Origin of the sequence: Psychroserpens algicola (assembly GCF_014526325.1) — a bacterium.
In the GTDB taxonomy this organism is placed as follows: Bacteria; Bacteroidota; Bacteroidia; order Flavobacteriales; family Flavobacteriaceae; genus Psychroserpens; species Psychroserpens algicola.
The window spans coordinates 1-115,343 of the sequence record NZ_JACNMJ010000004.1 but is presented as its reverse complement, the minus strand read 5'-3'; the positions used below and the strand labels follow the sequence as shown (position 1 = coordinate 115,343).

Annotated in this window: 95 protein-coding genes and 2 tRNA genes (1 of these 97 running past the window's edge); 52 read left to right on the top strand and 45 right to left on the bottom strand. The window is 34.3% G+C overall.

All coding sequences use genetic code 11. The features are described from left to right. The 16 genes from H7350_RS10260 to mnmE all read right to left on the bottom strand — a co-directional run. Positions 1-2,676, bottom strand: the 5' portion of a protein-coding gene (locus H7350_RS10260) for a triple tyrosine motif-containing protein (protein WP_204345821.1). Its footprint begins 129 nt before the window's first position; only the first 2,676 of its 2,805 coding nucleotides appear in the window; the start codon lies at positions 2,674-2,676; its stop codon lies beyond the left edge, outside the window. Between the two features lie 156 nt (positions 2,677-2,832). Next, positions 2,833-3,690 carry an alpha/beta fold hydrolase gene (locus H7350_RS10255; RefSeq protein WP_204345820.1) on the bottom strand — a complete coding sequence of 286 codons (858 nt, stop codon included), beginning with the start codon at positions 3,688-3,690 and terminating at the stop codon, positions 2,833-2,835. A 26-nt stretch (positions 3,691-3,716) separates the two neighbouring features. Continuing rightward, positions 3,717-3,932 carry a zinc-binding dehydrogenase gene (locus tag H7350_RS10250; RefSeq protein WP_204345945.1) on the bottom strand — a complete coding sequence of 72 codons (216 nt, stop codon included), beginning with the start codon at positions 3,930-3,932 and terminating at the stop codon, positions 3,717-3,719. 202 nt (positions 3,933-4,134) lie between these two features. Continuing rightward, positions 4,135-4,845: a DUF4386 domain-containing protein gene (locus H7350_RS10245; protein WP_204345819.1), complete on the bottom strand. Its 711-nt coding sequence runs from the start codon at positions 4,843-4,845 to the stop codon at positions 4,135-4,137. Between the two features lie 182 nt (positions 4,846-5,027). Then, positions 5,028-5,645 carry a hypothetical protein gene (locus tag H7350_RS10240; protein WP_204345818.1) on the bottom strand — a complete coding sequence of 206 codons (618 nt, stop codon included), beginning with the start codon at positions 5,643-5,645 and terminating at the stop codon, positions 5,028-5,030. A gap of 227 nt (positions 5,646-5,872) precedes the next feature. Further along, positions 5,873-6,046, bottom strand: a complete 174-nt coding sequence (locus H7350_RS10235; RefSeq protein ID WP_204345817.1) for a glycine zipper domain-containing protein — start codon at positions 6,044-6,046, stop codon at positions 5,873-5,875. A 97-nt stretch (positions 6,047-6,143) separates the two neighbouring features. Next, positions 6,144-6,668, bottom strand: a complete 525-nt coding sequence (locus tag H7350_RS10230; protein WP_204345816.1) for a GNAT family N-acetyltransferase — start codon at positions 6,666-6,668, stop codon at positions 6,144-6,146. Positions 6,669-6,821: 153 nt separating this feature from the next. After that, positions 6,822-7,424: a hypothetical protein gene (locus H7350_RS10225; RefSeq protein WP_235989324.1), complete on the bottom strand. Its 603-nt coding sequence runs from the start codon at positions 7,422-7,424 to the stop codon at positions 6,822-6,824. Between the two features lie 600 nt (positions 7,425-8,024). After that, entirely contained in the window at positions 8,025-9,116 is a 1,092-nt protein-coding gene (locus tag H7350_RS10220) for a serine hydrolase domain-containing protein (protein ID WP_235989323.1), read from the bottom strand. Between the two features lie 36 nt (positions 9,117-9,152). Then, positions 9,153-10,250 carry a type 1 glutamine amidotransferase domain-containing protein gene (locus H7350_RS10215; RefSeq protein WP_204345814.1) on the bottom strand — a complete coding sequence of 366 codons (1,098 nt, stop codon included), beginning with the start codon at positions 10,248-10,250 and terminating at the stop codon, positions 9,153-9,155. A 94-nt stretch (positions 10,251-10,344) separates the two neighbouring features. Beyond that, positions 10,345-10,989, bottom strand: a complete 645-nt coding sequence (locus H7350_RS10210; protein ID WP_204345813.1) for a hypothetical protein — start codon at positions 10,987-10,989, stop codon at positions 10,345-10,347. Positions 10,990-11,200: 211 nt separating this feature from the next. Beyond that, the gene (locus H7350_RS10205) at positions 11,201-11,818 is read right to left on the bottom strand and encodes a CatB-related O-acetyltransferase (RefSeq protein ID WP_204345812.1); all 618 of its coding nucleotides are present in this window, start codon (positions 11,816-11,818) and stop codon (positions 11,201-11,203) included. A gap of 18 nt (positions 11,819-11,836) precedes the next feature. Beyond that, a complete protein-coding gene (locus H7350_RS10200; RefSeq protein WP_204345811.1) occupies positions 11,837-12,697 on the bottom strand; it encodes an SDR family oxidoreductase in 861 nt (286 codons plus the stop codon). 23 nt (positions 12,698-12,720) lie between these two features. Continuing rightward, positions 12,721-13,800 carry a serine hydrolase domain-containing protein gene (locus tag H7350_RS10195; RefSeq protein WP_204345810.1) on the bottom strand — a complete coding sequence of 360 codons (1,080 nt, stop codon included), beginning with the start codon at positions 13,798-13,800 and terminating at the stop codon, positions 12,721-12,723. Positions 13,801-13,912: 112 nt separating this feature from the next. After that, a complete protein-coding gene (locus tag H7350_RS10190) occupies positions 13,913-15,709 on the bottom strand; it encodes a helix-turn-helix domain-containing protein (RefSeq protein ID WP_235989322.1) in 1,797 nt (598 codons plus the stop codon). A gap of 95 nt (positions 15,710-15,804) precedes the next feature. Beyond that, positions 15,805-17,196, bottom strand: coding sequence for a tRNA uridine-5-carboxymethylaminomethyl(34) synthesis GTPase MnmE (gene mnmE, locus H7350_RS10185; RefSeq protein WP_204345809.1), 1,392 nt, complete (start codon positions 17,194-17,196; stop codon positions 15,805-15,807). 133 nt (positions 17,197-17,329) lie between these two features. Between mnmE and H7350_RS10180 the strand changes: the two genes are divergently transcribed. After that, positions 17,330-18,487 carry a TlpA disulfide reductase family protein gene (locus H7350_RS10180; RefSeq protein WP_204345808.1) on the top strand — a complete coding sequence of 386 codons (1,158 nt, stop codon included), beginning with the start codon at positions 17,330-17,332 and terminating at the stop codon, positions 18,485-18,487. 59 nt (positions 18,488-18,546) lie between these two features. On the opposite strand, the gene H7350_RS10175 is transcribed toward H7350_RS10180, so the two are convergent. Beyond that, entirely contained in the window at positions 18,547-19,197 is a 651-nt protein-coding gene (locus H7350_RS10175) for a rhomboid family intramembrane serine protease (RefSeq protein ID WP_204345807.1), read from the bottom strand. 46 nt (positions 19,198-19,243) lie between these two features. Here H7350_RS10175 and H7350_RS10170 point away from each other — a divergent pair, with 46 nt between their 5' ends. Further along, positions 19,244-20,146 carry a lysophospholipid acyltransferase family protein gene (locus H7350_RS10170; protein WP_204345806.1) on the top strand — a complete coding sequence of 301 codons (903 nt, stop codon included), beginning with the start codon at positions 19,244-19,246 and terminating at the stop codon, positions 20,144-20,146. On the opposite strand, the gene H7350_RS10165 is transcribed toward H7350_RS10170, so the two are convergent. Genes H7350_RS10165 through H7350_RS10155 form a run of 3 tightly spaced genes read right to left on the bottom strand, consistent with a single transcriptional unit; the run spans position 20,136 to position 24,121 of the window. After that, on the bottom strand, positions 20,136-21,641 hold the full coding sequence (locus H7350_RS10165; RefSeq protein WP_204345805.1) for an aminotransferase class V-fold PLP-dependent enzyme: 1,506 nt from the start codon (positions 21,639-21,641) through the stop codon (positions 20,136-20,138). The genes H7350_RS10170 and H7350_RS10165 overlap by 11 nt on opposite strands. Positions 21,642-21,665: 24 nt before the next feature. Beyond that, on the bottom strand, positions 21,666-23,054 hold the full coding sequence (gene glmM, locus H7350_RS10160; RefSeq protein ID WP_204345804.1) for a phosphoglucosamine mutase: 1,389 nt from the start codon (positions 23,052-23,054) through the stop codon (positions 21,666-21,668). Next, positions 23,054-24,121, bottom strand: coding sequence for an acyltransferase family protein (locus tag H7350_RS10155; protein ID WP_204345803.1), 1,068 nt, complete (start codon positions 24,119-24,121; stop codon positions 23,054-23,056). Before H7350_RS10155 ends, glmM begins: the two co-directional genes overlap by 1 nt. Positions 24,122-24,161: 40 nt before the next feature. Between H7350_RS10155 and H7350_RS10150 the strand changes: the two genes are divergently transcribed. From H7350_RS10150 to H7350_RS10130, 5 genes are all read left to right on the top strand, one after another. Further along, on the top strand, positions 24,162-24,770 hold the full coding sequence (locus H7350_RS10150; RefSeq protein ID WP_204345802.1) for an acyl carrier protein phosphodiesterase: 609 nt from the start codon (positions 24,162-24,164) through the stop codon (positions 24,768-24,770). After that, entirely contained in the window at positions 24,760-26,478 is a 1,719-nt protein-coding gene (ggt, locus tag H7350_RS10145; RefSeq protein ID WP_204345801.1) for a gamma-glutamyltransferase, read from the top strand. Before H7350_RS10150 ends, ggt begins: the two co-directional genes overlap by 11 nt. A gap of 193 nt (positions 26,479-26,671) precedes the next feature. Then, complete coding sequence (locus H7350_RS10140; protein ID WP_204345800.1) at positions 26,672-29,959, top strand: S41 family peptidase; 3,288 nt, start codon at positions 26,672-26,674, stop codon at positions 29,957-29,959. Positions 29,960-29,974: 15 nt separating this feature from the next. Beyond that, positions 29,975-30,877 (top strand): ATP-grasp domain-containing protein, encoded by a 903-nt coding sequence (locus H7350_RS10135; protein WP_204345799.1) that lies wholly within the window; start codon positions 29,975-29,977, stop codon positions 30,875-30,877. 62 nt (positions 30,878-30,939) lie between these two features. Next, positions 30,940-31,668: a hypothetical protein gene (locus H7350_RS10130; protein ID WP_204345798.1), complete on the top strand. Its 729-nt coding sequence runs from the start codon at positions 30,940-30,942 to the stop codon at positions 31,666-31,668. Positions 31,669-31,713: 45 nt separating this feature from the next. On the opposite strand, the gene H7350_RS10125 is transcribed toward H7350_RS10130, so the two are convergent. Further along, positions 31,714-32,241 carry a hypothetical protein gene (locus tag H7350_RS10125; protein ID WP_204345797.1) on the bottom strand — a complete coding sequence of 176 codons (528 nt, stop codon included), beginning with the start codon at positions 32,239-32,241 and terminating at the stop codon, positions 31,714-31,716. Positions 32,242-32,401: 160 nt separating this feature from the next. Between H7350_RS10125 and H7350_RS10120 the strand changes: the two genes are divergently transcribed. From H7350_RS10120 to H7350_RS10055, 14 genes are all read left to right on the top strand, one after another. Next, the gene (locus H7350_RS10120; RefSeq protein WP_204345796.1) at positions 32,402-32,752 is read left to right on the top strand and encodes a hypothetical protein; all 351 of its coding nucleotides are present in this window, start codon (positions 32,402-32,404) and stop codon (positions 32,750-32,752) included. A gap of 180 nt (positions 32,753-32,932) precedes the next feature. Beyond that, the gene (gene uvrA / locus H7350_RS10115; RefSeq protein ID WP_204345795.1) at positions 32,933-35,764 is read left to right on the top strand and encodes an excinuclease ABC subunit UvrA; all 2,832 of its coding nucleotides are present in this window, start codon (positions 32,933-32,935) and stop codon (positions 35,762-35,764) included. A gap of 124 nt (positions 35,765-35,888) precedes the next feature. Beyond that, positions 35,889-36,056: a lmo0937 family membrane protein gene (locus tag H7350_RS10110; protein WP_204345794.1), complete on the top strand. Its 168-nt coding sequence runs from the start codon at positions 35,889-35,891 to the stop codon at positions 36,054-36,056. A gap of 152 nt (positions 36,057-36,208) precedes the next feature. Next, the gene (locus H7350_RS10105) at positions 36,209-36,898 is read left to right on the top strand and encodes an LOG family protein (protein ID WP_204345793.1); all 690 of its coding nucleotides are present in this window, start codon (positions 36,209-36,211) and stop codon (positions 36,896-36,898) included. Between the two features lie 36 nt (positions 36,899-36,934). Continuing rightward, positions 36,935-38,206, top strand: a complete 1,272-nt coding sequence (locus H7350_RS10100; RefSeq protein WP_204345792.1) for a hypothetical protein — start codon at positions 36,935-36,937, stop codon at positions 38,204-38,206. Further along, entirely contained in the window at positions 38,206-41,040 is a 2,835-nt protein-coding gene (locus H7350_RS10095) for a gluzincin family metallopeptidase (RefSeq protein WP_204345791.1), read from the top strand. Before H7350_RS10100 ends, H7350_RS10095 begins: the two co-directional genes overlap by 1 nt. 152 nt (positions 41,041-41,192) lie before the next feature. Then, positions 41,193-43,604, top strand: coding sequence for an alpha-ketoacid dehydrogenase subunit alpha/beta (locus H7350_RS10090; RefSeq protein WP_204345790.1), 2,412 nt, complete (start codon positions 41,193-41,195; stop codon positions 43,602-43,604). Between the two features lie 79 nt (positions 43,605-43,683). Next, positions 43,684-45,294: a class I SAM-dependent methyltransferase gene (locus H7350_RS10085; RefSeq protein ID WP_204345789.1), complete on the top strand. Its 1,611-nt coding sequence runs from the start codon at positions 43,684-43,686 to the stop codon at positions 45,292-45,294. A 12-nt stretch (positions 45,295-45,306) separates the two neighbouring features. Further along, positions 45,307-45,687 carry a DoxX family protein gene (locus H7350_RS10080; RefSeq protein ID WP_235989321.1) on the top strand — a complete coding sequence of 127 codons (381 nt, stop codon included), beginning with the start codon at positions 45,307-45,309 and terminating at the stop codon, positions 45,685-45,687. After that, positions 45,687-45,950: a DUF202 domain-containing protein gene (locus H7350_RS10075; RefSeq protein WP_204345788.1), complete on the top strand. Its 264-nt coding sequence runs from the start codon at positions 45,687-45,689 to the stop codon at positions 45,948-45,950. Before H7350_RS10080 ends, H7350_RS10075 begins: the two co-directional genes overlap by 1 nt. Before the next feature lie 105 nt (positions 45,951-46,055). Next, a complete protein-coding gene (locus H7350_RS10070) occupies positions 46,056-47,489 on the top strand; it encodes a hypothetical protein (RefSeq protein WP_204345787.1) in 1,434 nt (477 codons plus the stop codon). A gap of 83 nt (positions 47,490-47,572) precedes the next feature. Further along, positions 47,573-48,052 (top strand): hypothetical protein, encoded by a 480-nt coding sequence (locus H7350_RS10065; RefSeq protein ID WP_204345786.1) that lies wholly within the window; start codon positions 47,573-47,575, stop codon positions 48,050-48,052. A 128-nt stretch (positions 48,053-48,180) separates the two neighbouring features. Further along, positions 48,181-48,537 carry a hypothetical protein gene (locus H7350_RS10060; RefSeq protein WP_204345785.1) on the top strand — a complete coding sequence of 119 codons (357 nt, stop codon included), beginning with the start codon at positions 48,181-48,183 and terminating at the stop codon, positions 48,535-48,537. Positions 48,538-48,605: 68 nt separating this feature from the next. Further along, positions 48,606-49,028, top strand: coding sequence for a hypothetical protein (locus H7350_RS10055; protein ID WP_204345784.1), 423 nt, complete (start codon positions 48,606-48,608; stop codon positions 49,026-49,028). A gap of 50 nt (positions 49,029-49,078) precedes the next feature. On the opposite strand, the gene H7350_RS10050 is transcribed toward H7350_RS10055, so the two are convergent. Together H7350_RS10050 and holA are read right to left on the bottom strand one after the other, a co-directional pair. Next, complete coding sequence (locus tag H7350_RS10050) at positions 49,079-49,639, bottom strand: type 1 glutamine amidotransferase domain-containing protein (RefSeq protein WP_204345783.1); 561 nt, start codon at positions 49,637-49,639, stop codon at positions 49,079-49,081. Positions 49,640-49,763: 124 nt separating this feature from the next. After that, complete coding sequence (gene holA, locus H7350_RS10045) at positions 49,764-50,768, bottom strand: DNA polymerase III subunit delta (RefSeq protein ID WP_204345941.1); 1,005 nt, start codon at positions 50,766-50,768, stop codon at positions 49,764-49,766. A gap of 105 nt (positions 50,769-50,873) precedes the next feature. Between holA and H7350_RS10040 the strand changes: the two genes are divergently transcribed. From H7350_RS10040 to H7350_RS10030, 3 genes are all read left to right on the top strand, one after another. After that, the gene (locus H7350_RS10040) at positions 50,874-51,317 is read left to right on the top strand and encodes a type I restriction enzyme HsdR N-terminal domain-containing protein (protein WP_204345940.1); all 444 of its coding nucleotides are present in this window, start codon (positions 50,874-50,876) and stop codon (positions 51,315-51,317) included. After that, positions 51,314-52,294, top strand: coding sequence for a glycosyltransferase family 2 protein (locus H7350_RS10035; protein ID WP_204345782.1), 981 nt, complete (start codon positions 51,314-51,316; stop codon positions 52,292-52,294). Before H7350_RS10040 ends, H7350_RS10035 begins: the two co-directional genes overlap by 4 nt. Positions 52,295-52,414: 120 nt before the next feature. Continuing rightward, positions 52,415-53,272: an OmpA family protein gene (locus H7350_RS10030; RefSeq protein ID WP_204345781.1), complete on the top strand. Its 858-nt coding sequence runs from the start codon at positions 52,415-52,417 to the stop codon at positions 53,270-53,272. 60 nt (positions 53,273-53,332) lie between these two features. Here the strand turns inward: H7350_RS10030 and H7350_RS17030 are convergent, their stop codons facing one another. After that, positions 53,333-53,953: an L-threonylcarbamoyladenylate synthase gene (locus H7350_RS17030; protein ID WP_235989320.1), complete on the bottom strand. Its 621-nt coding sequence runs from the start codon at positions 53,951-53,953 to the stop codon at positions 53,333-53,335. Here H7350_RS17030 and H7350_RS10025 point away from each other — a divergent pair. The 3 genes from H7350_RS10025 to H7350_RS17135 all read left to right on the top strand — a co-directional run bounded on the left by H7350_RS10025 (position 53,840) and on the right by H7350_RS17135 (position 56,836). Beyond that, positions 53,840-54,871: an alpha/beta hydrolase gene (locus tag H7350_RS10025; protein WP_338105773.1), complete on the top strand. Its 1,032-nt coding sequence runs from the start codon at positions 53,840-53,842 to the stop codon at positions 54,869-54,871. The genes H7350_RS17030 and H7350_RS10025 overlap by 114 nt on opposite strands. Before the next feature lie 103 nt (positions 54,872-54,974). Further along, positions 54,975-55,868 (top strand): pepsin/retropepsin-like aspartic protease family protein, encoded by an 894-nt coding sequence (locus tag H7350_RS10020; protein ID WP_204345779.1) that lies wholly within the window; start codon positions 54,975-54,977, stop codon positions 55,866-55,868. Then, positions 55,865-56,836 (top strand): early set domain-containing protein, encoded by a 972-nt coding sequence (locus H7350_RS17135; protein ID WP_204345778.1) that lies wholly within the window; start codon positions 55,865-55,867, stop codon positions 56,834-56,836. Before H7350_RS10020 ends, H7350_RS17135 begins: the two co-directional genes overlap by 4 nt. On the opposite strand, the gene H7350_RS10010 is transcribed toward H7350_RS17135, so the two are convergent. Further along, entirely contained in the window at positions 56,837-59,155 is a 2,319-nt protein-coding gene (locus H7350_RS10010; RefSeq protein ID WP_204345777.1) for an ATP-dependent helicase, read from the bottom strand. Between the two features lie 145 nt (positions 59,156-59,300). Here H7350_RS10010 and H7350_RS10005 point away from each other — a divergent pair, with 145 nt between their 5' ends. From H7350_RS10005 to H7350_RS09995, 3 genes are read left to right on the top strand one after another with little or no spacing between them, the layout of a single operon-like run. Beyond that, on the top strand, positions 59,301-60,572 hold the full coding sequence (locus H7350_RS10005; protein WP_420825367.1) for an amidohydrolase: 1,272 nt from the start codon (positions 59,301-59,303) through the stop codon (positions 60,570-60,572). 48 nt (positions 60,573-60,620) lie between these two features. Further along, positions 60,621-62,177: an FMN-binding glutamate synthase family protein gene (locus H7350_RS10000; protein ID WP_204345775.1), complete on the top strand. Its 1,557-nt coding sequence runs from the start codon at positions 60,621-60,623 to the stop codon at positions 62,175-62,177. A 49-nt stretch (positions 62,178-62,226) separates the two neighbouring features. After that, complete coding sequence (locus tag H7350_RS09995) at positions 62,227-62,745, top strand: DUF7935 family protein (protein WP_204345774.1); 519 nt, start codon at positions 62,227-62,229, stop codon at positions 62,743-62,745. Between the two features lie 5 nt (positions 62,746-62,750). On the opposite strand, the gene H7350_RS09990 is transcribed toward H7350_RS09995, so the two are convergent. Both H7350_RS09990 and H7350_RS09985 read right to left on the bottom strand, forming a co-directional pair. After that, positions 62,751-63,647, bottom strand: a complete 897-nt coding sequence (locus H7350_RS09990) for a patatin-like phospholipase family protein (RefSeq protein WP_204345773.1) — start codon at positions 63,645-63,647, stop codon at positions 62,751-62,753. 5 nt (positions 63,648-63,652) lie between these two features. After that, on the bottom strand, positions 63,653-65,662 hold the full coding sequence (locus H7350_RS09985; protein ID WP_204345772.1) for a M1 family metallopeptidase: 2,010 nt from the start codon (positions 65,660-65,662) through the stop codon (positions 63,653-63,655). 108 nt (positions 65,663-65,770) lie between these two features. On the opposite strand from H7350_RS09985, the gene recG reads away from it, so the two are divergent. Together recG and H7350_RS09975 are read left to right on the top strand one after the other, a co-directional pair. After that, positions 65,771-67,873 carry an ATP-dependent DNA helicase RecG gene (recG, locus tag H7350_RS09980; protein WP_204345771.1) on the top strand — a complete coding sequence of 701 codons (2,103 nt, stop codon included), beginning with the start codon at positions 65,771-65,773 and terminating at the stop codon, positions 67,871-67,873. A gap of 132 nt (positions 67,874-68,005) precedes the next feature. After that, a complete protein-coding gene (locus H7350_RS09975; RefSeq protein ID WP_204345770.1) occupies positions 68,006-68,740 on the top strand; it encodes a Tim44 domain-containing protein in 735 nt (244 codons plus the stop codon). Between the two features lie 114 nt (positions 68,741-68,854). Here the strand turns inward: H7350_RS09975 and H7350_RS09970 are convergent, their stop codons facing one another. Continuing rightward, the gene (locus tag H7350_RS09970; RefSeq protein WP_204345769.1) at positions 68,855-69,946 is read right to left on the bottom strand and encodes a DUF2911 domain-containing protein; all 1,092 of its coding nucleotides are present in this window, start codon (positions 69,944-69,946) and stop codon (positions 68,855-68,857) included. A 155-nt stretch (positions 69,947-70,101) separates the two neighbouring features. Here H7350_RS09970 and H7350_RS09965 point away from each other — a divergent pair, with 155 nt between their 5' ends. Beyond that, positions 70,102-70,683 (top strand): MiaE family protein, encoded by a 582-nt coding sequence (locus H7350_RS09965; protein WP_204345939.1) that lies wholly within the window; start codon positions 70,102-70,104, stop codon positions 70,681-70,683. 33 nt (positions 70,684-70,716) lie between these two features. On the opposite strand, the gene H7350_RS09960 is transcribed toward H7350_RS09965, so the two are convergent. Then, complete coding sequence (locus tag H7350_RS09960) at positions 70,717-71,931, bottom strand: peroxiredoxin family protein (RefSeq protein ID WP_204345768.1); 1,215 nt, start codon at positions 71,929-71,931, stop codon at positions 70,717-70,719. A gap of 198 nt (positions 71,932-72,129) precedes the next feature. On the opposite strand from H7350_RS09960, the gene pheT reads away from it, so the two are divergent. Together pheT and H7350_RS09950 are read left to right on the top strand one after the other, a co-directional pair. Further along, positions 72,130-74,556: a phenylalanine--tRNA ligase subunit beta gene (gene pheT / locus H7350_RS09955; protein ID WP_204345767.1), complete on the top strand. Its 2,427-nt coding sequence runs from the start codon at positions 72,130-72,132 to the stop codon at positions 74,554-74,556. A 5-nt stretch (positions 74,557-74,561) separates the two neighbouring features. Beyond that, the gene (locus tag H7350_RS09950) at positions 74,562-75,416 is read left to right on the top strand and encodes a phosphatase PAP2 family protein (RefSeq protein ID WP_204345766.1); all 855 of its coding nucleotides are present in this window, start codon (positions 74,562-74,564) and stop codon (positions 75,414-75,416) included. Here H7350_RS09950 and H7350_RS09945 read toward each other — a convergent pair whose 3' ends face one another. Further along, a complete protein-coding gene (locus H7350_RS09945) occupies positions 75,417-76,127 on the bottom strand; it encodes a flavodoxin family protein (protein ID WP_204345765.1) in 711 nt (236 codons plus the stop codon). A gap of 147 nt (positions 76,128-76,274) precedes the next feature. On the opposite strand from H7350_RS09945, the gene tpx reads away from it, so the two are divergent. Then, positions 76,275-76,775, top strand: a complete 501-nt coding sequence (gene tpx, locus H7350_RS09940) for a thiol peroxidase (RefSeq protein WP_204345764.1) — start codon at positions 76,275-76,277, stop codon at positions 76,773-76,775. Further along, positions 76,775-77,152 carry a diacylglycerol kinase family protein gene (locus tag H7350_RS09935; protein ID WP_204345763.1) on the top strand — a complete coding sequence of 126 codons (378 nt, stop codon included), beginning with the start codon at positions 76,775-76,777 and terminating at the stop codon, positions 77,150-77,152. Before tpx ends, H7350_RS09935 begins: the two co-directional genes overlap by 1 nt. Here the strand turns inward: H7350_RS09935 and H7350_RS09930 are convergent. Further along, positions 77,145-77,603, bottom strand: coding sequence for a hypothetical protein (locus H7350_RS09930; RefSeq protein ID WP_204345762.1), 459 nt, complete (start codon positions 77,601-77,603; stop codon positions 77,145-77,147). The two genes, H7350_RS09935 and H7350_RS09930, sit on opposite strands and share 8 nt — an antisense overlap. A gap of 118 nt (positions 77,604-77,721) precedes the next feature. Between H7350_RS09930 and H7350_RS09925 the strand changes: the two genes are divergently transcribed. Genes H7350_RS09925 through ribB form a run of 4 tightly spaced genes read left to right on the top strand, consistent with a single transcriptional unit; the run spans position 77,722 to position 84,399 of the window. Next, complete coding sequence (locus tag H7350_RS09925; RefSeq protein WP_204345761.1) at positions 77,722-80,127, top strand: DNA translocase FtsK; 2,406 nt, start codon at positions 77,722-77,724, stop codon at positions 80,125-80,127. A gap of 39 nt (positions 80,128-80,166) precedes the next feature. Next, positions 80,167-80,808: an outer membrane lipoprotein periplasmic chaperone LolA1 gene (gene lolA1, locus H7350_RS09920; protein ID WP_204345760.1), complete on the top strand. Its 642-nt coding sequence runs from the start codon at positions 80,167-80,169 to the stop codon at positions 80,806-80,808. A 17-nt stretch (positions 80,809-80,825) separates the two neighbouring features. Continuing rightward, the gene (locus H7350_RS09915; protein ID WP_204345759.1) at positions 80,826-83,213 is read left to right on the top strand and encodes an LptF/LptG family permease; all 2,388 of its coding nucleotides are present in this window, start codon (positions 80,826-80,828) and stop codon (positions 83,211-83,213) included. Between the two features lie 31 nt (positions 83,214-83,244). Continuing rightward, positions 83,245-84,399 carry a 3,4-dihydroxy-2-butanone-4-phosphate synthase gene (gene ribB / locus H7350_RS09910; protein WP_204345758.1) on the top strand — a complete coding sequence of 385 codons (1,155 nt, stop codon included), beginning with the start codon at positions 83,245-83,247 and terminating at the stop codon, positions 84,397-84,399. 109 nt (positions 84,400-84,508) lie between these two features. Here ribB and H7350_RS09905 read toward each other — a convergent pair whose 3' ends face one another. Next, positions 84,509-85,474: a hypothetical protein gene (locus H7350_RS09905; RefSeq protein ID WP_235989318.1), complete on the bottom strand. Its 966-nt coding sequence runs from the start codon at positions 85,472-85,474 to the stop codon at positions 84,509-84,511. A gap of 173 nt (positions 85,475-85,647) precedes the next feature. Beyond that, the gene (locus tag H7350_RS09900; RefSeq protein ID WP_204345757.1) at positions 85,648-86,883 is read right to left on the bottom strand and encodes a hypothetical protein; all 1,236 of its coding nucleotides are present in this window, start codon (positions 86,881-86,883) and stop codon (positions 85,648-85,650) included. A 254-nt stretch (positions 86,884-87,137) separates the two neighbouring features. Between H7350_RS09900 and H7350_RS09895 the strand changes: the two genes are divergently transcribed. Next, the gene (locus H7350_RS09895) at positions 87,138-87,878 is read left to right on the top strand and encodes a LytR/AlgR family response regulator transcription factor (RefSeq protein WP_204345756.1); all 741 of its coding nucleotides are present in this window, start codon (positions 87,138-87,140) and stop codon (positions 87,876-87,878) included. Positions 87,879-87,884: 6 nt separating this feature from the next. Next, on the top strand, positions 87,885-89,381 hold the full coding sequence (locus H7350_RS09890) for a sensor histidine kinase (RefSeq protein WP_204345755.1): 1,497 nt from the start codon (positions 87,885-87,887) through the stop codon (positions 89,379-89,381). Here H7350_RS09890 and H7350_RS09885 read toward each other — a convergent pair. The 3 genes from H7350_RS09885 to H7350_RS09875 form a co-directional block, all read right to left on the bottom strand. After that, a complete protein-coding gene (locus tag H7350_RS09885) occupies positions 89,378-90,571 on the bottom strand; it encodes a DegT/DnrJ/EryC1/StrS family aminotransferase (RefSeq protein ID WP_204345754.1) in 1,194 nt (397 codons plus the stop codon). The genes H7350_RS09890 and H7350_RS09885 overlap by 4 nt on opposite strands. Before the next feature lie 6 nt (positions 90,572-90,577). Continuing rightward, on the bottom strand, positions 90,578-90,994 hold the full coding sequence (locus tag H7350_RS09880; RefSeq protein WP_204345753.1) for a thioredoxin family protein: 417 nt from the start codon (positions 90,992-90,994) through the stop codon (positions 90,578-90,580). An 86-nt stretch (positions 90,995-91,080) separates the two neighbouring features. Further along, on the bottom strand, positions 91,081-91,710 hold the full coding sequence (locus tag H7350_RS09875) for an NAD(P)H-dependent oxidoreductase (protein ID WP_204345752.1): 630 nt from the start codon (positions 91,708-91,710) through the stop codon (positions 91,081-91,083). Positions 91,711-91,887: 177 nt separating this feature from the next. On the opposite strand from H7350_RS09875, the gene H7350_RS09870 reads away from it, so the two are divergent. Continuing rightward, positions 91,888-91,972 (top strand) — tRNA-Ser (locus H7350_RS09870). 165 nt (positions 91,973-92,137) lie between these two features. Here the strand turns inward: H7350_RS09870 and H7350_RS09865 are convergent. After that, positions 92,138-92,623 carry a hypothetical protein gene (locus H7350_RS09865; RefSeq protein ID WP_235989317.1) on the bottom strand — a complete coding sequence of 162 codons (486 nt, stop codon included), beginning with the start codon at positions 92,621-92,623 and terminating at the stop codon, positions 92,138-92,140. A gap of 26 nt (positions 92,624-92,649) precedes the next feature. Further along, complete coding sequence (locus H7350_RS09860) at positions 92,650-94,434, bottom strand: hypothetical protein (protein ID WP_204345751.1); 1,785 nt, start codon at positions 94,432-94,434, stop codon at positions 92,650-92,652. 144 nt (positions 94,435-94,578) lie between these two features. Between H7350_RS09860 and H7350_RS09855 the strand changes: the two genes are divergently transcribed. The 4 genes from H7350_RS09855 to H7350_RS09840 are packed head-to-tail and all read left to right on the top strand — an operon-like array spanning position 94,579 to position 101,178. Continuing rightward, positions 94,579-95,097 (top strand): RNA polymerase sigma factor, encoded by a 519-nt coding sequence (locus H7350_RS09855; protein WP_204345750.1) that lies wholly within the window; start codon positions 94,579-94,581, stop codon positions 95,095-95,097. A 55-nt stretch (positions 95,098-95,152) separates the two neighbouring features. Further along, positions 95,153-96,055, top strand: coding sequence for a FecR family protein (locus H7350_RS09850; protein ID WP_204345749.1), 903 nt, complete (start codon positions 95,153-95,155; stop codon positions 96,053-96,055). Then, positions 96,042-98,546, top strand: coding sequence for a TonB-dependent receptor (locus H7350_RS09845; protein ID WP_204345748.1), 2,505 nt, complete (start codon positions 96,042-96,044; stop codon positions 98,544-98,546). Before H7350_RS09850 ends, H7350_RS09845 begins: the two co-directional genes overlap by 14 nt. A gap of 37 nt (positions 98,547-98,583) precedes the next feature. Continuing rightward, the gene (locus H7350_RS09840; RefSeq protein ID WP_204345747.1) at positions 98,584-101,178 is read left to right on the top strand and encodes a T9SS type A sorting domain-containing protein; all 2,595 of its coding nucleotides are present in this window, start codon (positions 98,584-98,586) and stop codon (positions 101,176-101,178) included. A 45-nt stretch (positions 101,179-101,223) separates the two neighbouring features. On the opposite strand, the gene H7350_RS09835 is transcribed toward H7350_RS09840, so the two are convergent. Continuing rightward, positions 101,224-102,096: a sterol desaturase family protein gene (locus tag H7350_RS09835; RefSeq protein ID WP_204345746.1), complete on the bottom strand. Its 873-nt coding sequence runs from the start codon at positions 102,094-102,096 to the stop codon at positions 101,224-101,226. Positions 102,097-102,460: 364 nt separating this feature from the next. On the opposite strand from H7350_RS09835, the gene H7350_RS09830 reads away from it, so the two are divergent. From H7350_RS09830 to H7350_RS09815, 4 genes are all read left to right on the top strand, one after another. Then, a complete protein-coding gene (locus tag H7350_RS09830) occupies positions 102,461-103,243 on the top strand; it encodes a DUF3108 domain-containing protein (RefSeq protein ID WP_204345745.1) in 783 nt (260 codons plus the stop codon). Positions 103,244-103,247: 4 nt separating this feature from the next. Further along, positions 103,248-103,574 carry an FUSC family protein gene (locus H7350_RS09825; RefSeq protein ID WP_204345744.1) on the top strand — a complete coding sequence of 109 codons (327 nt, stop codon included), beginning with the start codon at positions 103,248-103,250 and terminating at the stop codon, positions 103,572-103,574. Positions 103,575-103,671: 97 nt separating this feature from the next. Continuing rightward, positions 103,672-104,709, top strand: coding sequence for a M28 family metallopeptidase (locus tag H7350_RS09820; RefSeq protein WP_204345743.1), 1,038 nt, complete (start codon positions 103,672-103,674; stop codon positions 104,707-104,709). A gap of 82 nt (positions 104,710-104,791) precedes the next feature. Then, positions 104,792-106,342 carry a M28 family peptidase gene (locus H7350_RS09815; RefSeq protein WP_204345742.1) on the top strand — a complete coding sequence of 517 codons (1,551 nt, stop codon included), beginning with the start codon at positions 104,792-104,794 and terminating at the stop codon, positions 106,340-106,342. Between the two features lie 191 nt (positions 106,343-106,533). Here H7350_RS09815 and H7350_RS09810 read toward each other — a convergent pair. From H7350_RS09810 to H7350_RS09785, 6 genes are all read right to left on the bottom strand, one after another. Next, positions 106,534-106,609: transfer RNA gene (locus H7350_RS09810), tRNA-His, on the bottom strand. A 64-nt stretch (positions 106,610-106,673) separates the two neighbouring features. Beyond that, positions 106,674-107,390: a bacillithiol biosynthesis deacetylase BshB1 gene (gene bshB1 / locus H7350_RS09805; protein WP_204345741.1), complete on the bottom strand. Its 717-nt coding sequence runs from the start codon at positions 107,388-107,390 to the stop codon at positions 106,674-106,676. A 148-nt stretch (positions 107,391-107,538) separates the two neighbouring features. Continuing rightward, the gene (gene rlmF / locus H7350_RS09800; protein ID WP_204345740.1) at positions 107,539-108,432 is read right to left on the bottom strand and encodes a 23S rRNA (adenine(1618)-N(6))-methyltransferase RlmF; all 894 of its coding nucleotides are present in this window, start codon (positions 108,430-108,432) and stop codon (positions 107,539-107,541) included. Continuing rightward, positions 108,425-109,591 carry a trans-sulfuration enzyme family protein gene (locus tag H7350_RS09795; RefSeq protein WP_204345739.1) on the bottom strand — a complete coding sequence of 389 codons (1,167 nt, stop codon included), beginning with the start codon at positions 109,589-109,591 and terminating at the stop codon, positions 108,425-108,427. Before H7350_RS09795 ends, rlmF begins: the two co-directional genes overlap by 8 nt. Positions 109,592-109,661: 70 nt before the next feature. Beyond that, complete coding sequence (locus tag H7350_RS09790) at positions 109,662-110,477, bottom strand: T9SS type A sorting domain-containing protein (RefSeq protein WP_204345738.1); 816 nt, start codon at positions 110,475-110,477, stop codon at positions 109,662-109,664. 132 nt (positions 110,478-110,609) lie between these two features. After that, positions 110,610-115,343: LamG domain-containing protein (locus H7350_RS09785; protein ID WP_204345737.1), on the bottom strand; the 4,734-nt coding region annotated here is incomplete at its 5' end.

Genomic DNA, 115,343 nt, shown 5'->3' with positions numbered 1-115,343 from the left:
TAAATTGAGTCTGAGATACGCACAAAGTTTTAAATCGTTAGGTGTTAAAGTAGAGTGCTTCGCTTTAACTTTTTTGAGAAAATCTTTATCTGCATTATTAAAAGCTTCTTCAAAAAACTTCCAATCATCAGTATTATTTAGATTTTTATCAATAATTTTTATTACTGGGTTTAAGCCTTTTGTAGGCTCAGTATTCTTTAATTCATCTTTGATACTATTTAAAAACTCATTCTTTTTTATTAGGCTCATGGTAGATATTGCCAACTCTCTATTTTTATTATCTATGTCTTGTTGCAATTGTTCATTTCTTAAGGCCATGAGTTTTTGAGCATTTTCTAATTCTCTAACTTCCAATTCTCGTTTTGACTTCTCAATAACTTTTTGTTGCTGATTTCTATAGTATTTTCGATAATAATAGTGAATGATCAATAGTATGATTACTACAGATAAGATATATAATGCAATTGCCAAATTAGATAGCAACAACGGCCGTTTAATAGTAAATGTATAGGATGCGATATTTTTTGTTACTGTGTTACCTGCTTTGCCTCTCACGTTAAATGTATAGGTTCCGAAAGGCAAATTTTCAAATTTATGAGATGGGTTTGCCGACCAATCAGACCAATTATCAGACAGACCTAAAAGCTGGTACTGATATTGATTTTCTATAATTTCTCCATAATTAGCAAAACTGTAATCAAAACTTATATTATTTTTTTTGTTACTAAAAGTCTCTTCAATTGCAGGATCTAAACGGTCTTTTGGCTGGTCTATTTCATGAGCTTCAATACTATTGATAACCATATCAAACTCTTTTTTTGGTGCAGGGATTTTATCATTAATGAGCAAGTAACCATTATATCCACCCACTAAATATTCATCGCTATCAATTTTTGTTACATTTTCAAAACCTGAAACAACATTCGTTATAGAACTAGATACTGGAAACAACTCAATATTAGGCTTTTCGCTCATGTCTCCGTAGGAAATAAAAGCAATATTATTATCGGCATACCTCCAGACCAAATTGTCTTCACCATTAACATTCATCATTGTAGTTAACCTTTTAAAGGGTTTAAACAACGCCGAAAACATAGTATCAATCTTGAACTTTTTGTTTTCGTATTGTTTAAACACACCTTCAGAGGACACATAAATTAATTCTCCGTTGTATTTTAGAGCATTAGAACCTACACCATTATAAATACCATCTATTCGTGCAATATCTTCTACGTATTGGTAATTACTATCAATTTTTAATTCGTAGAGGCCTTTCAATTCATGATTTACATAAAGTTTATTATTTGCAAATTCAAAAAACCGGCTGGAAATGTCAATTCCTTCAATTTTATTTCTGTAGGTCCAAGTACCATTGTTTTTTTCTAGGACATTAAGTCCGTTAAAATTTCCTTGCAAAATTAAATGAGATGTATTAGGAATACGTTTAAAACCCCAAGTCCCTATGGCATCGCTAATCGTAGTCGTAACATTATAATTTTCGATAACCATTGTGCCTTTATTATGACCACAAAATAATTTCCCGTCTATATAACTCAAAGCCCAAACTTGTCCGTTAGTTCCATTAATCATTTTAAATTCATCAAGTGAATTTCTTTTTCTGTAAAACAATCCTTGATTAGTTCCTAAATAGAGCGTACCATTAATGGCTAGAGATGCATATACAGTTCCTAATTTACCACTTACATCTTTATATATATGATATGGAGAAGTCAGGTCTATAAAACTGATACCATTATCAAGACCCAACCAAATATTTTGATTTTTATCTTGATAAATTGACAAAACGGTGTTGTTAATTAAACCATTAACTTGATTTATTGTATAACTAATTTCTCCTTCAGGAGTCATTAAAATAATACCTTCAGAAATTGTTCCGATGGCAAACGAATCATTTTTAAGTTTAAGGCTACTAAACACACTGGTTTTAAGTAACACTTCATTTGCTGGAATATCCCATGGTTGTAATCCTTCAGCATTTAAAATAAAAAAACCACGTTCTTGTGTTTGAATTAAAAAAATATCATCAAGACGAAAAGCATTAACAATCGTATTCGATTTTAGAATTGAATCATCAGAAACTATTTCAGCTTTACCATTAACGATTCTAAATAATCCAATCCCTTTTTTCTGAAAATAGACGTCATCAGCAATGATCATTTTAGATAATTCTGTTTCTGAATCGATTGTTTTAACTGATAAGTCTGAAGAATTAACAATATAAATTCGATTTAAAGACTGAAATAAAATCCAGCCATCTAATGCGATGATGTTCCAAAATTGCTCATCTTCTACAAGGCTAACATCAATTTTTTGGGATAAAGATGTGTACTCAAGAGATCCGAGATTGTTTCGTTCCCAGTATCCAAACTCCATATAACCTCCTGTATAAATGCGATTACCAACCGTTTCAATAGACCTGAGAACTGTTTTATTGGGAGATTCATACAATTGCCATTTAGCACCATTATATTCTAAAAGTCCTAAGTTATTAGCTACATAGATATACTGATCGTCACCTTGACTAATGGACCAGTTTTGATTTTCAGCAACATAATCTTCTGTGGTAAAGTTTTGTATAGGTGGTAATTCCTGAGATATTACAAGATTAAATACTGTAAAGAAAAGAAAAACCAATACGTTTCGGTATGCTAACATTTATAAGTTGTATCATGAATTGAGTACAATATACAACTTTTGTATGGTAACATTATTTGTGGATTATTACCTCTACATACTATTAATTTACCTCTACAATGAAATTTATTACTATTTCACAATACAGAAAGTAAAACTTATTGAGTAATTAGTATACTATTCGCTTTTATCAATAATTAGTTCTTCAATTGCTTTAAAGTCTTTTACACTTGGAACATGTTTAGATCCTTTTAGTAAAACCACTTCTTCTAAAGCAGTAAATAGTTGCTTGGCTCTTTTTATCATCTTTTTACCTGGAAACATGATGTCTTTTTCAGCAGCGAAAATGGTGATTGGTGTTTTTATTTGTTTTGCTGATTTTTTTGATATTACAGGCAACGGTGAAAAATCCATATTACAGTTTAGAAACGTATTTGACATGTAGTTTAATGCAAACTCATCATATTCAGAAAAAAGGACATCCATTACTTTTTTTATATACGCTTGATTATTAGTTTTCATGAACTTTTTTAAAGGAATAAACATGTGCCACACATTTAGAATCGGGTTGCCATTTACGATATAAACAGGTGCAATTAAGAATACTTGCTTTATTGGTGTTTCGTTAAATTCTAAGGCTTTTAAACTGATAAAGCCACCAAATGAAAACCCAACCAAGGTTACTTCTTTGAGTCTTAGTTTTATGATGACTTCTATAAGCCATTTTCCATAATCTAAAGATTTCATATCTAATCTGTTTTCGGCACTTTTATTGGGTTGAGCCAGTACATCAATTGCATACACACAATAGGTTGACGACAAATTAGGGAAGGAATCTAAAATTTGAGGCGCACAGCCACCAGTTCCATGTATTAATAGTAAAGGTGGTAAATTAGTATCACCAACACGTATGACATTAGTGAGTCCAAACTTTGTGTCAATGGTGTTCTCTGAATATTCAATATTCAGCTCCCTTAACTTTTGATTGTAAAGGGTTAGGATTTTTTCTTTTCCTTCTTGTGATTTAAAAAGCATATACTGTTCATTTTTTGATTGATTATTTATGGATTGATAATAACTACATTACCAACTTTACGACCCGTTTCGAGATATTGATGGGCCTTTGCGATTTCTAACAAACCATAGGTACAATCTATATTGGTATGCAATTTATGTTCACTAAAAAAGCGCACCAGATCGTTCAATAATCGTTTTAAATCTTTAGTTTTTTTCATACCTGTGGCTGCAAACTTTACCTGTGTTGAGTTCCATAGCATTTGCCAAAGTATTTGAATACTTAACACTGGTCATTGGTATTACATTACATTCTCAAACGACATTATTTTGGTTTGCGCTATACTAATAGAACATAGCAATAGAAGAAATAGTAATAGATAATTTTTTAATGTTTTCATTTTAGTCATATAAATATTCTGCTGCAACTTGTGACATTTTTTTTATTATGTTCGACATTCAGCATTATTTTAAGTTTCCATTTAATTTCACTCCATTATTAGGTCTTATTCCAAAAATTAGCAAATAACCAATCATCCAAAACTCACCAATGGTTGCAGGTAGAGTAAGAAATCTATTGAAGCTAAAATCTATTCCGGCGTAGTGTATAACTGTAGAAATTAGATAGCCTATACCTCCTAAAATGATAACTCTTCCTAACCAAATAGGCAATCTTTTAGATTTGATAACTATGTATCCCATGGGAAATAACCATAAACCAAAAAATAGGCTGCCAATACCCCAAGCATTTGAAATTATATTTTGAAAAACCCTAATTAGTAAAACTTTGTCTTCCACAGCACTTATATCAGAATTTGCAATACCTATTGCTGAGGCGATTGAAATTGCACTTATCATTATGGCTAAAGCATTTACAATTCCCCATATACCTAGAGTCCAAGCTTCCCATTCGTAATTATCTTTAAATAATTTGAAAAACCAAACTGCGGTAAGTGCTTGTGATATTACTATAACAAACTCTAATAGCAACCTAATTCTTGCTGTAGATTCTAATTCTACTAAATTTGTTAGCGTTTGTTCAGGATTACCAGAGACAAATATTTGAGAATGAAAGACCATAAACCCAAGAATTCCTGTAATAGCCATCATTAAATACCATAAGCCAGTTATTCTAGCGGTCTTAATTAAATTTTTCTGTTCTGTATTTACAATCATAAATTATTTAATTTTATTAGTTCTGACTATGTAACAGATTAATTGTTACAGTTTTGCACTAATGGCACATAACAATAGAATATATTGCAATAGATTAATTTTTAGTGTTTTCATTTTGTTCATTATTGAAATAAAACCCGATTGATGTAATACATAACCTATTGCTTAATTCGGGTTGAAGCTTACAACCAACTAAACCCTAATCCTACATTAAAGATTACTGCATCTCTGTGCGCATCTCCATCTAAAGACGCACGACCAAACACTAATTTAGACTGAACATTAAGTGCAAAGTTTTTCTTCTTGTAAAATTCGTAGCCTGTACTTGCCATAACAGCACAACCAAAGTTCCAATCGTCATTTACATCGTCTTTAATATCGTATAGTGCTGGCGCATCTATGGCTAGACCAATGCCTCCATGAATCCACCAGCGATCTTTTACCCAATATTGCAGCGATGGAATAAACCCTCCAAAGTGCCTGTCGTTATCTTGAAATTCGTAGATGTTTCCTGGCATAGAAATAGTAATGGCGAGTTTTTCATTTAACATATGGCCAAACTTTAAATCTGGAAAAACGAATGTTCCTTGAGATTTATCGAACGTTTGAATGCCCGCACTATCTTCTATACTGATGATACCTCCTCCTACTGCGAACTCAAAGATGAAACCCTCTCTTTGTGTTGTTGTTTCTTGATTTGTGTTTTGTGCGTATGTGATACTTGATACTAATGCAAAGGCAACACAAGCCATTCTTAATAAAAGTTGTTTTTTGATTGTTTTGATTTTAATTGATGTCATAATTGTTTTTTTTGATTGTTATTTTGATTAATGATGTTTTTAATTGCAGTGCAAATTTCCTATAAAAAAAAGGTAATTATAAAGTTGAATAACCGAACTGTTGATTTAAAGTGATGACTTGTAGATTATTTATAACGTCTGATATTATTTCTGTAATAAAACCACTTAACGCGTTTACTCTACAAGTAAAATCTAGTATTGAAACAGAATGATAATTTCAGCAAATATTAATGTTCACTATTGTTATTTTGGCTTTCTTGAGATGTATATTCTAATCCTGCTCCAACAGCAATCCCTATTGGTAGCCATAATGCTAAATTAGAAGTAAACACACCTACGAGCACCCCAAAAATTACACCGATTGCGACTCTAATACCATTTTTACTGTTTTTAGTTTTCATTTTATTCATTGTTTACGTCATTATATATTACTTTTATAAGTAGAGTGATTGGAAGAATTTAAAGTTCTACTTTAAGAACCAGAACTCATTACAATTATCAAAACGTCTTAAAAATAATCGGGTGATTATTAAACACGAATTTGCACAGATTTTCTTTAGATATCAATTTAGGATACGTCATAACCAATAAATCTATTTTACTATCATCAATGCTTGATGGTACTTTATACTCATGCAGATTTAATTTAAAACCCAATCGTTCATAAAACTTAATACGTCTATTATCAATTAAGTTATCTGGTAATTCAACTTCTAATAAAGTAGGTTTAGAATTTCCTTTTATAAATGCTTTTAAAATTTTGGCTCCAAAACCATTATTCCTTTTTGATTTAGTTACAGCAAAATGATCGATGTATCGGAAATCTTTAAAATTCCACCACAGCATAAACCCAATAAGCATATCATCCTCTATAAACACGTAAAATCTATAATCTGGATTTTCGAAAAGCTTAGATTGACTTTGTAATGATCGTCTTTCATGTTTAGGAAAAGCCTCATTATAAAGCTGCCATGCTATTAAAAAATAATCATGATTAATTGACTTTACATGTAATTGTAACATATGGTAAGTGTTTTATATCCTTAACAAAAGTGAAAATCAACTAACAACAGCGTAATTACTTAAGTTAACACCTCTTATCAAACTAGCTAAAACTAGAATATTCGCATTTTAATATTAATCTCATCTTAAGCTAACTTGTTTTAGCATAGATTACTAGTTTACATACTCAACGAGCTCTTCATTATACACAAAATCATCTTGCTTTTGCGTTAGCTTAATAAAGTTTTTAACCTTAGGCGCATACAACCAAACCTCATCTACAACTGCATTATAACCTCTGGAATTTGTGATATTACCATTATAATGAATCGTATATGCCATAAAAGTTCCAGCTTCTACTGTTTCTTCTTTATAGGACAATACTTCAGCGTTCAGTTTTTGTTTTCCTGTAGTGCCATCTTGACTGGTCCAGTGTTCTTCATATACCCACTTTTTCCCTTCTTTAAGCGGCCAATCGTACTTTGGCGTCTTGCTGTCTTCAGGCTTTACAATGTCTGCAACAGGGATAGTGTCTTTGCCGATAGTTATATGTAACTCACCGTTAACTTCTATGATTTCTCGAGTGTCTGTTCCTTCAGATCTCACCTCTCCTTCGGTGGTCACGCCTTTATACTTCCACACCCATGTTTCTCCAATAGCATAATCGGCTAGTATTGGTTGTTGAGTCATACCTGATTTAGCTTTCTCATTACAAGCACTAAGGATTACCAATGCAAATAGCATAATAAATCTATTTTTCATTTTAATTGATGTCATAATTGTTCGTTTTTTGATTGTTATTTTGATTAATGATGTTTTTAATTGCAGTGCAAATTTCCTATAAAAAAAAGGTAATTATGAAGTTGAATAACCGAACTGTTGATTTAAAATGATGAATTGTAGATTTCCTATAAGTTCTTGATCCTTTTTAGTTTATATTTCTACATTTTCATTTATTTTTTTTGATAAAAGTTGAGTGGACTACAGAATTAAAAAGTTCTACTTTAAGAATAAAAACTGTTATCAACTTTGAAAAGAATCATAAAAGGCCTTTTATTCTTGCTAAAGCATTGATAATTTCTTCTGTTAATCTATCATAGAAACACTAATTGTCAAGACCATTACTCATATTAACAAATGGTAAGGCTATTGTGAATTTTGAACGAATTAACAACTTTAAAAATTTATGACGACTATTACTTAGATGGGTGATTCTCTGTTTTGTTTCACGATTTATAAATAAAGTGTGATATAGTGCTGATTAGAATAAGTATTAATGCATCACATTTGTAATCATTTGTTATTCACACCAGACAAATATTTTATGACCTGCTATACAACAATCTGTTGATTGTGTATTTTTGACATGTGTTCATACTAGTTATTTTCTATAATCTTAAGCACTTCAAAAACCAAATTCAGCGCATCTTTTGATGCTTCTAATTGGTTTAAAGTTCCTGCGATATAAGTATCTAATTTCGGACAGTACCATAAGAACGCTGCTGTACTACCTGTATGCCCAATGAGTTGCAAATCTGTATCACTAGACAATATATCTTTAATAGCTACCTGTCGTATTCCGAAGCCGTATTTCATTCCTACTGTTTCATCAACCCAATTTTGCATGGCTATACGCGTCTTCTTATGTATAATTTTATCATTATTATAGGCTTCAAAAAAATTAATCAAATCTTGAGTTGTTGCTACTAGGCCTCCGCCGCCCCAATCGGCACTTAAACTTTGAATAGAAGATAATTCTATGTCGCCAACATAAAATTTAGCCATTGGCAATTCATGGTCCTTTGCTGATGATTTTAAATTAACATAAGCTCCATTCATTTTTAATGGTTGAAAAATATTTTTCTGAAAGAATTGACTTAAAGGCAGACCACTTATGTTTTCAGTAATTAAGGCTAAAAGCACATATTCTGTATCTGTATAATGATAACCTTCTCCAGGAACAAAATGAGGCTTCATCTTTGCTTTAGTAAACTGAATCATTTCTTGAGCCGACCAAGACTTATGAGTATCCATGAGTAATTGATTGATGATGTTTGGGCTTTCATCAATTGTACTATCTGTGAAATAGTCTGGCAAGCCCGAAGTATGCTGCAATAAATGTGCAATTGTTAGTACGTCTGAATACTCTTTTCCTTGAAAGACATGAAGCTTATTAATAATTGACTCTGGCAGGTAATTACGGATTTTATCTTCAAAACTCAACTTCTTTTGATCTTTTAAAATACCAATAGACGTTGCTGTTAGCATTTTGGTTATACTTGCCGTATAAAAAGGACTGTTCGTCTTTATAGTGTCTTTCGAACTTTCAGCCAGCTGAATATTGATGCCTTTAGATTTAGAATATACATGCAACAAACTACTTTTAATGTTATCTTTTTCTAATTCGGTATTTAACAAGTTCCTAATGTCCTTTTCTATAGTTTGCTGGCTAAAAAGGAGGTTTGTCAAAAAACATAGGCTTATCACTAGTGTTCTCATAATTTTCTATGTATTAGATTCAATGTCTTTAGCATAAGACGCTAAACGTATAAGATTGTAAAATTTTCCTAAATCACCTTGTAATACTGAAATAGCACTATGACTAATTAGTAATTCTCTTGAAATAGATTGTTTATTATCTGCAATGATCTGCTTAATTTCTTCTTTAGATTTATCTTTACCTTTGATAGCGTAAGTGTATAAAACTTTAACAGCATTTTCTTCAGCTGTTATTGTTCTTGACTTTGGTGTATATCCCAATTGTCTTACCATAGTTTCGGCCAACACCCATACTGACCACGGATTTTGTCCTGTAATTAAATTATGATCATGACTGATTTTTTCTAGATACATAATACCTTCATTAAATTCAGCTCCCTGATCTATTAATTTGTCTTGTAATAAGAATGGAAATATGGATGCTGCTTTGGGAATTAGTAACAGTTCTTCTTTATTGGTAAAACCGCTTACTTGTTTATTTTTTAAAAATGATTCCCCATTTTCTAAGGTTACATTGATCAATGCCGCAGGTCCGTGGCAAACGGCGCCTATTACTTTATCATTCTTATGAAAGTCTTGTATTAGTGCTTTAATGAATCTATTATTTGGAAAATCAAACATCGCTCCTTTTCCTCCAACAAAGTAAACAGCTTCATAGGCTTCAGGTTTTACGTCTTTTAATAACAAACTGTTATTGGTTTTGGATTGCGCAATGGAGTCATTCAAAAATGCATAATCAAAAAGCCCCATATCGTCATCATCTATAACTACAGGTGGCTTCCCTCCTAAAGGACTTGCGATATCAATGTCAAAACCATTAGCTTTAAACACATAATAAGCTCTTGCTAACTCTGTAAGTTCGTAGCCTGTTCCCTTTCCGCTTGTTCCTAAAGAATCTATACTCGTTACAACAGCGAGAATTTTACCTCGATAAGAAGGCACATCGTTAGTAATATACGATATATCGCTTGCCTTACTGTGAATTAATGTGGTGTCTTCAGCTGGTAATAAACTTGCTATATATAAGCCTATCATAACGATAATCGTTATAATAACAGCTAGACTCTTTAGTATCCATTTAATTATTCGATATTTTTTAAACATAATTTATTTTTTTGATTGATATATAATATAGAGACGTTTGAACATTAAATTTGCTACAATCATTAGCAGAATACAATCATTATTTCAACCTATATTAAAATTTTACACCTATATAAAGGTTAGGTTCAAAAAGGAAATAAGATTTCCATTTGTTATCTAATTGTTTAAATTCTTCTGGTGTATTCGTGTCAATCATCCAGTTTTGACAATGAAATTGAGGTTCTATAAAAAACTGTTTCTTTTTCCCAAAAGCAAAATGATACCCAATGTGATAAGACGTATAAAGTTTAAAACCGTTTGCTATTTTCTTATTATTTAAGTCTAAATACGTTTTGTACTGTGGTAACACTTCTACTGAAGCGAATAGTCCTTTCCATAGCATTCGCTGATAAGAAATTCCTAAACCTGTTTCGCGCAGATACCCAGGATAAAATTCTGTTTCAGAATCTATTTTGTCAGTAAGTCCATCCCACCACTGAATCCCCATGGGTTGAAATAATCTCCAAGTAGCGAATTTCACACCAATGATGTCTTTTGAATTTAATTCACGTTTTACATGTAATTCAATGTGTTGCGTGTTGGTTCTTTTGCCGCCTTCACCAATATTACCTAAGATAATGGCAGGGAAGCTAATTCTGTATTTGAAATCTGTATCATTAGATTGTAATGATTCTGTATTACGTTGTGCGAGAACATTTAACGTACAAAGTGTTAAGCTGATGATTAATAGTTTTTTCATTTTGATGTGTATTTAAGTATTCGTTTTTGATTGATAATTTGATGATGCAAAGAAATGCCAGAAGTTAAAGCTCGTCGTCCTGAATTATGATTTCAAACCTTTTTGATATTCAGAACTAATACCTGATTTTAGGAAATTTAAAACAACAGAATATAAAAAAAGGCTTAACATGTATAATGCTAAGCCAAGTTTTGAGCTATAGAATTCTGGTTTAAAATAACGCTTCAGGTCTAGAAGTGAGTTTATCAACATGTGTTGTGATGCGCTCAATATCCCAATCCCACCATTGTAGTTGTAGAAGTTTTATGATAATGGCTTCTGAAAACCGCTTTTTAATGAGTTTTGCAGGATTACCTCCAACAACAGTATAAGGCTCAACGTTTTTGGTAACGACTGCTTTTGCTGCAATGACAGCACCATCACCTATATGAACACCAGGCATAATAGTTACGTTGTGACCTATCCACACATCATTACCGATAACTGTATCACCTTTGCTTGGATAACTTTTGCCTTCCATCGCATTTTCCCAAGCACCACCAAAGATGGCAAACGGATAAGCTGATGCAGCTTCTGTTAAATGATTGCCGCCATTCATAATAAAAGTAGTATTGGAAGCTATCGTACAAAATTTACCAATAATAAGTTTATCACCTATAAAATCGAAATGATATTTTACGTTTTTTTCAAAGTTTGAAACATCTTCAAAATCATCATAATACGTATATTCCCCTACAATAATATTAGGATTATTGATATAGTTTTTCAGAAAGCAAAGGTTCTTATAATGCGATAACGGAAACACAGTATCTGGATCTGGAATTTTCATATGATTACTATTTATGCTTTATATAGTTTTGGCTTCTTCTCTAAAATAATCATTTAAATGATGATTGCCATAGGTTGGTGCTATATTGTCTTTTGCCATTAAGGTTAGAAAAAATTCAATCGGCCCATAGGTTTTAACAGAGGTAAATGTTCTTAAACTCCAAAGCGTTAATTTCCTTAACCAATTCGGCAAATGCACTATTTTAACAGGCTTATTAAGTGCTGTCAATACAAGCTGACTAATAGTGTTAAGACTTAATACATCTGGCCCACCAATAGTTACTTCTTTAGGCTTATCGTTTAATGCATCTATAATGGCTGTCGCTAAATCCTCACCGTGAATAGGATTAAATTTTTGATGACCTGATCCGAATACATAGACACGACCAGATTTAGCCATATGTAAAACATCTTTCATATCGGAAAAAAAACCATTAGGTCTTACGATGGTATAGGTTAACCCTGAAAATTTTAAAGCATCGACAAATTTTTCCTTGGCCTCAAAGATTTTTAGGTTTCGGTATTTATCTCCATTAATTGCAGATACATACACAAAGTGCTTTACACCAGCCTTTTTAGCTTCTTCGAGCAAATTTATATTTGCTTGATAATCGACATCCATATAGGTTAATCCATCCTTTTGCCTTGTAATTCCAACGGTAGAAATAACGGTATCTATGCCTTTACAAATATCTCTTAACGTATCAGGTCTTGTGACTTCGGCTTGTTTTATTTCTAAATAACTTTCGTTAGTATTTATTAATTTATCCGGGTTTCGAACAACTGCAATTACCTGATGTCGCTTTTCGATTAAAACCTTTAATAAATGCCTGCCCAGATAGCCTGTTGCGCCTGCTAATAAAACGTTGGTGTGTTGCATTACTTCTGAATGTATTAAGCCGTTTAATTAAACGCATTTGTTAATAATTGTTCAATGATCGTGTTACGTTGTGTGCCTGTATCGTCTTGATGATTACTTAACAGGACTATGGTCGCATTATATTCTGGTATAAAACCAATCATACTCCAATAGCCATTAATATCGCCTCCATGCCAGAATAGTGTAGTGTTGCTCTCCTGTGTGGTGAACCAACCTAAACCAAAATCAACAAAACCGCTTGGTACATCATCAGCAAATATGTCGGCTTTTTCAGTCTCTGTAAACCAGTTTGTCTTCACGGCGTTGGTCCAAGTTTCCATATCTTTCGGCGTGCTACTAAAATCACCTACACCAAAAGCTATAGTCATTGGGTACGTACTATTAATACTACCGTTTTTATAACCTTCAGCATGCGTTTCAGTGTTGATCACATTGGTCCCTTTATAGGTATCAGCCATTCCTAGCGGATTAAAGATATTTTGCTGAATATACTCGTGGTAAGACATCTGAGTTAATTCTTGAATTAATAACGCAGCGATTAGAAAATTGGAGTTGCTATATTGTTTATTAGAACCTGGTACGAAATTGAAACCGTTTTCTGAAATCATTTCTAAAATAACTTCGTAGATATCGTCTTCATCCAAGGTTACTCCTTGTTCGTAGGCATCTTCAACTACAAATTGATAATCTGGAATACCCGATTGATGCGATAATAACTGAGCAATAGTAATTTGACTACCGTTAGGAAATTCTGGATCAAATTCATTTAAGGTTTGATTAAAACTACTAATTAACCCATCACGCTTTAGCTGTATTATAGCTGCTGCTGTTAAAGTTTTAGTAACAGAACCTATGCGGTAAGCCAGATTAACATCTTGAGGCAAAGCTGTACCTTGATTTGCTAATCCGTAACCTTGGCGCACTAAGTCGTTTCCATTTTTAGTGACAATGGCATAGCCTTGAAAATCGATTTCGGTTAATAAATTGTCAATCGTTGTATACTGAGTTAGTGGTTGATGCGCATCATCATCACTTGAACAGGACACAAAAAGCATTATTGTTGCTATTATAAATACTATTAAAGGTTTGTGTAAGGTGGTCATAACTATATGTTTTTTAATTGATTATTTAATACTGCAAAATTGCTGTACAAACAGTTATGAGTCGTTCTAAATTATAATTTAGAACGTTCGGAATTGAAAGTGAGAAGTTAGCCTAATTAGCGTGTTGTTGTACCCATTTACTTGGCGTAATACCTTCATTTTTCTTAAAAAAGGTATTAAAGACACTTTTTGAATTAAAACCACTATCGTAGGCCAAACCTAGTATTGTTATATGTTTGAACTCTGGTTTTAATGCTATAGATTTAAAATAAGCTAAGCGATAAGAATTTATAAAATCGTTGAAGTTTTTTTTGAAACTCGCATTTAGCAACCATGACAAATGATTAGGATGGATATTGATTTTACTGGCTAAAGTTCGTAACGATAATGCAGTGTCCAAAAAGCATTTATCTTCTTCCATTAAAGACATTATTGCTTGTCTATAATCTGCTATTTGATCTTGAGAAAGCAATTGCTTTTCAACAACTTCTATTTTCGACTGACTTTGATTTGATAAAGTAAAAATGGTTTGTATTTGCTTATTAAAACGTTCAATAGCATGCAAAGGTTTTAATAAAGGGTCTACTTTAAGGAGCGTCATTAATGGCTCTTTATGTATAATACCTTCATCGATTAAGTCTAAAGCATCATCATATTGCTTAAGTAAAGTGTAAATGTATATTAAGAAAAATCTAACGCGTTCTCGACTATCGGAGTTGAGTAATGGTGTTAATGAATTTAAGTTAGTTTCTACTTTTGAGTTTTCTTGTAATAAACAATTCGCGATGGTTGTCATAATTAACTGCTCCATTGTAGAGCCTTCCATCTCAGGGATACTATTGGCAACTCTAATTATTTCGTAAGGCCTGTTCTGGAAAGCCAGAGCTAAGGCGTATATGCCATAACCTACAATGAATTTATTGTTTATTTCAAAACATTTTTCAAAATACGTAATAATAGCCTCTCTATCTTTATTGATGTAGGCGTTGTAACCCATGAAATAATTATTTAAATCATTTAGAGGGTCTAATGCATACGCTTTAAGTATATGAAAATTAGCATCTTCGAGGTTGCCTTCTAAAATTAATGTGATAAATAATTTTTGATGCGCGTCAGAATAGCCCGGTTTTAATTGTAATGCTTTTTTAAGATGAGAAGCAGCGGTTTTAAAATCCCATTTTTTATTCAAAGCATCCCAACCTAATGAATGATATACTTCTGGGATGTTTACATTTAACTGGTGAGATTTTTTGAGATGAATTTCACCAATTTCAAAAGCTTCCTTTACGGGCATCAATCCACCAGCTGCCATACTATTATATGCATAATGAATATTGACATGAGCCAGAGCAAAATTAGGAAACTCCTCGATTATATGATTTAAGATCGTAATTCCCTTTAAAATGGAATCTTTATTAAACTGAGCAATTAAATTTTTAGCTTTTAAAAAATCTTGATAAGCTTGAGTAGAAATATTTGGGTGTTCGGCCAGCTGCTCTCCAAATTCTAAATGACCAAAGTTTTCCCTGATTTTATCAGCAATCAAAAGACTAATTTCATCTTCCAACTCAAAAATATCCACTAATTCCCGATCAAACCTTTTTGACCAATAGTGCGTGCCATCTTCGACATCTATTAATTGTGCTGTAATTCTGACTCTTTCCTGATATTTTTTAATGCTACCTTCAAGAATTGTATTTACCTCTAATTGCTTACCAATTTCCCTAATATCAATACTTTTACCTTTAAAAGCAAAAGATGAGGTTCTCGCAATAACTTTAAGGTGTTCAATTTTTGTTAATGCATTAATAATTTCTTCAGTTATACCATCACAAAAATAGTCGTTGTCGGCATCACTACTCATATTAACAAATGGTAAGACTGCTATGGATTTAGAAGGAATTGGCAATTTTCAAGAATTTAGTTAATTTACCGATAAGACGAGGCAACTCCTATTTTGTTTCTTATTCACTAACAAACAAATATATAAAACTTTGGTAACTCCTATTTCCCAATACAGAAATTAGCAAAAATATTACCCAACAAATCATCATTAGTGATTTCTCCCGTAATTTCACCAAAATGATATAAAGCTTGTCTGATATCGATAGCCAATAAATCACCCGATAAGCCTGTTTCTAAACCATACTTCACTTTTTGAACTTCCTCAAAAGCCTTTAACAAGGCATCGTAATGTCTCGAGTTAGTGACGATGGTTTCATTATTATGCAAAGCTCCTGTATTGATTAAATTGAGCAGTGAATTGGTTAATTCGTCTACACCAAAACCCGTTTTTGCTGATAATAACTTTATTTCCGGAATCTCTGATTGTAATTTAGAAATTGAAATATCATCAACCTTATCAATTTTATTAGCAATGACAATAAGCGGTTTTTGTGGATATTTATTTTTGATTTTTTCTAATTCAACTTTTAATGTCGAACTCTGCGCTTTAAACTTATCGGCATCAAATAAGTAGATTACGACCTGAGCCTGATCAATCTTTTCAAATGTTTTTTTAATCCCTATACTTTCAACAACATCTTTAGTTTCTCTGATTCCAGCTGTGTCAATAAATCGAAAACCTATACCGCCTATTGAAATTTCATCTTCAATCGTATCACGTGTGGTTCCTGCAATTTCTGAAACAATTGCGCGTTCCTCATTAAGCAAAGCATTGAGTAATGTAGATTTACCAACATTTGGTTCTCCAACGATAGCAACAGGAATTCCGTTTTTTATCACATTCCCAACGGCAAACGAATCGATTAAACGTTTTAAAACAAAGGTGATTCTTTCTACCAAGTCTTTAAACTGAGAGCGATCTGCAAACTCAACATCTTCTTCAGCAAAATCTAATTCTAATTCTATGAGCGAAGCAAAATTAAGAAGCTCTTCTCTGAGTTTAGCTATTTCCGAAGAAAACCCACCACGCATTTGTTGCATCGCTACTTGATGAGAAGCTTCATTATCACTAGCAATCAAATCGGCGACAGCTTCAGCTTGTGATAAATCTAATTTTCCGTTTAAAAAAGCACGTAAAGTAAACTCTCCTGCATTAGCCATTCGACAACCTTTCCGAAGAAATAATTGAATAATCTCTTGCTGAATATATAAACTACCATGACAAGAAATTTCGACCACATCTTCGCCAGTATACGAATTTGGATTTTTAAATACCGAAATTAAAACTTCATCAAAAACACGTTCTTCCTCCACGATATGACCTAAATGAATAGTATGAGTTTGCTGTTTACCGAGTAACTTATTTGGTGTTACCGATTTAAAACAGCTCTCAGCAATAGTAATCGCATCATTTCCAGAAAGTCTAATTACCGCAATGGCACCACTACCTGAAGCGGTTGCTAATGCAACAATTGTATCTTGATGTGTCATTGGTTTTTATTTTTCACAAAAGTATTGCAATTTTCTATTTATAATTAAATTTCCTTCGCTTCTTTAAGTTTTTCTTAATAGGCGCTTTCATCTAACTTATTATATTTGTAGTATTAAATTTAAACATAAACACATGAAAAAGATAATTACAATTTTATTAGTAGGTATGTTACTGGCTTCCTGTAAAACTGATAGTAAATCTGTAGAACAGCCATCAGATGGTTATATTATCTCAGGAACAGCTCCTGGAGTATACAATGGTATAAGAGTTTATCTTAAATCTAATGACCAACGTGGCAAAATGATTACCAGAGATACAGCAGTTGTGATGAATGAACGTTTTACATTTGATGGCAAAATAGTCAACCCTGAAGTTTGGTTGTTAAGCGGAAACAGTATTAAAGGGACATTACCTATTATTGTTGAGAACAAAGCCATATCTGTTGAACTAAATAAAGACAATATTAGAGCGTCTAAAATTTCGGGAACTAAAGCCAATGAAGATTTAATAGCTTATGAAGCTAAAGTTCAAGACATTTCTACTAAACGCAATCAACTTGGTGGTCAAATACGTACTGCTGCTAGTGCTGAAGAGAAAAACAAACTGACTGCTGAGTACGCTGAATTAAATAAGCAAGTTTCTGAAATGCCAATCAATTATATCAAAGAGCATCCAAAAAGCTTATACGCGATGGTGTTAATCGACAAATTAATGAGTCAGAGAGACACCGATTTTAATCAGGTAACCGAACTTTTTGATGGATTAGATAGTAGTCTTACCAACTCAAAATTTGGTAGTGATGTTAAAGCAAAATTAGACGCTGTAAAAAGACAACGTGAAGCTTTAAGTGCTATTGAAATTGGCAAAGTTGCTCCTAAATTTACAGCACCAACTCCAGATGGAAAACAACTAGCTTTAGACGATGCCCTCGGAAAAGTAACCATTATTGATTTTTGGGCTGCTTGGTGTGGACCATGCCGAAGAGAAAATCCTAATGTCGTGAAAGTATACAACAAATATCACAGTAAAGGCTTAGAAATTATTGGTGTCTCTTTAGATGGTACATCAAGACAAAAAGATCCTAAGGACGCTTGGACAAAAGCGATTGAGCAAGACAAATTAACATGGAACCATGTTTCTAACTTGAGCTATTTTAATGATCCTGTTGCTAGAGCTTATAACATCAGATCTATTCCTGCAACGTTTATTTTAGATGAAAACGGAACTATCATCGCCAAAAATTTAAGAGGAGCCGATTTGGAAGCAAAAATATCGGAGTTGTTAGACTAAATGACTTTCTGAAAATAAAAAAGCCTTCACACATCTGTATAAAGGCTTTTTTTTATGATTTAAATTTTTCCTGTTTTATGCATGATAAACAAAATAACAATCGGTAAGGCTAGCAAACCTATCATCAGTAAATCGGTTTTAAATAATGAAGGTTGTAATATTAAAGTAATCAGGTAACCTCCTACTGCGCCTCCAAAATGCGCATCGTGTCCAATATTACCGACACGATTTTTCATACCGTAAATAGAATACAAAAGATATACTATTCCAAAAACATATGCTGGTATAGGAATCGGTATAAAAAACATATAGATACTCATTCTAGGATCTAAAAGTATGGCAGCATATAAAATTCCTGTAACAGCTCCACTGGCTCCAACTGCACTATAATGGTATTCATTTTTATGAAAATAAAGAGAGAGTAAACTTCCTAAAGCCAAACTACCAACATACACAATTAGAAAATTTACTTGCCCTACAAAATAAATGACGCGATCAGCAAAGAAGTAAAGTGTGAGCATATTAAACAACAAATGTGTTGTATCTGCATGCAAAAACCCAGAACTGAACATTCTAAATTGCTCACCTCTCCTGATACTACCAACATTAAACTTATAGCGTTCAAAAAAACTATAGTCATTAAAACCCTTGTAGGATATTAATACATTAGCTGCAATAATAATGACAGTAAATAAACTAAAACTACCCATAGACTTTTATTATAATTATATTTGCCATTACAAATCTAACACATTAATGCAATTTCTCGTTTACATTTTAATTTATCCGCTTCTATGGTTGGTTTCAATATTACCGTTTAGACTACTCTATGCGTTTTCAGACTTTTTGTACCTCTTTATTTATCGCATCTTCGGATATAGAAAAAAAACAGTTCAATACAATTTAAGATTAGTTTTTCCAGAGAAAAATGACAAAGAAATTAACCTGATTACTAAGCAATTCTACCACCACCTCTGTGACATGATGGTAGAAGCTATAAAATCCTTGACCATTTCTGAACAACAAATGCTCAAGCGATTTACATTTTCTAATGTCGAACTCTTACAAAACCTCGAAAAAAATAATCGAAGTGTAGCTTTAATGTGTGCGCATTACGGCAGCTGGGAATGGATATTTATTCTTCAAAACTATATAGATAACAAAGGCTATGCTGTCTATAAACGTTTAGCCAATAAGTATTTTGACAAATTAATTAAGCGCATTCGTGCCAAGTATAACAGCCATTTAATTACGACTAAAGAAACCATTCCTACCTTAATGAAATCGAAAGTAGAAGGCAATGTTTTTATTTGCGGTTTTGTTTCAGATCAATCTGCAAAACCTTTTAAAGCCTTACATTGGGGAGAATTTATGGGATATAAGGTTCCAATGCACACAGGTGCCGAAATGCTTGCAAAACGTTTAGATTTAGCTGTAGTTTTCTTCAGAGTGAAACGTTTAAAAAGAGGCTATTACGAAACCACTTTTGAAACCATAACCGAAAACGCCAAAGAGTTTAAAGATTACGATATAACTGATTTATTTTTTCGCTTGGTTGAAAAACAAATTTATGAAGCGCCACAATACTATTTATGGACTCATAAACGCTGGAAACATAAAGATAAATCTCCTGAAGACTACAATAAAGTTAAAGCGTAAACCAGTCTTTAATTTGACTCGTATCGGTCTTTTGATGCTTTAAAGATTTATGAAGAAACTCATTGGTCTTACCTTGGTATTCATAATCTTTTGACCATTCTTCATGATGTTGAGCTAATGCAATAATATTATCGCAAACAAAATCAATTTCTTCATTAGTTGTTGTTGGATGAATAGACATTCTAATCCAACCTGGTTTACGAACCAAATCACCAATTGAAATTTCATTTGTTAATTCATGGCTTGTTTGCTGATCTACGTGTAATAAGTAATGTCCGTAAGTTCCTGCACAACTGCAACCTCCACGTGTTTGAATTCCAAAACGATCATTCAACAATTTAACGCCTAAGTTGTAATGTAAATCATCAATATAAAATGAAATAACTCCCAAACGGTCTTGATGCTGACCTGCCAAAATATGTAAGTTTTCAACAGATCCTAGTCTATTGAAAATTGTACTCACAATCTCATGCTCTCTTTTGAGAATATTATCTACTCCCATTTGTTCTTTCAACTTGATAGCTAAAGCTGTCTTTATCGTTTGTAAAAAACCTGGTGTTCCGCCATCTTCACGGTCTTCAATATTGTCAATATATTTATGCTCGCCCCAAGGATTGGTCCAACTAACTGTTCCGCCTCCTGGACAATCAGGAATCATGTTTTTGTATAATTTCTTATTGAAAATTAAAACCCCTGAAGTTCCTGGTCCTCCTAAAAATTTATGAGGTGAAAAGAAAATCGCGTCCAGACTTTGAAGTTCATTTTCAGGATGCATATTGATATCTACATAAGGTGCTGAACAGGCAAAATCAACAAAGCAAACACCACCATGTTTGTGCATCAACTCTGCTATGTCATGGCAAGGTGTTTCGATTCCTGTCACATTCGAACCTCCAACAACTGAAGCTATTTTTAAAGGACGATCTTTATATTCTTCAAGTAAAACTTCTAAATTTTTCAAACAAAATAAACCCTGTTCATCTGGTGGAATCACTTCAACTTTAGCAATGGTTTCTAACCAAGATGTTTGATTAGAATGATGTTCCATATGGGTAATAAAAACTACAGGTCTAATATCATCGGGAACAGACGTATATTTTTTAAGGTTTTCAGGGACTTTTAAGCCTAAAATTCTTTGAAATTTATTAACCACTCCAGTCATACCATTGCCACAAACAATAAGCACATCTTCATCATTACAATTTACATGATCTTTTATAATGTGCTTTGCTTCGTGATATGCCTTAGTCATCGCTGTACCAGAAACAGTAGTTTCGGTATGTGTATTGGCTACAAATGGTCCAAATTCATTACATAATTTTTCTTCAATTGGTCGATACAAACGACCAGATGCAGTCCAGTCTGTGTAGATGATTTTTTTTGTTCCAAAAGGCGATTCAAACTCCTGATCTATTCCAATGATATGCTTCCTGAACGTATTAAAATACAATTCAAGTTCTGAAGATGTAGACTGTGAAACTTCCGTAGAAATCATAATAAATAACTTTAGTTAAAGATACTAAATATTTGCTATTGCTTTAATTTCAGAAATAATACGATTTGCTAATTCATCGGCTTTAAGCTGACTAGGTGCTTCGGTGTATATTCTAATGATTGGCTCTGTATTACTCTTTCTTAAATGCACCCACGAATCTGCAAAATCTATTTTTACGCCATCAATTGTCGTTAAGTTTTCATGAGCATACTTAGTTTCCATTGCATTTAAAATACCATCCACATCTAATCCGGGAGTTAATTGTATTTTCTTCTTACTCATAAAATAGTTTGGATACGATGCTCTTAAATCGCTAACGTCCATTTTCTTTTCAGCAAGCAAACTTAAAAATAAAGCTACACCAACAAGTGCATCCCTTCCGTAGTGCAACTCAGGATAAATAATTCCGCCATTACCTTCGCCTCCAATGATAGCATTATTTTTTTTCATCAGGTTAACAACATTCACTTCGCCTACTGCGCTAGCTTCGTAAGTTCCGCCATGTTTTTCAGTGATATCACGAAGTGCTCTTGTAGAACTCATGTTACTAACTGTATTGCCAGGTGTTTGACTTAATACATAGTCCGCACAGGCCACCAAAGTGTACTCTTCGCCAAACATCTCTCCTTTTTCGTCCATAAATGCCAAACGGTCTACATCTGGGTCTACAACAATACCAAAATCGGCATGCTCTTTTACCACGGCTTTGGACAAATCGGTTAAATGTTCTTTTAGCGGTTCAGGATTGTGAGGAAATTGTCCGTTAGGCTCACAATATAATTTCACAGGATGCACGCCTAATCGCTCTAAAAGCAACGGTATCGCAATTCCTCCGGTTGAATTAACACCATCTACCACTACTTTAAAATTAGCTTTTTTTATGGCTTCAACATTTACCAAATCCATATCTAAAACCTCATCGATATGTAAATCGATATAAGCGTCATTGACCGTAATTTTTCCTAAACTATCCACATCAGCAAATTGCATGTCATTACTTTCAGCTATATCTAGAATTTTAGCACCTTCTTCTCCATTCAGAAATTCGCCTTTAGCGTCTAATAGCTTGAGTGCATTCCATTGCTTTGGGTTGTGACTTGCAGTTAATATAATCCCTCCATCGGCATGCTCCATAGGAACTGCAACTTCTACAGTTGGCGTTGTTGAAAGTCCTAAATCAATCACGTGAATCCCTAGTCCGACCAAAGTATTCATCACTAAATTTTGAATCATTTCTCCAGAAATTCTCGCATCTCTACCAACGACAACTCTGTAGCTATCTTTATCACGTTGTTGCTTTATCCATGTACCATAAGCAGAAGCAAATTTAACGGCATCAATTGGTGTTAAATTATCACCAACATTTCCGCCTATTGTTCCTCTAATTCCTGAGATTGATTTTATAAGTGTCATTATCTAAATTTTGTTTTCAGTTTTAAAAAATAAGATTCAAAATACTTGTAAGACAAATGCGCCAGAAGTATCGTTAGTGCAAAAGTCAGTATATAAATTAAAAGTATTGTTATTGTAGTATTAAAAATTTCATGCTTTTGAATTTTTAGCATAAAAAAAACGACAACATTGAGCGCAATAACATGGAACATATAAATGCCGTAAGAAATATGCCCAAGATGATTTAACAGCCTATTATTTATAGTTCTTCCAAAATTATTATGTGCCAAACTATGAATAAACAAACCAAACAAAATCATGGTCGTTAAATTACTTAACCAAAGCTGTTCAAATTGAACTATATCGGTTACAAAATATAACAGGGTTGCTACAACTATACAAAGCGGTATGATCCAGTGACGCTTTAAAAATTCAAGATATTTTTTCTCTTCCAGAATAGCGATAATTCCTCCTGAAAATAAAAAGAAATATACAAACTTATATCGTCTTAAAACCTCGAGACCGTCTAAGTGATAGACTATAAAATAAACAACGGTTAATAGTACTAAAATCATGACTATTTTGTGCTTTCTAATCATGTAGAGTAAAGGCGCTATTATTATATAAAATTGCTCTTCTATACCTATAGACCAAAGCACTTCAAGAATACCTCCAGGCATATACAATTTTGAAAACACATTAGGTAGAAAAAAAGTAGCCAGTAAGACACCTTCTCCTAGGTTATAATTATTTTCAAAAGGAATATGTAACGCAGGTAAAATGAGCCAATAAAACAAAAAGCCAAATGCGACAATTAAATAGTACAATGGAAAAATCCGAAGTATCCGACGAATGTAAAACTTTCGTATAGAAAAGTCGTCCCTTTGTTTATACCTGTAGATAAGTCGGATAATCAAAAACCCACTCAGTACAAAAAACATATAAACGGCTTCTGTACCTCTATTAAAAATCGGAGCATCTAAAAAATACGGAAGTCCCTGGTTTCTGCATAGTTGTGGTGTATGGAAACATATAACCAACGAAGCTAGAAAAAAACGAAGCGGATCTAAATTGGGTAATCTATCCAAGTATAAACATTTTGAACTCAAAAATACATATATTTATTGAATGAACTTTCTTGCCCATATTTATCTTTCTAACAACGATGATCAAATCACTATCGGTAACTTTATTGCTGATGGTATTCGAGGAAAACACTATAAAAAATTTCCTGTAGGAATTCAAAAAGGCATCCTGTTACATCGCCATATAGACACCTTTACTGATGCACACCCAACAGTTAGACAAAGCACGAAACGTTTACATAAAAACTACGGACATTATAGTGGTGTAATTGTCGACATATTATACGATCATTTTCTTGCCAAAAACTGGAAAAATTATTGTGAAACTCCTTTAGACGAGTACATAGATAGCTTTTACAATTTGTTAGGTGATCATTTCGAACTATTACCTGCTCGTATTAAAAAAATGATGCCACACATGATTGCTGGTAATTGGTTATTAAGTTATGCTAAAATTGAAGGGATACAAAAAGTTTTAGAGGGCATGAACCGACGAACACAACTTAAATCAGGTATGAATACTGCCACCATTGAACTCAAAGAATTTTATTCAGAATTTGAAGCAGAATTCACCTCATTTTTTGAAGAACTTCAGGCATTTACAACTACAAAACTAAAAGACATAGAAACTCAACTCCACGATGAAAATTAAATTAACGCTTTTACTAATTGCAATGTCCCTGACGTCATGCAAAACCGATCCACCTATAAAACGAGGTGTTATAACTCAAAATGCAATGGTTGTTTCTGCCAGACATGAAGCCTCTAAAATAGGTAGTGACATTTTGGAGCAAGGCGGTAATGCGTTTGATGCTATGTTTGCTACCGAAATGGCACTTGCAGTTATCTATCCGTATGCAGGAAACCTTGGAGGTGGTGGCTTTATGGTATATCGTCTTAATTCTGGTGAAACTGGTGCTTTAGATTATCGCGAAAAAGCACCTTTAGCAGCAAGTCGCGATATGTATTTAGATACCCTCGGAAATGTGATTCCAGATAAAAGTACGGTCGGCGCTTACGCGGTAGGTGTCCCAGGCACTATTGCCGGAATTTTTGCAGCTCACGAAAAATTCGGCAGTCTTCCTATTAAAACCTTATTAGAACCTGTAATTGCACTAGCTGAAAATGGTTTTAAAGTCACAGAAAAACAACATAAGCGTTTCGTAAAATATGATAGTATTATAACTGCCGTAAACGGAAAGCAAGTACCCGTTAATAAAGATGTTGCAGCACAGTCAATTTATAAAAATCAGGCACTGGCCGAAACTCTTAAACGCATTGCTAAAAACGGACGTGATGAATTTTATACAGGAGAAACAGCCGTTCAATTGATAGAATTTCTCAATCAACGTGGTGGTATTATGACGTTAGAAGACTTAGCCTTATATCGTGCTCAGTGGCGTGATCCTATACGGTTTAATTATGATGATTTGTCTATCATATCGATGTCACCGCCATCATCTGGCGGACTCTGTTTAGCACAAATTATGAAGATGGTAGAGCCTTTTGATTTGAGTCAATATGAACAGAATTCTCTTGAAGCCATCCAGGTCATTGTCGAAGCAGAAAAACAGGCCTATGCTGATCGGAGCTATTATTTGGGTGATCCAGATTTTGTGACTATTCCTATTGACGATTTATTATCTGATGCCTATCTAAAAAACCGAATGAAGCATTTCACTTTTGATAAAGCAACGCCTTCAGGTACTATTTCTTATGGCAATATCCCTGATTTTACTATGGAAATTTCCGAACAGATACAATTTAAAGAGCATGAAGAAACAACACATTACTCTATCGTTGATCAGTTTGGAAATGCAGTAGCAGTAACTACAACGCTTAATGGCGCTTATGGCTCTAAACTTTATGCTGATGAATTAGGCTTTTTTCTTAATAATGAAATGGATGATTTTAGTAGTAAACCTGGTGTTCCTAATGTGTACGGACTCATAGGCGGAAAAGCCAATGCTATTGCACCACAAAAACGAATGCTAAGTGCTATGACACCAACCATTGTTGAAAAAGATGACAACTTGTTTATGGTGGTTGGAACTCCTGGAGGTTCGACCATTATCACTTCTGTTTTACAAACCATTTTAAATGTTCATGAGTTTGATATGACCATGCAGGAAGCTGTTGATGCGCCTAGATTTCATCATCAATGGCTGCCCGAAGAAATTAGAATGGAGCCAAACCGATTTGATGCATCACTACTAACCCAACTTGAAGCCAAAGGTTATACTATAAACGAAGAACGCACACCTGTTATTGGAAAAGTAGATGCTATTCTTGTTTTAAAAGATGGTACTCTTGAAGGTGGTGCCGATTATCGTGGTGATGATGCCGCAGTTGGATTTTAAAAAACTATTTTTTAATCTATAAATACCCAAAATCACATCAACCTTTACACGCCATTTAATTGTGCGCAATTATTGATTTGTATAAGTAAATAATTACAAGGTATAAGACGGTATTTTAACATTTCTCAATAATACGCCTTATTACATTTTCGTATCTTTAACTTCTTAAGTTAACACCTAAAACCAACCCAATATGAAACGATTTATAATTGCCTTTCTTGGTGTATTTACGATTACAGTCTCAGCTCAAAACACAAAACTTTTACGTCAACCTACGCTTCATGGCAATGATGTAGTTTTTATTTATGCTAATGATTTGTGGAAAGCATCTACCAATGGTGGAACAGCTATTAGACTAACAAGCGACGATGGTTATGAATTGAGTCCGCACTTCTCTAACGACGGAAAATGGATAGCCTTTTCGGCACAATACGATGGTAATTTTGATGTGTTTGTAATGCCTAGTGAAGGTGGCGAACCTAAGCGTGTAACTTACCATCCGTCTGCTGATTTTGTTGAAGGCTGGACACCAGAAGGTCATATATTATTTCGTTCGGGTCGTGAAGGCAGGCCTACTCAAACCAATAAATTTTTTACGGTTTCCCCAAAAGGAGGTTTACCCAAAGCGCTTGATATTCCTCGAGCTGCTTATGGCGAAATATCTTCTGACGGGACTCATATCGCTTATACTCCTATAACATCTTGGGATCCAGAATGGCGTAATTATCGTGGCGGACAAGCCATGCCTATCTGGATTGTTAACCTTAAAACTAAAGATTTAATCACAACACCTCAATTGGACAAAGAGCGGCACCTCTATCCTGTTTGGCTTGATGGTATTGTATATTATTTATCTGAACGCGACTATACCAGTAACATCTGGTCATTTGATCCTCAAACAAAAACCGAAAAGCAACTCACGTTTCACAAGAAATTTGATGTCAAAAGTTTGGATGCCAGTCAAGATAAAATTGTCTACGAACAAGGTGGATTACTACATACGCTAGACCCTTCAAATGGTATCTCAAAAACACTAAACATACAGGTTAAAGCCGATTTAAATTTTGCGCGTACTCGTTGGGAAAATGTAACAGGATCGCAATTAACCAACCCTAATATATCGCCAAATGGTAAGCGTGCTGTTTTTGAACATCGTGGTGATATTTTCACAGTTCCAAAAGAACATGGAACCTGGAGAAATTTAACAAACTCGTCTGGTATTGCAGACAGAACACCTATTTGGTCTCCTAAAGGTGATAAAATCGCATGGTTTTCTGATAAAAGTGGCGAATATCAATTAGTTATTGCCGATCAGGACGGTCAAAATCAAACATCTATTAAATTACCTAATACAACATTTTACTTTCAACCCGACTGGTCTCCAGATGGTAAACATATAGCCTATACAGATACCGATTTCAATATCTGGATTATCAATTTAGATTCAAAAAAAGCGATTAAAGCTGACACCGAAGGTTATGCACATCCCAACCGTTCGATGAATCCTGTTTGGTCTCCAGACAGCAAATGGATTGCTTATGCAAAGCAAAATAACAGCAATTTTAAATCGATTTATGCCTACAATATTGATTCTAAAAAAATAGTACCTATTACCGATCCTATAGCAGATGCTATTAGTCCGGTTTGGGATGCCTCAGGAAAATATTTATACACATTGGCCAGTACAAATTACGGACTCGCAACAGGATGGCTCGATATGAGTTCGTATGACCCAGAAACCACTCGTAGTTTATATGCTGTTGTCTTAAATGCTTCGGACAAAGCACCCAACCATATTAAATCGGATGAGGAGTTAGTATCAGTAAAAGACAAAGTTGACGAATTTAAGAAAAAGAAAGAAGAAAAAGATGAGAAAGACAATGAACCTAAATTAGACCTTAATCCTTCAGAAGGTATCGTCGTAACTATAGATACCGATGGTCTATTTGATAGAGCCGTAGCCTTAAGTTTGCCTAGTGGTAATTATGTATCTCTTTCAAATGGTCCTAAACATCATGTTTTTGTTGCTGAAGCTATTGATGGTGGAAATGGCGTGAAAATTCACGATTATGATACTGAAAAAGACGAAGCGAATGACTTTGCCGAAGGAGTTCAACAAATGATTATTTCCGCAGATAGAAAGTCTACTCTCATAAATAAAAGCGGACAGTGGTCAATTTCAGGAACTTCTGGTAAGCCAAATTTCACTAAAGATAAAATCAATACCAACCTTAAAATACAAGTTAACCCAAAAGAAGAATACCATCAGATTTTTAAAGAAGGCTGGCGTTTTATGCGTGATTTTTTATATGTAGATAATGTACATGGTGCGCCTTGGGATGACGTCTATAACTGGTATGCACCTTGGATAGATCATGTCAGCCACAGAACAGACCTTAACTACGTTGTAGATATTATGAGTGGTGAGGTTGCTGTCGGACATTCTTATGTCTCAGGAGGTGATATGCCAGATGTGGATACTGTTCCTGTCGGACTCTTAGGAGCCGATATTAGTTCCAAAAATGGTGCTTATCAAATTGATAAAATATATACAGGCGAACGCTGGAATCCTGGTACAAATGCGCCTTTGGCACAACCCGGACTTTCAATTAACGAGGGTGATTATATCTTAGCTATAAACGGAAAGCCAGTGTCAGATAATGTCAATCCTTATCAATTACTTGAACAAACGGCAGGTCGTGAAATCAACATCACTATCAATAGCAAACCTTCTATGAATGGTGCCAAAACGGTCTTAATTAAACCTGTTAGAAGTGAACGTAATTTACGCTATGTCGACTGGGTTGAAAGTAATCGTCGTAAGGTCGACCAACTTTCTAACGGGAAACTCGCTTATGTTTATGTGCCTAACACTGGTGGAGGTGGTTTTACATCTTTTAACCGTTACTATTTTTCTCAGCAGGATAAAAAAGGAGCTATTATTGACGAACGTAATAATGGTGGTGGATCTGCAGCAGATTATATGATAGATATTATGAATCGTCAACTCTTCGGGTATTTCAATAGTAAAACGAATACAAATCGACCGTGGACTACTCCAATGGCCGGAATTTGGGGTCCGAAAGTGATGATTATTAACGAACGAGCTGGCTCTGGTGGTGATTTACTTCCGTATATGTTTAAAAAAGCTAACCTAGGATTGTTAGTTGGTACCAGAACCTGGGGAGGTTTAGTTGGAACCTGGGACACACCACGTTTTATTGATGGTGGCCGAATGGTAGCTCCTCGTGGTGGTTTTTATGACGTAGACGGAAACTGGGCTGTTGAAGGAGTTGGCGTCGCTCCAGATATTGAAGTCATTCAGCATCCAAAACTGGTCCTAGAAGGCAAAGATCCTCAATTGGAACGTGCTGTCGAAGAAGCTCTAAAACAATTGAAAAATAATGAATTTGAGTTAATGCCTGAACCTGCTGCTCCTGTGCGTTCTATGCGTCCTGAAGGCTACAAAAATGACAACTAATTAAATGACACGCTTTTGAATACTGATTTTGATGTGGTTATCCTTACTGACAGCCGCTACTTGAACGATTCTAAAACAGATGATTATAAACACAATGTGTATTATGAAGACCGTCTCGTGTATCACGCTCTAGAGCAAGTAGGGCTCAAAACCTTACGTCTCGCCTGGGATGACATGTTTTTTGACTGGTCAACAACTAAGGCTGTTCTGTTTCGCACCACCTGGGATTATTTTGATCGCTTTCCTGAATTTTCAGAATGGTTAGAACGCATCTCAAAACAGACGATATTACTAAACTCTGAAGCCATTATCCGTTGGAATATAGACAAACACTACCTTTTAGATTTACAAAACAAAGGTATTCATATTGCGGAAAGCCATTTTATTGAACAAGGCGCCAAAGTTAACTTAGCGCAGTTACACGATATACTCGACTGGCATGAAACTGTTTTAAAACCCTGTGTATCTGGAGCGGCAAGACATACTTATAAATTGAATCTTGATAATCTAGCAGCACACGAAACGCAATTTCAAAATTTGATTGCTAACGAAGCTATGATGCTACAGCCCTTTCAATATAATATCGTATCAAAAGGAGAAATATCTATGATGGTTTTTAATGGTGTATTTACGCACGCCATTCTAAAAAAAGCCAAAGCTGGTGATTTTAGAGTACAAGATGATTTTGGAGGAAGTATTGAAGACTATACACCTTCAGAAGAAGAGATTAATTTTGCTGAATTGGCAGTTAAAGCTTGTCCGGAATTACCAATCTATGCCAGAGTTGATATTTTTGAAGATAATGATGGTAATATAGCGCTTTCAGAATTAGAACTTATCGAACCCGAATTATGGTTTAGACATCATAAGGAAGCTGCATTATCGTTAGCAAAAGGTGTCAAACAAAAATTAAGCTAGTAACTTAAATAATCTCATTTCAGAATTATAAAAAGACATTTAAACTAAAAAAATAAATCAACGTGCCTAAACCTAAAAAGATTCTAAAAATTATTGGAGGAGTTATCATTTTTTTCACCTTACCATCACTCCTACTTTATGCGTACATGTACTTTAAATATAATGAAGATTTACCTACAGGTACCGAAGGCAAAGAAGCTCATCAATTAGCAACAAAAATGTTAAATGCTCTCGATTATGAAGCTTATAAAGCAACAGATTATATTGAATTTACATTTAAGAAACGACATCATTTTAAATGGCATAAAACAAATAACACCTGTGAAGTCTACTGGAAAAACATTAAAGTCAATTTAGATTTACAAGATCATGATACATCTGAAGTTTTTCTATCTGAAGAACGGTATACTGGAGAAGATGCTGAGGATTACATCAATAAAGCTGTAGATTTATTCAATAACGATACGTTCTGGCTGGTGGCGCCTTACAAGGTGCTTGATGACGGTGTTGAACGTCGATTGGTAACAACAAAGAATGGCAAAGAGGCGCTATTAGTCACCTATACTTCAGGAGGATCTACACCAGGAGATTCGTACCTGTGGCATTTGGATGACTCAGGAAAACCTTTAAGCTATCAAATGTGGGTTGATATTTTACCTATAGACGGGCTGGAAGCTTCATGGCAAGATTGGACGACTACAACAACTGGAGCACAATTACCAACATTTCATAAGTTTTTCTTTTTCGGATTGGAAATTGATGATATTAAAACCTCACAAAACGATCAGTAAATCAATCAAGTTGTGATTTTATCCTGTGATCTGATTTTCTAATCATTATTTAGACTTTTGTCCGACAAACTGCTGCGACTTCAATTTAAACAACACATTGAATGTTGTTAAACTTCCGTAGCTACGCGTGATATATTGCTGTAAATCTATTTTTTCTTGCTCGTCAAGATTAGAACTGGAATTGATTTTTTGCTCCATCACACGTAAACGATCGCGAACCATCGTGATTTTATGAAAGAAACTGTCAATGGGCAACTCTTTCCCTTGCAAATTAGTATCTCCTGGTTCCATAATTAATTTACCACCTTTCCATTTTTCAGCAATAGGAACAATTTCAGTAACATCACTCCAGCGTTTTAAAATATGAACGAGACTACTTTCAACTTCAGCAAAACTTACAGAGTCAACTTCATCTTCACAAGCTTCGATAACTTCAAAGTCGCTATCAATATCAATCGTTTCTAAACCATTATCCATAAAGGTTACCCAATAATGTTTTGAAGTGACATTGGTGACAACACCTTTACCAAATTCGTTGTGGTCTATTCTAGAACCAATTCCTAATAATTGCATAAATACATGTTTAAGTTGATTTCAAACCTAAATAAAATTAATAGTATTTCCAATAGCTCATATAACGTTTTTATGATTAAAAATTTCTATTGTTAAAAAATTGCTACTCCTAATAATTCTTTTTATTTTTAAATAATTCTAATTTTAAAGTCTTTTAATTATGAAAAAATTATTTTTTATACTCTTGTTTTTAGGATTATGCATTAATACTGAAGCGCAAGATCAACCTAAAGTTGGTGATGTTTTAGAAATCAATGAGCCTTATGCTCAAAAATTTAACCATGTCTATTTTCCAAAGGCAAATATTTTAATCAAGCGTGGTAAAGTAGCAAATTACAATAGCGTTTATGGTAATGCTGTTGTTGTTTCTGAAATAAAAACTAAAGATGACGGAACAACTTATGTCATTTTAAAGAAAAAAGATGGCTCTAAGTTTTTCGGCTATTTGAGTGAAGTTAAAGCGAACTATAAAGCATCACTAGAAGCAGGAGAATTGTCTGTCTCAAAATAAGATTTAACATGTTATAACTAATTATGCGCTGAGAATTCAGCGCATTTTTTGTGCCTTATTTCTTCAGAATATCCTAAAGTTAGTAACACTAATCCTCAATGCACTCTTCATCATAAATTAACAACTAAAAATCGTACCTTTGCAACTTTGTGAGTAAAACACACCATTTCAAGCCCATTTATGAGTAAATTCGACGACGCTATAGAGGTTAAAGGAGCCAGAGTTCATAACCTTAAAAATATTGATGTAAGTATACCAAGAGAACAACTGGTGGTCATAACTGGTTTGTCGGGAAGTGGTAAATCATCATTAGCTTTTGACACCATTTATGCTGAAGGTCAACGTCGCTATATTGAAACTTTTTCGGCTTATGCGCGTCAGTTTCTAGGCGGATTAGAACGTCCTGATGTCGATAAAATTGATGGGCTTTCTCCTGTAATAGCAATTGAACAAAAAACAACCAGTAAGTCGCCTCGTTCAACCGTTGGTACCATTACCGAAATTTATGATTTCTTAAGACTATTGTACGCTCGTGCCAGTGATGCTTATAGTTACAACACTGGTGACAAAATGGTAAGCTATAACGATGAACAAATTAAAGAGCTTATCAAAGACAGTTACAAAGGCAAAAAAGTAAACATCCTCTCTCCTATCATACGCTCACGTAAGGGACATTATCGTGAACTCTTTGAGCAAATTGCAAAACAGGGTTTTGTAAAAGTAAGAGCCGATGGTGAAATTCGTGATTTGGTCAAAGGCATGAAACTGGATCGCTATAAAACTCATGATATAGAAATTGTCATTGACCGATTAAAAATTGATGATACGGATGATAATGACAAACGTTTAACAGAAACTATACATACAGCGATGTATCATGGTGATGATGTGCTTATGGTTCTCGATCATGACACTAATGAAACCCGTTATTTTAGTCGTAATTTAATGTGTCCGTCTACTGGCATATCATATCCAAATCCAGAGCCTAATAACTTTTCATTTAATTCTCCTAAAGGCGCTTGTCAAACCTGTAATGGGATTGGAACCTTATATCAGGTTAACGAAAACAAAATTGTTCCTGATGCAACACTTTCCATAAAAGCTGGCGCATTAGCACCACATGGTCCACAAAAAAACAGCTGGATTTTTAAGCAGTTTGAAACCATAGCTCAGCGCTTTAATTTCAGTTTGGGAGATCCTTTTAGCTCTATTCCTTCCGAAGCCAAACAGATGATTTTGTATGGTGGAAATGATAAATTTTCGGTAGAAAGTAAAACTTTAGGTGTAACACGAGAATACAAGATTGATTTTGAAGGCGTTGCTAATTTCATAGAAAGTCAGTATAAAAATGCTGAAACCACTTCACTTAAACGTTGGGCCAAAGATTATATGGATAAGGTTAAATGTCCGACCTGTGAAGGCTCTCGTTTAAGGAAAGAATCTCTCTATTTTAAAGTAAACGGATTAAACATAGCAGAATTAGCTAATAAAGATATTGTAGATTTAGCAAACTGGTTTAAATCGATTAACGAAAAGCTTTCTAGTAAGCAATTTAAAATTGCTGAAGAAATCATCAAAGAAATAAATGCAAGGCTGCAATTTCTTTTAGATGTAGGCTTAGACTATCTGTCGCTTAACCGAAGTTCAAAATCGCTTTCTGGAGGTGAAGCGCAACGTATTAGACTTGCCACTCAAATTGGATCTCAGTTAGTCGGTGTGCTTTATATTTTAGATGAGCCTAGTATTGGCTTACACCAGCGTGATAATGAAAAATTAATTAATTCGCTTGTAGCACTTCGTGATATCGGAAATTCGGTCATTGTTGTAGAACATGATAAGGACATGATTGAACGTGCCGATTATGTGATTGATATTGGTCCGAAAGCAGGTAAATATGGAGGCGAAATTATCAGCATTGGGAGTCCGAAAGAACTCCTCACCCATGATACGCTTACAGCAGATTATCTCAATGGTAAAAAAGAAATTCCTGTTCCGAAGTCACGTCGAGAAGGAAATGGCAAAGCAATAGTACTCAAAGGATGTACAGGTAATAACCTCAAGAACGTTTCAGTTGAATTTCCTCTGGGAAAAATGATTGGTATCACTGGTGTTTCTGGAAGTGGAAAATCGACCTTAATCAATGAAACATTATATCCAATAATGAATGCCTACTATTTTAATGGCGTTAAAAAACCAATGCCATATAAAAGTATCAAAGGGCTTGAACATTGCGATAAAGTTATCGATATCAATCAATCACCTATAGGCCGTACGCCTCGAAGTAATCCTGCAACGTACACTGGTACGTTTAGTGAAATACGAAGCCTGTTTGCTAAAATTCCTGAAGCGATGATTCGTGGCTACAAACCAGGTCGTTTTAGTTTTAATGTTAAAGGCGGACGTTGTGAAACCTGTCAAGGAGGTGGATTACGCGTTATTGAAATGAACTTCCTCCCAGATGTGTATGTCGAATGTGAAACCTGCCAAGGAAAACGTTTTAACAGAGAAACTTTAGAAATAAGATACAAAGGCAAATCGATAAGCGATGTTTTAAACATGACCATTTCTGAAGCGGTGGACTTCTTTGAGCATATACCAAAAATTCACAAGAAACTTAAAACAATCAAAGATGTTGGTTTGGGTTATATTACACTCGGACAACAAAGTACGACTTTATCTGGTGGAGAAGCACAACGTATCAAATTAGCAACAGAGTTAAGTAAGCGCGATACCGGAAATACATTTTACATACTTGACGAACCTACTACAGGACTACATTTTGAAGATATTAGAGTATTAATGCTCGTTTTAAACAAATTGGTTGACAAAGGGAACACTGTTTTAATCATTGAACACAACCTTGATGTCATCAAAATGGCTGATTATATTATAGATATTGGATATGAAGGCGGACAAGGTGGCGGAAAAGTGGTAGCAAAAGGCACTCCTGAAGCAATAGTTAAAGATAAAAAAAGCTATACGGCTCAGTTTCTTAAAAAGGAACTCAAATAGAGTTTATAGGCGGCTTAAAGCAAATATGTCCTTTATCGATTAATTTATTAGTGCTATCACTCTCATTATTTTTAAGTTATCTCAACAGTAATTATATTTAGATCTAACTTAAAAATTAACTATTATGAAAAATCTTCTTTGGCTTGTAGCCGTTATTTGTATCATTGGTTGGCTGCTTGGATTATTAGGCATCATTCCAGGATTAGGAACAAATAGTTTAATCCATATTTTATTAGTTATTGCAGTTATTGTAATATTATATAATATCATAACTGGTCGTAAGCCATTATAGATATTAAACACGTAATTATACTTAAGGCAATCCGCTTAGGATTGCTTTTTTTGTTTATAAGTCGCTCAACTTAATAAGAACATAGTAACGATTTTTATTACTATTTCACTTATTTTTGTGACTTTGAGTAGATTTTAAATAATATAGTATATATGAGAAAAGAACAAAACCACAAAGGTTGGAATGAGATTAAAACAAACGACTCATGGGCAATTTTCAAAATTATGGGCGAATTCGTAAATGGTTACGAAAAGCTTAGTAAAATTGGACCATGTGTTTCTATTTTTGGTTCTGCCAGAACAAAACCAGATCATAAATATTATAAGCTAGCTGAAGAAGTTGCTACTAAAATAGTTGACCATGGATATGGAGTGATTACTGGTGGTGGACCAGGAATTATGGAAGCTGGTAACAAAGGTGCGCATATTGCCGGTGGAACTTCGGTTGGGTTAAATATCGATCTTCCTTTTGAACAGCATGACAACCCTTATATCGATAATGATAAGAGCTTAGATTTTGATTATTTCTTCGTAAGAAAAGTAATGTTTGTTAAGTATTCTCAAGGTTTTGTAGTGATGCCTGGAGGTTTTGGAACACTGGATGAGCTTTTTGAAGCGATTACATTAATTCAAACCAATAAAATAGAAAAATTCCCGATTATACTTGTAGGTACCGAATTTTGGGAAGGTTTAATGGATTGGGTTAAAGCCACTCTATTAGACGCTAATAATAATATAAGTGCAAAAGATTTAGATTTAATTCATGTTGTCGATTCTGCAGATGAAGTCATATCAATACTAGATAAATTCTATAAAGAATACGGATTAAGTCCAAACTTCTAGTCAACATATCAATTAGACAATTTCAAGATTACCGCTATGATTAAGAAATTACCTCTTTATGCTGTGGCATGCCTTTTCATAATGCAGTCTCTTGGCGCACAAGAAAATTTTAAACTGATGTTTTATAATTTATTAAACTTTCCGTTGGAAGACGCTGTGCCTAATAGATTACAATATCTTGAAGTTATTTTAGATGATTATCAACCTGATCTTTTTATGGTTTGTGAATTGAATAATAGTACTGGTGCTAATACCATTTTAACGTCACTTCAGTTTATAAATCCGAATTATCAGAGTGCGGTTTTTGAATTAAATACGTCAGATGATACGATAAGCGATCAAAATGATTTGCAGCAATTATTGTATTACGACAGTTCGAAGTTTATCTTAGAAAGTCAAACTATAGTTACAACCATATTTAGGGATTTTAATCATTACGAGTTAAAGCTAAACACAACAAATCAGGATACAAACCCCGTGATTGTAGATGTTATTGTTTGTCACTTAAAAGCTTCACAAGGTGAAGATAATGAAGCAGCTAGATTACAAATGACACAAGATTTAACAACATATTTAAATACATTTGATGCTGACAGTAATATCGTATTAGCTGGTGATTTTAATGTCTACAGAAGTTCAGAACCTGCATTTCAAGAACTTATAGATTCTGCTAATAACAATACTATCGATTTTGAAGACCCAGCCGATAGGATTGGGAACTGGCATAATAATTCTACTTTTATAGATGTATTTACACAATCTACAAGAACACAATCTGGTTTAGGCGGATCTACCGGAGGATTTGATGATCGATTTGATTTTATAATGACGTCTTCGTTTATGACAAACAATCCAGAATTATCTTTTGTGCAAGATAGCTATCAGGTTTATGGTAATAATGCTAATTCACAATGCTATAATCGTGAAATTAACTCAAGTGATTGTTCGGGAACAGACTACTCTTTTTTTATTAGAGATGCACTTTATAATTTTAGTGATCATCTTCCTGTGACGTTGGAGTTGCAAACCAATCAAACCTTACTGGGTGTGAGCGATCTTTTTTCTGAAGCACCAATTTCTTTTTTAGGATCCAATCTGGCTGATGACATGATTAAAATTCGTGTAGATGCCAGCCTGCAACATCAGTTAATTTTAACTCTTTATAATAGCTTAGGACAACTTATAAAAACTATAGACGTTAATAATTCGTTAATTGAAATAGATACATCGCAATTTGCAAATGGTATCTATTATATTACAAGTTCAAAATTTCAGTTTAAACCTTTAAAATTTGTAGTTGCACATTGATGCCAAAACGTCTTATTCCCTTATTCATCTCCTTGTGGAGTTTATTTACTTTTAGTCAAAATTCTATTGACTTAAAAGCTTCAGTTGATATTGATGCTAAGACCATAAAAATCAATCAGCGCATCAGGTATCAAAATGAAAGCAATGATACGCTTTCTGTAATTTATCTCAATGACTGGAATAACGCTTATTCAACTAAAAAAACACCATTAGCAAAACGATTTACCGAAGAATTTAGTGATAAGTTTCATTTTGCAAAAAGTGAACAACGTGGTTTTACCGTTATTACAAAACTTAATGACGAGAAAGGTAATGCTTTGGAATTTTCAGATTTGAAAAACCATCCGGATGTTATTAAAGTTAATTTAAATACACCGCTATTACCTAACGAATCTTATGATATCAAGCTAACCTACGATGTTGTGTTGCCAGATGATAATTTTACAGGTTACGGAATTAGTCCTGACAAAAACCTTAACTTAAAGTACTGGTATATTACTCCAGCAGTCTATAATGGTGATTGGCAATACTACAGTAATAAAAATTTAGACGATTTATACATCCCAAAAGCTGATTTGACATTTGAAATAGAATTCCCTCTTAATTATCAACTTGTATCAGAACTCAATACCACCAATGTTAAGCAAACCATTGATAAACAAAGTTTCTTTTTATACGGAAAAAATCGTGTCAACACCCATTTGATACTCACCAAATTCTCTCAGTTTAAATTTGTTCAAACCGATAATTTTACCATTTTTTCCGATTTGTCAAGTGAAGGTGTAACTCCCGAAGAAAAAGCATTAATTACAGATAAAATTACACGATTTATTTCTGAACATCTTGCCGCTTATCCGCACGAGCGTTTACTAATTACGAAAAACGATTATAAAAAAGATCCCTTATACGGCTTAAATCAGTTACCTGATTTCATATTACCGTTTCCAGATAATTTTCAATACGAGTTAAAACTCTTAAAAACGGCACTCAATAATTATTTAGAAAACACCTTACTTATTAATCCGCGAAAAGATTATTGGTTAAGAGATGGTGTGCAAATCTACTATTTGATGAAATATGTAGAATTACATTACCCAGACACCAAACTTTTAGGTAAACTAGCAAATGTTTGGGGAATCAGATCTTTTCATGCGGCTGACTTAGGCTATAATGATCAGTTTAATTTGTTTTATATGCAAATGGCACGAACAAATCGAGATCAACCCCTAACAACTTCAAAAGATTCGTTGATTAAATTCAATTCAAATATCGCCGGAAAATATAAAGCTGGTATTGGTTTGCGCTATCTGGACGATTACGTTAACGCCGATGTACTTGAAACGACCATTTCAGAATATTTAGAAAACAACCAACTCAAAATCACCAGCTCAAACGCCTTTGAGCAACTTCTTAAATCTAAAACTGACAAAGACATCAACTGGTTTTTCACAGACTATATTGACTCTAGTAAGAAAATAGATTTCAAAATTAAAACCATTAAAAAAACTGAAGACTCAATCACAATTACCATAAAAAACAAGCGTAAAACCAACGTGCCTGTATCTTTATTTGCGTTGCGTGATGATTCTATTGTTTCAAAATCCTGGATTGAAAACGTTGGCAAATACAAAAGTTTGACCATACCACGAGACAGTCTAGACAAGCTCGTTTTAAACTATGATAATGTCTTGCCAGAGTTTAACTTAAGGGATAATTACAAATCGTTAAAAGGATCTTTTATAACGAATAAACCATTTCAATTTCGATTATTTAAAGATATTGAAGACCCAAACTACAATCAGGTTTTTATTATGCCTCAGGTTGAATTCAGAAACATTTACGACGGATTAACTCTTGGTGCTAAATTTTATAACAAATCTATTCTCCGAAAAAAATTAAATTATCGCTTCTCTCCTGTTTATGCTACAAAATCAAAGTCGCTAACAGGTAGCAGTAGCATTTTTTACACACATAATATTGAAGGAACAGATTTATTTAACATAACCTATGGTATGATTGCCAAGTACAACGCCTTTGCCGAAGACTCTTTCGTAACCATTTTAACACCTAACATATCTTTTTCATTTAGAGATAATGACAATTTCAGGTCTAACCAAAGACGATTTTTAAACTTGCGCTATGTTGGCATTTCTCGTGAAGTTGGCGAAAATGCTATAATTGAAGATTTGGTAGAACCCGATTATAATGTCATTAACCTTAGATATATCAACACCAATCCTGGTCTGGTAGATTTTTACAAATGGTTTTATGATGTGCAGTTTGCCAATAACTTCGGAAAAGTTGCTGTAAATTATGAGTATCGAAAACTATCAGAAAACAACCGACAGTTTAACTTACGCCTTTTTGCAGGAACATTTTTATACAATAATACCGATCCTGCATCAGACTACTTCAGTTTCGCTTTAGATCGACCAACCGATTATCTTTTTGATTATAACTATTTGGGACGTTCTGAAGATTCAGGGATATTTAGCCAGCAAATTATTATTGCAGAAGGTGGTTTTAAATCTAAACTAAAAACCCCATTCGCCAACCAATGGATGACTACCGCAAATGTGAGCACCACAATTTGGCGTTATATTGAAGCTTATGGTGATATAGGTTTGGTAAAAAATAAAGGGTTTAATCCTGCTTTTGTATATGATTCGGGTATTAAAGTAGATTTGGTCACCGATTTTTTCGAATTATATTTCCCCGTATATTCTAACTTAGGTTGGGAAATAGCACAACCTAATTATGACCAGAAAATCAGGATTAAATTTACAGTAGATCCTCAAATACTACTAGGCCTTTTTAGAAGAAAATGGTATTAACAAATTCTTAACCATATTCCGTTTTTTTAAATATTATTGATAAATTTATCTTAAAAATCGATTTTTTTTGAAATATTCGCAACAATATAACAATGTTAGACGTTGTATTATTGGCTAAAAATAGCTAAATTTGCAGCAGATAATTCACAGCTATGCCAACAGAAACTGAAGTAACAACCAACATCACTTTTACTGACTTTAAAAACGAAGTTGTAAACGATTATAAAATTGCAGTCACGAGTAGAGAATGTAGTTTATTAGGTCGTCGTGAAGTGCTTACAGGAAAAGCTAAGTTTGGCATCTTTGGTGATGGTAAGGAAGTGCCTCAATTGGCTTGGGCAAAAGTATTCAGAAATGGAGATTTTCGTTCAGGTTACTATCGAGATCAAACCTTAATGATGGCAATAGACCAACTAAATATTCAACAATTTTTTGCTGGTTTATATGCACATACGTCTATTGAAGCAGATCCTATGAGTGCAGGACGCCAAATGGGTGGTCACTTTGGAACTCATAGTTTAGATGAGAATGGCGCATGGAAAAACCTTACCGAACAAAGAAATTCTAGTGCAGACATCTCTCCTACTGCTGGTCAGATGCCAAGACTTCTGGGTTTAGCTCAAGCTTCAAAAATTTATAGGCATGTTAAAGGTATTGATACTACTAATTTCTCTAACAAAGGAAATGAAATAGCTTGGGGAACAATTGGTAACGCTAGTACCAGTGAAGGCCTGTTTTTTGAGACTATCAATGCTGCTGGTGTATTACAGGTTCCTATGGTTATAAGTATCTGGGATGACGAATACGGTATATCAGTTCATGCCAAACATCAAACTACAAAAGAAAATATATCTGAAATCTTAAAAGGGTTTCAAAGAGATGAACAAAATAAAGGCTACGAAATCTTAAAAGTAAACGGTTGGGATTATTCTGCATTGGTAGAAACTTATCAAAAAGCCGAAAAAATTGCTCGCGAAGAACATGTTCCTGTTATGATTCATGTTGTTGAACTTACGCAACCTCAAGGGCATTCGACTTCGGGATCCCATGAACGCTACAAAAGCAAAGAACGTTTAGCCTGGGAAACCGAGTTTGATTGTATTGCCCAAATGCGTTTGTGGATGATTGAAAATAACATCGCCTCCGAAGAAGAACTCGACGCTCTGGATAAATCTATCAAAAAAAGCGTTAGAGAAGGAAAAAAAGCAGCATGGAATGCTTATCTGAAACCTATTTTACAAGAACAATATCAAGCAGTAGATTTAATCTCTAAAGCTGCGGAACAAAGTGCCAATAAAGCTTTTATCTCTAAAATAATTAAAGATTTAAAAGAGATTGATGAACCTTGCAGAAAAGATGTCTTATCTGCCAGTAGAAAAACATTACGCTATTTAGTTGGTGAAACATCTAACGAAAAAACAACGCTTCAAAACTGGATTAACGCGTATATTTCAAAAGTTCAACCCGAATACAGTTCGCATTTATACAGTGAATCGAATCAATCTGTTTTACATACTTCCGAAGTAAAACCAACTTACAATAACGATTCTGAATTAGTCGACGCACGATTAATATTAAGAGATAATTTTGATGCGATTTTCAACACCTATCCTGAAGCTTTAATATTTGGAGAAGATTCTGGGAATATTGGTGATGTAAATCAAGGTTTAGAAGGACTTCAGGAGAAATATGGAGAACTTAGAGTTGCTGATGCCGGAATTAGAGAGGCTACAATCTTAGGTCAAGGTATAGGAATGGCGATGCGTGGTTTACGACCAATTGCTGAAATTCAGTACTTAGATTACATTTTATATGCATTACAGATCATGAGTGATGATTTGGCGACCTTGCAATACCGAACCAAAGGAAAACAAAAAGCCCCTTTGATTGTAAGAACGCGTGGTCATCGTTTGGAAGGAATCTGGCATTCTGGCTCACAATTAGGTGCTATTATCAACCTTATAAGAGGTATTCGTGTTCTTGTGCCTAGAAACATGACTAAAGCAGCAGGATTCTATAACACACTTTTAGAAACTGATGAACCTGCCTTAATTATTGAGTGCTTAAACGGCTATCGTCTCAAAGAAAAGATGCCTACTAATATCGGTGAGTTTAAAACTCCTATTGGCGTTGTTGAAACTATTAAGGAAGGAACCGATATTACACTCGTATCTTATGGTTCAACACTTAGAATAGTTGAACAAACCGCAAAAGAATTACTACAGGTTGGTATTGATGCCGAAGTTATAGATGTACAGTCTTTATTACCTTTTGACATCAATCATGACATTGTTAAAAGTATTGAAAAAACAAACCGATTAATGGTTATTGACGAAGATGTTCCTGGTGGTGCCTCTGCATATATTCTAAATGAAATTCTGAACACTCAAAATGCATTTCAGTATTTAGACAGTCAGCCAAAAACTTTAGCTGCAAAAGCTCATCGTCCTGCTTATGGTACCGATGGTGATTACTTTTCTAAGCCTTCAGCAGAAGATATTTTTGAAGCAGTTTATGACGTTATGCACGAAGTCAACCCTGAAGACTATCCAAAACTCAGGTAAATTTTCCATTTAGAATTTTAGGTCCTGTTAAGGTTTATTATAAAAGGTTTTCTATATTTATAGTAAACTTGATTACTCTATGCTATCAAAAGATGATAAAGTAAAATTGCGTGGTACAATCTTCAGACATTTAGATGGCATTGCTACTGCAACTTCTGCTTATACACTTCATCAAAAAGGTGTGTTGGCACATTTACTCCAACAAAAGAATTCAGATATAACATCACTTGCAGCTGCTTTTAATGCTAATGAAGGCTACCTAAATGTAGCATTACACGTGCTTGCATCACAAGGCTGGTTAGATCAGACTATTGACAATTCAACAAATACGATTACTTATACTACAAATGAAAAGAGTAAAAGTGCTTTTGACTTAGTCCATCTTTATGAGCCTGTAGTTAACTTGTTGAAATATTCTGATCGTTTTGCTGAAGATAAAATGATAAGTACTGATGCATTTATTGCTCTGGATCCCATCTTTAAAGCTTTTGAACATAATTTCGGATTAGATATTTCTGATGAAAACACTGTAGATTACCAAATTTTAAAACATATCGAAGGTGTTATCGCTGGTCCGATTATTGTCCTTTTAGGTGTTAATGGACTTTTCCATAAGTATTTTATGGAAGCTTCATTTACTGCCGAAGAATACCATAAAGATCCAGAAAGTTTTAAAAAAATTCTCGATTTTTTAGCGCAATTAGGTTGGTTTAAAAAGAAAAAAAACACCTATCAATTTACAGATGAAGGTCTATTCTTTGCAAAACGAGCAAGTGCTTATGGTGTTACTGTATCCTATCTGCCTACTTTTATTCATTTAGACGATTTAATCTTCGGAAACCCTAAAATTTTGAAAACTTCATCTCCAGATGATACCGAAAAACATGTCCATCGTGAAATGAATGTTTGGGGAAGTGGTGGTGCGCATTCCACCTATTTTAAAGTTATAGATGAAGTCATCATAAAGCTTTTTAATAAACCTATTGACGAGCAACCCAAAGGAATTTTAGATATGGGTTGTGGTAATGGAGCATTTATTCAACATATTTTTGATGTTATTGAATACCAGACTCACCGCGGAAAATTATTAGATGAACATCCCTTACTTTTGGTTGGAGCAGATTTTAACCAGGCAGCATTAAAGGTGACAAGAGCTAATCTCATTAAAGCTGATATTTGGGCGAAAGTGATTTGGGGAGATATTGGACGACCAGATATTTTAGCCAAAGATTTGAAAGAAGACTATAACATTGAATTAAGAGACTTGTTAAATGTTAGAACGTTTTTAGATCATAATCGTATTTGGGAAACACCAAAAACTACCACACAAAGAGTAAGTCAGTCTCATGGCGCTTATGCGTCTTTAGGACAACGTTTAAATAATAATACTGTTGAAGATTCGCTTTTAGAACACCTCACAAAATGGAAACCTTATGTAGAACGATTTGGGTTGTTAATGATCGAATTACATACTGTAAATCCTAAATTGGTAGCGAAAAACATTGGCAAAACAGCAGCCACTGCTTATGATGCCACTCATGGCTATAGTGATCAATACATTTTAGAAGTCGATGTCTTTAATGCTATTGCAAAAGAAGCTGGCTTACATCCAGACCCTAATTATTTTTCAAAATTTCCTAATAACGAATTGGCAACAGTAAGTGTCAATCTTTTAAAAGGTATTAACTAAACATTTTTTATTATGATGAAAAGAAACTTCACAGATTTAGCCCTACTCATCCTAAGAGTAGGTTTTGGCGGGTTTATGCTAACACATGGCATTCCTAAATTAAGCATGTTATCTAATCCTTCAGATTTTGGAGACCCAATAGGTGTTGGACCAACCATATCACTCATTCTTGCCTTAATTGGCGAAGTCCTAGCTCCTGTTTTACTAATCATAGGTTTTAAAACAAAATGGGCTGCTATTCCAGCATTTATTACCATGTTTGTTGCCGCTTTTGTAATTCATGCTAAGGATGATTTGGCGACTAAAGAGCATGCTTTACTTTTCTTTATAGCATTTCTGGTATTATTTCTAACTGGAGCAGGAAAATACTCCATTGATGGCATGAAAAAATAATGAGTAAGGAAAACCCTCTTATTACACGAGATTGGCTGGCTATAGAGCGAACAAAATTAGCAAATGAACGTACATTTTTAGCCTATTTTAGAACCTTTCTGGTCATTTTGGGTACAGGTGTTACCATTTTAAAACTCGAATTTTTTTCCGACTTAAAATCTTACGGTATCATTTTAATTATTGTCTCTTTAATACTTCTCATTATTGGTATTGTCAGATTAGTGAAAGTTAAAAAAACTATCAGAAAACACTACAATCTGTAAAAAAGAAACACATAACTATATGTGCAACTTAATTGTTGTATTTTCGGCTCTTGATCTGAAATATTTTTCAGATATGAGATAATTCGAATTTTATTGAACTCAATTATGAAAAAAATTATTGTAATAGCATTATTAGCTTTACCAATACTCAGTTTTACTCAAAAAATTAAAGTTAAGAAAGGCATTGTGACTTTCGACGGAAAAGAAGTAGCAAAAGTAGATACTGAACTACGCGACAATTATTTATTCTCTACACTTTCAGGAGAAAAAGCATTTGATGTGGTTTTTAAAGGCATGTCGGCATCGACTACTGAAGGTTTTCAGTGGCTTGAACTGACCGCTGTTGATGGAACAAAAACAGAAATTCCTTATGAAGTACTAATGACATCCTTCAGTCCGACAAAATTAATCATCAAACTGCTTAGTGCCAAATACAAGTTAATTACTACAGATGGCATAGACATGAAAGCTGTAGATGCCTTTTTTGCTGAAGAACGTGAAGTCTTAAGTCATACATATGCAAAAACAGTAATTGCAGCCAAAAATGATCAAGCTGAACGTGATGCTAAAATTGGCCAGTATAATCCATTTGTAAAAGATGACGGAACCATTCTATTTGGAGGTGCTACCGGAACAAAAATTATGGGTCGTGTGTCCTACGGAAATAATAGCTACAGTGTTACAGATTTGGATGGAATCCTTATAGGAACTGCAACAGGCTGTTCGACATGCACGACTGTAAAAGCAAAAACATTTACTGATGAAGATTTTGAATTCGACCATGGTTCTAGAACAATGATGACTGGTCGATTCTCTAGATCATTTGCTCAGATTTTTGTTGAAGAACTATTAGGAAGAGATTATACATTAGGACATGAAGCTAAAGCATACAAAGCACGATTACATAATGAAAAAGTAAAAGTTGCTAAAGAAAACAGCATCAACCTTTATGGTGTGCCTGGATATGTCATAGATGAAGACGGTACAAAATACACAGGAACAATTTATGCCATTTTTGAAGAATTACAACTAGATCCCACGCAACAGGAAAGCGATTTATATGATATGAACACCATTGATAAGTATGGTAAATTTGTCAGTATTAAATACAATAATGACAAAGGCCGCTTACGTACAAAACGTTTTGCTGCAAGAAATAATATTATGTTCGCGGCAACTGTAGATGGTGAAGAACAGATGTTCTACGGTATGAAAACCAAAGGTAATGCGTTAAAAAAATTATCCAATGCTGGTAATCTCGGATTCGATAATTCATATTTCTACAAGATAGAATATAACAAAGGTGAGCATAAAGTATTATCAAAACCAGGTGAGCCTGAAACCTATGTTTTAAAATTCGCAGATACTAAAGTAGGTTTTATGATTGATGACCGAAAAAATGAAAAAGTATCAAATGCTTTGGCAAAGTTCATCAAATCTTGTAAATCACTTTCTGAAGATATTAATAATCAAGAATTTGATTTGAGCAATTTTGAAAACTTAAAAGTCATTGTTGATGAGTATAGCGCTTGCAACTAATGATTGATTTAAATTCCTATAACAAAAGGCTTCCATATTGGTGGCCTTTTTTAGTATATTGACCTTATATAAATCTATATGATATGAAAGCGGTTTCGGTAGTCACTATTAGAAAAGAACTCAAACATAAATCTAATGAAGAGTTAGCTGAACTTTGCTTACGTTTATCTCGTTTTAAAAAGGAAAATAAAGAACTCCTCACCTACTTACTGTTTGAAGCCGATAGTGAAGCTGGTTATATTGAAACTGTAAAAGAAGAGATTGACGAGCAATTTGAAGCTATAAACACTAATAGTTATTTCTACATAAAAAAGAGTGTTCGCAAAATCTTAAGAACAACCAAAAAGTATATCCGATACTCGCTTAACAAAGAAACTGAAATTGAACTTCTACTCTATTTTTGTAAGAAACTTAAAACGATGTCTCCATCTATAAAACGCAATACAACCTTATTCAATATTTATGACCGAACGATAGAAGCTGTAAGAAAAAAAATAGTAAAACTTCATGAAGACCTACAATATGACTACACCATCATACTTGAAGACATTGAGGCATTATAGCCTACTTTAAGAGCCGTAAACAGCTATTAATCTAATATTTCGACTTTCAAATTCACTCTAAAAAAGATAATTTGTATATTTATAATGATACAACTTAACTTACGTTTAACTTAAATTACCCAAATTCGATGAAATATGTATATCCAATAATTGTCTTTTTGTGCATTGCCCAACACCATGCTTTTGCGCAATCCACTTCAGATTTCAGCCCTACACAAACGATAAGAGTAACAGATAAATCTGTCGATCAAAATGCTGTAATAAATCCATATCCAGATCACAACAGCCTTGTCATTATTGAAAATTCTGGAGAAAATAACTTGATTATTAAAATTCAAAACAAGGAAGGAAAAACAACAAAGTCAATCCCTCTAGACATTGGAAACACCAAAGAACTAAGATTATTATTAGGTTTCAAATTGTATCTTGAAAGCACCTTACCATCTGAAGCTAAAGTAAAATTTAAAAAACTTAAAAGTTATTAGTAAACAAGTAGCATGACTTAGAAGCATGATGCATTTAACCATATATTAAACTAACTAAATCACATATTATGAATCCAATATTAAGAAATATTCTGGCTGTTATTATTGGTTGGCTTGTTGGTAGCTTTGTCAACATGGGATTAATCATGGCTGGTCATAAGATAGTTCCTATTAACGGTGTCGACATCAACGATATGGATGCAATGGCTCAGGTAATGCCCACGTTAGATGCTAAATATTTTATTTTTCCGTTTTTAGCTCATGCATTAGGAACTTTTGTTGGAGCACTAATCGCTGCAAGTATTGCCGTCAGTCATAAAATGAAATTCGCACTGGCTATTGGTGTTTTATTCCTCATTGGTGGAATTATGGTAAATTATATGCTCTCAGGACCAACATGGTTCACAATAGCTGATATACTTCTTGCCTATATTCCAATGGCATGGCTCGGTGGAACATTAGCTGTAAAAAGGACATCTTCATCTACATAAAAAAAAGCAGAATCGTTATGATTCTGCTTTTTCAATATATAAAGTATAAATTATGCGGTTTGCATTTTATGCTTGCCTTCATAAACTTCTTCTACCAATTTAGCATTAAATGCTGGCAAATCATTTGGGTTTCTACTAGTTATCAAACCTTCATCGACAACTACTTCGCTATCTTCCCATTTGGCTCCTGCATTCACCAAATCTCGTTTAATAGAGTTAAACGAGGTCACTTTACGACCTTGTAATACATCAGCCTCTGCCAGTATCCATGGCGCGTGACAAATAGCTGCAACAGGTTTCTTATTCGCAAAGAACGACTTTACAAAACGTATTGCTGTTTCATTACGTCTCAACTGATCTGGGTTAATAACACCACCAGGTAGCACTAAAGCATTATAATCAGATTCTGACACCTGATCCAAAGTTTTATCTACGGTATAGGCTTTACTCCAATTACCATCAGCCCAGGATTTAATTTCACCAGACGACTCTGAAACAATGTCTACATGTGCTCCAGCTTCTTTTAAGGCATTCATTGGTGATTCTAATTCACTTTCTTCAAATCCATTAGTTGCTAATATCGCAACAGTCTTTCCTTCTAAATTGTTCATGTCTGTATTTTAATTTTAATTGTTAATAATTATATATATACAGTATAACCAAATTGATAGTAAAAACCCAATAGTTTCAAGGGTTTAACGAAGATTTAATAGATAGTGTTAAGGAGTCTTAAAACTAATTAAAAATATGTACGAGTAGCTCTTTTAAGAGGTCGCCATGTGGTACCGAATTAGAATTCACGCCTTTACCTTTAACATCAAATTCGCGAAGTGAAGCGACAACCTGACTTACTTTTTTCATCGGAAAATTGCGAGCCGCAGAAATGTATTCATTCACAAAATAAGGATTGATTTTCAATGCCGAAGCGACATTTCTAGGTGATTTATCATGTAAACCATGAAAATGTAATAACTGTGAAAAAAAATTAAACAACGACGAAACAGTTATAACCATTGGGTTATCTTTTGGATTGTCGGCAAAATAATTAATAATCTTAAATGCTTTAGCAGTATTGCGTTCTCCAATAGCTTTACGCAATTCAAAATTATTATAATCCTTACTAATTCCAATATTCTCTTCTATATGCGCTGCAGAAATTTGTGTCCCTTCAGGCAATACTATTTTTAATTTTTCGAGCTCGTTATTAATCTTGCTTAAATCGGTTCCTAAAAACTCAACAAGCATTTGAGCAGCTTTTGGGGAAATGGTATATTTTTGACTAGCTAATACACGACGAATCCATTCGGCAACCTGATTTTCATAAAGCTTTTTACTTTCAAAAACAACACCCGATTTCTTAATCGATTTGTAAATCGCCTTACGTTTATCTATTTTTTTGTACTTATAATTTAGAACCAGAACCGTTGTTGGTTGAGGCTGATCGGTATAGCTTACCAGTTTTTCTATTGTTCGTGATAAATCCTGAGCTTCCTTAACAATAATAACTTGGCGCTCAGCCATCATTGGATATCGTTTAGCATGATTTACAATATCATCTACAGTAATATCACGACCATAAAGCACCATTTGATTAAAGCCTTTCTCTTCTTCAGCGAGGACGTTTTTCTCTATATAATTTGAAATTGCATCAATATAATAAGGCTCTTCTCCCATTAATAAATAAATGGGTTTAATATTTCCTTTTTTTATATCGGCTACTATTTTTTTTACCTCGTCCAAACTGTGAAAATCCTTTAACTGTGTTATATCATCCAAAAAAACAGATAGTGCTTTTGGATTTCAATTTTAGTAGAGTAACTTTGAGGAAAATCTGTATTCGCTTTGCTGCAAGAACTCAATTTTCCAAAGTTTTTATTCCGTTTCAAAAGTAACGAAAATAAAGTTTCTATTTTCGATGAGATTCGTAAAAAATTCATTGTTTTACAACCTGAAGAATGGGTTCGCCAAAACTGTGTGCAGTATTTAATTCAACATAAAAATTATCCTAAATCGTTAATTAATGTTGAAAAAGAACTCAAAGTGAATGGCTTAACCAAGCGCTATGATATTGTTGTATTTAATCCCAACGGAAGTATACTCCTCATTGTTGAATGTAAATCATATAAAATTAAGATAAATCAAAGTACTTTTGATCAAATTGCACGCTATAACTTAGCGCTAAATGCGAGTTATTTGATGGTAACTAACGGAATTAATCATTATTATTGCGTGATGGATTTTGAAAAGGAACGCTATGAGTTTCTAAAATCTATTCCTGATTATAAATGAAACTAGCTGTCGTCATACTCAACTGGAACGGGCAACAATTGCTGGAGCAATTCTTGCCTTCTGTGCTTCAACATTCACAAGACGCTACTGTATATGTAGCAGATAATGCTTCGACAGATAATTCTGTTACATTTTTACAAGAAAACTTTCCGCAAGTTCACATCATACAAAACACCATAAACGGAGGCTATGCCAAAGGTTATAATGATGCCTTAAAACATATTGATGCTGAACTATTTTGCTTACTTAATAGCGATATTAAAGTCACTGCAAACTGGCTCACTCCTGTTATAGCTGAATTTGACACCAATAAACACACTGCCATAATCCAACCTAAAATTTTGGATTATAAAAACAAATCATATTTTGAATATGCAGGAGCTGCAGGTGGCTTTGTAGATAAATATGGTTATGCCTATTGCAGAGGTCGTGTGTTCGATACTGTAGAAAAAGATCATGGACAGTACGATGATTCAACGTCTATATTTTGGGCTTCTGGCGCTTGCTTTTTTATCAGAAAATCAGTCTTTAACCACCTCAATGGTTTTGATGAATCCTACTTTGCCCACTTTGAAGAAATTGACCTATGCTGGAGAGCATACAACTTAGGACACCAAGCAACATACATTGGCACATCAACAGTTTACCATGTTGGTGGCGCAACATTACATGCCAGCAATCCTCAAAAAACATATCTCAATTTTAGAAATAACCTGTTTACTATCACAAAAAATGCTCATGGTTTTCTCTTCGGAATTATAACTATCAGACTTGTTTTAGATGGTGTTGCAGCCATGAGGTTTTTAATAAACTTAAAATTCTCTCATCTCTGGGCAATTCTCAGAGCACATTTCAGTTACTATTCGCATCTTCCTAAACTTTTAAAGCAGAGAAGGCAGTCGCAATTAGTGCCAAATTACTATGAAAGGACGTCAATCCTATGGTCATATTTCCTTAAAAAACGTCGCCATTTCTAATTGTTAGTAAATGTGTTAAAATTTTAGTTAAATAAGCTAATACCAATAGTTCTTTTATCTAATTTTGAAATGTTCTAAAAATGAACAAAGAAATTTTATAACTAAATTTTAAAATCAATTATGAAAAAATTAATGCTATTAAGTGTTGCTGGGATGTTTATTTTGACTTCATGTGTATCAAAGAAAGAATATATGGCACTTGAAGAAAAGCAAAAAGAAACTCAAGACTTATTAAATTCTGCTACTGTTAAACTAAACAGTTGCTTGTCTGATAAAGCTGCAGCAGTGGCACGTGTGGAAACTATGAAAGATCAGCTTGAAGATTTACGAAAGGCTAATCAAGACTTAATTGATACTAAAGGAAATTTAACAACCTTAACTCAAAAAGGTGCTGAAAATCTTGAAAAATCTTTAGAAAGTTTAAAAGAAAGAGATTTAAAAATTACACGTTTACAAGATGCGCTAACTAAAAAAGACAGTGTTACTTTAGCTATTGTATCCAGCTTAAAGAAAGCTGTTGGTATTAGCGATCCTGATATTGAGGTTAATGTAGAAAAAGGCGTTGTATTTATTTCTATTGCAGACAAATTATTATTTAAATCTGGTAGCTATAATGTTACTGATAGAGCCAAAGAAGTATTGGCAAAAGTAGCCGCTGTAATTAACAGCAAGCCAAACTTTGAAGCAATGGTAGAATCTCACACAGATAACGTACCTTATTCTAAAGGTGTATTAGTTGACAACTGGGATTTAAGTGTTAAACGTGCAACATCTGTTGTTCGTGTGCTTGAAGAATTAGAGGTAAATCCGCAACAATTAATTGCTGCTGGTCGTAGTTACTATGTACCTTTAGTTGAAAATGATACTGCTGAAAATAAAGCAAAAAACAGACGAACTCGAATCGTTGTTTTACCTAAAATTGACCAGTTCTATGAAATGGTTGAAGAAGAAATGAAAAATTTATCAGCTGGAAATTAATTCCCAATAAAGTCTTAAATAAAAAAAGCTCAATCGAAAGGTTGGGCTTTTTTTTATACACTAAAATATCTCTAAACTTCCTTTGCCTTCTCTCACTACCAATGGTTCATCGTCAGATAAATCAATAACTGTTGAAGCTTCATTATCTCCATAACCACCATCAATTACAATATCAACAAGGTTATCCCATTTTTCGAGAATCAGCTCAGGATCTGTGGTATATTCTATGACATAATCTTCATCACGAATAGATGTTGAGACAAGTGGATTACCTAACTGCTTTACAATTTCCAGAGTAATTGCATTATCAGGAATACGAATACCTACAGTTTTTCTCTTTTTAAATGGATGTGGCAAACTTTTCGAACCTGGTAGAATAAATGTATAAGGTCCTGGAAGTGCACGTTTCAAAATTTTAAATGTTGAAGTGTCTATTTGTTTCACATAATCACTTAAATTACTTAAATCTTCGCAAATAAATGAAAAATTGGACTTCTCTAACTTTACCCCTTTTATTCTGGCAATTTTTTCAAGCGCCTTCATATGTGTAATATCACAGCCCAAACCATAAACAGTATCTGTTGGATAAATAACCAATCCACCACGTTTAAGCACATCAATGACCTTCTTAACGTCCTTAGGATTAGGATTTTCTTTGTAAATTTTTATCAATTCAGCCATAATATTGTATCTTACAATTGCGTTTACAAAGTAATTAATTATTTCAATATGAAAGCTATCAAAACTACTTTACTAATTGTTTTTATTTCATTAGGAATTTACTCGTGTACCGATGACAATTCTGGTCCTAGTGATCCTCAAGATCAAATACCATTAGAATTTCGTCAAGAACTCAATGTATCTTATGGCACAGATGGTGATCAGGTTTTTGATATTTATCTACCCGCAAACAGAACACTTGCAACAAAAGTGATGATTCTAGTGCATGGTGGTGGCTGGACCTCTGGTGACAAATCTGATATGAATCCCTTTAAAGATATTATGCTTCAAGACTTGCCAGATATCGCTATTGTAAATATCAATTACAGATTAGCAGATGAAAACAACCAACCTTACCCAATGCAGATTGATGATATTACTTCTGTTGTAAACTTACTCAAAGCGAATCAAAATGACTATGTGATTTCTGATGATTTTGCATTCTTGGGCACAAGTGCTGGTGCACATTTGTCAATGCTTTGGAGCTATGCTTTCGATACTGATAACAATGTAAAAATGGTAGCAAGTGTTGTAGGTCCAACTAATTTTACAGATCCTGCATATCTCGAAAATGATGATCCCATTTTACAAGAACTTATTGATACTTTCGGCATAGATACCTCCATCGAATATCTCGAAGAAATAAGTCCGTATCATCAGGTCACTGCCGCTTCTCCTCCAACAATTTTATTTTATGGCGGACAAGATCCTTTAATCCCAACAAGTCAAGGTCTGGATATGGAAACGCAATTAGCTAACTTAGGTGTGACTCATCAATTCACCTTATACCCAAACGCTGGCCATGGATGGATTGGCCTTGAACTTATTGATACCTGGACAAAATTAAAAGCATTTACAGAAACACACTTAGAAGATTAGTGTAACATCGTATAGTTTTTAGCGTCTATATAATATGCGGAATGTCTACATCTTCATATTAGTATCCTTAGTTACTTTTTTTTGCTTTGCAGGAGAAAAAAAAGTGGCTTCATTATACTTTCCTAATGCTGAAATTTTAAATAAACACACTACAAGAATTCCATTTAAACTCATTGATAATCTTATTGTTATTGAAGCTGAGCTTTTAAATAAAAAAGGAAATTTTATAGTCGATACAGGTTCTGAAACGTTAATACTAAACAAAGCTCATTTTGAAACCCGAATACCTCATAACGCTAAGACTAAACAAACTTCTGGTGTAATTGATGTTATTGACAATCCGATAGAAAAACGGCTAAAACAATTTAAAATTAAAGGCTTAATACTTGAAGATAAAAATTCGGATATCATCGACTTATCTCATATAGAAACCAGTAAAAAGATTCACTTACTTGGTATTATCGGGTATAATATCCTGAAAGATTATGAGATTTTTATTGATATGTATTTGAATCAAATTACACTTTCTAAACTTGATTCTGAAGGTCAGAAACTAGATCCACGTGGTTATTTAGAACCCATTATTGACACCATCAATTTTAAATTAAAAAAACACACTATTGTTTTAGAAACATTTGTTGACAAGCATAAACTAAAATTTGCCTTAGATACTGGTGCTGAATACAATCAACTCAATAAAAGCACAAGTAAAAAAGTATTAAACTATTTCTACCCATCAAAGCGACTCATGCTTGTAGGTGCCAGAGGAAAGAAAATTGAAGTTTTGGCAGGAAAATTGTATCGTGTAAAACTAACCAATATTATTTATTTTGCGCCAATGGAAACAATACTTACCAATCTCAATCAAATGAATGAAGCTTTCGGAACTTCGATTGATGGTGTATTAGGCTATGAATTCTTTAGGCAGCAACGTACAATTATAAATTATAAAAAAGAAAAGCTTTACTTTGTAGAGTATCCTTTAAACAAACAGTGAATACTATTTCAAAACATATAACCATCTTAACACTTGTGCTTATCTCTTGGGTGTCGTTTGCTCAAAACAAAGATAAAGGCTATCGATTTGAAGGCAATGATGTCGTATTCACCTTTAATAGGTATGATTACGAAAAATTCACAGACAATACGACCGAAGAAAAAATTAAATTTGAAGACTTAACAATCGACAATGTTGTGGTTGCTGGAGAATTCAATAACTGGTCTTTGTATGACTGGAAAATGACTAAGGTCAATGACAATACCTATGAGTTAAGAAAAAGTATTGCCGATTTTAAAGATGAATATAGCTGGGAATTTAAATTTATAGTTAACAACCAGTTTTGGGCCGAACCTTCCAAATACGACGCCAACATTAAATTAGCTGAAAGAAAAGGCAGTTCGCTTAATATCTATAACCTTAAAATGGATATAAAAGCCGCTATTCCTAATAAAAATGGTAATGTAAGATTTAGATTGCGAGGTTACCAGGATGCAAAAAAAGTGATTGTTGCTGGATCCTTCAACAGATGGAATGAAAACGATTTTCAGATGTATAAAATTGAAAACGGCTGGGAACTTAAACTCAATATCAAACCAGGAGAATACGAATACAGATTTATCGTAGATGGACATTGGATGGAAGATCCTTCAAATCCGTCTAAAGTTACCAACGAGTTTGGCGAATTCAATTCGTACATCAATATTGGTAAATATGTGACATTCTTGCTCAAGGGCTATAGCAATGCTAGACAGGTTGTGCTTGCTGGTTCTTTTAACGATTGGAACGAGTCTGATATTAAAATGGAAAAAGGCGACAATGGTTATTGGAGATATCGCATGCCATTGCCAGCAGGAAAGCATTATTATAAATTTATTATCGACGGAAACTGGATACTAGATCCTGAAAATCCTATTAAAGAATATGATGGTCAGGGAAACATCAATTCAGTATTTATGGTTAAATAATTAGCCTAAAACGTCCAACTTAGCAAACCGAAGTAATAGTTTTTTAACACCTCCAACTTCAAAGTTTATTTCAGCTTTCACATCGGCACCTTTACCTTCTATCTTTATAACTTCACCTTTACCAAAACGTGCATGCTCTACAATATTACCTACTGTAAGTTTTCCGTCAAACAAATTCGTATTATCAGATGGAGAACTTTTAGAAACACGCTTTAAATTTTTTGGAGCGACAAATTTTGGTGCTTTAGATGTTTCAGACTTACGCTTTACGGGCTTTTTAAAACGAATTCGATTGGGTTCAACATCGCCAAAAATATCAGCACTTAACATCGGGTTTTGTCTTACATCATTAAGTGGTGTAATTACATCTAAATATTGATCGTCAATTTCTTCAATAAAACGACTTGGTTCTGCATCGATTAATTTTCCCCAGCGATAACGCGATAAGGTATAAGTTAAATACGCTTGTTTTTCTGCCCTGGTCAATGCCACGTAAAACAAACGTCGTTCTTCTTCGAGTTCACTTCGTGTATTCATACTCATAGCACTAGGAAACAAATCTTCCTCCATACCAACAATAAACACATGCGAAAACTCTAATCCTTTTGCTAAATGTATGGTCATCAAAGCGACATGGTCTGGGTTTCCTTTATCTGCATCTAAATCGGTAGCAAGCGCAACATCTTCAAGAAATTCGGCTAAAGAATCTCCTGCATCTGCCAATTCAATTTGACCTTCGACAAAATCTTTAATTCCGTTGAGTAATTCTTCAACATTCTCTAAACGCACCTGACCTTCAGGTGTACCATCTTTGTTGACTTCTCTAATTAATCCACTCGACTTGGTGACGTGTTCGGTTAATTCAAAAGCATTTGCCGTTTGGTTCATGACTTGATAACTTTCAATTAACGTTACAAAATCTTTGAGTTTATTTTTAGTTCCGTTATTGATATTAATATCAATGTTATCAATATTTTGAAGCACTTCAAAAATGCTTTTTCCATATCCATTTGCAGCTACCACTAAGCGGTCTACTGTTGTTTGACCTATTCCACGCGCTGGATAATTAATTACACGCTTGAGTGCTTCTTCATCTGCTGGATTCAATACGAGTCGCAAATAAGCGGTAACATCTTTAATCTCTTTACGCTGGTAAAATGACAATCCGCCATAAATACGATACGGAATATCGCGTTTACGCAAGGCATCTTCAATAGCTCTGGATTGAGCATTTGTGCGATACAACACAGCAAAGTCACTATTTGGTAAATGTTGATTCATTTTTGTTTCCCAAATAGTACTTGCAACAAATCGACCTTCATCACCATCGGTCAGTGAACGATGCACTTTTATCTTCTCTCCTTCGGTATTTGCAGTCCAAACCACCTTATCCAGCTTGGTTTTATTATGCTCTATAACAGAATTCGCTGCACCTACAATGTTCTTTGTTGAACGGTAATTTTGCTCTAATCGATAGACCTTTACATCATCATAATCCTTCTGAAAGTTTAAAATGTTATTAATGTTTGCTCCTCGGAACGCATAAATACTCTGAGCATCATCTCCAACAACACAAATATTTTGAAAACGATCAGACAAAGCCCTAACAATCAAATACTGCGAATGATTTGTATCTTGATACTCATCGACTAATATGTATCTAAACTTATTTTGATATTGCGCTAAAACATTAGGAAATCGCGTTAAGAGCTCATTGGTACGCAAGAGCAAATCATCAAAATCCATAGCTCCAGCTTTGAAACAACGATCAACATAGTTTTTATAAATTTCACCCATTCTTGGTCGCCTTGCTGCAGTATCGGCTTCTATAAGTTCTGGATTTTTAAAGTATGCTTTAACAGTAATTAAGTTATTCTTATAGGAAGAAATGCGGCTATACACCTGCTTCGTTTTATAAACATCTTTATCTAAGCCCATTTCCTTAATGATAGACCCAAGCAATTTTTGAGAATCCTGAGTATCATAAATCGTGAAATTACTTGGAAATCCTAAATGATGACCTTCAAAACGTAAAATCTTAGCAAATACAGAGTGAAAGGTTCCCATCCATAAATTTTTTGCCTCACCATCGCCTACTATCTCAGCGATTCTACCTTTCATTTCTTTAGCAGCTTTGTTCGTAAAAGTCAAAGCCAAAATATTAAACGAATCGACACCTTGGCTCATCAAATACGCAATGCGATAAGTCAACACACGTGTTTTTCCAGATCCCGCTCCAGCGATAACAATCATCGGTCCATCCTTTTGCAATGTAGGTGCTAACTGAGCGTCGTTTAACTGACTTAAATACTTCTCCAAATCGATATACTTTTAAAACGTGAAATTAACCAAACCTCTAGTTTTTACTAAACGTTTTTATAAATAATTATAAACAATTTTTTATTGAAACAGACTTAACTTTTTTTTGAATATCTTTAAACTCAAACTTTAATTTATGAAACAAATGCGCTACTTATTTATCTGGTGTTTTCTCTTCGGAAGTTTAACAGCGTTCTCGCAAAACAATCTTGAAAAAGATATTATTGATATCGAATCCAAAGTAATTGAATGGCGTCATCATTTTCACCAAAACCCAGAACTTTCCAATAGAGAGTTTAAAACTGCTGAAAAAATTGCAGCACACTTAACATCTTTAGGAATGGACGTCAAAACTGGTGTTGGTAAAACTGGCGTTGTAGGGATTTTAAAAGGAAATCAGCCAGGAAAAGTAGTCGCCCTTAGAGCAGATATTGATGCACTTCCGGTAACTGAACGTAACGACCTCCCTTTTAAAAGCGAAGTTGAAACCGAATTTTTAGGTACCAAAACGGGTGTAATGCATGCTTGTGGTCACGACACACATACTGCAATACTAATGGGAGCTGCTGAAGTACTTTCTAAACATAAAGATCAAATTAACGGCACCATAAAATTTATATTTCAACCTGCTGAAGAAGGACCTCCTCCAGGAGAAGAAGGTGGTGCCAAATTAATGATTAAAGAAGGCGTATTAGAAAATCCGAAAGTCGATGCTATTTTTGGATTACATATACGATCCAATTATGAAGTTGGCACAATTCACTATAAAAAAGGAGGAGTCATGGCTTCTGTTGAGCGATTTGTCATTAATGTAAAAGGTAAGCAAACCCATGGTGGAAGACCATGGCAAGGTGTTGATCCGATACTGATTTCAGCTAAAATTATAGACGGTTTACAAACGATCATTAGTCGGGAATCAAAATTAGTAGATGAAGCAGCAGTAATAACCGTCGGAAAAATAACCGCAGGAACCCGTTTTAATATCATTCCTGAAAGTGCCGAATTGATTGGAACCGTCAGAACTCTAGATCCCGACATGAAAGCACTTATCGAACGTCGTATGACCGAAATGACCAGAGATATTGCAAAAGCATATGGTGGCGAAGCAACAATTACATTTCAAAACAACACAACGATAACTTATAATGATTTTGATTTGGTAGACCAAATGTTGCCAACCATGAAGCGTGTCGCTGGCGATAAAAATGTACGCTTACGAAAGGCTACAACTGGCGGAGAAGATTTTTCATACTTTCAGGAGATTGTTCCTGGATTTTATTTCTTTTTAGGAGGAATGACTCCCGGAAACACACAAGCCTTCCCTCACCATACACCCGATTTTAAAATTGATGACAAAGGTTTGCTACTTGGTGTTAAAACAATGACGCATTTAGCTTTAGATTATTTAAATCAATAATTCGCTAACTTTTATTTTTTAAATACCTTTACATTTCAATTGAATTTTATGGATACCGTATTAAACTTTTTTTCTAGCATCTCTTGGTGGATGTGGATCATTATTGTGTTGGCTATCATTGCCATTCGCGATGTTTTTTTTCAAAAAAAGCACACTATAAGTCATAACTTTCCTGTTATCGGACACATACGCTATTGGCTAGAAAGTATTGGCCCAGAAATGCGTCAATATCTGGTTGCCAATAACAGAGAAGAACTGCCTTTTAATCGCATTGAACGTGGCTGGGTATACGCATCTTCAAAAAATGAAAACAACTATGAAGGGTTTGGAACTGATAGAGATATTTATGCACATCAGCACATTTTTATCAATAATGCGATGTTTCCGTTTAAAATTGCAGAAAATCATCCCAATACTATAGACAAATCGTTTCTTCCATGTGCAAAAGTTATGGGAGCATTTAATAATCGTAGACGACCTTACCGACCAGCATCTGTCATTAATGTCTCAGCGATGAGCTTTGGATCCTTATCTGCTAAAGCTGTAGAATCTCTAAACAAAGGAGTTAAAATAGCTCATGCTTATCATAATACTGGTGAAGGCGGACTCTCTCCTTACCATAGCCATGGTGGCGATGTGGTGTTTCACTTCGGAACTGGCTATTTTGGTGTTCGTGCTAAAGATGGCGGGTTTTCTATGGAGAAAATGAAAAAATTGGTTGAAGACAATCCTTTTGTTCGTGCTATTGAAGTGAAGTTATCACAAGGCGCTAAACCAGGAAAAGGTGGTGTACTTCCCGGATCAAAGATTTCAAAAGAAATTGCTGAAATTAGAGGTGTCGAAGTTGGCAAAACTGTACTATCCCCTCCAAACCATAAAGCTTTTTCTACGATTCCTGAAATGTTAGATTTTATTGAAGCCATTGCTGAAGAAACAGGATTGCCTGTAGGTATAAAAGCAGCCATTGGAAAATTAGATCAATGGGAAGAGTTAGCAGACCTCATGGTAAAAACTGGAAAAGGTCCAGACTTTATAACTATTGATGGTGGTGAAGGCGGAACAGGTGCAGCACCACCTAGCTTTGCTGATCATGTATCGTTACCATGGGTTTATGCCTTTGGTGATTTATACCGTCTGTTTCAAAAGAAAGGACTGTCTGAACGTATAGTTTTTATTGGTAGCGGGAAACTAGGCTTTCCAGCTAAAGCCGCTATGGCCTTTGCTATGGGAGCAGATTGTATTAATGTAGCTCGAGAGGCCATGATGAGTATTGGTTGTATTCAAGCGCAAATTTGCCATACTAATCGTTGTCCTTCTGGTGTTGCCACTCAAAATAAATGGCTTCAAAACGGAATCAACGTACCTTTAAAATCTGAACGTCTGGCACAATATTTCAAAACCTTCAGAAAGGAACTCATAGAAATTACTCATGCAGCAGGCTACGAACATCCATGTCAGTTTACTATGGATGACATTGAAGTTAATGTAGACGATCATAACCTTTCAAAAGAACTCTCAAACACTTACATGTATCACAAAACAAAAGTCCCATATATCTCTATGCAACATTTAAAAGATTGTAAGCATTTAGGCGGAAAAAGCTAAACAATAATTTAAAAACTCTTAAGTTTACAATTCAAATACAAAATCAACTATGGAACAACAGTTATTGAACCTATTAATGTTTATAATTCCTGCTCTGATTACAGGAGCGATTGCCTATCTTTTTTTTAGAGAACATGTCGAAAATGAAAATAGACGTCGTGAGTTTTTAATCCAGAAAGACTTACAAAAAGACAGCTTACCAATACGACTACAAGCTTACGAACGCTTGTCACTTTTTCTCGAACGTATTAAGCCTTCAAAATTATTATTAAGAGTTAGTCCAACATCTTCAAATAAAGAAGATTACGAGTCTTTACTTATAGCAAATATCGAACAAGAATTTGATCATAATTTAGCACAACAAATCTATGTTACAGATCAGTGCTGGAGCATTACAGCGACTGCTAAAAACGCGACGATACAAATGATTAGAAAAACTACGCTTTCAGACAAAGTTGATTCCGCAGATAAGCTTCGAGAAGAATTACTTTCCAGCATGATAGACAAGAGAGCGCCAAGTGATGCTGCATTATCTTTTATCAAGGAAGAAGTTTCAAATATCTGGTAGTTTTTTCACAAATCAGACTCGCTCTCAAATTTACTTTGAGCATATTCATAGCCTTGCTCCCACCATTTGACCATCAATCGCTTACTAAAAATTAATGAGTTTTCAGTAAGACTTGTTGGCGTATAGTACAAATTGAGTTTCACACCTCTGTTTTTAGCAGCAAGTTTTCCTATAATAACATCATTCTTTTCAACCTGATCCAGCAAGTGCCCGAACAAATTCAGCATCAACGAAAATGGGTTTTTACCTAACACCTTTATACGCTCCATTTGTTCTGCCTCTAAAACGACTGCATCAATTTCGGTAGCACCTCTCAAAATCGCTTCGCGAATAGGAATTACACAACCCAATCCTCCATCAGCATACTCATAACCATCTACCGTTGCCAGAGACATAAATGGAATGTAATTACACGAAATCCATATCCAGTTACAAAACTCCTCATAAGTATAATCCTTAATCGACTTATACTCTACCCGATTCATTGACAAATTAGAAACCGTAACCACTACATCTTCTTTAGACTCCAAAATTTTATCATATTCAGCTTTCGTGAAGTTTTGCCTGATATTTCGCTTTAAAGCCTTACTCTCACCAAACGTACGCTTCATCCTAATAAATTGCCACAAAGAATTCACAAAATCTATAGATACATATTCACGATCTCCCTTTTTCCGCTGCACAAACGGACTCACACTAAAAATATCATGCTGCTGTACATTTGTAAAAATATCATAAAGTTTTCCAATGTCATTTACAGCTAAATGCGGCACTAACAAACTCCCTGTTGACGTCCCTAAAAACATATCATAATCACGTCCTTGCCCTTCCATTAAGTACTGAGCAACTCCGCCTGCAAAGGCACCTTTACTGCCACCACCAGATATAACTAATGCTCTCACGATTATTACTGTTTAAATTTATTTATAATTTGTTTATAGGATTCTACCTGCTCTAATTCAGAAATTAATTCTTTAGCATATTTTGAAAACCGCCAGTTATGATGCGACATAGCTTCTAACAAACTTTTAATAGAAGCCTCATTAAATGCATCTAAAAGCTTTAAATACGCAAAAGCATTCATACGTAATTCAAAATGACGATCTGCCAAACTATAACGTATCAATTCATCTAAAACCTCTTCCTTCTTTTCAGACTGATATTCAACCGTATTTAAATGTAAGGCCAACCAAAGCAATCTCACATTATAATCGTTAAAACCTCTGATATCTTTGGTTTTCTGCAAATACTTAACACGATCCAAGGGAAAGTTCACCCACAAATGATATAAAGCATTTTCTATGGTAACATAAGACGCATCCTCAAGTAGTGATTCGTACTGAAACTTGAGTTCTGCTGGGATTTTATCCACATATTTCGCAATAGCTTGTCGTACTTTAATCCCATTCTGAAATGCACCTGCATCAATTTTATCTGCAATCTGACCAATCACCTTTATTTTTGAAGCATCCGAAACATCAGACACCAGATAGTCTAAACATTTAGCCTCAAAAACTTCGCAATTTACACTAAAGTACTCCTGCATAAACTGAGACTGCTTTAAACTTTTAACTACAGTATCTTCAGGAAATGATGTTTCCACCAGCCATTCTTTTACAAAATCTGACACATCCTGACCACTAGCTATTTCAATTTCAGAAATAAAATCAGAGGTCTTTACAGTATCAAATTGATACTTCTCAAAATAAGCCGTAACTGCCGATTTAAAAGCACTATCGCCCACTTTTTCTCTTAAAATATGTAAAGCCCAGGCTCCCTTTTTATAAAACGTAACACTACTGGATTTTGGATCCAGCAAAGACGTGCTTTGCCCTTCTGCTTCTTGAGCAATTAACTCTTGTGCATTTTTAAAAAGCTGCCAGTAATAATGATTGTCTCCAAAAATAGCGCGCTCAGCCAACATAGCATAATAGGTTGCAAAACCTTCCTGAAGCCAATGATGCTCTCCAGATGTTGCTGTAACCAAATCACCAAACCACTGATGCGCCAGCTCATGTGCGTTAACTGTAATATAATTTTTATCAATAAACGCTATGGAATCTGTCACAAACCCATCGGAAAATATAGTCAGACTCGTATTTTCCATTCCTGAATACAAAAAATCTTTTACAGGGACTTGCTTATAATTTTGCCAAGGATACGGGAATCCAATTTCCTCTTCTAAAAAATCAAATAGCTGCTTTGTATGACGATATGTAGGCTCTGCTTTTAAAGAATCTTCAGGATAATAGTAATACTCTAGAGGAATACCGCTTTTAGATATTTCTGTTGTTTTATCATACTTACCTATCGCAAGAGCAACCAGATAGCTAGACATCGGTTTTTGCATGTTATAATGCCATTTCACATAATTATCTGGGAGCGGAATACTAGCCGTTTCTTTTCCATTAGTAATAAACGTGTATTCCTTAGGAAGCGTCACAGATAAGTTAAAAACAAGTTTATCATTTACATCATCAATACTAGGAAACCAGTGACTAGTACCTTGACCCTGACCTTGCGACCATACCTGAGCCTCACTTTCACGTTCAACAAAATAGAGCGCTCTCTTTGGCTTTGCCTTATAATTAAAATGCACTTTATAAGCTAAACCTTCTTTAAAATCATAGTTTAACCATAACTTTTTACCATCATTATTATAATCAAGTTCAGTAATACTACCATCAACCTCCCTTATAGTAACTGCATCAATTTTCATATTGACAGCATTGATAAAAATAGAATCTACCGATTTCAATACTTCAAACTCATACCACACTTGTCCGCCAATTTCTGAGGACTCAAAACGAACCCCAAGAAGACCATTAGCGCTTTTAAAATCCACATAATCTGTTTGCTGTGCCGGTACTAGAGCAAAACTAAAAAAGAGAAAAATAAGATAAAAAAGATGTTTCATATGTAGGTGCAAAACAAAGATGAGAACAAAATACGGTTTTTAGAAACAATCCCGAAAGTTACTTTAAATGAGATTATAATTTAACTCAGAATTAATTAAATTCGCCTTATGAGTGTTAATCTTCAAACTCCTATTGATTACCTAAAAGGTGTTGGTCCAAATCGTGCAGATTTACTGCGAAGCGAATTAGGCATTCACACCTATCAGGATTTGATTAACCTTTTTCCTAATCGATACCTAGACCGCACAAAATACTATAAGATCAACGAATTGCAACGCCATAGCGCTGAAGTTCAGATTGTTGGGAAATTTATAAGATTTAAAGAGGTTGCTCAAAAACGAGGCAAACGATTAGTAGGCACCTTTAAGGATGACACAGGAAGCATCGAATTGGTGTGGTTTCGTGGGCAAAAATGGATTCGTGATAGTATAAAGCTCAATACACCTTATGTGATCTTCGGAAAAATAAACTGGTTTAACGGCATTTTCAATATGCCACATCCAGAACTAGAAGTCTTAAGTGAGCACAACAACAACTTACGCTCTTCAATGCAGGCCATTTACCCTTCTACTGAAAAATTAGCTAACAAAGGGATTACAAATCGTGTGGTGACTAAAATCATGCAAAATCTATTTTTAGAAACCAAAGGACGCTTCACAGAAACGCTTTCAGAAAGCATGATTTCTGAGCTCAAATTACTACCTAAAAGTGAAGCCCTTTTTAATATTCATTTTCCAAAAAACCAGGAGTTATTATCACGTTCAGAATTCAGATTAAAATTTGAAGAATTATTCTACATTCAGTTACAGTTAATTTTAAAAAACCTCATTCATAAATCTAAAATAAAAGGATTTCCTTTTGAATATATTGGAGACTATTTTAACACCTTCTACAACGACCATTTGCCGTTCAATTTAACCAATGCCCAAAAGCGTGTTATCAAAGAAATAAGACAAGATTTAGGCAGCAATGCACAAATGAACCGTTTACTTCAAGGTGATGTTGGATCTGGAAAGACCATAGTAGCGTTCATGTCAATGTTAATGGCACTTGACAACGGTTTTCAAGCCTGTTTAATGGCGCCAACTGAAATTTTGTCAGTTCAACACTATCAAGGATTAAGCGAGTTGTCCAAAACATTGAATATCAGCATAAAACTATTAACTGGTTCAACTAAAACTTCAGATAGAAAAAAAATTCATGAATCTTTAGAAAATGGCGAATTACAACTCTTAATTGGCACTCACGCATTACTTGAAGACAAGGTAAAATTTAAAAATTTAGGACTCGCAATTATCGACGAACAACATCGATTTGGTGTAGCGCAACGTTCAAAATTATGGAAAAAAAACACCTCTCCTCCACACATTTTAGTGATGACCGCAACACCAATTCCAAGAACTTTAGCCATGTCGGTTTATGGTGATTTAGACATCTCAATTATCGACGAATTACCTCCTGGTAGACAAGCCATAAAAACGGTACACAGATATGACAAAAACAGGCTGAAAGTTTTGAGGTTTATGCGTGATGAAATTGAAAAAGGCAGACAGGTATATATTGTGTATCCGTTAATTCAAGAAAGTTCTGCTCTGGATTATAAAGATTTAATGGATGGCTATGAAAGTATCGTTAGAGAATTTCCGCAGCCAAACTATCAGATTTCTATAGTACATGGAAAAATGAAACCAGCAGACAAAGATTACGAGATGCAACGTTTCATCAAAGGCGAAACCCAAATCATGGTAGCTACAACTGTGATTGAGGTTGGCGTCAATGTTCCAAACGCTTCAGTCATGATTATAGAAAGTGCCGAACGTTTTGGGCTAGCACAACTTCATCAACTTAGAGGTCGAGTTGGTAGAGGTGCCGAACAAAGCTACTGCATTCTAATGACGAGTCATAAATTGAGTCAAGACAGTAAAACACGTTTAGAAACGATGACCAGAACAAGCGATGGCTTTGAAATTGCTGAAGTCGACTTGAAATTACGCGGACCAGGAGATATCATGGGCACACAACAAAGTGGTATTTTAAATCTCAAAATTGCTAATATCATTAAAGATAAGGACATTTTACAAAGCGCTCGTTTTTATGCAAAACGCATATTAGAAAAAGATCCTTCATTAGGTCAAAAAGAGCACCTTGTGATCCTTCAAACCTATCGCGCACTCAGCAAATACAAAAATATCTGGAATTATATTAGCTGATAACTTTGCATTCATTATATAGATTCTAAATTCTATTATAATTTTCAGTCAAAAAAAAGCAGATTAAAATTTATTATTATATTTATTTATAATCTAGCGGTAATTTTTGACGCTTAAAAACCATCTATCAGTATGACTTCCAAACAAAAACAATTACTCTTTACAATTATTTTAATTGCAATTTTGTTCTATGCAGACCCTGTATATGCTGGACCTGGAGGCACTGTCGCCAAAGCCTTTTTTAAAACCTGGTGGGGAAAAACTATATTAGCGCTACTTACAATTATATTTTTACCACTAATAATCTACATGAAAACCGTAGAATTCTTTGCCGTTAGAAAAGCCAAGAAAGAATTATTTAAAATTGGTATGATTAATAAGGATTTTTCGTGGTTGAATCTTGAAAAAAACGTAAACAATGTATTTACACGAGTGTATCAAGCCTGGAATAAGGAAGATATGAAAGAAGTCTCCGAATATGTGAATCACTGGTATTGGCAGAATCAGCAATCGGTACATTTAGACCAATGGAAATCTGAAAATCTAAAAAATGTTTGTCGCTTAGAAAGCATTAAAAAAATTAAACCTTTGTATTTAGAAATTTCAGATGACGAAAACTTTGAAGGGTCTAAAATTGCATTTAGCATTACTGCTAATGTTGAAGATTACTTAATTGACAGAGACACCAAAAGACCTGTAAAAGGAAAAAGAGGATTTAATGATGAGGAAAAAATCTGGATTATGGAATATACTGAACGCAAATGGCTTTTAGACGATATTAGAGATGGTGATTTATCACTTCAGTTTGCTAAACTTAAAAACATCATCCCTGAAGGCTTAGGAAACCAGGTTTTAAACCGAACATAAACCGTTAATTACTACAAAAAAGCCCAACTTTAAAAGTTGAGCTTAAAAACTAATCGTTTTTTGATTGATTGATTGATTGATTGATTGATTGATTGATTGATTGATGATACTATCTTAAAGAGCTCCTAATTCTCTTAAGTGCCTCTCTGAATTAGCTTTTACGTTCGCTGGAGGATTCAAAGAAAGCGATTTTTTAAAATTCTTTATCGCCTCTTTTTTATTTCCCATCGTTTTATAAGCTTCTCCTAAACTATCATAAACATTGGGATTTTCAGGGTCTAAAGACACTGCTTTTTTAAAATACATCAGTGCTTTATCATAATCTTTAATTCCTAACATTTGATAGCCTAAAGCATTTAATTGGTTAGCGTTAGCCATTGAAGCTGCCTCACTCATAATAGCTGCAAATTCATCTGACTTTCCTTGTTTATTTAATATTTGTGCTTTGATTGCAAGGTTATTGAAGGTTTTTTGGCTAAAAAACTGACCAGCTATAGCTTTATCAATCCATGTTAGAGCCTCATCTAAATCACCTCCATTATTAAGTGCATAACTAGCTGCCTGTTCCCAATTTTGACGTTGAAAACCAGCCTGACCTTTAGATGTCTTCCTGAAATCCTGAAGCACAATTTCTGTGACATCAAAAGACACTTCAAAAGGAAATGCTTTTTTTTCCCAGACTAGTGATGCTGTTGCCGAATTTGCCTGAACGTTATTAAACTCAAAAGTCAGCAATTCATGGTGAGGCACCGAAACTGTAGTTATGGTCGCACGTAGTGCGTCATTATTTTCATTGTAAAAGTAACTTCCCCAGGCATCAGCATCTTTAGATAAAATTAAGGTTGCTGTACCGTCTGCTTTGACTTCTAAATGCAAGCCGTAAGTTCCTGCTTTAATAGGCTTACCCTCCACTTTTGCATCATGCGAAAATGTAATCGTCGTATTTTCATTTGCTCCTGCTCTCCATGGTGCTGCAGTAGAAGTTCCGAAACCTAAGTTATTCATGCCATAAGGCACGACTTTCCCCCAAATTTCTCGTTCTTTAACACTTGGTCTTGAATACGTAATAGAAACATCTGAAACACCAATACGCTGAACAACTGTAGCTTGTTGACTACCTCTTGGCGTATTTAATTGAGCAAATGTGCTGACACTAAAGCATAGCAGCAAACACATTACAAGTTTAGTAATTGTCTTTTTTTTCATGTTTTGATTGTATTAGTTAAAATTCGAATTTAAGGTAGAGACAAATCGTATGTAGCTATGTTACAGACATGTTAAAGTCTAAATCATTAATGTTAATTAACATTGTATTATGATAATATATATGGTTATTTTTACAAAAAAACTACTCCATGAGCATGCTTCATCTTAAATTAGAAACCGATCCACGCTGGGCACGAATTGCTGAAGAACATATCGAAGAAATTTTAACCGATCATGCCTGGTGTGAGCAAAAGGCTGCAACCAATGCGATTACTATTATTACGCATAATTCGCAATATGAAGACTTGGTAACCGATTTATTAGAATTAGCTAAAGAAGAATTAGAGCATTTTCAGATGGTTCACAATATTATAAAAGAACGTGGTTATACCTTAGGTCGTGAACGTAAAGACCATTATGTCAACCAGCTTTATAAATTTATGAATACGGGTGGAAATCGTCTACAAAGCATGGTAGACCGCTTATTGTTTTCTGCGATGATAGAAGCCAGAAGCTGTGAGCGCTTTAAACTCTTATCTCAAAATATCAAAGACAAAGAACTTGCAAAATTTTATCATGATTTAATGATAAGTGAAGCTGGGCACTACACTTTATTTATTACCTATGCGAGGAAATATGGCAAAGATATTAACGTCGATAAACGCTGGAAAGAACTTGTAGAGTTTGAAGGCCAGCTCATTAGAAGCTATGGCACATCTGAAACCATTCATGGTTAGATAAACACAAACAATTCCTAAAAAACTACTCTACTACTCGTTTAGCAACACTTCTATAAACTCGGTAAACTCAGTTGTGAACTCAGTATATTTCTCACCAGTTGCAGGTCCATTAAAACCAGTATGAATCTTTCGTACTTTTCCTTTTTTATCAATAAAAATTGATGTTGGATAAGACAATACATGGTTTAGCATTGGAAGTTTTTCTTGTGCTTTCGTTTTACTCGATGTTCCGTATTGGGCTAATAAAATTGGATATGGAATACCAACATCTTGTTTTAGACGATTTATACTCTTAAAGGCCTGCTCTTCGGTTTTTGCGTATTCAAAAGCCAAAGCAATAAATTCGAGATTCTTATCCGTATTATTCTTATAAAATTCGGCATAATATTTACTTTCATCTAAACAATTAGGACACCAGGTTCCCATAATTTGAACAACAACGACCTTATCTTTAAACTGAACATCGGATAATGAAATTTGTTCCCCTTGGGCATTAGGAAATGTAAATTCTAAAGCGTCATACCCTTCATTTAAAAAGGTTAGGTCATTTGCATTTGGCAACTCATAGCTTTCATTTCGTTTTGCAGTAAATGGTTCTTTCCAATGATTTCCAGAGTAAAATGTGCCTTGCATAGTACTATCACTAACTTCAGCCGTAAATAAAAATGCGTGCGCACCATCAAAAGCAGATAACTTCATTAAATTACCATCCATAACACCTTCAAGGTATCTGTAATCTCCTGTAGTTGTTCTAAACGTTCCTGTTACTTTTGTACCCTCTTGTTTAAATATTCCCTTAGCGATATAAGCATCTTCATCTGAATTAGGACTAAATACAGTTTCCCAATTTCCACTTACATTCACCAACGGTGTTGTTCTTTCAATATCAAAACGTGTCGTTGTTCCAAATGTGGCTAAAAAAGGAACCACACGATCTAAACTCTCTTTGATGTAATGACCTTGTAAGGTATTATCCTTTTGCACAGCCTGAATATACCCTTCAAAAACAGGAGCTCTAAACACAACAGTATCGTTAGAATACGTGATATCTGTAACCATAATCACTTCTTCGGCATTGAAAATTTTAAAAGCATCACGTGAAGTGACTTCAAAATTAAAAGGCAGCACTTCTGTTTCAGTGACTTGCAATTCAGCTCTCCAAACCCCTTCTTTTAGAGCTTCAGGACGATTAAGGTTACAACTTGACAACAATAAAACGATAGGTATAATCAGTAAATTTCGCATCTTCAATTCATTTAAAACTAGTAGTCTCAGCAAAGATATAATTCTTACAAACACCGCATAACTATTATGTATAAATTGACAAAGAATTCAAAAGATGTTACATTTCCGTAGAAAAATAAAAGATTCTCTTATTTTTTACTGAAATCCGCTCTACAAATTATTAGTATTATTATCTTTGGCAATTGATAAAATAGGACAATGAAGATATCATACAACTGGTTAAAACAATTTTTAAAAACAGATTGGCCTGCTGAAAAAACGGGCGAATTATTAACCGATTTAGGATTAGAAATTGAAGGCATAGAAACGTACCAATCTGTAAAAGGAGGTTTAGAAGGTATTGTTGTGGGAGAAGTACTAACCTGTACTCAGCATCCTAATGCAGACCGATTAAAAGTTACAACGGTAAATATCGGTGGAGAAACACCTTTGCAAATTGTTTGTGGTGCACCTAATGTTGCTGCTGGTCAAAAAGTTCCTGTTGCTACAATTGGAACGACACTTTATACAGAGACTGGTGAAGCATGGAAAATTAAGAAAGGTAAAATTAGAGGCGAAGAAAGTCATGGTATGATTTGCGCTGAAGATGAGTTAGGCCTTGGCAAATCACATGATGGTATCATGGTACTTGACGATAAACTACATGTTGGAGCATTGGCTTCGGAAATCTTTGAAATTGAAAACGATCAGGTTTTTGAAATTGGATTGACACCAAACAGAGCTGATGCGATGAGCCACTACGGAACTGCACGTGACTTAAAAGCAGGTTTGTTACAGCAAGACATTCATACAGAATTGATAACACCTTCGGTGAGTTCGTTTCATGTAGATAGCAGAACTTTAAAAATTGATATCGATGTTAAAGATAATACATTAGCGCCTCGCTATTGTGGTTTAACCATTACAGGAATTAAAGTTGAAGACTCGCCTGCCTGGCTTCAGCATCGTTTAAAATCTATTGGCTTAACACCAAAAAATAATATCGTTGATATAACTAATTATGTATTACACGAATTAGGTCAACCATTACATGCGTTTGATGCTGCAAAAATTTCAGGAAACAAAGTCATTGTAAAAACCTTACCTGCAGGTACAAAGTTCACAACGCTTGATGATGTTGAACGCGAATTGCATGCAGAAGATTTAATGATTTGTGATGCTGAGAAACCGATGTGTATTGCTGGTGTTTTTGGAGGCTCACATTCTGGAGTGAGCGAAGGCACAACGAGTATCTTTTTAGAAAGTGCTTACTTTAACCCTGTAAGTATTAGAAAAACTGCAAAGCGTCATGCACTCAACACAGATGCATCTTTTCGTTTTGAAAGAGGCATTGACCCAAATATTACCGATTATGCCTTAAAGCGTGCTGCCTTAATGATTTTGGATATTGCAGGTGGAGAAATTGCCAGTGATTTAATGGATTTTTATCCGAAAAAGATTGAAGATTTTCAAGTCCGTTTAAGTTTTGAAAACGCCAAGAAGTTGATAGGTGAGGAAATTCCGAAAGAAACCATAAAGAGCATTTTAACCTCGCTAGACATTAAAGTTAATAATGTTACTGAAGCAGGCTTAGGTCTTACAGTTCCAGCATACAGAAATGATGTACAACGTGAAGCAGATGTGATTGAAGAAGTCTTACGCGTTTATGGTTACAACAACATTAATACCACTGAAAAATTAAACGCTTCTATTTCGAATACGTCTAAATTTGAAGATTATAAACTTCAAAATATCATTGGAAATCAATTAGCGTCACAAGGGTTTTTTGAAATATTATCCAATTCATTAACAACGCCAAAATACGTTGACTTAAGCGCTCAATTGAAAGAAGAACACAATGTAGAAATGCTCAATCCTTTGAGTAATGATTTGAGTGTGATGCGTCAGAGTTTATTGTTTTCCGGATTGGAAGCGGTAAGCTATAATATCAATAGAAAGCGTGACAATTTAAAGTTGTATGAGTTTGGTAAAACATATCATAACTATAGCGACAACCGAGAAGAACACAAGCATTTATCTGTTCTTTTATCAGGTAACAAGAACGATTTACGCTGGAATTCACCTGTAAAGAAAAGTGACTTTTTCTATTTAAAAGGCATTGTAAATGCTACTTTACAACGATTAGGTTTTACTAGGCTTAAGGTGTCTCCAATTAAAAATGATGTCTTTAGCGAAGGTGTAAGCTTATCATTAGGAAAAACAAAACTTGTCGATTTTGGTATTGTCAACTCTAAAGTTTTAAAATATTTCGGCATCTCGCAAGAAGTGCTTTATGCTGACTTTAACTGGGATAACATCATCGATATGGCCAAGCACAGCGATATTAAATTTAAAGATATCCCAAAATATCCTGAAGTGCGACGCGATTTTGCTCTTTTATTAGATGAACAAGTCACTTTTGAAGATATTGATACTATTGCGATGCAAACTGAAAAGAAATTGCTGAAAGATGTCGACTTATTTGATGTGTATCAAGGTAAAAATCTTCCGAAAGGAAAGAAGAGCTACGCTGTAAGTTTTACAATTCAAGACGAACACAAAACACTTACAGATAAGCAAATAGATAAGATAATGAGTAAGCTTCAGGCAAATTTTGAAAAGCAACTTGGTGCTGAATTAAGGTAAATCTTTTGAAAACATCCTGCATTTTAATTATTGGCATTTTACTGTGTTTTAACATAGCATCAATACATGCTCAAACCTTAGAAAGCAATCCAGTAAAAGATAGTACTTCAATTTGGCAACTGGCAAAGCATGATTTTAAATATGCTGTTAAAGGCTTTGCACATTCTATTTCAAGACCAGTTCAATGGAAAGGAAAAGATTTTGCCAAATTAGGAATTCTACTTGCTGGAACTGCAAGTTTAAGTGCAGCAGATCGCCCTGTTCGTGATTTCACCTTACGCAATAGGGATGGTTTCCCAGAAATTGTTCGGGATTTTGGCTGGTATTTTGGGAGTCCGCAAAACTATTTTGCTGCCAATGCCAGTTTATACACCATAGGTTTATTAACTAAAAATGAAAAGATCAGAAAAACGAGTGTTCTTATTATTTCATCTTCATTTACAACCGGAATCATACAATCGATAAGCAAATCTGCAATAGGCAGAGCTCGTCCAAGCTCTGGTTTTGGTCACTTAGAATTTAATTCATTTTCGGGAGAATCCAGGTTTCGGTCTTTTCCATCTGGACATACCATATTATCGATGACTATGGCGCATTCTATTGCTAAACAATTTGACAACACATGGGTAAAAGTTGGTATTTATACTTTGGGTTCAATTCCACCAATTTCCCGCATCGTTGATGATGCGCACTGGCTCACAGATGTTGCATTTAGCACAGCAATAAGTATTATCGTCGTCGACAGCATCGATAAATATCTATTTAAGGAAAATGCTTATGACTATCCAAACAAAAAGAAAACTATTTCCTGGAATTTACGTTTCAGTACGAATCAAATAGGTATTGTAGGGACGTTTTAATCATCTGTACTCTGGGTTTTCAAAACTCCATCGCTTACCATTATCCCATTCTTTTCTTGAATTTCCTAAGGCTGGATATCCTTTATTGTCTTTTAGCATTTGAGCTAAATGCATGAGATTATACGTCATAAAAGTTGTATTTCTATTTGTGAAATCATTTGACTTGGCATCAGATGCTTCGTCCAAATAACTTGGTCCTGGTCCGACTTCACCAATCCAGCCACAATCGGCTTGAGGCGGAATGGAATATCCAATATGTTGCATAGCATATAATATTCCCATAGCACAATGCTTCACTCCGTCTTCATTACCTGTGATGACACATCCACCAACCTTTCCATAAAATAAATACTGTCCTTTGTCATTCTGTTTCCCACTCATAGCATATAAGCGTTCAATTAGTTTGGTTGCAACCGAAGAGCGTTCTCCCAACCATATTGGCGTACCAACGACTAAAATGTCTGCATCAAAAATACGTTTAAAAAGCTCTGGCCATTCATCGGTTTTATAACCATATTCAGTCATATCAGGATACACACCAAAAGCAACATCAAAATCGACCAATCTGAATTCATCTACCGAAACTCCTTCTCGCTTCATGATTTCAATAGACACATCCATCAGTCCTTTTGTATGACTTTGCCGCGGAGATTTTTTTAGTGTACAATTGACGTATACTGCTTTTAAACCTGAAAATTGTGTTGTGCTCATTACTAAAATATTTTTTGTTTTTTATAATATAGCTATATTAAGAATGCTAATCAAAACTCATCTGTTAAACTATTCAAAATATTATTACGAGCATGCGCTAAAGATTCAAATATTCCTTAATTTTAACATTCAAAAAAAATAATACACATGGCAACAGTAACATTAGGTGGAGACACAGTACATACATCAGGAACATTACCTTCAATTGGAGAAACTGCACCTGATTTCAAATTAACAGCAACCGATTTATCATCAAAAGAGTTAAAGGATTATGCTGGACAAAATTTAGTTTTAAATATTTTTCCGAGTGTAGATACTGGTACTTGCGCAACATCTGTAAGAACGTTTAATAAAGCTGCGAGTTCTTTAAATAATACAAAAGTGCTTTGCATTTCGAAGGATTTACCTTTTGCTATGGCTCGTTTTTGTGGAGCTGAAGGTTTAGATAATGTTGAAAGCCTAACTGATTATAAAGATGGTAGTTTTGGTAAAGCCTATGGATTGGATTTTACAGATGGTGCATTCGAAAGTTTATTATCGAGATGCATTGTTGTAATCAATTCTGAAGGTGTCGTAACGCACACCGAACAGGTTCCTGAAATTGCTGACGAACCCAACTACGAAGCGGCTTTAGATGCGTTGAAATAATGCAAAAAAAAGAATCTTTCCTAGTCAATCGACTTAAAAGTATAGGCTACGCCTTTAAAGGAGCACTTTACTTAATAAAAACAGAAGCTAGTATAAAAATTCAGGTTTTTATTGCTATTGCGGTAACTGTGGCAGGATTCTATTTTAATATTTCTAAAACCGAATGGCTATTTCAAATTGCGTTTATAGGCTTAGTTATGGGTATGGAAGGTATGAATACTGCCATAGAGTATATTTCAGATTTTATTCATCCCGACCGTCATGACACTATTGGAAAAATAAAAGACATTGCGGCAGGAGCTGTATTTATTACTGCGGTTGCTGCCACAATAGCTGCAATGATTATTTATATTCCTAAAATAGTTCTTATTAATTAAGCGTCACAATACTTACATTGATAATGTCATCAAGTTCTAATTTTGGCACCAATGCATGGTAAGTCAGATTTGGAGCTTCATCAGTATCATTTTTAACAAAAGTTACTATAAGACTCAGCTGTCCATTTTCGCAATCTTTTACTAGTCCGTCATAATTGATACTTTCCACACCATTAGTTAATGCTTTTTTACCAATGAGTAGATCATAAGTTATAAAATCTATTTGGGGCATACAACTACCTGTGACTAAAGCATCAAAATCGGCTTGAGATCTGATGATAATAAATTCATCAGATACATCTATATCCATTTGATAAGGCGTATTAACACAAGAGTACTCTTCTTCTAAACTTGTAATTAATAGTGTTACTGGCGCACAACTATCATCATCGCAAGAATTGCAAGAAAGAAACACGAAAACAAAACAGGCAAGTACAAGAATTTTCTTCATAATCTAATTGGTTTACATATAAGATGTAAAATTTCAAAAAGGTTGCGTCAAATTTAAAACATCTCTCTAGGTTTAACGTTAGTAATTTGTATTTTTGTTTTATACTAATAACCCTTTAATGGCGAAGAAGAAAACCAAGACTAAAAGCAAAGCTAAAACAACGCCTAAATTCAAAAAACCGAGTTTTAAATTATCGAGTCAGCAAAAACTGATTTTTGGTAGTTTATTAATCATTCTTGGTATCTTGATGTTTATTGCGTTTTTGTCTTTTTTCTTCACTGGCAAAGCAGACCAAAGCACACTATCAGAATTTGCTTCGAGAGAAGTAGAATCCCAAAACTGGCTCAACAAATTAGGTGCATGGATAAGTGATTTTTTTATCAATAAAGGCTTTGGTGTGGCTTCATTTATATTTTCGGGACTAGTATTCTTATCTGGTATTTACATCACTTTAGATATTAATAAAGCGCGTTTACGTCGTCACTGGATTTGGGGAACGCTAATTATCATTTGGTTATCTGTATTTTTTGGGTTTTTCTCTCACAAATATGATACTCTTGGCGGCACGATTGGTTTTGAAATGAATACTTTTTTTCAAGATTATATCGGTAAAATCGGTACAGTACTCCTGCTCATTTTTGTACTCATCACCTATTTAGCCATTCGATTTGGTGTTAATGGGGATACATTCGTAAAGCTCTTTAAACGTGCTAAGACTGATATAAAAAATGAAATCAATACTTCAGAAGACGATCAAACCTTTGTTGTTGATAATGATTTAACTGCTGAAGCTGAAGAGATTAAATCTGCTTTTGAACTTAAAGTTGATGACACCAAAACTGAAAAAGAACCAGTATCAAAATCTACATCGCAACCTAAAGACAACTTAGAACCAGAATTAAAAGTTGATACTAAAACAGAGCCTAAAAAAGAAGCTGAATTAGACATCGAAATAGAAACTGTTGAAGAAGAAGTTTCAGAAACCGATAATCTTTCAGATAAACTTGTTGAAGATTTCGGACAATTTGATCCCACTCTTGAGTTAAGCAAATTTCAGTTTCCACCTTTAGACTTATTAAAAAAATACGATACCGAAGGTATTACTATCAATCAAGAAGAACTTGAGGAAAACAAAAACCGAATTGTAGAAACCCTCAACAACTACAAAATAGGCATTGCGAGTATTAAAGCAACTATAGGACCAACAGTAACACTATATGAAATTGTTCCTGAAGCTGGTGTTCGAATTTCGAAAATTAAAAATCTGGAAGACGACATTGCTTTATCATTGTCAGCTCTTGGTATTCGTATTATAGCTCCTATTCCAGGAAAAGGAACTATAGGTATTGAGGTGCCTAATAAAAATTCGACTATCGTATCTATGCGTTCGGTAATTGCATCTCAGAAGTTTCAAAAATCTGAAATGGAGCTTCCTATTGCATTTGGAAAAACAATTAGCAATGAAACCTTTGTCGTCGATTTAGCGAAAATGCCACATATGCTTATGGCTGGAGCTACAGGACAAGGAAAGTCGGTAGGATTAAATGCAGTGTTAACATCGCTGCTTTACAAAAAACATCCAGCTGAAGTCAAGTTTGTATTAGTCGATCCTAAAAAAGTAGAATTGACACTGTTTAATAAAATTGAACGCCATTATCTGGCAAAACTTCCAGATAGTGAAGATGCCATCATTACAGATAACACCAAAGTAATTAATACTTTAAATTCACTCTGTATTGAAATGGATAACCGTTACGAAATGCTTAAAAATGCATTGTGTCGTAACTTAAAAGAATACAATGCCAAATTTAAAGCCCGAAAATTAAATCCTAACGACGGACATCAATTTTTACCCTATATCGTTTTGGTGGTTGATGAGTTTGCCGATTTAATTATGACTGCCGGAAAAGAAGTAGAAACTCCTATCGCACGTCTGGCGCAACTGGCACGTGCTATCGGAATTCATTTAATTATTGCGACTCAGCGTCCGTCTGTAAATGTAATTACAGGTATTATTAAGGCTAATTTCCCTGCACGTATCGCATTTAGAGTAACATCAAAGATTGATTCTAGGACTATCTTAGATGGCTCAGGAGCAGATCAATTAATTGGTCGTGGAGACATGTTATACACCCAAGGAAACGATATTACTCGTATCCAATGTGCATTTGTAGACACTCCAGAAGTTGAAAAAATAACCGAATTTATAGGCGCTCAAAAAGCCTATCCTGAAGCTTATTTATTACCAGAATACGTAGGTGAAGAAAGTGGCACAAGTCTTGATAATAATATAGCAGATAGAGATAAGTTGTTTAGGGAAGCTGCAGAAATTATTGTGACAGCACAACAAGGATCAGCATCCTTACTGCAACGTAAACTGAAATTAGGATATAACAGAGCTGGACGTCTTATTGACCAACTTGAAGCCGCAGGTATTGTCGGCGGTTTTGAAGGCAGTAAAGCACGTCAGGTATTGGTTCCTGATTTGGTAGCTCTTGATGAATTATTAGCAAACGAAACTTAAAATAAAACTGTTCCGCGGAAGCGAAAAAACAATAAACTCATGAAACAGATAATTATAGTATTAGCATTATTAATTACCAGTGTTGGATTTTCTCAGGATTCAAAAAAAGCAGAAGCCTTATTAAATGAAGTTTATGACAAGGTAAGTGCCTATGATAATATCTCTATAGATTTTAAATACGTATTGGAAAACACAAGTGAAAACATCAATCAAGAAACACGTGGTGATGTTATCATGCAAGGTGATAAATACTTGTTAAATATCCTTGGTGTGACGCGAATGTTTGATGGCGAAAAATTATACAGTATCAGTCCAGAAGATGAAGAAGTTACTATTTCTTCAGATAATAGTGACGATGAAAATACGATTACTCCAAGTAAAATGATGTCCTTTTATAAAGATGGATATGCTTACGAAATGGATATCATTCAAAATGTGAAAGGTCGAAAAATTCAGTTTGTAAAATTGAATCCTATTGATACAAATTCCGAAATCAAAGAAGTTCTTTTAGGTATAGATGCTAAAACAAAGCACATTTACCGACTTATTGAAATTGGAAAAAACGGAACAAAAACAATACTAACTGTTAATTCTTTTAAAACCAACGAACCTATTTCAAAAACCTTATTTACTTTTGATAAAAATAAATACAAAAATTATTACATCAATAAGTTAGATTAGGCTAACCAATCCCATTTATGAAAATATTAGATAGGTATATACTTACGACCTACCTAAAGACATTTTTGAGCGTGTTTATTATACTCATGTTCATTTTTGTTTTACAGGCTATCTGGCTATATATTGGTGATTTAGCAGGTAAAGATTTAGACACCTTTGTGATTATAAAATTACTGTTATATATCACACCTACACTTATCCCCTTAATTCTACCACTTACCATTTTACTGGTATCTATTATGGTTTTTGGGCAATTTGCTGAAAACTATGAGTTTGCAGCTATGAAATCTACAGGTATTTCTTTGCAACGCGCTATGAGAAGTCTGAGTGTTTTTATTGTTTTATTAGGTGTCACAACGTTTATATTTTCAAACAATGTAATCCCGTGGGCGAATTACAAAGTATACAATCTTAGAAAAAATATTGCTCAGGTTAAACCAGCACTAGCTATTGCTAAAGGTCAGTTTAATGAGATTGGAGCATACAATATAAAAGTTCAGGATAAAAGTGGTGAAAATGGTGAGATTCTCACCAATGTTGTTATCCACAAAAAAGCCTCCAACGGGTCAAAAAACAGAACTGTAATCATCTCAGAAAGTGGAGAACTTAAGAGTAATGAAAACTCTAATATTCTTCAACTCGTACTGTATAAAGGAAATTATTACGAAGAGATATTCAGCAAAAAACCCAGTCAGACCAAAAAGAAACCGCATGCGAAAAGTTACTTTGATGAATACATCATTAATGTCGATCTTGAAGGACTAAATGATGTTGACATCAATGATGAAAGTTATGACAACCGTTATAACATGTTAAATGTTAGTGAGCTAAATTATACTATCGACAGCTTATACCAACGTAAAACTGAAGCGGTTAAAAATTTTTCAAACACACTTTATAAAAGAACTTCAATTGCGAGATTAAATGACAACATTTCTCCCAAAAAAGACACTGTCTTTAATGGTGATGTGATCGATATATTTAAAACACAAACTAAAGTTAGTTTGCTCAACCTTGCAAGTAACACCATTACAAGTACCAAACAAATCATTTCTACCAATAAGAAGAGTTTTCTTATTCAAACCAAATGGCGAAATAAACACGTGCAATCGCTTCATGAAAAATATGTATTGGGCTTAGCTTGTATTATTCTGTTTTTTGTTGGTGCTCCACTTGGTGCTCTGATTAGAAAAGGTGGTATTGGTCTACCTTTAGTTATTGCCATACTCCTATTTTTAACTTATCATTTTATTGGAATATTCGCAAAAAACAGCTCTCTTGACGACTCGCTAAATCCTATCGTGGCTTCATGGCTGTCTACAGCAATTATGTTGCCTCTGGGTATTTATTTAACCAGAAGAGCAACCCGAGACAGACCTTTATTTGAATCTGATGGACTTCTCGAACCGCTTAAAAAGTTATTTGGTATTAAGAGCAAAACACTCACTTACAATACGAATCTTTTGGCTGCAGACTCTGAAGCTTATGCAACTCTTGAAAGTTATGAGAATATTAAATTGATAGATGTTGTTAAACATTATCGTCAATATGATTATAGTATTGAATATAGAAATTCATCACTTGCCATATTGAATGATAGAGGAATTACAGAACAAGAATTAAAGTTTGGTGGAAATCTTACAGATCATGAATATGAAGAATCTTTACGATTAAAATATGCATATGAAGAGAATTCTAAACTAGCCTTTATTTTATATATCATAGCTTTAATTTTAATTGTGCCTGGAGCTATATTAGCCAACAATGGTTTTCCTACGCTTGGTAAAGCGCTTTCTATTACAGGCTACTTAACGTACGGATTATTCTTTTTCTCAATCATTAAATCGTTTATTGATAATATTAATCTGAATAAGCTCTTAGGAAAAAATAATTTATCGAGTGTGATCATGTTTATTATTCTCGGTCTGCCTTTATACATTATTTACTATTTTATTCAGGTCAAACAAATTAATAAAGACCTTAAGATTTCTGAAAAAAACAGAGCTAACTCTAATACTACTGAAACTGAAAATCACATAGAAACCGAGATCACAAATGTTGAAGGTTTCAATGCAAAACTTAGCGACTATAAAACCTATTCAAAATTTGCACTCATCTTCTATTGTACTGCAGTGATATTATGTGTACTTTATTTTGTGTTTAAAAACAATAAGCTACCTGCTGCTACTTCTGCTTCAATAGAATTATCTGCTATTTCTGGGTTTTTATTTTTAGTCTATGCCATTGCCTCAAGTATTAATTTCAACAAGCTGTATTCGTTTTTAAAAGACAAAAAGAATTCTAAGCACATGTCATGGACCATTTTAGGGTTTATCATTTATCCACTCATATACATCTTCAGACGAAATAAAATTGCTGAAGACTTTTCAGCAGAGAAAAAATAAGCCATATCTTTGCGACATTAAACTGAAGACAATGACTACCAACACTGCTCAACGCTCAACACATATACAATTGAATACCATAGAAGAGGCTATTGAAGACATTAAACAAGGTAAGGTTATTATTGTTGTAGACGATGAAAACAGGGAAAACGAAGGTGATTTTCTTGCCGCTTCCAGTAAAATAACTCCTGAAACCATCAACTTTATGGCGACTCATGGTAGAGGTTTGATTTGTGCGCCTCTTACCGAAAGCAGATGTAAAGAGTTAGATTTACACATGATGGTGAATAATAATACCGACCCAATGGAAACAGCTTTTACGGTTTCTGTTGATTTGAGAGGTAATGGTGTGACTACTGGAATTTCAGCCAGTGACAGAGCAAAAACAGTTAAGGCGCTTATCGACCCTAATATTAAACCTTTTGAATTGGCAAGACCCGGACATATCTTTCCGCTAGTTGCAAAAGAAGGTGGTGTATTACGACGAACGGGGCATACCGAAGCGGCTATAGATTTTGCAAAACTTGCTGGTTTAGAACCTGCAGGTGTTATTGTTGAAATCATGAATGAAGATGGTACGATGGCTAGGTTACCTGAGCTAATGGAGGTTGCCAAAAAGTTTGATCTCAAAATTGTATCGATTGAAGATTTAGTAGCGTATCGTATGGAGCATGACTCTTTAATTGATAAAAAAGAGGACTTTGATATCGAAACGCGATTTGGAAAATTCAGATTACGCGCTTATCAGCAAACGACAAATAATCAAATACATATCGCGCTCACCAAAGGCACATGGACCAAAAATGAGCATGTACTCACCAGAGTGAATGCAACTTTAGTTAATAATGATATTTTAGGCACCTTAACCAATAATGCTGATGAAAAGTTAGACGATATGTTTAAGGTTATTAATGCTGAAGGCAAAGGTGCTATTGTATTTATTAATCAACAAGCGCAATCTATGAATTTACTGAAACGTTTATCTATTTTAAAATCCGATCAAGTTGACGGACAAATAGCTAAGGCGCCTCGTATTGAAATGGATTCGAAAGACTTCGGAATTGGCGCACAAATCCTTCACGACTTAAATATTCATAAGCTTAAATTAATTTCTAATAGTGAACAAACCAAACGTGTTGGTATGATTGGTTATGGTCTTGAAATAATAGACTACGTGAAGTATTAAATAAATTTAAGAATAAACTGAAAGGCTTCTTTTCTATTATTAACATCCAATTTGCTGTAGGTATTTCCGAAAAACACTAGTGACTATATTTCTTTAAATCTAAGACAGACTATTGTTTTACTTCAAATATTTTAAACAGACCTTTGCTTTTTGTATCAGGCACTTCAGAAATCAATGCGTATTTACCAGGCTTTAAATCGGCATAAAAATAACCCGTACTACCTGCAGGCATATCGTTAACACCTCCTAAAAAAGTGATCCCTTCCGGAACTGGAGTAATTAATCCTTTAGGGTCAGACCAATCCATCCAAGCTTCAAGATCTTCTTCTTTAGCATAATTTGCTAGTTTAACCAAATTAATATCATGCCATATAAAATTCTCATGTGGCTTTTGATCTTTAACAAATACGGAAAAAATTTGTTTCCCTTTTGTGATGTCTTTGTCATAAGAGATGCCATTTTCAGCTGAAAGTGTTATGTTAATGGTCGCTTTAGGTGGCGAATGACCGCTGTCTTCATCGGTAACGATAATAGGTTTTGCCATTCCCATTAAGGTATGAAACATGCCATTAGGCATTTTTACATAGCATTCCATAATATAATAGCCTGGATCTAATTTAACCGTTGTAGTTGCCGTATGTTTTGGCGCAATTAATCCAACACCTCCTGAAAATACAATATCAAAATACCATTGTGGAAGCTTATTAAATGCAGCAAATCCTTCTTCAGATTTTCCGTTATTAATCAAATCCATCCCTTCAGCAAAAACTGGAGCGACATCTGTTAAGGTATTTTCAACCGTTTTTCCTTCAGGATACTTATCTAATAAGAAGAAATGGGTTTCATTAGATAGGTTTTGGTACTTAAAAGTATTCCAACCTGATGGAATCGTATCTACGGATTGAAAATTCATTCCTGTTGATACTACATCAATAACATGTTTAGGTTCTTTTACTTCTGCTGCTATCTCTACAGTCGTTGTATCAATAGATTCTGATTTTTTCTCCGTTTTACAATTGAAAAGAACAGTAAATAGAATGAGTAGTAAAATAAATGATTTTTTCATATAATTCATGACTAAATAGTTTACTATTAATTTAGATAATAATTGTTTCTTCAATACTTACAAATTCATTTAGCTTTATATCAATAATACACCAATCAAATGTCAAAAATCTAACATTTACTTTTTCAGTGATTTGAATAGAAAAGCTTTTACTACCCATTATATTTAACAAGCATATGTAATTATTCAATATTTGTTACTGTGAACATATAAGGTGTATTCCAATATTCTGGGATACTGTCTGTATTTAAATCCACAACGGTCGCTCCATTCATTTGTAATTGGACATAGTAAGTGCCAGCTGGATGGATGCTATTTGATTCATAATAATACGTTGTACCAGGTTGATGGGTATTTGCATCACCAATGATGGTTGTATATTGACCATTTATTTGAGCTCCACTAAAGTTTCTTAGAGCACAAGATATCCAAAGATCAGCCGGACAACTATCTAGTGCAAACCTAATTTTACCTTCCGTTTGTGTAACTATTTTATAATAGTCATAGGTGTTTTCATCACCAGAGCTAACATAATTAGAAATGTATCCAGCGATACCATAGGCTTCAAGCGACTCGCCTTTTGGTACTGATTTAGCTTCTTGACGGCTATTATTAGGTTCAAAGCAATCTTCTGCAGGTACATATGTCCAATTCATTGAGTATTCTAAAGGATAAGAACTTACTGAACCTTGCCCTATATTTACCCTAACATTATATGATATTCCTGGATGTGCTAAAAATGCTACTTGATTAGCGTTGGGGTTGGAAGTTCCTGCAGAAGATTCTGCATAAATGGCACCAGAACTTCCTCCACTAGCGGTGACATTTAAACCAGGAGCTATTTCTTCATTGGTTATGGAATACGTAAAATAACCTCCTCCAGGTTCGCCAGGCGTTTGTAGTAACGATGGATACGTATCGAAATCATTATAGTCAGACCAATTCTCAAGTTGACTATTTGTAAAACCTTCAGCACTATACTCAGAACAATCATTGACTTCAACAGCAGGTTCTATAAAAGTCCTTACCCATTTCTGAATGTTTTCAATTCCAGAATTTGCGACATCAATTCTTAATGTATCGTCAACACCAAAGGTCATGGTAGCATCAAAATAATTATAACTACTCGTTAAATCTTTGTATCTATACTGGTAAGTATCTGTTTGCATGATATTTTGCCATTTTATATCATCTACTTGAAAGTTTGATAATGCAGGTTCTAATAATGTACCTTGATCTTCATTTACATTTACTTTCATCCCCTTAAAATCGGGATTATTCCATCCAACCCTATACCAATCTCCTTGCAAAGCTTCTAGATTATTTGGAGATGTTGGCAAGGTATTTCCATCATCGTCTGAGCATCCATAATATAAAATTGATACTAATAAACAGATAATTTTCAATTGTGTTTTCATGAGTTTGATTTTTAAATTTTAGTCAAATATACTATTAGGTTATACGACTAATCTTCAGTATTTTATGACTCGTTTCTATCATTATATAGAATGTTAGAATTAGACTGTATTTTACAATTTGAACAGCAAAACCGCGATTTTGGTTATCTATACAAGATATTCGACCATTCATGTATTGGATAATTCCAAGTAAATGGTTTAGAAACTTATTTAATTTTCTTCTGCATATATTTGATATAGAAACTCTAAAGACTATGATAAAAGCCATAATAGTAGATGATGAATTAAACGCTATCAAAAATTTGAAATGGGAAATCGAAAATTTTGGTAAGGATATAGAGGTCTGCGATACGTTTACAAATCCTGTTGAGGCTATTTCTGCAATTAATTACTTAAAGCCAGACTGTGTGTTTTTAGACATAGAAATGCCTGAGATGGATGGTTTTCAGTTGTTAAGTCAATTAAGTTTCAAGGATTTTGATTTAATAATTACGACTGCTTACGATAACTATGCAATAAAAGCCTTTAAAGCGCATGCGATTGACTACTTGTTAAAGCCTATTGATTCTGATGATTTATTAGAAACCATATCTCGTGTCAGGGAAAATCAGAAACAAAACTCATTAGGTGAAGACGTTAAAAAAATTATAGAAAGTTTCAAACCCATTGAAAACCCTAAACGATTAGCACTGCCTTTAATTGGAAAAACTATTTATGTGAATATGGAAGACATCATATATTGTAAATCTGATGGTAATTATACTGAAATTCACCTGGTTAATGATGAAAAACAGATGTTATCAAAAAAACTAAAAGAAATTGAGGAACAAACTAGTGTCTCTTTTTTTAGAGTCCATAATTCCTATTTGGTCAATATTAATTTCATTAAAGAATTTGTAAAAAACGAAGGACTTTACCTTGTGCTTCAAAATGGAAGTTCAATTCCGGTTTCAAGATCTAAAAAAGCAGAGTTACTACAGTTATTAAACAGTTAATTTACATTGGAAGACGGTCTCACATCTTATTTTTTTAATTACCCTTTTCAAAATGGATTCTTAACGTTTACCTTAGGAATTCTCTTCGTTTTAACGGTTTATCACTTTTTGTTATACTTTCAACATAAAGACAAATTATATCTTCTTTATAGTGGCTATACGTTCTTTATACTTCTGTCACAAATACAGTGGATCAATGATGGATTTCTTTATTCTTTATTGAAACCCATAGAAGGTATAAAAAGACTACCTATAGTGTTTACCGAGATATATTATATTTTATATGCTTTTTTTGCATATCGGTTTTTGAGCATAAAAAAGGAATTACCTAAATGGTACAAATACAGTATTAAATTTTTATACGTCATCATTGCATTTTGTATCATCAAGTTTCTTGTATATATCCTTACAGGAGATTCTAAAATTCTATATAATGGGTATTTCATATTCACAATATTAATGAGCATTTTTGCCTTGGTGATGTATATTCCATTTTTTAAATCTAGAAGTTTACTAAAATATTATATAATAGTAGGCTCACTTGTACTGTTTGTAACTTCAATAATATCATTATTAAACTATCTTGTTTTAATAGACAATCAAAAAAGTGTTGAGCCCGCATATAGTATACTTTACGTAGGCTTTATTCTAGAAAACATCATATTTTCTTTAGGATTAGGACATAAGCAGAAACTCATTTTAGACGATAGAAATTCCTCAAAAAATCAACTTATAAAACAACTTAAAGAAAATGAGGGTCTCAGAAAAAAAATACAAGCACAGTTAGAACAAGATGTTAAACAACTAAGTAAACAAGCCGAAATTGAAAAGTTAGAGGCTATTAAAATGAAATATGATAAAGAGCTAGCCGAATTAAAAGTGTCTGCTTTAAGAAGCCAGATGAATCCGCACTTTATATTTAATTCTTTAAATGCCATAAAGCGCTATATCATAGATAACGAAAAAGAAAATGCTGTATTTTATTTAAATAAGTTTTCGAAACTCATTAGAAAAATATTAGCTTCAACTACTGAGAAAGAAACATCATTAGATGAAGAACTAGAAACGATGCAGCTTTATGTCAATATTGAAAACATAAGGTTTAATAATAGCATAGATTTCAAAATTGACATTGATGACACTTTAAATTTATCTGCGATTAAATTACCATCATTAATTACTCAACCCTTTATTGAAAATGCGATATGGCATGGACTCTCTTTAAAAGAAGATAACAGGAAATTATACTTAAACATTCAAAAATCGAATGAAAATCAATTAAAAATAGACATTGTCGACAATGGAATAGGCAGACAGAAATCTGCTGAAATTAAGAACAAAAAACTCTTAAAAAGAACGTCGCTTGGTGTTAAACTCTCTGAAGAACGTCTCAAACATTTCAGTGAAAATTATGAAAATTCTTCAAACATCTACTTTACTGATTTATACGATAAAAATGTCCCTATTGGTACAAAAGTCACTTTGTTAATTCCATTGAATTAAATGACAGATGTAATCGCTTCTGCCATTTTACTAGCCCGCTCATTAACTTCTCCTTCGGTCCAGGACATCTTAATCAAACATGAAATATTTCTACCTATAACAGCATCAGATTGAGAAAACTCTGTGGTTTTCAGTTTTGAAAGTGATGCTTTGATTTCTGAAGTTAATGGATATAGCGATTTTGCATCTTTTAAATGATGCCACTTTCTTACATAATGCCAGTTGTTGTCGAAGTAATTCCAGCAGGCATCAATACCATATTCCTTAAAAGCTGTCGTGACTTTACGAGCCGTTTCTAAATCAGGTAAAAAGAAATTTAAAAAGGCATAGCTTTCTTCGCCGCCTTCAGGCACTTTTCTAAAACTTACTTCAGGAATATCGGCAAGCGCATTTCTAAGTATCGTGTAATGCTTTTTCTGAATCGCGATAAACTCGGGTAAACGCTTTACCTGAGCTAATCCAACAGCGGCATGTAATTCTGAAATTCTGAAATTATAACCCAAAAACGGATGTGTTTCTGCGCCTCTATCACTCCCAATATGATCGTGACCATGATCGCTATAATGATCAGCATTTACATAATAAGTTTCATTATTGGTGATAACGGCTCCACCTTCTCCACAAGTAATTGTTTTTACGAAATCAAATGAAAAACATCCTAAGTCTCCAATACTTCCGAGAGGTTTACCTTTATAAGTTCCGCCTATAGCCTGACAAGCATCTTCAACAAGTAACAGATTATTTTTTGAGCACACTGCTTGTAATGCATCTAAATCGCCCATGCTACCACACATTTGAACTATCATAACAGCCTTTGTCTTAGATGTAATTGCTGCTTCAACAGCTTTTGGATCTAAGGTTAAAGTCTCATCGATATCGACTAACACAGGAATGGCACCTAACATCATAATAGCTTCAAAACTGGCTACAAATGTAAAGGTTGGCATTATCACCTCATCACCTGCTCCAATTCCAGCCGATGCCAGCGCTACTGAAACAGCTGCAGTTCCACTAGATACTAGTTGTACATGACTGGTTTGAAACGTGCTTTGAAGTTCAGTCTCTAAAGCTTTAGCTTTCCAATGACCATTACGCATCCCATCAAAACCATAGCGCATTAAAACACCGTTATCTAAAACATCATTAACTTCTTTGCGCTCAAGGTCGCCAAACAACTCAAATCCAGGCATCTAATATTATAATTTTTCGTTTAAAAAAGACAAGAAAGCAGTAATATTCTCGGAGTCGATAAGAGTTAATGGCTCACCAATTGTCTTACCATTTTTATCAACCAGCGCCAAACCAGGTGCTGAAGTTTGCTTTGTATAATGAATTCCTAAACGCGCTGAATTCGTTTGCTGATTTGAAATATCTATTTTTAAGAGCACTACTTTTGATGCTATTTTATTAAATCCATTAGAATTGAAAAACGCTTCTTTTAACAGCGCTGAAGCTTCGGATTTTTGATGATTTGTAACAAATGCTAATACTGGTTTATTTTGTGTTTCAGATTGCTTTAAAGCGATTTCATTATCGGTTAACCAATTGGTTTGATCTTGTGCAGACATCTGCAATCCGACAAATAAGACTAAAACAACTATCAATTTTTTCATAGCAATATCATATATAGGCGACACTAATCGCAATTAGGAATGAAACAAATATAATCAAATCAAAATCACATAAAAAGCTTTTTTAATTACATTTCAATGACCGACTCATTAAGATCTTTTCTAACTTTTTTAAACTGAGCAAACATATCATCTTCTGCTCTGTAACCTACTGGTAGCAATAGTACAGATTTCAGGTTTTTAGATTTCAGATTTAAAATTTTGTCATAAGCTTCAGGATGAAAGCCTTCCATCGGACAAGAATCAATGCCTTCTATAGCACACACTGTCATTAAATTTCCTAAAGCAATATAAGCCTGTTTGGTTGACCATTCTTGTCGTTGCGCAATCGTCATTGAGGTCATCATCGCCTTTAAGTCTTTACGATATGGTGCCAAGATGGTTTCAGGTGTTGTGCGAATGTCTTTAACATTATCAAAATGCTCGTCGACATCTTCTGTTAAAATATTATCTTGAATAGCCAGTACTAACAAATGTGAAGCTTCTAATACTTGATTTTGATTGTAAGAATGTGCTACTAAATCTGCTCTCATTTTTTTATCTTCTACAACAATTAAAGATATGGTCTGTAAACCAAAAGAAGTAGCCGTAAGGTTAAACGCTTGCTTTAAAATGTTAAGTTTCTCATTAGTAAGCAATTTACTTGTATCGAACTTTTTTGTTGCGTAGCGCCATTTTAATTTATCTATGGTAGTCATATACAATTCATATTTCTGCAAAAATACGCTTAGAGGAATTATATCACATCATATGTTCGATAAATTAATTTAATAGTTGTATTAAATAGATTAAAAAAAGTAGTTTTTATTTGAAAGAAATAAAAAAGGGTTCTATATTTGCACTCGCATTTAGGGAATACCTAATGAGACACACTTGGAGAAATGGCAGAGTGGTCGAATGCGGCAGTCTTGAAAACTGTTGAGGGTCACACCTCCGGGGGTTCGAATCCCTCTTTCTCCGCAAAAAGAAACCTATAACGAAAGTTATAGGTTTTTTTGTTATGTGACATGAACAAAACTTGTATCATAGTAATATAAAAAAACCAACCATAAATAACTCATGGTTGGCCTGCTATTAATCAATTATTTTTCGGGGCAGAATATAGTCAACTTGATTAATTAATCTTTAGTTTTTTTCGAAAGTCAGCATGTCAGTTCCACCGTTACCGCCACTTATATCAATAAGTTCAATTCTGGTAGAAGAAGACGATACGACATCCCAATCATCATTAAGATCTTCAAAATCATTGTTATCTGGCACTGGAAAGAAAATATTGAAATCAATATCATCGTCACTATTACTGTCGTCATTGCTGTTACTATCATCGGTCACAGACCAAGTTCCTGTTAGTGTATTGGCACCATTTGTTGCTGTAAGTGAGCCATCGGCATTGAAACTAAAATCATAACCATTGAAATCAGAAGTTTCGTTTTGACCAGAATCATTAAAGTTTGTGATTCGCCATGTACCTGACTCAGCATCGCTTTGTATTTCTGCAATTTGCTGACTATTATTATTAGGATTTCCATCGTCATCATCGCTAGAGCACATTGAAGACATTAGGGAAAAGCTTAAAAGGAATAAGAATCCGAGGTGACGTGTTTTTTTCATAATTATTAGTTTTAAAATGTTTTATTTTATAATTTTTGAAGAGTGAGCGTATCAGTTCCGCCTCCGCCTCCACTTACGTCTTGAATGATAACTTCTGTACTTGACACAGAAATAACATCCCAATCGTCGTCGTTAAATTCTTCGAAAGGTAAATCTGAACCAAAATCCAGAGTCATTTGATTACCACTACTCAATACAGCCCAAGTTCCGTTATTAGTATTTGAACCATTCGAAGCTGTAACAGTACCATCTGAGATAAAGTCTAGTTCATAACCTGAATAATCTGAAGTTTGGTCATCGGCATCTTCAAAGTAAGAAGACACAATCCATAGACCATCGGTTAGAATTGCTTCCAAATCATCATTTCCGTTACCACCATCAAATGGTTCGCGTTCAAATGTTAGAAAATCTTCTGAACCATCACCTCCACTTATGTCTTTTAATCTAATAATATCATTGGTGACTTCTAACACATCCCAATCTTCAGCTAATTCATCAAGTGGAATACTTGTGCCAAAATTTAAGTTAAGTTCGATATCTGTATCATCTCCAGAGCTTGTTGACCATGAACCATTGGTTACTCCACTCATATCAGTAGCTGTTGCTGAATTATCTGATGCAAAATTGAAAACATAATCTGCAAAATCTAAAGTTTCATCTGTATCATCAAAGAAATAAGTGACATACCAATCTCCATTTGTTAAGGCATTAACTAGAGTAGTATCATCAATACTTCCTCCTGATGAACAATCACTTTCAAAACGCAATCTATCATCTCCTAATCTTAAATCAACATCTACTTCGTCATCATCTTGTTCAATTTCGTGCAAGTTCCAAGTATCATTAAAATCTGGCAATCCATTAATATTTATGGCAACGGATATGTTATTACCTGTTCCTGATGCTTCCCATGTGCCATTGAAACTATTAGTTCCTTGAATAACTAAAATTGTTCCATCACTATTAAATTCAAACACATAGCCTACATAATTATCTTCGAGGTCATTATCATTTCGTTCAAGCTTATCAACTGTCCATTCAAAACAATCTGCAAAAACGGTGTCCAAGTCATTTGTAGTACAATTATCACAATCATCATCATCAAAATCGTTATCATCATCTTCATCACAGCTATCGTCTGCCGCTTCAATAGCATTGATTAATTCTTGAATGGTATTTATAGTCAAAGATGTACCATCTGCAAGGATTACAGTAATTGGAAAGTTAATAGTGACAGCTGCAAATTCATCTAAATCTTCAATAAAATCATACATTTCATTATCATTACTGATGGTGATGGTATTAATTAAATCGTTATTCTGATCATAAATAGATGCTGTTATAGGATATTGAAAGTCAATACATTCTATATCATCATCATCTTCATTTTCACCAACACAATTGGCTGTTAATGCCGCCAATTCAGTATCAGAGTTGACTACAACAGTAGAAAAATCGGGAAGTATGACTGTTATAGGATAAGAGATAACAATAGAGTCTATATCATCATCAAATAAGTCGATAATGTCTTCGATATCTTCATAACCATCATCGTCATTAACTGTAATTTCAATTCCATTAACTGTAACTGTAACTGGTAATTGCACACTTAAACAACTGGCATTGTCAATTATATTATCATATGAACCGTCATTTGTAGCAACATTACTCATTAAAAGTGCTATTGTAGAGTTCGCTTCAATTGTATCTTCTACTGGTGGATCAATTGCTAAATCGTCTTCTGTTCTACAAGACATAAAAGTGAGTAAAACTCCTGTAATTAATAGTAAAATTGGTTTTAAAGTTTTCATAAGGATGTGGATTTTATTTTATATCTATGTTTGCTTTTATATCAGCCTATTTAATATTACAACAACTGAAAAAATAAATATCCCAAGAAAAAATGGATTTTTTTTTATTTATCTTTCATTACTGAAATTTAAAAAACTCAACCCTTGTCAAAATCATTGCACCAAGATATCTGTGATAAAATTCGCTTTTCAAAACTGTATGAAAAGTACGCACAGACTTTGAGCAATATTCTATATTATAAGTATGGTGAACGATTGAATCCATCCGACAAAGTACAAGAAGCATTTATTAAACTTTGGGAAAACTGTGCAAAAATAAAACCTGAGACTGCGAAATCTTTTTTATATACCACAGCAAACAATATGATGCTCAATGAAGTTAAGCATCAGAAAGTGGTGTTGAAACATCAAAAGATAAAGCCTAAAGATTACACAAATGAATCGCCAGAATTTATTCTACGCAAAAAAGAATTTCTTAAGCGTTTTGAAAATGTGCTTTCACAATTAAAAGAAGAAGAACGGGTTGCATTTTTACTCAATAAGGTTGATGGGAAAACTCACCAAGAAGTTGCAAACATTTTGAATATCACAAAAAAAGTAGCTGAACACAGAATTTATGCCGCTTTCAAAAAACTTAAAGATGCACTCGAAGAATTAAATTGAAAATAATTTTGGGACATTTATTATTTCAGTTGTTTTAATTATATAACGCTAAGTTATGGATAAAGAGTATTTATTAAAAAAATGGTTAAATAATGACCTGTCTGGCAGTGAACTACAAGCTTTCAATGCACTTGAAGATGCTGACTTATGCAAAGAAATTATTGAAGAAGCCCAACGCTTCAATGCCTCTCTAAATGCTAAGGTTGATTCCTTTGACACGCTAAACAAATCATTAGTTTCTAAAAAAACTTCTTCTACTAATTGGACAAAAGTTGTTTCTAGCATAGCAGCTATTCTAGTTGTTGGATTTGCATTGTTTACATGGGTTAATAAAGACCAAATAAATTCACTTGAAACCACTTTAGCCCAAAACGAAATTATAACGCTTCCTGACAACTCACTCGTTAACCTAAATGAATTATCCAAATTAGAGTACTCAAGTTCTAATTGGAATGATTATAGATCATTAAAACTTAAAGGTGAAGCCTTTTTTGATGTTGAAAAAGGAAAGCGCTTTGTTGTTCATACAGACTTCGGAAAAGTTAGTGTTCTGGGTACCGAATTTAATGTGTTATCCAGAGACAGTATTTTTAAAGTGTCATGCTATGAAGGCTTAGTTCAAGTGCTTTATCATGATAATAAAGTAAAGCTTCCTGCAGGAACAGAATTTATTTTAATATCTGGAAACAGTTCAAAATCAAATATTGCTATCGCTGAACCTTACTGGCTCAAAAATATGAGTGTTTTTGAAAATGCTTCTTTAAAAGATGTGATTAATGAACTTAAAAAACATTACGATATACGTGTACAATATCCATCTGATTTGAATATAAAATTTACTGGTGCTTTTGAACATAACAATCTTGATAATGCCCTAAAATCTATTACCAGCCCCCTTAATTTGACCTATAAAACTCAGAGTATTAACGAGGTCATCATAAGCAATGGAAAAAACTAGGCTTAATATATTTATTGCACTATGCTTATTGCCTTTGTTTAAATTACAGGGTCAAAATTCAGGACAAAAAGTCTCAATTTCTGAAGTTCTTGAACAAATTTCAAAAGTACATTCAATTACATTTAATTACGAGAGTAATCTCTTAAACGATATAACTGTAACTCCAGTACCAGAAAATTTAAGTTTAAATTCTAAAATTAGAAACCTCGAAAAGCAAACCAATCTGGTTTTTGAAAAAATTAGTGATTTAGTATATACCATTTCAAAAACTATAAACCTGTGTGGCTACATCAAAGATTCAGAATCAGAAAAAACACTTTCAGGAGCAACCATTACAAGTAAGTTTTCTTATGCAGTAACTAACGATGATGGCTATTTTGAAATTGAATTGCAGTCTTTAAACGAATTACTGACAATAAGACATATTGGATTCAAAACTATAGAACGTCAACTTAGGTATTTTACTTTAGATTATTGTGAAACTATTACAATGCTCATTCAGCAAGAAGCTATTTCTCCCGTACTCATTGAAACTTATTTGGTTAGAGGTATTGATAAAAAACAAGACTGGTCTACAGCTATCGATTACAAACGATTCACACTTTTACCCGGAATTATTGAATCTGATGTATTACAAACAGTTCAGGCTTTACCCAGTATATTAAGTGTTGACGAAACTGTATCTAATATAAACATACGAGGCGGTTCTCACGATCAAAATCTCATTATGTGGGACGATATGAAGATGTATCAAACCGGACATTTTTTTGGACTTATATCCAGTTTTAATCCTCATATAACAGAAACAGCTAATGTAATTAATAATGGCTCAGATGTAGCATTAACTGATGGCGTTTCTGGAACAATTCTCATGCAAACTGAAAAGCAAATTGATTCAAAATTCAATAGCATTTTTGGGCTTAATTTTTTAAATGCAGACATATTTTCAAACATTCCAATTGGCACTAAGTCATCCCTCCAAATAGCATCTAGAAAATCTTTAGATGATTTCGCAAGAACACCTACATACGAAGTTTATTTCGACAGAATCACACAAGACACTGAAGCAGAGAATAATAGCGCTAATGTGACAAATTCTAATCAGGAATTTAATTTTTATGATGCATCTTTAAGATGGTTATATCAACCAAATGATAAAAATGTTTTAAGACTAAATTTTATCTTAATCAACAACGATTTAGGATTTAATGAAACGGCTAGTATTAATGATGTTTCAAGAACTAGACGAAGTAATATATCTCAAAATAGTTTAGCCGTTGGACTTTATCACAAAAGACAATGGAATGATAAACTTACATCATCTATAAATATTTACAATACAGAATATAAACTTGAAGCACTCAATGCTGATGTATTAAACAATCAGCTGCAATTACAAGAAAATATAGTTTCCGAAACAAGTTTGAAGGTTGATACTAAGTATCAGCTAAATCAATGGGATTTTAATCTCGGATACCAATTTACAGAAACCGAAGTCATCAATTTAAATGATATTGATTTACCTCGATTTGTAAGACGCGATGAAGAAGTACTAAGATCTCATGGTGCTTTTGTACAAGCTTGGTATAAAAATACCAATCAGGGTTTTTCTGTCAGAGGCGGAATAAGAACCAATTATCTCACAAGCTTTCAAAAACTTATTATTGAACCACGTTTAAGTATTAGAAAGACTTTTTTAGATCAATTTGAAATTGAAGTTCAGGGTGAATTCAAACACCAAAGCACATCTCAAATCGTCAATTTCCAAAATGACTTTTTAGGTATTGAAAAAAGACGCTGGCAATTAACAGATAACGATAGCATTCCAATTATTGAAAGCAAGCAGATTTCAGCAGGAGTACTCTACAAGCATAACGGTTGGCTGGTAGATGCCAAAGGATTTTATAAAATAGTTGATGGTATAACTACTCAAAGCCAAAGTTTTACTACTAAATATGAATTTGCCAGAGAAAGTGGAAATTATACTGCGCACGGCTTTGAATTTTTGTGCAGAAAAAAGTTTAATCATTTCAGTAGCTGGTTAAGTTATTCTTATATTAATAACACCTATACATTTGAAACACTTGAATCTACAGAGTTTCCAAGTAATTTTGATATTACTCACTCGATAACTTTAGGAACTACATTTAGTAGTAAGTTCTGGAACATTTCAACTGGTCTTAATTACAGAACAGGAAAACCAACTTCAATTCCTATGGATAGTAATGAGATTATCGATGATGATGTAAATTTTGATAAAACAAATAGTGAAAGGTTAATGAATTATGTACGAATTGATGCTTCTGCCATTTATAAATTTAAAATAAGTAACTCTATAAGATCCGAAATTGGTGCCTCTGTATGGAATTTATCAAATAGAGAGAATACCATAAACAACTATTATAGAATTAATGAAAATGACGAAATAGATAAATTTTCAAGATTTTCATTGGGCTTGGCAACCAATGCTGTTGTACGTATATACTTTTAATAAAATAATCGCTTAAATGACACTAAAACTAACAATCATGAAACATTTCTATTTTATTTCGTTTTTATTGCTTACGTCTTTAGCTCAGAGTCAAATAATAACATTTCCTGATGCTGAATTAAAAAACAAACTGTTAGCTTCAAGTACAGAAAGCTATATAGCCGTTGACAGTGCAGGGAATGCTGTTGCTATTGACACAAATTCTGATAATGAAATTGATATAACTGAGGCATCGGTTATTTACGAATTAGATATCAGTTCAAGTAATATTTCAGACCTCACCGGACTTGAGCATTTTGTAAATTTAATCCAGTTGGAAGTCAATTTAAATAATATTTCCACATTTGACGGTACGGCTTTTACCAATTTAGAATATCTAAATTTTAGTAATAACAGCCTGACATCGACAAATCTTACAGGTCTTTCTAATCTTCAAATATTTTGGGCATTTGGCAATCCATTTACCTCCATCGATGTTAGTGACCTTAGTTCGCTAAGTTTATTAGACATTAGCTATTGCGACAACCTCACAAGTTTAGATGTTAGCAACTTAACAAATCTTATCGATTTGAGTTGTACAAGTAATGACTCCATGACAAACCTAAACCTTAATGGTTGTACAGCCTTAGAAGATTTAGGTTGTGCTTATAGTGCTTTAACAAGTTTAGATTTGAGTGGCCTTACTAGTTTGTCAACTATGTTTGCTGAACAGAATAACATCACCAGTATTGATGTGACAGGAGCAGTAAGTTTGGGCAATTTAAACATTGCCTTTAATCAGGTTACATCATTGGTTGTTCATGATTTACCTGTGCTACAATCTATCAGTGCAAGTGGAAATATGATTAGCAACTTGGATATTCAAAACTGTCCTTTATTTTTCACTCTCGTCATGGGTGATAATCAGCTAACTTCACTGGACTTATCTAATGTTCCTAGTACAACGATAGTACAAGTAGAAAATAATTTATTAGAAACTATAAATTTAGCAGAAAACAATGATATCGTTCAAATACGATTATCAAACAATCTTTTAACCGAGATCAATTTAAACAATTGTAGCAGCCTAAACTGGGGTTCGTTTGACAATAATCCTAATTTAGAATCCATCTTAATGAAAAATGGAAGTACAGAATCACTTTTTAATATTAATATAAACAACTTACCTAGTTTACAATATGTGTGTGCAGATACAGAACATTTAAACGATGTTCAGATTTGGTTAAATAATAATGGCTACGGAAATGTAAATATCAATTCGTATTGCTCATTTACACCAGGTGGTGAGTTTTTTGAAATTCATGGCCTATCACAATATGATTTTGAAAGCAACGGATGTTCAACAACAGATACTACAGTTCCATTCATGTCTTACAGTATTGATGATGGTATTATTGAAGCAATAGGCGTTGCTGATAGTACAGGAGTGTATCGCATTCCTGTACAACATGGGAGCTATACAATCACTCCAACACAAATTGACCCTACACTCTATGATGTTTTCCCTAACAGTTTTACAGTTGAATTTCCTCAAGACGGAAGTACGTTTGAACAAAACTTTTGTATTGTACCAAACTCTACAGTAAACGATTTAGAGGTGATTCTAACACCATTAACACCAGCAAGACCAGGCTTTGATGCAAATTATAGGCTAATGATTAAAAATGTTGGTAACCAAATCCTGAGTGGAGATGTTTCTTTGACGTATCCTGAAAATTTAACGACATTTTTAGAATCTGATGTTATGTTTGACAATTCAACAAGTGATAGCTATACCTGGAACATTACAAATTTGATTCCTTTTCAATCATTTACTGTTGAACTAGTATTTAATGTAAACCCGCCAACAGATCCTGATTTCCCAGTTAATATTGATGATATCTTAAGCTTTGTTGCTACCGTAAACCCAATAGAAAATGATATTACTCCAGAAAATAACACACACACTCTAGATCAAACTGTTGTTGGGTCTTTCGATCCTAATGATATTCTTTGCCTTGAAGGCGATAGCATTTTATTGGAAAACGTTGGAGAGTTTGTTCATTATCGAATTCGTTTTGAAAATACAGGCACATTTCCTGCACAAAACATAGTAGTTAAAAACAATATCGATACTCAAAAATTTGATTTGTCAAGTTTGACTGTCTTGGATGGAAGCCATGAATTTGTTACTCGTATTATTGATAATGAAATAGAATTTATTCTAGAAGATATTAATTTACCATTTGATGATGCTAATAACGATGGTTTTATCCTCTATAAAATCAGGACGCTTGCTTCGTTAATGGAAGGTGACATGTTTTCAAACAGTGCAGAAATTTATTTTGATTTCAACTTTCCTATTGAAACGAATAATTATAACACAACTGTCGTTACAGATAATTTAAGTGTGCATGAGTCTGAGGTTACTGATTTGACAATTTATCCCAACCCTGTTGATGATCTGTTAATTTTTAATACAGATATTGACATAGATAACATTCAAATATTAGACGTGTTGGGTAAGCTAATAACAGAAGTTACACCAAATTACAACACTAATAAAGTTAACGTGTCAAATTTAACCAACGGCATGTATTTCATTGTTTTTGAATCAGATAACAAAAGAATAATTAGAAAATTCTTAAAGTAATTAAATCAAAAAAATGTGCAAGATTACATTTATTTTTATTTTAAGCTATGTCTCCTTTTTAAAACCATAGGTGTTCTGGCCGATAAAATCCTTAGGAAACACATCATCTCCTGGGAAACCCAACTCGATAGCCCCACTATCTTCTGGGATATAGTTTGTTTTAAAAATATAATCCCACAGACTTAAACTTATTCCAAAATTGACACCATAGGTACCTTCAGGAAGCACATAGGAATGATGATACAAATGCATCACCGGATTATTGATAATATACTTTAATGGTCCCCAGGTTATTTTAATATTTGAATGGTTAAAATGTCCAATCGTAATTGCTAAAAAATGCACAACATAAGCTTGTTCAGGCTCGAAGCCAAACAATAGCATCACTGCAAAAGTCTTTAAAGGTTTATACAATATATTTTCCATCCAATGGTATCTCAAATGCGCAGCAAATCCCATTTCTTTAACACTGTGATGTACTTTATGAAACTTCCAAAAAAAAGGATATTTATGTAATAAGGTATGTGTAAACCATTGTACAAAATCAAGAATCACAAAAAAGACAACAAGCTGTAACCACATGGGCCAGCCAGAAGGATCAAAAAGTGCAAGTGAATCATCTGTTAATCCTATATCAGAAAACAGCACCTGGAGTAATTTATAAAACCCACTAATAGCTATGGAGAAAATGAAAAAATTAAAGAACATATAGAATCCGTCTAACCAAAAATCTTTTCTAAAAACAGCCTGCTCTTTTCGCCATGGAAATATAATTTCTAAACCCCATACACATAAAGAAATCACGATGAGTCCCCAAAAATAATTGGTGTACCAAGGCACTTCAAATACAATTGATTTCAAGGTCCAATCTACAGTGCCTGTAAAAGCATTAATAAATGCATCTATATACTTGTTCATGTGTAATCTATAATAGCCATTTTATTTTTCAATAGCTAAGTCGTAATAAGGATTTCAATCTAACCAAAATTAGTCATAAAAATTTGCTTGTCTTAGCTTATAGAATTAAAAAACAATATCACCTAATATATAACGTGAATAGCTTAAGCTGAAAATTGCCGAATCACATGATGTGTTTATAAAACAAATGTCTACAATTTTAAAAGTTATCAAGTATAGCAATGAAAAAGAAGAACAACCATCATCTTAACATGAATATAATTATGACAAATTCAGCAATAAAAAATTAGTTTGATATTATAATGCATTGTATTTTCGGCACAATAAATGTTAATAGATACGTTATTAAACCAAACTAACAATTATGAGATTATTATTAATTTCCGCTTTTATTTTATGCAGTTCCATAAGTGTTTTAGCTCAAAACAATACCATAGCCGCAGGTGAAAAATTAACATTTAGCGCCTCTTATAACATGTCTGGCTTATTAAATGAACTGGCTCAAGTAACCATGGAAACCAGCGAGGTTAAGACTTCAAAATCTACTTTATTAAAACTCAAATGTACAGCAGCAACGTATAAAAAATGGGATAGCTTTTTTAAAATACGTGATTTGTACGAAAGCTATGTCAATCCAAAAACCCTAACTCCATACCTCTACAACAGAGATATTGATGAAGGTGGCTATAAGAAGTTTATGAAGTATAAGTTTAATCATAAAACACAGATTGTATCAAGCCTCAAACGTAAAACAAGAAAAGACGGTAGCACATGGGAAGAAAAAAAGTCTTTAAAAATCGGTGCCTCTACAAGAGATTTAGTAACTACACTTTACCATATCAGAAATTTAGACATTCATAAAGCGAACATTGGAGATAGTCAGAATTTTAAAGTACTATTTGATAACAACGAATCTATTGTAACTATAAAATACTTGAACAAGGAGACTATTAACACTGCTTTAGGAAAAAAAGAATGTTATAAACTAGCCATCTCCATAAATAATAGTAATGTACTTAAAGGTAATAATGACAATCTACTTTGGCTAACTGCTGATGCTAATAAAATTCCTGTGTTTGCTAAATTTAAAATAGCAGTTGGTAGTGGCGAACTAAAAATCAAATCGGCAACAGGTTTAAAACATTAATATCATGAAAAAAACTCTTATCATTTTAGGTTTTATCACCTCTATTTTAGCTTTGATATTGGCCGTTACACCCTTGTCAAAAATGGCTTACATCCCATCAATTGCAGCCTTAATTTTTGGTGTTTTAGCCATGTATACCTCTAAAGGTAAACCGTCATCCAAAAAGTCTATTCAGCTCATTTTCCTGATGACAATCATCGCCTTAGCAGTAACCACTTACAAAGCTGTTTTTAATACTGTAGAAGTTGGTAATACCGAACAGTTAGAACAAAAAGAAGAACAGCTAGAAGAAGAGTCTTTAGATGAATTAGAAGATCTGGAAATCGATTAATTATACAGCCCATAAATTAAATCAGGTAATACGTTTCCGTATTACCTTTTTTTTTGTTTTATTTGAATCATAATCAGCCACTTATTTAATCCGAAGAATGAAAATTCAACTTGTCGCGCTAGCCCTCACTCTAGTAGGCTCATGTTCTACTCTAAGACATACCAAAAAAATAGAACGTCTTAAAGAAAATATAGCGTTTGAAAACACGCAAATTGTTGAACAATACCTAAACACTATAACCGAAGATGAACTCAAAGCGCATGTCTATGCATTTTCTTCAGAGGAATTTAACGGACGAAAAGCCGGTGAACCTGGACATCATAAAGCATCCCGATTTTTAAAAGACTACTACATTGCTCATCACATTAAGTCGCCATTAGGCTCAAAATACTATCAGCATATCCCCGAATCTTATTTTTCTGAAGACATAAAAGATTCTCAAAATGTCATTGCTTTTATCGAAGGTAGTGAATACCCAAACGAAGTTGTTATCATCTCTGCTCATTCTGACCATGAAGGTTATACCGAAACCGATATTTATTATGGTGCCGATGATAATGGGTCTGGTACTGCAGCCGTTTTAGAAATGGCACAAGCGTTTCAAAAAGCTGCCGATGATGGTCATAGACCTAAACGCAGTGTCGTTTTTTTACATCTAACTGGTGAAGAAATCGGACTCACAGGATCTAGATACTATACACAATATCCTGTATTCTCCATGTCAAATACAGTGGCCAATCTTAACATCGATATGATTGGTCGTGTCGATGATGCTCATGCTGATGATGAAAATTATATCTACGTTATTGGCGCCGACCGCTTGAGTACTGAACTGCATTATATCTCTGAAGAAGCCAACTCTAAATTCACTAATCTAAATTTAGATTATAAACTCAATAGTGATAGTGATCCAAACCGCTATTATTACAGATCTGATCACTATAATTTTGCGCAAAAAGGTGTTCCGGTAATTTTCTACTTTAATGGCGAACATGAAGATTACCATGAAACTACCGATACACCAGATAAAATAAATTATCCACTGTTAAAAAAACGTACCAACCTTATTTTTGCTACAGCGTGGTACCTTGCAAATTCCGAGCAACGGATTATTGTGGATAAACTCAATTTATAAGTCCAAAGGCTTAGCAATACATTAACATTTTATTTATAATTTTCGTAATATCTTGCCGAAAATTAAAATATCACAACTAACTATGAAAAATTGCTTAAGCATACTTACTATTGCCCTCCTACTGGTGAGCTGTGGTGAGGACAAAAAACCACCAGTAGACCCAACAGTTTACGGAAACACGATTACCTCTGAAGAGCTTAAAGACATGCTCTTTACTTATGCTTCAGATGAATTTGAAGGTCGTGAGACTGGAGAACCCGGACAAAAAAAAGCCGTTAATTACTTAAAAGACCAGTACAAAGCAATGGATATTGCTTCGCCTCTATCTGAAGATGATTACTTTCAGGAAGTGCCATTAGAACGTCAACAAGTTCCTAATGTTGAGTTCTCAATCAACGGAAAAAAAGCAGCGATGTTTGACGATTTTATTTCCTTAGGCGCTGTCGATACAAAAACATATACCGAAGATCAAATAGTATATGCAGGCTACGGTATCCATACCAGCTCATATTCAGATTATAAAGATTTAGATGTTAAAGGTAAATTTGTTCTCATTAAAGCAGGTGAACCAAGAAATGCCGACAGTACCTTTGTCACAACTGGAACAAAAGAAGACACTAAATGGAGTAAAGGACGAAGCGGACGCTCAGCTAAAAAAACTGCTGCAGAAGAACTTGGCGCTAAAGGCGTATTTATCGTCGATAATGCCGCATACGAATACTACAGAAAAATCTATAAAAATTATAAAGACACCAACTGGCCTGGACGTATTTCTCTAATTAATAAAAATGGAAACATGCTTTATTTCTTAGTTAACGAGTCATTAGCCAAAACTCTTGTAAGTGATATCGAGACCAATGCAACACCAAAAGTCATCGATGCTAAAATTGACGTTTCCGTCGAAAAAAATGCTACTGAAGTTAAATCTGAGAATGTTGTTGCTTTTATAGAAGGCTCTGAAAAACCTGAGGAATTCCTGGTTATTTCATCGCATTTAGACCATATCGGATTTACTAAAGACGGACAAATAAACAACGGTGCCGACGATGATGGTTCTGGTACTGTAGCCTTATTAGAAATTGCCGAAGCCTTTAAAACTGCAGTAAAAGATGGTCACGGACCAAAACGTTCCATCTTATTTTTACACGTCACAGGTGAAGAAAAAGGCTTGTTAGGCTCTAAACATTATGCCGATAACGACCCTGTTTTTCCACTCGAAAATACAGTTGCTAACTTAAACATTGATATGATAGGTCGCGTGGATCCAAAGCGTGAAGGTGATAGAAATTACATTTATATCATTGGAAGTGACAGATTAAGTACAGACCTCCATAATATCTCTGAAGCGATGAATTCAAAATACGCCAACATCGCCTTAGACTATACGTATAACGATGAAAACGATCCTAACCGCTACTACAATAGAAGTGACCATTATAATTTTGCAAAACATAATATTCCAATCATTTTCTATTTCAATGGGACGCATGACGATTATCACAAACCAGGTGATACACCCGATAAAATTGAATACGATTTGTTAGAAAACAGAACGCGACTTGTATTTTACACCGCTTGGGAAGTTGCCAATCGTGACAACCGTCCTGTTGTAGATAAAGCAGACGTAAAGTAGCATATCAATTTGGGCGTTACCCTAAAGGGTCGCGCTATACGCTGTATCTTTTTGTTAAAACAAAAAGGATGCCGCTACTATCGCTAACGCAAAAAAGCGCTATATCATTAGATTAGCGCTTTTTTTATGAGTTATTGCCAAAATATAAGCCACAAAAAAAGCTCCTCATTTCTGAGAAGCTTAGTGATTTTGGGTGGAAGACCGGGTTCGAACCGGCGACTTTCGGTACCACAAACCGACGCTCTAACCAGCTGAGCTACAACCACCATTTAAATTGGACTGCAAATGTAAATTATTTCACAATTACTACAAAGACTTTTTTTCAAAATTATTACTTCAAATCAAACAAACTATCTACAGCAACATATCGCTCTGCTGTAAATCCTTCAGCATACTCACAACTTGTTAAGCGACCTAAGTCTCTGGCTCTGTATTTTACACTATCTGTAAAGTTTTTACTCGATATTGGTGTTTGTGGCTCTGTACTCTTAGGATCATAAAACTGAGTACTGTAAGCTAATACCGATTCCATTTTAACCTCGATATAGTTTGAAATATCAACAACAAAGTCTGGTTCTATAGGTTTCCACTGTATGTAATGATAGACTTGCTTTGGTCGCCATTTATCTTGTACTTCACCATTATCTTCGGTTTGAATCTTTATCAATCCGCTTAAAAAACAAGCATCACTAACCAGTGAACTCCCTTTTCCGTGGTCAATATGACGATCGTCAATGGCATTACACAATACAACATCTGGTTGATACTTACGCAATACTTTAATAATTTCTAACTGGTGCTCTCTATCATTCACAAAAAAACCATCAGCAAAACCCAGGTTTTCTCTAACCGATACACCAAGAATTTTTGCAGCATTATTAGCCTCCTGATCTCGTGTTTCGGCAGTACCTCGTGTTCCTAATTCGCCACGTGTCAAGTCAATAATGCCAACTTGCTTTCCGCGTGCAACTTCTTTGGCTATGGTACCACCACAACCTAATTCTACATCATCAGGATGAGCACCAAATGCAAGGATATCTAATTTCATTTTTATGCTTTTAAAATCAATACTACTGAGTTGTCGTTTAGTCATTCAAAACCCTTCATAAACAACTCATCTTTTAAATACGTTTGAGGACTTCGTTGAACAAAACTAGCATTTATAACGTAAACCATAAATCATGGTCACAATTATTTTAATTTGTAGTCCAGTTCTTCTGTTGCTTAGCTGTTAAAAAAGACCAGGCTACGACTCTACTTATTTTGTTTCCTAGAGATAATTCTAAAACCTTAAACTGCGTTGCTCCTAGCTTGTTGAGCGAAGAACGCATAGATTTAATATGCTCTTTTTTAGACACTAAACTCGTGTACCAGTAACAATTGGTATTAAACAACGAACTTTGATACAGATAATTATGTAAAAAGGCTTTCTCTCCTCCAGGATACCACAACTCTTTAGCTGTACCACTAAAATTTCTAACTGGATTTTGAGTGGCTTTCCCCAAACCCTTTAGTTTACGTTGCGTATTTTGAAGTGCCTCAGCTTCATTTTTATAAAATGGCGGATTACACATTGCTGCTGTTATTCGCTCAGAACCATCCAAAATTCCTGTTAGGATCTGTTGAGTTTGTCTTTGATGACGTAGCTCTATGATAGACTCTAAGCCATTTTTTTTAATAATTTGTTGCGCATTCTTTAAAGCCTCTTCATCAATGTCTGATGCCATAAAATGCCAATCATATTCAGCTTGACCTAATAGAGGATAAATACAGGTAGCTCCTGTTCCAATATCTAAAACACGATTGCCTTTTTCTAATCCTGAACTCTTGAGTAAATCATAAAGCAGATGGATATATTCAACTCGACCTGGAATTGGCGGACATAAATGTGCTTCAGGAAATTCCCAATAGTCAATACCATAATACAACTTTAATAAGGCTGTATTTAATGCTTTTACTGCCTTAGGATCAGCGAAGTCTATGCTGTCTTTTCCATACGTATTTCTAAATACAAAATCGGCTAACTCAGGAGAATTAGCGATTAAGACTTCAAAATCATAGCCTTCAGAATGTAAATTATGGTTATGCAAGTGACGCGACTTTAGTTGCTGTGATGGCTTGTTCAATATCTTGCTTTAAATCTTTGAAATTTTCTATACCTACCGAAAAACGAATCAGTCGATTACTAATACCTACAGCATCACGTTGTTCCTGAGTGAGTAAAGCATGTGATGTTTCCGAAGGTAATAACATAGTACTTTCCACACCTGCTAGACTCATTGATGATTTAATCAACTCTAATTGCTTCATAAAGGCCATAGCATCAATGCCTTCTACCAGTTCAAATGATAACATGGCGCCAAAGTCATGCATTTGTGCTTTGGCTAACTTGTGCTCTGGATGACTTTTTAAACCTGGATAATACACACGAGATACTTCAGAATGTGCATCTAAAAACTTAGCCAGCTTACGTGCATTTTTATTTTGAGCTTTAACACGTAGTGCCAGTGTTTTCATGCTGCGCTCCAGCATCCAGACCGTCATATCACTCAGGCTACCGCCAAGATTTTTTGACACATTCCAGATACGATCCATATGCTCCTGAGAACTTGCCACTGCACCTGCGAGAATATCACTATGACCACCTAAGTATTTAGTAGCCGAATGCATCACAATATCAATTCCGAAGTCAATAGGGTTCTGATTCACAGGACTCGCAAAGGTATTGTCTATAGTAGAAATAATACCTTTAGACTTCGCTAAATCGGCAACCGCTTTGATGTCTGTTATCGTCAGTAAAGGATTAGATGGAGTTTCGATATGTATCACCTTTGTATTTGGCTGAATTGCAGCTTCAAAATCGGTAACGTTGTAACCATTGGTAAACGTGTATTCAATGCCATATTTATGAAATTCCTCACGTATAAAATTGCTTGTACCTCCATAGAGTGTGTTTTGTACTACAATATGATCACCTTGTTTCAAAAAAGCTAAAAACATATGACTAATTGCTGCCATTCCGCTTCCAAAAATCATTGCGGCTTCAGTATGCTCTAAGGCTGCAATTTTTTTTGCTAAGTACTCTTGGTTAGGTGTATTAAAATAACGTGGATACCGTTTAACATCGACATTGTCAAACTCATAAGACGTCGCCAAATAGATAGGTGAAACCGCTCCTTTAAACTGTTCGTCTTTTATTTCACCAACATGCGTGCAGATGGTGTTGATTCCTAATTTTTGCTTAGACATGGTTCTTAGTTTTGTACCTATAAAATTACAAAAAAGAACGGCATCTAACTTTATATACGATAGTGTTTTCCTATTGACTTATAATCAAACGTTTGCTAAACTTACCTTGCTTGGTTTTAACGCTTACGATATAGGTTCCTTTAGATATATTAGAGAGCGACAAACTATAATTACCCGATAGATTTGGTTTTACATTTGACCATTGCTTTAAGTTTTGTCCTAATATACTATATAGTTTAATTTCCTCAATATCTAAAGACTGTGAAGCTATAATTTGAAGTTCTTGAGTAGAGTTGATATAACTAATTTTTGGTGTTGTTTTAATTGCATCTGAAACTGATAATTGTTGATTTGCAAATACCATGACACTCACATTATTGGTAAAGGCAACAAAAAAGCGATTGGTATAATTACCTTCTGGCATTTGTACTGTAAAATTACTGTCAGAAATAGATGTAACTGTATCTTCTAAAGCATCGTAAATATAGACCTGAATATCCTGATCAAAATATTCTAAAGCTTCTAAGGAAAATTCAATGTTTCCTGCATCCGATAAAAATAAACCTAAGGGATATGTTTTACTTTCATGAAATGCGCCTACACCTTGAATCACACAACGTTGCTCTCCAACCATCCAGCTTGAATCATTGTCGTAACTATCACCATTAACAGCGTCATACCCATAATCAAAACCGTCAGATGCAGCATTATCTGGAGTAAAACCTAAAAGTAAATGTCTGGTATAGCCCATTGCTGTAGTAATATCTAAGCGTACACGTTGTACCTGACTATTTGTAGTTGGTGAATTATCGTTAAAATTTTTGCTCATACCATTTGTAGATACACAACATAGTATAGCTAAGCATAAGTAGGTTAAGGATTTCATTACGTTTGGGATTTAATGAAACAATAGTTTAGTTGAAGGCTAATGTAATGCTAAAAAACAAAAAAATCCACAAAATGCACAATTAATCGATGAAATGCATTTTGCGGATAGGTTCTTATGGTAATTACTCCTCTAGTTTTTGACGAGTACTTTAGCAGCATGTGAACTGCTCAATGTATTAACTTTAATAATATAGGTACCTTCGGAAATTTGCTTCAATGGAATTCTTATAGCACCATCAAGCTCATACTCTTGTAACACATTCCAACTATGAATGGTTTGACCTAATACGTTTATGAATTGAATGTCTTTAACTTCAGAAATACGAGGTATTTTAACGTATACTTCCTGAGTAGAATTGAGATAATTAATCATAGCCTGGCTCAAGTCATCATCAGTAACAGACAATGCATCTTCTGAAGAAAATGTTACATAAAAGCGATCTAAATACGTATCGGCATCGAGTAGCATTTCAAAGGCTTCAGAATTGATTTCAAAATAAGTACCTGAAAAAGCATCGTGAATATAGACATGAATGGCTTCATCAAAATTTTCTAAAGCTTTCAATTCAATTTTAAATGTTCCAGAATCATTTAAAAATAGTCCCAGAGGATATTGATTACTGGTGTTAAAATCACCAACACCTTGTGTGGTATAATTTCCGTTCTCAATTCTCCAGAACATATCATTAGAAAATTCATCATCTGCATTTTCAGCATCATATCCATAATCAAAACCATCAGTCGCTTGTCCATTAGAAACAAACGCAAGTAATAAAGGACGAATAGCACCATCTTCAGTTATAAAATCCAGACGTACGCGCTTAATTTCAGTATTAGGATCACTTTGAGTAGTATATAAATTAGGATTGCTTGTTCTGAAAAACTGAGAGGTTGCAGGCGCTTCTCTTTCGTATATACGCTGACTGTTTTTAAATTGAATTGTACCACCACTTGCACTTGCCGTTACAAAAAATCCTTGTGATATCGGGATATATTGACCTGGTAATTTTGTAGGTGTTCCATTTCCACTAACTAAAGGAGGTGATACTGCAGGATTTCCACCAGAAAGATTATAAGTTGCATAACCACCTTCGTAATCTTCTAGTACATGTGTAAAATTAGACGTATAATGTTCCCAAAAATATAACGTACCATCAGTACTTTGCGTAGAACCAGGATTTCCTGAAGCTCCAGGGAGATTATCACGTATAAACTGATTTGCATCAATAGCCGAAGGATATGGGTTTCCAATTAAAGCCTGATTACCAACAGTGACTGGCGTTGTGATGGTACCATTGTTAGGTTTACCTGTAAAAACATAATTCTGTACATCCACAATAGGATCTCCTGCTCCACTTCCCTTCATCGTAAAACTTAAGCCTGTAGCTAAAATATCCCCTTCAGATAAACCTCTCCATGCTGCATAAGTATCTTCAGGATAATTTTCGAAAGCATATAACCATCTACTACTTTGAGTTATTGGTGTTGTACTTGGAATGGCGTCATGAGCTGTAGTCCATAGTAAATCAAGCGGTGTTGCTGAATTAGTACCGTCTTTTAATACAGAAGCGATACTATATGGATTATTATTTGAAGTGATACTCGCTGCACTCACTGGAGAACTCCAATAGTTATAGTTGTAGAGATTTGCTGTTCCCTGCTGATCACGTTCTAAGCGTCCTGAACTTGTTACATCCAATACGCTGCCTTCATCCTGAAGCAATTGTGACTCTCCTAATAAGTCGATGTTTCCATCTAATTTCAAATAATGGGTCACACGTAATGATTGTCCGTCATTCGTTTCATCTTGAGCTGTTCCAGGATCAGATATAGCTAAAACTTTATTTGCTGTATCAGAAATTAATCCCAGTACAATGATATCTTTATTTCCCGAATTTATATCATGTGAAGTTTGAACAATATTCCAGTCTATGAGTGTAGATCCGTCAACACCAACACTATTTGGTGCATCCCAGACACTAAAATTGGTCCATGTATTATCGGTTGCCCAGTTTTGTCCATCGATTCTAGAGGTATAAGGTAAAGGAGCAGTATTAGGTTGAGCAGAATTGATATTACGCAATCGTCCTCTAATACCTTTATATGCTGTTAGGTAACCACAATTAACGTCCATACGATAATAACCATCTAAGTCAGCCCAAGTTAAGCCTGGAATATCTAAAGGCACTATGACTCCACGAACAGCAGTATTATCCTCAATTTCCTGGTTCATCATCTGGCGAATCTGATCCACAGATAAGGCTGCATTCCATATACGTAATTCATCAATCCAACCATTGAAATAATGAACTGGTCGGTTAGGTGCATTATTAGCCTGATCCATTGCACCTATAAAACTATGCATCGCATTAGATGCTGGTGTAGCTCCAGAAACAGCTGTACTCACTTCAATACCATCTATGTACATTCGATAAGTGCCACTGGTATTCGTTACAGCAATATGATACCATCTGTTGGTAGATATTGGATGTAAAGATTGAATCGTTCCTCCAGCATTCCAGTTAAATTGAACAGTCGTTCCAACAAGTCTTAAATCATAGCCCGTTGAAAAATCATTGGCGTCACGTTTAGAAAAAATCGTTTGAGTCCCGCTTACAGATTCTGGTTTTACCCAAACTTCAATACTAAATGAATTTGAAAGGTTATAGTTGTTTTCAAATGTGACATAGTCATCATTTCCGTCAAAATCTACTGAAGGACATTCTTGAATAACCACTTGAATACTGCTTGAACAGTCTTCAGTAGCCGATATAGGAACCGTCCATGTTAATTGATAGGTTCCAGGTTCTGCTGAGAACGTTGATCGTGGACTTCCTAAATCTGAAAATTGATACACGTTTCCGCATCCTGAAAGTGCTGTTGCCGACCATACGCCAGCGACTCCTGTACCTGGATAATCACCTCCAGTAAATATAGCAGGATTTGATACACCATTTAAAATATTGTCATTTGCTGTTAACGTATTGTCATAAGCATTCAAGGCTACAGCATCACCACATTCACCGATAATTTGCGTAATATCTTCACCTGCATAAGATAACGAGGCATTGACAGAAATAAACTCGGTACCTTCTGGTCCATCAGCTCTACAACCATTAATTAATGAGGTCACACCATAGGTCTGTACTCCTGGTGTTACTGGTGTAATCGTTGTTGAAGATCCTGTGGTTACAACTGTTCCTGTTTCGTCTTCCCACTCAATAACTTCATCTACTGGAGCTTGAGGTATGGTAATTCCATCTATTGCCCACGAACTTCCTGCAGTTGAGGTAAAAGTAAATTTGATTCTCAAGTTGGTCAGACCAATATAATCTGACAAGTCCAAAGAAACCGCATTACTAGGATCTGAAAGGTTTATAGTTGGCACGTTATTACCTCCATTACCTAAATTGACAAATCCTCCTGAATCACCCGGACCACTAAAACTCATTAACGATATAGGATATGTAGCACCACCATCAACAGATAATTCTACCATTCCAATTGCTCCTGCTTGTAAATAGTAAGCAGACTGAAAATCTAAACTTGCAGTAGTTAAGGCTAAAGTATTAAATACGGGAGTTTCTAGTGTTGTTACTGATGGCGCTCCAAAGTCGCCATAACTAATAGCAAACTTATTACCTCCAGGGTTTTTATATCGAACTCCTGCTGTAATATTACTGCCATTATTTCCATTTCCATTACTTATTCCTCTCCATCCTGTTGGAGTAGAATTACTTCCAGAAGCACTCCAGCCATTGATACCATTATTTCCATCAACTAACCAACCTGGCAGATTTCCTTGGTTAAATTCTCCATTATCATTCAGTTGAGGGTTTATACCAAATGAACTTTCAGCCTCTACAGTAATAGCATCGCCTAAACACATGGTAAATGTATCTGGACCTATAATAGTTGGTGGTACATCTGGTGGTATTACTGACACCAAAACGATAGTTGAGTTCGCTTGACATGAGCCAATTTGAATAACTGCTCTAATTAATGTCGTTTCTAAAATATCAGCAAAATAATAGGTTGTAGTCGTATTAGCAATATCGGTCCAGGTTACACCTCCATCAATAGAGGATTGCCAGTAAGCTACATTTCCTGAATGTCCATACAAATTAAACGTTGCATTTTGAGGCTCATCAGGACAAGCTGTAACTTCTACTAAATTATCTTCATCTGCAATAGTTTGCGTATTGTTTAAATACCCTAAAACGGTTCCTCCAGTGATATTTGGACTGGTTACAGTCACGGTTGCCGTACAAATATCTGTATTTCCATTACCATCATCAACGGTAAGTACAATAACATTTGTACCTATATCTGTACAATCAAAAAGGTTTTGCGACAAGGTAAAATTCACTGTACCACAGTTATCTGTTGAGCCGTTATCTATTTGAGCTCCTGTTATAGTTGCTGTACCTGTTGTATCATCTAATTGTACTGTCAAATCCTGGCACACTGCGACTGGATTGGTTGTGTCATTTATAATGACGTTCTGAACCACATTAATTGAATTTCCATGACCATCATCAAAATTCCAAGTGACTGCAAAAGACCCTTGAGTTGAATATGTCAACGGATCTGATGTTGTTCCCGTAATGCTTCCTGAACATCCATCTGTAGTTGTAGGCACAGGAACTGTCGCGCTACATTGTCCAGTAATAACCGGAAGTGTTGGTGCAACAGGACCTGTGATATCATCAATAATTACATTTTGAGTTTGAGTAGATGTATTGCCGTTGCCATCATCATATGTCCATGTGACTATGGTTGTCGATCCTTCTCCTGAAATTGGTAAAGTAGCATCATGGCTTACGGTCACTGAGCCGCCACAATTATCTGTTGCCGTTGGTGC

Excerpts from the sequence above, each read along its gene's own strand:
- H7350_RS10255 (WP_204345820.1), bottom strand. The coding sequence starts at position 3,690 with ATGCTTTTTAAATCACAAGAAGGAAAAGAAAAAATCCTAACCCTTTAC.
- H7350_RS10250 (WP_204345945.1), bottom strand. The coding sequence starts at position 3,932 with ATGCTATGGAACTCAACACAGGTAAAGTTTGCAGCCACAGGTATGAAA.
- H7350_RS10245 (WP_204345819.1), bottom strand. The coding sequence starts at position 4,845 with ATGATTGTAAATACAGAACAGAAAAATTTAATTAAGACCGCTAGAATA.
- H7350_RS10240 (WP_204345818.1), bottom strand. The coding sequence starts at position 5,645 with ATGACATCAATTAAAATCAAAACAATCAAAAAACAACTTTTATTAAGA.
- H7350_RS10235 (WP_204345817.1), bottom strand. The coding sequence starts at position 6,046 with ATGAAAACTAAAAACAGTAAAAATGGTATTAGAGTCGCAATCGGTGTA.
- H7350_RS10230 (WP_204345816.1), bottom strand. The coding sequence starts at position 6,668 with ATGTTACAATTACATGTAAAGTCAATTAATCATGATTATTTTTTAATA.
- H7350_RS10225 (WP_235989324.1), bottom strand. The coding sequence starts at position 7,424 with ATGACATCAATTAAAATGAAAAATAGATTTATTATGCTATTTGCATTG.
- H7350_RS10215 (WP_204345814.1), bottom strand. The coding sequence starts at position 10,250 with ATGTTTAAAAAATATCGAATAATTAAATGGATACTAAAGAGTCTAGCT.
- H7350_RS10210 (WP_204345813.1), bottom strand. The coding sequence starts at position 10,989 with ATGAAAAAACTATTAATCATCAGCTTAACACTTTGTACGTTAAATGTT.
- H7350_RS10205 (WP_204345812.1), bottom strand. The coding sequence starts at position 11,818 with ATGAAAATTCCAGATCCAGATACTGTGTTTCCGTTATCGCATTATAAG.
- H7350_RS10200 (WP_204345811.1), bottom strand. The coding sequence starts at position 12,697 with ATGCAACACACCAACGTTTTATTAGCAGGCGCAACAGGCTATCTGGGC.
- H7350_RS10195 (WP_204345810.1), bottom strand. The coding sequence starts at position 13,800 with ATGACCACCTTACACAAACCTTTAATAGTATTTATAATAGCAACAATA.
- mnmE (WP_204345809.1), bottom strand. The coding sequence starts at position 17,196 with ATGACACATCAAGATACAATTGTTGCATTAGCAACCGCTTCAGGTAGT.
- H7350_RS10180 (WP_204345808.1), top strand. The coding sequence starts at position 17,330 with ATGAAAAAGATAATTACAATTTTATTAGTAGGTATGTTACTGGCTTCC.
- H7350_RS10175 (WP_204345807.1), bottom strand. The coding sequence starts at position 19,197 with ATGGGTAGTTTTAGTTTATTTACTGTCATTATTATTGCAGCTAATGTA.
- H7350_RS10170 (WP_204345806.1), top strand. The coding sequence starts at position 19,244 with ATGCAATTTCTCGTTTACATTTTAATTTATCCGCTTCTATGGTTGGTT.
- H7350_RS10165 (WP_204345805.1), bottom strand. The coding sequence starts at position 21,641 with ATGATTTCTACGGAAGTTTCACAGTCTACATCTTCAGAACTTGAATTG.
- glmM (WP_204345804.1), bottom strand. The coding sequence starts at position 23,054 with ATGACACTTATAAAATCAATCTCAGGAATTAGAGGAACAATAGGCGGA.
- H7350_RS10150 (WP_204345802.1), top strand. The coding sequence starts at position 24,162 with ATGAACTTTCTTGCCCATATTTATCTTTCTAACAACGATGATCAAATC.
- ggt (WP_204345801.1), top strand. The coding sequence starts at position 24,760 with ATGAAAATTAAATTAACGCTTTTACTAATTGCAATGTCCCTGACGTCA.
- H7350_RS10140 (WP_204345800.1), top strand. The coding sequence starts at position 26,672 with ATGAAACGATTTATAATTGCCTTTCTTGGTGTATTTACGATTACAGTC.
- H7350_RS10125 (WP_204345797.1), bottom strand. The coding sequence starts at position 32,241 with ATGCAATTATTAGGAATTGGTTCTAGAATAGACCACAACGAATTTGGT.
- H7350_RS10120 (WP_204345796.1), top strand. The coding sequence starts at position 32,402 with ATGAAAAAATTATTTTTTATACTCTTGTTTTTAGGATTATGCATTAAT.
- uvrA (WP_204345795.1), top strand. The coding sequence starts at position 32,933 with ATGAGTAAATTCGACGACGCTATAGAGGTTAAAGGAGCCAGAGTTCAT.
- H7350_RS10110 (WP_204345794.1), top strand. The coding sequence starts at position 35,889 with ATGAAAAATCTTCTTTGGCTTGTAGCCGTTATTTGTATCATTGGTTGG.
- H7350_RS10105 (WP_204345793.1), top strand. The coding sequence starts at position 36,209 with ATGAGAAAAGAACAAAACCACAAAGGTTGGAATGAGATTAAAACAAAC.
- H7350_RS10100 (WP_204345792.1), top strand. The coding sequence starts at position 36,935 with ATGATTAAGAAATTACCTCTTTATGCTGTGGCATGCCTTTTCATAATG.
- H7350_RS10095 (WP_204345791.1), top strand. The coding sequence starts at position 38,206 with ATGCCAAAACGTCTTATTCCCTTATTCATCTCCTTGTGGAGTTTATTT.
- H7350_RS10090 (WP_204345790.1), top strand. The coding sequence starts at position 41,193 with ATGCCAACAGAAACTGAAGTAACAACCAACATCACTTTTACTGACTTT.
- H7350_RS10085 (WP_204345789.1), top strand. The coding sequence starts at position 43,684 with ATGCTATCAAAAGATGATAAAGTAAAATTGCGTGGTACAATCTTCAGA.
- H7350_RS10080 (WP_235989321.1), top strand. The coding sequence starts at position 45,307 with ATGATGAAAAGAAACTTCACAGATTTAGCCCTACTCATCCTAAGAGTA.
- H7350_RS10075 (WP_204345788.1), top strand. The coding sequence starts at position 45,687 with ATGAGTAAGGAAAACCCTCTTATTACACGAGATTGGCTGGCTATAGAG.
- H7350_RS10070 (WP_204345787.1), top strand. The coding sequence starts at position 46,056 with ATGAAAAAAATTATTGTAATAGCATTATTAGCTTTACCAATACTCAGT.
- H7350_RS10065 (WP_204345786.1), top strand. The coding sequence starts at position 47,573 with ATGAAAGCGGTTTCGGTAGTCACTATTAGAAAAGAACTCAAACATAAA.
- H7350_RS10060 (WP_204345785.1), top strand. The coding sequence starts at position 48,181 with ATGAAATATGTATATCCAATAATTGTCTTTTTGTGCATTGCCCAACAC.
- H7350_RS10055 (WP_204345784.1), top strand. The coding sequence starts at position 48,606 with ATGAATCCAATATTAAGAAATATTCTGGCTGTTATTATTGGTTGGCTT.
- H7350_RS10050 (WP_204345783.1), bottom strand. The coding sequence starts at position 49,639 with ATGAACAATTTAGAAGGAAAGACTGTTGCGATATTAGCAACTAATGGA.
- H7350_RS10035 (WP_204345782.1), top strand. The coding sequence starts at position 51,314 with ATGAAACTAGCTGTCGTCATACTCAACTGGAACGGGCAACAATTGCTG.
- H7350_RS10030 (WP_204345781.1), top strand. The coding sequence starts at position 52,415 with ATGAAAAAATTAATGCTATTAAGTGTTGCTGGGATGTTTATTTTGACT.
- H7350_RS17030 (WP_235989320.1), bottom strand. The coding sequence starts at position 53,953 with ATGGCTGAATTGATAAAAATTTACAAAGAAAATCCTAATCCTAAGGAC.
- H7350_RS10005 (WP_420825367.1), top strand. The coding sequence starts at position 59,301 with ATGCGCTACTTATTTATCTGGTGTTTTCTCTTCGGAAGTTTAACAGCG.
- H7350_RS10000 (WP_204345775.1), top strand. The coding sequence starts at position 60,621 with ATGGATACCGTATTAAACTTTTTTTCTAGCATCTCTTGGTGGATGTGG.
- H7350_RS09995 (WP_204345774.1), top strand. The coding sequence starts at position 62,227 with ATGGAACAACAGTTATTGAACCTATTAATGTTTATAATTCCTGCTCTG.
- H7350_RS09985 (WP_204345772.1), bottom strand. The coding sequence starts at position 65,662 with ATGAAACATCTTTTTTATCTTATTTTTCTCTTTTTTAGTTTTGCTCTA.
- recG (WP_204345771.1), top strand. The coding sequence starts at position 65,771 with ATGAGTGTTAATCTTCAAACTCCTATTGATTACCTAAAAGGTGTTGGT.
- H7350_RS09975 (WP_204345770.1), top strand. The coding sequence starts at position 68,006 with ATGACTTCCAAACAAAAACAATTACTCTTTACAATTATTTTAATTGCA.
- H7350_RS09970 (WP_204345769.1), bottom strand. The coding sequence starts at position 69,946 with ATGAAAAAAAAGACAATTACTAAACTTGTAATGTGTTTGCTGCTATGC.
- H7350_RS09965 (WP_204345939.1), top strand. The coding sequence starts at position 70,102 with ATGCTTCATCTTAAATTAGAAACCGATCCACGCTGGGCACGAATTGCT.
- H7350_RS09960 (WP_204345768.1), bottom strand. The coding sequence starts at position 71,931 with ATGCGAAATTTACTGATTATACCTATCGTTTTATTGTTGTCAAGTTGT.
- pheT (WP_204345767.1), top strand. The coding sequence starts at position 72,130 with ATGAAGATATCATACAACTGGTTAAAACAATTTTTAAAAACAGATTGG.
- H7350_RS09945 (WP_204345765.1), bottom strand. The coding sequence starts at position 76,127 with ATGAGCACAACACAATTTTCAGGTTTAAAAGCAGTATACGTCAATTGT.
- tpx (WP_204345764.1), top strand. The coding sequence starts at position 76,275 with ATGGCAACAGTAACATTAGGTGGAGACACAGTACATACATCAGGAACA.
- H7350_RS09935 (WP_204345763.1), top strand. The coding sequence starts at position 76,775 with ATGCAAAAAAAAGAATCTTTCCTAGTCAATCGACTTAAAAGTATAGGC.
- H7350_RS09930 (WP_204345762.1), bottom strand. The coding sequence starts at position 77,603 with ATGAAGAAAATTCTTGTACTTGCCTGTTTTGTTTTCGTGTTTCTTTCT.
- H7350_RS09925 (WP_204345761.1), top strand. The coding sequence starts at position 77,722 with ATGGCGAAGAAGAAAACCAAGACTAAAAGCAAAGCTAAAACAACGCCT.
- lolA1 (WP_204345760.1), top strand. The coding sequence starts at position 80,167 with ATGAAACAGATAATTATAGTATTAGCATTATTAATTACCAGTGTTGGA.
- H7350_RS09915 (WP_204345759.1), top strand. The coding sequence starts at position 80,826 with ATGAAAATATTAGATAGGTATATACTTACGACCTACCTAAAGACATTT.
- ribB (WP_204345758.1), top strand. The coding sequence starts at position 83,245 with ATGACTACCAACACTGCTCAACGCTCAACACATATACAATTGAATACC.
- H7350_RS09905 (WP_235989318.1), bottom strand. The coding sequence starts at position 85,474 with ATGAATTATATGAAAAAATCATTTATTTTACTACTCATTCTATTTACT.
- H7350_RS09900 (WP_204345757.1), bottom strand. The coding sequence starts at position 86,883 with ATGAAAACACAATTGAAAATTATCTGTTTATTAGTATCAATTTTATAT.
- H7350_RS09895 (WP_204345756.1), top strand. The coding sequence starts at position 87,138 with ATGATAAAAGCCATAATAGTAGATGATGAATTAAACGCTATCAAAAAT.
- H7350_RS09885 (WP_204345754.1), bottom strand. The coding sequence starts at position 90,571 with ATGCCTGGATTTGAGTTGTTTGGCGACCTTGAGCGCAAAGAAGTTAAT.
- H7350_RS09880 (WP_204345753.1), bottom strand. The coding sequence starts at position 90,994 with ATGAAAAAATTGATAGTTGTTTTAGTCTTATTTGTCGGATTGCAGATG.
- H7350_RS09875 (WP_204345752.1), bottom strand. The coding sequence starts at position 91,710 with ATGACTACCATAGATAAATTAAAATGGCGCTACGCAACAAAAAAGTTC.
- H7350_RS09865 (WP_235989317.1), bottom strand. The coding sequence starts at position 92,623 with ATGAAAAAAACACGTCACCTCGGATTCTTATTCCTTTTAAGCTTTTCC.
- H7350_RS09860 (WP_204345751.1), bottom strand. The coding sequence starts at position 94,434 with ATGAAAACTTTAAAACCAATTTTACTATTAATTACAGGAGTTTTACTC.
- H7350_RS09850 (WP_204345749.1), top strand. The coding sequence starts at position 95,153 with ATGGATAAAGAGTATTTATTAAAAAAATGGTTAAATAATGACCTGTCT.
- H7350_RS09845 (WP_204345748.1), top strand. The coding sequence starts at position 96,042 with ATGGAAAAAACTAGGCTTAATATATTTATTGCACTATGCTTATTGCCT.
- H7350_RS09840 (WP_204345747.1), top strand. The coding sequence starts at position 98,584 with ATGAAACATTTCTATTTTATTTCGTTTTTATTGCTTACGTCTTTAGCT.
- H7350_RS09835 (WP_204345746.1), bottom strand. The coding sequence starts at position 102,096 with ATGAACAAGTATATAGATGCATTTATTAATGCTTTTACAGGCACTGTA.
- H7350_RS09830 (WP_204345745.1), top strand. The coding sequence starts at position 102,461 with ATGAGATTATTATTAATTTCCGCTTTTATTTTATGCAGTTCCATAAGT.
- H7350_RS09825 (WP_204345744.1), top strand. The coding sequence starts at position 103,248 with ATGAAAAAAACTCTTATCATTTTAGGTTTTATCACCTCTATTTTAGCT.
- H7350_RS09820 (WP_204345743.1), top strand. The coding sequence starts at position 103,672 with ATGAAAATTCAACTTGTCGCGCTAGCCCTCACTCTAGTAGGCTCATGT.
- H7350_RS09815 (WP_204345742.1), top strand. The coding sequence starts at position 104,792 with ATGAAAAATTGCTTAAGCATACTTACTATTGCCCTCCTACTGGTGAGC.
- bshB1 (WP_204345741.1), bottom strand. The coding sequence starts at position 107,390 with ATGAAATTAGATATCCTTGCATTTGGTGCTCATCCTGATGATGTAGAA.
- H7350_RS09795 (WP_204345739.1), bottom strand. The coding sequence starts at position 109,591 with ATGTCTAAGCAAAAATTAGGAATCAACACCATCTGCACGCATGTTGGT.
- H7350_RS09790 (WP_204345738.1), bottom strand. The coding sequence starts at position 110,477 with ATGAAATCCTTAACCTACTTATGCTTAGCTATACTATGTTGTGTATCT.